This is a genomic window from Acidiphilium rubrum, assembly GCF_900156265.1.
Classification (GTDB): Bacteria; Pseudomonadota; Alphaproteobacteria; order Acetobacterales; family Acetobacteraceae; genus Acidiphilium; species Acidiphilium rubrum.
In genome coordinates, this window is record NZ_FTNE01000001.1 from 237584 (window position 1) to 336326 (window position 98743).

General features: G+C 64.8%; 95 protein-coding genes and 2 tRNA genes (1 of these 97 only partly in view). 63 read left to right on the top strand and 34 right to left on the bottom strand.

From position 1 onward, the window contains the following. The 3 genes from BW994_RS01050 to BW994_RS01060 form a co-directional block, all read left to right on the top strand. Positions 1-166: the final stretch of a lysozyme family protein gene (locus tag BW994_RS01050; protein ID WP_051657425.1), read on the top strand. 383 nt of this gene lie to the left of the window's left edge; the window shows 166 of its 549 coding nt (coding positions 384-549); its start codon lies off the left edge, out of view; it ends in the stop codon at positions 164-166. A gap of 5 nt (positions 167-171) precedes the next feature. Next, positions 172-1086 (top strand): hypothetical protein, encoded by a 915-nt coding sequence (locus BW994_RS01055; RefSeq protein WP_029312440.1) that lies wholly within the window; start codon positions 172-174, stop codon positions 1084-1086. A 181-nt stretch (positions 1087-1267) separates the two neighbouring features. Further along, positions 1268-1522 (top strand): transposase, encoded by a 255-nt coding sequence (locus tag BW994_RS01060; protein ID WP_029312441.1) that lies wholly within the window; start codon positions 1268-1270, stop codon positions 1520-1522. Between the two features lie 14 nt (positions 1523-1536). Here the strand turns inward: BW994_RS01060 and BW994_RS01065 are convergent. After that, a tRNA-Arg gene (locus BW994_RS01065) sits at positions 1537-1613 on the bottom strand. A gap of 44 nt (positions 1614-1657) precedes the next feature. Beyond that, a complete protein-coding gene (locus BW994_RS01070) occupies positions 1658-2374 on the bottom strand; it encodes a response regulator transcription factor (protein WP_029312442.1) in 717 nt (238 codons plus the stop codon). 282 nt (positions 2375-2656) lie between these two features. On the opposite strand from BW994_RS01070, the gene ribA reads away from it, so the two are divergent. After that, a complete protein-coding gene (ribA, locus tag BW994_RS01075) occupies positions 2657-3856 on the top strand; it encodes a GTP cyclohydrolase II (protein ID WP_456303714.1) in 1200 nt (399 codons plus the stop codon). A 46-nt stretch (positions 3857-3902) separates the two neighbouring features. Next, positions 3903-4361, top strand: coding sequence for a L,D-transpeptidase family protein (locus BW994_RS01080; protein ID WP_408734953.1), 459 nt, complete (start codon positions 3903-3905; stop codon positions 4359-4361). A gap of 39 nt (positions 4362-4400) precedes the next feature. Here BW994_RS01080 and BW994_RS01085 read toward each other — a convergent pair whose 3' ends face one another. After that, positions 4401-4742, bottom strand: a complete 342-nt coding sequence (locus BW994_RS01085) for a hypothetical protein (RefSeq protein ID WP_245594150.1) — start codon at positions 4740-4742, stop codon at positions 4401-4403. 525 nt (positions 4743-5267) lie between these two features. On the opposite strand from BW994_RS01085, the gene BW994_RS01090 reads away from it, so the two are divergent. From BW994_RS01090 to BW994_RS01130, 9 genes are all read left to right on the top strand, one after another. After that, positions 5268-5597 carry an FtsB family cell division protein gene (locus BW994_RS01090; RefSeq protein WP_245594170.1) on the top strand — a complete coding sequence of 110 codons (330 nt, stop codon included), beginning with the start codon at positions 5268-5270 and terminating at the stop codon, positions 5595-5597. Between the two features lie 229 nt (positions 5598-5826). Continuing rightward, positions 5827-6864: a pyruvate dehydrogenase (acetyl-transferring) E1 component subunit alpha gene (gene pdhA, locus BW994_RS01095; protein ID WP_035229544.1), complete on the top strand. Its 1038-nt coding sequence runs from the start codon at positions 5827-5829 to the stop codon at positions 6862-6864. Positions 6865-6867: 3 nt separating this feature from the next. Further along, the gene (locus BW994_RS01100; protein WP_029312735.1) at positions 6868-8214 is read left to right on the top strand and encodes a pyruvate dehydrogenase complex E1 component subunit beta; all 1347 of its coding nucleotides are present in this window, start codon (positions 6868-6870) and stop codon (positions 8212-8214) included. A gap of 15 nt (positions 8215-8229) precedes the next feature. Next, positions 8230-9531 carry a pyruvate dehydrogenase complex dihydrolipoamide acetyltransferase gene (locus BW994_RS01105; protein WP_029312734.1) on the top strand — a complete coding sequence of 434 codons (1302 nt, stop codon included), beginning with the start codon at positions 8230-8232 and terminating at the stop codon, positions 9529-9531. 142 nt (positions 9532-9673) lie between these two features. Beyond that, entirely contained in the window at positions 9674-10168 is a 495-nt protein-coding gene (locus tag BW994_RS01110) for a GNAT family N-acetyltransferase (protein WP_029312733.1), read from the top strand. Continuing rightward, positions 10161-11558, top strand: a complete 1398-nt coding sequence (gene lpdA / locus BW994_RS01115) for a dihydrolipoyl dehydrogenase (protein ID WP_029312732.1) — start codon at positions 10161-10163, stop codon at positions 11556-11558. Before BW994_RS01110 ends, lpdA begins: the two co-directional genes overlap by 8 nt. Before the next feature lie 7 nt (positions 11559-11565). Continuing rightward, positions 11566-12510 (top strand): lipoyl synthase, encoded by a 945-nt coding sequence (lipA, locus tag BW994_RS01120; RefSeq protein ID WP_029312731.1) that lies wholly within the window; start codon positions 11566-11568, stop codon positions 12508-12510. A 2-nt stretch (positions 12511-12512) separates the two neighbouring features. Continuing rightward, the gene (locus tag BW994_RS01125) at positions 12513-12977 is read left to right on the top strand and encodes a type II toxin-antitoxin system RatA family toxin (RefSeq protein ID WP_029312730.1); all 465 of its coding nucleotides are present in this window, start codon (positions 12513-12515) and stop codon (positions 12975-12977) included. Between the two features lie 113 nt (positions 12978-13090). After that, positions 13091-14149: a threonine aldolase family protein gene (locus tag BW994_RS01130; RefSeq protein ID WP_029312729.1), complete on the top strand. Its 1059-nt coding sequence runs from the start codon at positions 13091-13093 to the stop codon at positions 14147-14149. On the opposite strand, the gene BW994_RS01135 is transcribed toward BW994_RS01130, so the two are convergent. Genes BW994_RS01135 through BW994_RS01150 form a run of 4 tightly spaced genes read right to left on the bottom strand, consistent with a single transcriptional unit; the run spans position 14142 to position 17274 of the window. Then, a complete protein-coding gene (locus BW994_RS01135) occupies positions 14142-14564 on the bottom strand; it encodes a helix-turn-helix domain-containing protein (RefSeq protein ID WP_051657467.1) in 423 nt (140 codons plus the stop codon). The genes BW994_RS01130 and BW994_RS01135 overlap by 8 nt on opposite strands. Next, on the bottom strand, positions 14561-15112 hold the full coding sequence (locus BW994_RS01140; RefSeq protein WP_029312727.1) for a Smr/MutS family protein: 552 nt from the start codon (positions 15110-15112) through the stop codon (positions 14561-14563). The genes BW994_RS01135 and BW994_RS01140 overlap by 4 nt, the downstream gene beginning before the upstream one ends. A 45-nt stretch (positions 15113-15157) precedes the next feature. Continuing rightward, positions 15158-15856, bottom strand: a complete 699-nt coding sequence (locus BW994_RS01145) for a LutC/YkgG family protein (RefSeq protein WP_029312726.1) — start codon at positions 15854-15856, stop codon at positions 15158-15160. Then, a complete protein-coding gene (locus BW994_RS01150; protein ID WP_029312725.1) occupies positions 15853-17274 on the bottom strand; it encodes a lactate utilization protein B in 1422 nt (473 codons plus the stop codon). The genes BW994_RS01145 and BW994_RS01150 overlap by 4 nt, the downstream gene beginning before the upstream one ends. 389 nt (positions 17275-17663) lie before the next feature. Here BW994_RS01150 and BW994_RS01155 point away from each other — a divergent pair, with 389 nt between their 5' ends. Then, complete coding sequence (locus BW994_RS01155; protein WP_245594169.1) at positions 17664-18485, top strand: transglycosylase SLT domain-containing protein; 822 nt, start codon at positions 17664-17666, stop codon at positions 18483-18485. Positions 18486-18494: 9 nt separating this feature from the next. Here the strand turns inward: BW994_RS01155 and tolB are convergent, their stop codons facing one another. The 11 genes from tolB to BW994_RS01210 all read right to left on the bottom strand — a co-directional run bounded on the left by tolB (position 18495) and on the right by BW994_RS01210 (position 28399). Then, positions 18495-19925 carry a Tol-Pal system beta propeller repeat protein TolB gene (tolB, locus tag BW994_RS01160; protein ID WP_051657465.1) on the bottom strand — a complete coding sequence of 477 codons (1431 nt, stop codon included), beginning with the start codon at positions 19923-19925 and terminating at the stop codon, positions 18495-18497. 31 nt (positions 19926-19956) lie between these two features. Then, positions 19957-20925 (bottom strand): hypothetical protein, encoded by a 969-nt coding sequence (locus tag BW994_RS01165; protein ID WP_029312722.1) that lies wholly within the window; start codon positions 20923-20925, stop codon positions 19957-19959. A gap of 264 nt (positions 20926-21189) precedes the next feature. After that, entirely contained in the window at positions 21190-21633 is a 444-nt protein-coding gene (tolR, locus tag BW994_RS01170; protein WP_029312721.1) for a protein TolR, read from the bottom strand. Then, positions 21633-22349 (bottom strand): protein TolQ, encoded by a 717-nt coding sequence (tolQ, locus tag BW994_RS01175; protein ID WP_029312720.1) that lies wholly within the window; start codon positions 22347-22349, stop codon positions 21633-21635. Before tolQ ends, tolR begins: the two co-directional genes overlap by 1 nt. 2 nt (positions 22350-22351) lie before the next feature. After that, positions 22352-22813 (bottom strand): tol-pal system-associated acyl-CoA thioesterase, encoded by a 462-nt coding sequence (ybgC, locus tag BW994_RS01180; RefSeq protein ID WP_029312719.1) that lies wholly within the window; start codon positions 22811-22813, stop codon positions 22352-22354. After that, the gene (gene ruvB / locus BW994_RS01185; RefSeq protein WP_029312718.1) at positions 22810-23853 is read right to left on the bottom strand and encodes a Holliday junction branch migration DNA helicase RuvB; all 1044 of its coding nucleotides are present in this window, start codon (positions 23851-23853) and stop codon (positions 22810-22812) included. The genes ybgC and ruvB overlap by 4 nt, the downstream gene beginning before the upstream one ends. Then, positions 23850-24461: a Holliday junction branch migration protein RuvA gene (gene ruvA / locus BW994_RS01190; RefSeq protein ID WP_029312717.1), complete on the bottom strand. Its 612-nt coding sequence runs from the start codon at positions 24459-24461 to the stop codon at positions 23850-23852. The genes ruvB and ruvA overlap by 4 nt, the downstream gene beginning before the upstream one ends. Continuing rightward, entirely contained in the window at positions 24458-24976 is a 519-nt protein-coding gene (gene ruvC, locus BW994_RS01195; protein ID WP_029312716.1) for a crossover junction endodeoxyribonuclease RuvC, read from the bottom strand. Before ruvC ends, ruvA begins: the two co-directional genes overlap by 4 nt. A gap of 111 nt (positions 24977-25087) precedes the next feature. Beyond that, positions 25088-25837 carry a YebC/PmpR family DNA-binding transcriptional regulator gene (locus tag BW994_RS01200; protein WP_029312715.1) on the bottom strand — a complete coding sequence of 250 codons (750 nt, stop codon included), beginning with the start codon at positions 25835-25837 and terminating at the stop codon, positions 25088-25090. Positions 25838-25902: 65 nt separating this feature from the next. Beyond that, the gene (locus tag BW994_RS01205; protein ID WP_051657464.1) at positions 25903-27069 is read right to left on the bottom strand and encodes a glycosyltransferase; all 1167 of its coding nucleotides are present in this window, start codon (positions 27067-27069) and stop codon (positions 25903-25905) included. A gap of 127 nt (positions 27070-27196) precedes the next feature. Next, the gene (locus BW994_RS01210; protein WP_029312713.1) at positions 27197-28399 is read right to left on the bottom strand and encodes a TCR/Tet family MFS transporter; all 1203 of its coding nucleotides are present in this window, start codon (positions 28397-28399) and stop codon (positions 27197-27199) included. A 142-nt stretch (positions 28400-28541) separates the two neighbouring features. Between BW994_RS01210 and BW994_RS01215 the strand changes: the two genes are divergently transcribed. Then, complete coding sequence (locus BW994_RS01215) at positions 28542-30569, top strand: AI-2E family transporter (RefSeq protein WP_081849145.1); 2028 nt, start codon at positions 28542-28544, stop codon at positions 30567-30569. Here BW994_RS01215 and BW994_RS01220 read toward each other — a convergent pair. The 7 genes from BW994_RS01220 to BW994_RS01250 all read right to left on the bottom strand — a co-directional run bounded on the left by BW994_RS01220 (position 30495) and on the right by BW994_RS01250 (position 40663). Then, on the bottom strand, positions 30495-31400 hold the full coding sequence (locus BW994_RS01220; RefSeq protein WP_029312711.1) for a glycosyltransferase family 2 protein: 906 nt from the start codon (positions 31398-31400) through the stop codon (positions 30495-30497). The two genes, BW994_RS01215 and BW994_RS01220, sit on opposite strands and share 75 nt — an antisense overlap. Further along, on the bottom strand, positions 31397-32293 hold the full coding sequence (gene rfbD, locus BW994_RS01225) for a dTDP-4-dehydrorhamnose reductase (protein WP_029312710.1): 897 nt from the start codon (positions 32291-32293) through the stop codon (positions 31397-31399). The genes BW994_RS01220 and rfbD overlap by 4 nt, the downstream gene beginning before the upstream one ends. 1 nt (position 32294) lies before the next feature. Continuing rightward, the gene (rfbC, locus tag BW994_RS01230; protein ID WP_029312709.1) at positions 32295-32849 is read right to left on the bottom strand and encodes a dTDP-4-dehydrorhamnose 3,5-epimerase; all 555 of its coding nucleotides are present in this window, start codon (positions 32847-32849) and stop codon (positions 32295-32297) included. Next, positions 32846-33727: a glucose-1-phosphate thymidylyltransferase RfbA gene (rfbA, locus tag BW994_RS01235; protein ID WP_029312708.1), complete on the bottom strand. Its 882-nt coding sequence runs from the start codon at positions 33725-33727 to the stop codon at positions 32846-32848. The genes rfbC and rfbA overlap by 4 nt, the downstream gene beginning before the upstream one ends. 286 nt (positions 33728-34013) lie before the next feature. Further along, positions 34014-35069 (bottom strand): dTDP-glucose 4,6-dehydratase, encoded by a 1056-nt coding sequence (gene rfbB, locus BW994_RS01240; RefSeq protein ID WP_029312707.1) that lies wholly within the window; start codon positions 35067-35069, stop codon positions 34014-34016. Positions 35070-35144: 75 nt separating this feature from the next. Then, positions 35145-38924 carry a glycoside hydrolase family 99-like domain-containing protein gene (locus BW994_RS01245; protein ID WP_245594168.1) on the bottom strand — a complete coding sequence of 1260 codons (3780 nt, stop codon included), beginning with the start codon at positions 38922-38924 and terminating at the stop codon, positions 35145-35147. 68 nt (positions 38925-38992) lie between these two features. Then, on the bottom strand, positions 38993-40663 hold the full coding sequence (locus BW994_RS01250; RefSeq protein ID WP_029312705.1) for an amidase: 1671 nt from the start codon (positions 40661-40663) through the stop codon (positions 38993-38995). A 73-nt stretch (positions 40664-40736) separates the two neighbouring features. Here BW994_RS01250 and BW994_RS01255 point away from each other — a divergent pair, with 73 nt between their 5' ends. From BW994_RS01255 to BW994_RS01270, 4 genes are all read left to right on the top strand, one after another. Continuing rightward, complete coding sequence (locus tag BW994_RS01255) at positions 40737-41930, top strand: FAD-binding domain-containing protein (RefSeq protein WP_029312704.1); 1194 nt, start codon at positions 40737-40739, stop codon at positions 41928-41930. A gap of 103 nt (positions 41931-42033) precedes the next feature. Beyond that, positions 42034-42825: a M48 family metallopeptidase gene (locus BW994_RS01260; protein ID WP_029312703.1), complete on the top strand. Its 792-nt coding sequence runs from the start codon at positions 42034-42036 to the stop codon at positions 42823-42825. 64 nt (positions 42826-42889) lie between these two features. Then, positions 42890-43339 (top strand): hypothetical protein, encoded by a 450-nt coding sequence (locus tag BW994_RS01265; protein ID WP_156038150.1) that lies wholly within the window; start codon positions 42890-42892, stop codon positions 43337-43339. Continuing rightward, entirely contained in the window at positions 43336-43704 is a 369-nt protein-coding gene (locus BW994_RS01270) for a glyoxalase superfamily protein (protein ID WP_051657463.1), read from the top strand. Before BW994_RS01265 ends, BW994_RS01270 begins: the two co-directional genes overlap by 4 nt. 105 nt (positions 43705-43809) lie before the next feature. Here BW994_RS01270 and cynS read toward each other — a convergent pair whose 3' ends face one another. The 5 genes from cynS to BW994_RS01295 form a co-directional block, all read right to left on the bottom strand. Continuing rightward, positions 43810-44259 carry a cyanase gene (gene cynS / locus BW994_RS01275; protein WP_029312700.1) on the bottom strand — a complete coding sequence of 150 codons (450 nt, stop codon included), beginning with the start codon at positions 44257-44259 and terminating at the stop codon, positions 43810-43812. 153 nt (positions 44260-44412) lie between these two features. After that, on the bottom strand, positions 44413-45303 hold the full coding sequence (locus BW994_RS01280; RefSeq protein ID WP_076454302.1) for a sulfurtransferase: 891 nt from the start codon (positions 45301-45303) through the stop codon (positions 44413-44415). A 34-nt stretch (positions 45304-45337) separates the two neighbouring features. Then, positions 45338-45658 carry a 2Fe-2S iron-sulfur cluster-binding protein gene (locus BW994_RS01285; RefSeq protein ID WP_029312698.1) on the bottom strand — a complete coding sequence of 107 codons (321 nt, stop codon included), beginning with the start codon at positions 45656-45658 and terminating at the stop codon, positions 45338-45340. After that, positions 45655-46785, bottom strand: a complete 1131-nt coding sequence (locus BW994_RS01290; protein ID WP_051657462.1) for an acyl-CoA dehydrogenase family protein — start codon at positions 46783-46785, stop codon at positions 45655-45657. The genes BW994_RS01285 and BW994_RS01290 overlap by 4 nt, the downstream gene beginning before the upstream one ends. Position 46786: 1 nt before the next feature. Next, complete coding sequence (locus BW994_RS01295; protein WP_029312696.1) at positions 46787-47332, bottom strand: OsmC family protein; 546 nt, start codon at positions 47330-47332, stop codon at positions 46787-46789. 403 nt (positions 47333-47735) lie between these two features. Here BW994_RS01295 and BW994_RS01300 point away from each other — a divergent pair, with 403 nt between their 5' ends. From BW994_RS01300 to rsmA, 6 genes are read left to right on the top strand one after another with little or no spacing between them, the layout of a single operon-like run. Further along, on the top strand, positions 47736-48341 hold the full coding sequence (locus BW994_RS01300; protein WP_162176809.1) for a TetR/AcrR family transcriptional regulator: 606 nt from the start codon (positions 47736-47738) through the stop codon (positions 48339-48341). A 45-nt stretch (positions 48342-48386) separates the two neighbouring features. Then, positions 48387-49523, top strand: coding sequence for an LPS export ABC transporter permease LptF (lptF, locus tag BW994_RS01305; RefSeq protein WP_245801488.1), 1137 nt, complete (start codon positions 48387-48389; stop codon positions 49521-49523). Further along, positions 49520-50650 (top strand): LPS export ABC transporter permease LptG, encoded by a 1131-nt coding sequence (gene lptG / locus BW994_RS01310; RefSeq protein ID WP_035229504.1) that lies wholly within the window; start codon positions 49520-49522, stop codon positions 50648-50650. The genes lptF and lptG overlap by 4 nt, the downstream gene beginning before the upstream one ends. 3 nt (positions 50651-50653) lie before the next feature. Next, positions 50654-52894, top strand: a complete 2241-nt coding sequence (locus BW994_RS01315) for an LPS-assembly protein LptD (protein ID WP_029312692.1) — start codon at positions 50654-50656, stop codon at positions 52892-52894. Beyond that, the gene (locus tag BW994_RS01320; RefSeq protein ID WP_029312691.1) at positions 52891-54174 is read left to right on the top strand and encodes a peptidylprolyl isomerase; all 1284 of its coding nucleotides are present in this window, start codon (positions 52891-52893) and stop codon (positions 54172-54174) included. Before BW994_RS01315 ends, BW994_RS01320 begins: the two co-directional genes overlap by 4 nt. Positions 54175-54178: 4 nt before the next feature. Then, complete coding sequence (gene rsmA, locus BW994_RS01325) at positions 54179-54985, top strand: 16S rRNA (adenine(1518)-N(6)/adenine(1519)-N(6))-dimethyltransferase RsmA (protein WP_029312690.1); 807 nt, start codon at positions 54179-54181, stop codon at positions 54983-54985. 66 nt (positions 54986-55051) lie between these two features. Here rsmA and BW994_RS01330 read toward each other — a convergent pair whose 3' ends face one another. After that, complete coding sequence (locus tag BW994_RS01330) at positions 55052-55831, bottom strand: SDR family oxidoreductase (protein ID WP_029312689.1); 780 nt, start codon at positions 55829-55831, stop codon at positions 55052-55054. A gap of 124 nt (positions 55832-55955) precedes the next feature. Between BW994_RS01330 and BW994_RS01335 the strand changes: the two genes are divergently transcribed. The 12 genes from BW994_RS01335 to BW994_RS01390 all read left to right on the top strand — a co-directional run bounded on the left by BW994_RS01335 (position 55956) and on the right by BW994_RS01390 (position 68569). Then, positions 55956-57611 (top strand): fatty acid--CoA ligase, encoded by a 1656-nt coding sequence (locus tag BW994_RS01335; RefSeq protein WP_076454304.1) that lies wholly within the window; start codon positions 55956-55958, stop codon positions 57609-57611. A 114-nt stretch (positions 57612-57725) separates the two neighbouring features. Further along, positions 57726-59225, top strand: coding sequence for an MmgE/PrpD family protein (locus BW994_RS01340; RefSeq protein WP_029312906.1), 1500 nt, complete (start codon positions 57726-57728; stop codon positions 59223-59225). A 42-nt stretch (positions 59226-59267) separates the two neighbouring features. Further along, positions 59268-60416, top strand: a complete 1149-nt coding sequence (prpC, locus tag BW994_RS01345; protein ID WP_029312905.1) for a bifunctional 2-methylcitrate synthase/citrate synthase — start codon at positions 59268-59270, stop codon at positions 60414-60416. Between the two features lie 10 nt (positions 60417-60426). Next, a complete protein-coding gene (gene prpB, locus BW994_RS01350) occupies positions 60427-61347 on the top strand; it encodes a methylisocitrate lyase (RefSeq protein WP_029312904.1) in 921 nt (306 codons plus the stop codon). Between the two features lie 14 nt (positions 61348-61361). Next, entirely contained in the window at positions 61362-62534 is a 1173-nt protein-coding gene (locus BW994_RS01355) for an acyl-CoA dehydrogenase family protein (RefSeq protein ID WP_029312903.1), read from the top strand. Further along, positions 62531-63577, top strand: coding sequence for an enoyl-CoA hydratase/isomerase family protein (locus tag BW994_RS01360; protein WP_029312902.1), 1047 nt, complete (start codon positions 62531-62533; stop codon positions 63575-63577). The genes BW994_RS01355 and BW994_RS01360 overlap by 4 nt, the downstream gene beginning before the upstream one ends. A 20-nt stretch (positions 63578-63597) precedes the next feature. Beyond that, the gene (gene mmsB / locus BW994_RS01365; RefSeq protein WP_029312901.1) at positions 63598-64494 is read left to right on the top strand and encodes a 3-hydroxyisobutyrate dehydrogenase; all 897 of its coding nucleotides are present in this window, start codon (positions 63598-63600) and stop codon (positions 64492-64494) included. Then, positions 64491-66191, top strand: a complete 1701-nt coding sequence (locus BW994_RS01370) for an AMP-binding protein (protein ID WP_051657498.1) — start codon at positions 64491-64493, stop codon at positions 66189-66191. The genes mmsB and BW994_RS01370 overlap by 4 nt, the downstream gene beginning before the upstream one ends. After that, entirely contained in the window at positions 66188-66955 is a 768-nt protein-coding gene (locus BW994_RS01375) for an SDR family NAD(P)-dependent oxidoreductase (RefSeq protein ID WP_029312899.1), read from the top strand. Before BW994_RS01370 ends, BW994_RS01375 begins: the two co-directional genes overlap by 4 nt. 49 nt (positions 66956-67004) lie before the next feature. After that, a tRNA-Val gene (locus tag BW994_RS01380) sits at positions 67005-67079 on the top strand. Positions 67080-67197: 118 nt separating this feature from the next. Further along, positions 67198-68238 (top strand): NAD(P)-dependent alcohol dehydrogenase, encoded by a 1041-nt coding sequence (locus tag BW994_RS01385; RefSeq protein ID WP_035229719.1) that lies wholly within the window; start codon positions 67198-67200, stop codon positions 68236-68238. Positions 68239-68275: 37 nt separating this feature from the next. Further along, positions 68276-68569: a hypothetical protein gene (locus BW994_RS01390; protein WP_139333936.1), complete on the top strand. Its 294-nt coding sequence runs from the start codon at positions 68276-68278 to the stop codon at positions 68567-68569. A 252-nt stretch (positions 68570-68821) separates the two neighbouring features. On the opposite strand, the gene BW994_RS01395 is transcribed toward BW994_RS01390, so the two are convergent. Then, positions 68822-71701: a bifunctional YncE family protein/alkaline phosphatase family protein gene (locus BW994_RS01395; protein ID WP_081849160.1), complete on the bottom strand. Its 2880-nt coding sequence runs from the start codon at positions 71699-71701 to the stop codon at positions 68822-68824. A gap of 239 nt (positions 71702-71940) precedes the next feature. Here BW994_RS01395 and BW994_RS01400 point away from each other — a divergent pair, with 239 nt between their 5' ends. From BW994_RS01400 to BW994_RS01455, 12 genes are all read left to right on the top strand, one after another. After that, a complete protein-coding gene (locus BW994_RS01400) occupies positions 71941-73596 on the top strand; it encodes a GspE/PulE family protein (protein WP_029312895.1) in 1656 nt (551 codons plus the stop codon). Between the two features lie 118 nt (positions 73597-73714). Continuing rightward, on the top strand, positions 73715-74932 hold the full coding sequence (locus tag BW994_RS01405; RefSeq protein WP_029312894.1) for a type II secretion system F family protein: 1218 nt from the start codon (positions 73715-73717) through the stop codon (positions 74930-74932). Beyond that, on the top strand, positions 74922-75380 hold the full coding sequence (locus tag BW994_RS01410) for a GspH/FimT family pseudopilin (protein ID WP_029312893.1): 459 nt from the start codon (positions 74922-74924) through the stop codon (positions 75378-75380). The genes BW994_RS01405 and BW994_RS01410 overlap by 11 nt, the downstream gene beginning before the upstream one ends. Beyond that, positions 75358-75735 (top strand): hypothetical protein, encoded by a 378-nt coding sequence (locus BW994_RS01415; RefSeq protein ID WP_029312892.1) that lies wholly within the window; start codon positions 75358-75360, stop codon positions 75733-75735. Before BW994_RS01410 ends, BW994_RS01415 begins: the two co-directional genes overlap by 23 nt. Then, positions 75732-76322: a prepilin-type N-terminal cleavage/methylation domain-containing protein gene (locus tag BW994_RS01420; RefSeq protein ID WP_029312891.1), complete on the top strand. Its 591-nt coding sequence runs from the start codon at positions 75732-75734 to the stop codon at positions 76320-76322. Before BW994_RS01415 ends, BW994_RS01420 begins: the two co-directional genes overlap by 4 nt. Before the next feature lie 49 nt (positions 76323-76371). Next, positions 76372-77385, top strand: coding sequence for a PilN domain-containing protein (locus tag BW994_RS01425; protein ID WP_051657497.1), 1014 nt, complete (start codon positions 76372-76374; stop codon positions 77383-77385). Beyond that, complete coding sequence (gene gspM, locus BW994_RS01430; RefSeq protein ID WP_029312889.1) at positions 77372-77971, top strand: type II secretion system protein GspM; 600 nt, start codon at positions 77372-77374, stop codon at positions 77969-77971. The genes BW994_RS01425 and gspM overlap by 14 nt, the downstream gene beginning before the upstream one ends. Further along, positions 77968-78489 (top strand): hypothetical protein, encoded by a 522-nt coding sequence (locus BW994_RS01435; RefSeq protein WP_029312888.1) that lies wholly within the window; start codon positions 77968-77970, stop codon positions 78487-78489. Before gspM ends, BW994_RS01435 begins: the two co-directional genes overlap by 4 nt. Then, positions 78490-80793, top strand: a complete 2304-nt coding sequence (gene gspD / locus BW994_RS01440) for a type II secretion system secretin GspD (protein WP_051657496.1) — start codon at positions 78490-78492, stop codon at positions 80791-80793. Then, positions 80790-81593 carry a type II secretion system protein GspK gene (locus BW994_RS01445; RefSeq protein ID WP_029312886.1) on the top strand — a complete coding sequence of 268 codons (804 nt, stop codon included), beginning with the start codon at positions 80790-80792 and terminating at the stop codon, positions 81591-81593. Before gspD ends, BW994_RS01445 begins: the two co-directional genes overlap by 4 nt. A 128-nt stretch (positions 81594-81721) precedes the next feature. Beyond that, the gene (locus tag BW994_RS01450; RefSeq protein ID WP_029312885.1) at positions 81722-83752 is read left to right on the top strand and encodes a phospholipase C; all 2031 of its coding nucleotides are present in this window, start codon (positions 81722-81724) and stop codon (positions 83750-83752) included. A 93-nt stretch (positions 83753-83845) separates the two neighbouring features. After that, positions 83846-86191 (top strand): TonB-dependent receptor, encoded by a 2346-nt coding sequence (locus tag BW994_RS01455; RefSeq protein ID WP_029312884.1) that lies wholly within the window; start codon positions 83846-83848, stop codon positions 86189-86191. Positions 86192-86241: 50 nt separating this feature from the next. Here BW994_RS01455 and BW994_RS20080 read toward each other — a convergent pair whose 3' ends face one another. Then, positions 86242-86784: a PEP-CTERM sorting domain-containing protein gene (locus BW994_RS20080; RefSeq protein WP_029312883.1), complete on the bottom strand. Its 543-nt coding sequence runs from the start codon at positions 86782-86784 to the stop codon at positions 86242-86244. Between the two features lie 374 nt (positions 86785-87158). Here BW994_RS20080 and BW994_RS01465 point away from each other — a divergent pair, with 374 nt between their 5' ends. The 9 genes from BW994_RS01465 to phnF all read left to right on the top strand — a co-directional run bounded on the left by BW994_RS01465 (position 87159) and on the right by phnF (position 94988). Beyond that, on the top strand, positions 87159-88532 hold the full coding sequence (locus tag BW994_RS01465; protein WP_029312882.1) for an MFS transporter: 1374 nt from the start codon (positions 87159-87161) through the stop codon (positions 88530-88532). Positions 88533-88602: 70 nt separating this feature from the next. Next, complete coding sequence (phnG, locus tag BW994_RS01470; RefSeq protein WP_035229682.1) at positions 88603-89082, top strand: phosphonate C-P lyase system protein PhnG; 480 nt, start codon at positions 88603-88605, stop codon at positions 89080-89082. Then, positions 89082-89642, top strand: a complete 561-nt coding sequence (phnH, locus tag BW994_RS01475) for a phosphonate C-P lyase system protein PhnH (RefSeq protein ID WP_029312880.1) — start codon at positions 89082-89084, stop codon at positions 89640-89642. Before phnG ends, phnH begins: the two co-directional genes overlap by 1 nt. 1 nt (position 89643) lies before the next feature. After that, positions 89644-90735, top strand: a complete 1092-nt coding sequence (locus BW994_RS01480; protein ID WP_029312879.1) for a carbon-phosphorus lyase complex subunit PhnI — start codon at positions 89644-89646, stop codon at positions 90733-90735. After that, the gene (locus BW994_RS01485) at positions 90722-91555 is read left to right on the top strand and encodes an alpha-D-ribose 1-methylphosphonate 5-phosphate C-P-lyase PhnJ (RefSeq protein ID WP_029312878.1); all 834 of its coding nucleotides are present in this window, start codon (positions 90722-90724) and stop codon (positions 91553-91555) included. The genes BW994_RS01480 and BW994_RS01485 overlap by 14 nt, the downstream gene beginning before the upstream one ends. Continuing rightward, positions 91552-92319, top strand: a complete 768-nt coding sequence (phnK, locus tag BW994_RS01490; RefSeq protein WP_029312877.1) for a phosphonate C-P lyase system protein PhnK — start codon at positions 91552-91554, stop codon at positions 92317-92319. The genes BW994_RS01485 and phnK overlap by 4 nt, the downstream gene beginning before the upstream one ends. Beyond that, entirely contained in the window at positions 92316-93035 is a 720-nt protein-coding gene (gene phnL, locus BW994_RS01495; protein ID WP_029312876.1) for a phosphonate C-P lyase system protein PhnL, read from the top strand. The genes phnK and phnL overlap by 4 nt, the downstream gene beginning before the upstream one ends. Continuing rightward, complete coding sequence (locus BW994_RS01500; RefSeq protein WP_029312875.1) at positions 93032-94156, top strand: alpha-D-ribose 1-methylphosphonate 5-triphosphate diphosphatase; 1125 nt, start codon at positions 93032-93034, stop codon at positions 94154-94156. The genes phnL and BW994_RS01500 overlap by 4 nt, the downstream gene beginning before the upstream one ends. 97 nt (positions 94157-94253) lie before the next feature. After that, a complete protein-coding gene (gene phnF / locus BW994_RS01505; RefSeq protein WP_029312874.1) occupies positions 94254-94988 on the top strand; it encodes a phosphonate metabolism transcriptional regulator PhnF in 735 nt (244 codons plus the stop codon). Positions 94989-95011: 23 nt separating this feature from the next. Here the strand turns inward: phnF and BW994_RS01510 are convergent, their stop codons facing one another. Then, positions 95012-95515 (bottom strand): HD domain-containing protein, encoded by a 504-nt coding sequence (locus BW994_RS01510; protein WP_245594175.1) that lies wholly within the window; start codon positions 95513-95515, stop codon positions 95012-95014. 27 nt (positions 95516-95542) lie between these two features. On the opposite strand from BW994_RS01510, the gene BW994_RS18995 reads away from it, so the two are divergent. The 4 genes from BW994_RS18995 to BW994_RS01525 all read left to right on the top strand — a co-directional run bounded on the left by BW994_RS18995 (position 95543) and on the right by BW994_RS01525 (position 98503). Beyond that, complete coding sequence (locus BW994_RS18995; protein WP_217696422.1) at positions 95543-95752, top strand: hypothetical protein; 210 nt, start codon at positions 95543-95545, stop codon at positions 95750-95752. Positions 95753-95995: 243 nt separating this feature from the next. Then, a complete protein-coding gene (locus tag BW994_RS01515) occupies positions 95996-97441 on the top strand; it encodes a hypothetical protein (protein WP_029312871.1) in 1446 nt (481 codons plus the stop codon). A gap of 265 nt (positions 97442-97706) precedes the next feature. Then, positions 97707-98087 (top strand): HAD family hydrolase, encoded by a 381-nt coding sequence (locus BW994_RS01520; RefSeq protein ID WP_029312870.1) that lies wholly within the window; start codon positions 97707-97709, stop codon positions 98085-98087. Continuing rightward, positions 98084-98503: a hypothetical protein gene (locus BW994_RS01525; protein ID WP_076454308.1), complete on the top strand. Its 420-nt coding sequence runs from the start codon at positions 98084-98086 to the stop codon at positions 98501-98503. The genes BW994_RS01520 and BW994_RS01525 overlap by 4 nt, the downstream gene beginning before the upstream one ends. Positions 98504-98743: the final 240 nt, after the last annotated feature.

Here is a 98743-nt window from a genome sequence, read left to right on the forward strand (position 1 = left end):
GGGGACAAGCTGTGACTATTACAATGCCCGCACGATCATCAACGGCCACGACCACGCCGCGGGCATTGCCGATTGCGCCGTTCAGATCGAGGGGCTTCTACGACTTGGCCCGCCACCGGAGGGCGCACCGGTGAGGCATCAACTTCCGACGGTCATCTGGGTGTGAGCTTCATGAGATATGCGACCCGGAAAGCCTTCAAATCGCCCTTGATCTTCGCCGCGATCTGCGGATTCGCGGCCGCGGCGCCTATCGCCTCATCGGCTGCTGAGGCGCATCCAGCGCTTCATAATGCGGCCTACGCCGTCGAAGTCCGGCAAGGTAATATCCAAATCGTCTCGCGCCGGACCCACGAGCCGGTCTTCTCGGTCGCCAGATTGGCCCGCGCGGAATATGAGATCCTGCGCGCGCAATCGGGATTGTCGGCAAGTGACCGTGAAACACCGTTCCAGGTCCGCCAAAGTTTCACGCTCGTTTCGCTTTACGGCCCCTTTCTCGCCTTGCGCGACCAGACCTTGATCGAACAGGGATCGGGCGCGCTGCCCGGCGGCGGTGTGCGGTATTGGACGATCGATCTCCGCCGCCCCGAAAACCTCAATCTCGACCCGAAGCGCCCGCTCGCCGCCCTGCTACAGCCGGATGGTGCGATAATGTCGCTCGCCACGCTGTACGCCCCCCCGCAAATGACAGAGGCTTTGGCGCATGATCCGTTCGTTCGGAAATTCGTCACGCCACGCGCCGGGCAGTCACCCCAATCAGTGCTCGACGCACTGTCGCACGCGACATTGACGAACCCGAAAATTTGCCTCGACGCCCCGCGCGATATGCTGTCGCGCTTTGCCATCGTGTCGGCAACACCATCGACGCTTGGGATCCGGCTCGGCTTGCCGGGTCGTGCTTCGTGCCGGGGTAACCTCACCAATCTAGGGCTCACGTTACCGTTGCTGAAGACGATCAGGACTGAAGCCGGTCCGGATGCCCGGGTCATGAGCGCGCCGCGCGATGCCGGCAGCGTCACCATCGTCGAAGGTCATGCTCCACCTGAAACCCAATCCAATGGGGGGCAGTTTTCACCAGCACGACAATAAGCTCTTCAAATATGGGCAAAGGATCACGAAACAAGATTTCGCCAGGGAAACGGCCAAGCCGATTCCGATATCGGCCGGCCGCATGATTTGACGCCACGCAGGGTGAGGCGGTCCCTGAAAACTGGACAGGTCGCTAACAGAGAGCCTGGCCCTAAAACGGCGTAGAGCCAAAGGGTTAGAGATGACGAATATCCGAAAGAAGCACGGCGCGGCATTCAAGGCGAAAGGGACGATGGCGGCAATCCGAGAGGAAGGGACGATTGCCGAGCTTGCGAGCAGGTACGGTGTGCATGCCAGCCAGATCCATGCGTGGAAGAAGGTTGTGCAGGAGGGCGTGAGGGGCCAGTTTGACGGCGAGAAGGACCGGCTGCTCGTTTCCGCAAAACACGAGCCTGGTGGAAAACATGACTTCGACCGTGCTGAGAAGCACGGGTAAGTGTTTGATTTTATTGGCGTCCCCGGCGGGATTCGAACCCACGGCCCCAGGATTAGGAATCCTGTGCTCTATCCTGCTGAGCTACGGAGACGTGGCGTTGGTATAGCAAAGCGCCAACGCCACGCCAAACCTGGCTCAGCCGACCGGTTCGGTGGCTTCCTGGCTGAGGCGGTAGCCGCCGCCTTCGGTGATCAGCAGGCGGGCCTGGTTGGGTTCGGGTTCGATTTTCTGGCGCAGGCGGTAGACGTGGGTTTCGAGCGTGTGGGTGGTGACCGCGGCGTTGTAGCCCCAGACTTCGTTCAGGAGGATCTGCCGGCCGACCGATTTGCCGCCGGCGCGGTAGAGGTATTTCAGGATTGCCGCTTCCTTGTCGGTCAGGCGGATGCGGCGGTTCTTGATCGGTTCGTGCAGCAGTTTCATCGCCGGGCGGAAGGTGTAGGGGCCGATCTGCAGCACCGCGTCCTCGCTGCTTTCGAAATTGCGCAGATGCGCGCGCAGGCGGGCGAGCAGTTCGGCGAGGCGGAAGGGCTTCGCGACATAGTCGTTGGCGCCGGAATCGAGGCCGCGGACCACGTCCTGCTCCTCGGCCGAGCCGGTCAGCATGATGATCGGGATTTTCATGCCCGATTTGCGGAGCCCGGCGCAGAAGCTGCGGCCGTCGCCGTCCGGCAGGCCGACATCGAGGATGATGGCGTCGAACCGCTGGTCGGCTTTGGCGAGGATCGCCTCGGCTTCGGCGATCGTGCCTGCCTCGGTCGGGGTGAACTCGTTATCGGCCCGCAATTGTTCGCTCAGCGTGGTGCGCAAGGCCCGATCATCGTCGACAATCAGGATGGGATGATGGCTCGTCATGGCTCGGTTCCTCGAAAAACTCAGTTCGACCAGTCGATGTGCCTGCCGCGATAACCGCTGCCGCCGCTTCACGCCACCCTTGCGGGGCCGATCACGGCGATTTGCTGTCGCAGGGCACGGTTTGACGCACGCATGGGCCCACAGCAGATGATGCCTGTTCGTTGCACACCCGGCGATGCGCCCTCTGGCCGATTTGGCCGCTCACATCCATATACATAAGAACCGTGTATGCCATAGGTCACCCGTTCTTTATGGATATTGGGACAAGATGAATGAATTGCCATGACCCTGTTGCCCTCCGTTACGCCTGATCGCGCCGCCGGTGGCGTTTCCCGCAAGAATACCGTGGGTGCTCCTCGCACCGATACGATGGGTGCTCCTCGCACCGATACGATGGGTGCGCCCCGCACCAGGGCGGTGCATCGGGCGGTTGCCGACAGCCGGCGCGGTGTGCCGGTGATCATTGCCGGGCCGCAGCCGTTGATTGTCGCCCCCGCCGAGACCGTGGGGGCCGAGGGGTTGAATTTGATCGATCGGCTGGCGGCCGGGCCGGCGAGCCTGCTGTTGGCGCCCGCGCGCGCGGAGGCGGTGCTGGGCGTGGCGATTGCCGAACCGGGGGTGGCGGTCGCGCTGGCGCTCGCGCGGCCGTTGATCGACGCCGCCACGCTGCGCCGGGCGGCGGACCCGACGCTCGAACAGATACTGCCGCGCTTCAATCGCACGGTCGTACCGGGCCAGGCGGCGGCGGCGCTCGCGCTGGGCAAGCTTGCGCGGTTGCTGCCGGCGATGGTCGTGGCCCCGGTGCGGGCGGGCTGGGCATCGCTGCCGCTGGGTGCGGGGTTGCTGGTGGTGCCCGCGGCGGATTTGCTGGCGTATCCGACCGAACTGGCCGCGACGCTGCACCGCGTTGCCGAGGTGGCGATACCGCTCGCCGATGCGCCGGATGCGCGGTTGATCGCGTTTCGCGCGCTCGATCAGGGGATCGAGCACATGGCGATCCTGGTGGGCGATCCGGCCGGCCAGCCGGCACCGCTGGTGCGCATCCATTCCGAGTGTTTCACCGGCGATCTGCTCGGTTCGCTGCGCTGCGATTGCGGCCCTCAGTTGAAGGGCGCGATCAAGCGCATGGCGGATGAAGGTGCGGGGGTGGTGCTGTATCTGGCGCAGGAGGGCAGGGGTATCGGGCTGATCAACAAGCTGCGGGCCTATACGCTGCAGGACCGCGGGCTGGATACGGTCGATGCCAACCGCGCGCTCGGCTGGCAGGCGGATGAGCGCAATTTTCATATCGCGGCGGCGATGCTCGAATCGCTGGGGCTGCATCGTATTCGGCTATTGACCAACAATCCGGATAAAACCGCTGGTCTGATGGCGTGCGGTGTCGAGATCGTCGAGCGGGTGGCGCATATCATCGCACCCAACGGCGTCAATGATGGCTATCTGGCCACCAAGGCCGCGCGCATGGGGCATTTGTTTGAATAAGGTGGAGCTGCACATCGCCTCGGTCCGGGGCGATGGATATTTATGGTTGGGGCCGGAGCGGTTTCAGGCGTCGATCGGGGCGCGGGGCATCGTGCGGCACAAGGAGGAGGGCGATAGCGGCACCCCCGCCGGGCGGTTGGCGCTGCGGCGGGTGCTGTATCGGGCCGATCGGGTCGCCTTGCCGCGCTGCGCGGTGCCGACCGAGCCGATCGCGCGCGGCGATGGCTGGTGCGATGATCCGCATCACGCCGATTACAATTGCATGATCCGGCTGCCGCACGCGGCGCGGCATGAGGCGTTGTGGCGCGACGATGCGCTGTACGATGTGATCGGCGTGCTGGGGTGGAACGACGCGCCGGTGGTCCGCGGCCGGGGTTCGGCGATTTTTCTGCACGCGGCGCGGCCGGATTATCGGCCGACTGCCGGTTGCATCGCTTTGGCGCCGGCCGATCTGATCGCGGTTCTGGCCAAGGGGCTGACCGCGATCGATGTTATCGGGGGTTGATGCTGCGTTCGGGCTGATGGACCGCCCGAACGCCTGTGATCAACGGCCGATCGGCACATTGATGCCGAACGACAGCGACGGCGGGCCGTAATAGGCGGGCGGCGGCGGCGCATAGTAAACCGGCGGCGGGGGCGGCGGCGGCGGTGCGTAATAGACCGGCGGCGGCGGCGGGTAGTAGCCGCGCGGGCCCCGATAGCCGCCACGCCAATCATCATCACCGCGATGATGCCAGCCGGGCCGGCCATGGTCGCCACCATCATGCTGCCATGGCGGATCGGCGAACGCAGTGCCGGCTGTGGCAAGCCCCACGGCACCGGCCAGGCCAGCCAGAACCAGAATGCGCCGGATGGTCTGGCCCTGACGGTTCGGTTTGCGGTTCATGATCAAAACTCCTCGTTAAGCTATGGAAGGATATAGTTACGCATCATGGCAAAGGAGCGGCCGCAATTCGGGCGAAATACGGCTGACCAAAATTTCATGATCATGGGATGGGAGATCGATGGAGGTGGGAGATTGGTGTGGAGGAAGCAAGGCGGGGGGCTTTGCCCCCTCGACCCCCACTAAGGGCGGAGCCCTTAGAACCCGCTAGTTTTAGGCAAGGGGAGGGCGCTGCCTCGGATTTTCCGCTGATCTGGCCTGTGTCGCCCTCCCCTTGCCTAAAACTAATGGATTTTAAAGGCTCCGCCTTTAACGGGGTCCAGGGGCAGAGCCCCTGGCCTTACTTGCTCCAGGCCAGGCACCCATCCCCATTGATCTGACGATCCCATGACCATGGGGTCTTGCGGAGGGGTGGGGCGGGGCGGCATTGTTGGGTTGGATTGGGGTTGGGTGATTTTTTGTGATGAGCGGGCGGTTTTTGTGAAGCGGCGTGTCAGGGCGGTGATCATACCGTTATTGTTACTGATCGTGACGGGGTATTTTGTGTTCAATGCGATCAAGGGGTCGCGCGGGATTACGGCGCAGCGGCAGGATCAGGGGTTGTTGGTGCGTGACCAGGCGACGTTGGCGGGTGTGCAGGCGCGGCGGGATCGGTGGCAGGCGCGGGTGGATGCGTTGCGGCATCATGCGATCGACCGGGACATGTTGAATGCTCAATCGCGATCGGTTTTGAACCTGGCCAATCCGGATGATTTGTCGGTGCCGTTGAAGCCGTTGCCGCCGGGGACGGCGGCACCTGTTGCAGGTGGTGCGCAGGCGCCCGCTCCGCCGGCCGCGGCATCGACCGCGAAGCCGTGAGCGGCGTCGTGTGTGGTGCATAGGTGGGGCGCACGAGTGCGGTGGGGCGTTGGCTTGAGGGGGCTCGTGGTCGTTCGTTTGAACGGCGGGTAAGACGTTAACTGATTTTCGGTTAACATGCGTATTGCATTGCACAATCGATGTTTTTTTCGTGACACGCTTGCCAATCGGCACGGTTGCGACGATTGAGGGACGAGTTTAGTTGCCCGTTGATTTGATGGAGGGGGATATGGCGGCAAGCCAGGCGAAATCGATCACCAAAACATCGTCGGCGGTGCGCAAGCGCGCCGGCAAGGCGGCTCCCGCGCTCGATCGTGATGAATTGCTGGCCGCTTATTCCAAAATGCTGCTGATCCGCCGGTTCGAGGAAAAGGCCGGTCAGCTTTACGGCATGGGGCTGATCGGTGGGTTCTGTCATTTGTATATCGGCCAGGAGGCGGTGGTGACCGGCATGCAGCTGGCGCTGGAGCCGGGCGACCAGGTGATCACCTCGTATCGCGACCATGGGCACATGATTGCGTGCGACATGGACCCCAAGGGTGTGATGGCGGAGCTGACCGGGCGCGCGGGCGGATATTCGCACGGCAAGGGCGGCTCGATGCACATGTTTTCCAAGGAAAAGGGTTTTTACGGCGGCCATGGCATTGTCGGCGCGCAGGTTTCGCTGGGCGCGGGGCTGGCGTTCGCCAATCATTATCGCGGCAACGACCGGGTGACTTTGGCCTATTTCGGCGAGGGTGCGTCGAACCAGGGGCAGGTGTTCGAGAGTTTCAATCTGGCGGCGTTGATGAAGCTGCCGGTGGTTTTCATCATCGAGAACAATCGCTACGGCATGGGCACCAGCGTCGAGCGGGCATCGGCCTCGCGCGATCTGAGCCAGAACGGCGCGCCTTGGCATATTCCGGGCATGCAGGTGGACGGCATGGACGTGATGGCTGTGAAGGCGGCGGCGGAGCAGGCGGTGGCGCATTGCCGCGCCGGCAACGGGCCGTATCTGCTGGAGATGAAGACGTATCGGTATCGCGGTCATTCGATGTCGGACCCGGCGAAGTATCGGACGCGCGAGGAGGTGCAGAAGATGCGCACCGAGCATGATTGCATTGATCTGGCGCGCAAGGGGCTCGAGGCGCTGGGTGTTGCCGAGGATCAGCTCAAGACGATCGATGACGAGATCAAGCAGCGGATTCAGCAAGCGGCGGATTTCGCGCAGGAGAGCCCGGAGCCTGATGAATCCGAGTTGTGGACCGATATTCTGGTGGAGGCGTAAGCGATGAGCACGGACGTTCTGATGCCGGCGCTGAGCCCGACGATGACCGAGGGCAAGCTGGCCAAATGGCTGAAGAAGATCGGGGATACGGTGAAATCCGGCGATGTGCTGGCCGAGATCGAGACCGACAAGGCGACCATGGAGGTCGAGGCGGTCGATGAGGGTGAGTTGCTGAAAATCCTGGTGCCGGAGGGTACCGACAACGTGCCGGTGAATGCGCCGATTGCGGTGCTCGGCACCAAGGGTGAGAGCGTGGCGGCGCCGCAGGTCAAGGCCGAGTCGCCGAAGGTTGAGGCGAAGGTTGAGGCGAGGGCGGAGACCAAAGCCGCGCCGAAGGCGGCGCCGGTGCCGGACAGCGAGAAGGATTGGGGCCCGACCAGCGAGATTACGGTGCGCGAGGCGTTGCGCGATGCGATGGCCGCCGAGATGCGCCGCGATGGCGATGTGTTTCTGATGGGTGAGGAGGTGGCGCAGTATCAGGGCGCCTACAAGATCAGCCAGGGTCTGCTCGATGAGTTCGGCGAGAAGCGCGTGATCGATACGCCGATCACCGAGCACGGGTTCACCGGCATGGCGGTGGGGGCGGCGATGTCCGGCCTCAAGCCGATCGTCGAATTCATGACGTTCAATTTCGCGATGCAGGCGATCGATCAGATCATCAATTCGGCGGCCAAGACGCTGTATATGTCGGGTGGGCAGATGGGCTGCCCGATCGTGTTTCGGGGGCCCAATGGTGCGGCGGCACGCGTCGCGGCGCAGCACAGCCAGTGTTATGCCTCGTGGTACGCGCATTGCCCGGGGTTGAAGGTCGTCGCACCGTATTCGGCGGCCGATGCCAAGGGGTTGCTGCGGGCGGCGATCCGTGATCCGAACCCGGTGATCTTTCTCGAGAACGAGATTCTGTACGGGCATAAGTTCGAGGTGCCGACCGATGACGAGTTCATCCTGCCGATCGGCCGCGCCAAAATCGAGCGCGCGGGCGAGGACGTCACCATCGTTGCGTTTTCGCTGATGGTCGATGTTGCGCTGAAAGCCGCCGAGCTGCTCGACCAGCAGGGGATTTCGGCCGAGGTGATCAATCTGCGGACGATTCGCCCGCTCGATATCGAAACCATCGTCGCCTCGGTGAAGAAGACCAGCCGGGTCGTCAGTGTCGAGGAAGGCTGGCCGTTCGCCGGTATCGGCGCGGAGATTGCCATGCAGATCACCGAGCACGCGTTCGACTGGCTGGATGCGCCGCCGACCCGGGTTTCCGGCCTCGATGTGCCGATGCCCTATGCCGCCAATCTGGAAAAACTGGCCTTGCCCCAGCCGAACTGGGTGGTCGATGCCGTGAAAAAACTGTTCTGAACCGGGAGCGCTGCCATGGCCACCAACATCCTGATGCCGGCCCTATCGCCCACCATGACCGAGGGCACCCTCGCGAAATGGCTCAAGAACGAGGGTGATACCATCAAATCCGGCGATGTGATCGCCGAGATCGAGACCGACAAGGCGACCATGGAGGTCGAGGCGGTCGATGAGGGCGTGCTTGGCAAGATCCTGGTCGCGGCGGGCACCGAAGGTGTGGCGGTGAACGCGCCGATCGCCGTGCTGGTCGATGCTGGTGAGGCGGTGCCGAGCGCGGCAGCGGCGCCGGCCCCAAAAGCTGAGGCCCCCGCGCCCAAAGCCGCCGTCGAGGCGACGCCGGCCCCGGCGCCGCGCGGCGAACCCAAGGCGAACGGGCACGATACCAGCGATCATGGCGCGCGTATTTTTGCCTCGCCGCTGGCGCGCCGCATGGCGCAGCAGGCGGGGCTCAATCTGGCGGGCATTACAGGGTCCGGGCCAAACGGGCGCATCGTCAAGGCCGATATCGATGCGGCGCGCGGCCAGACGCCCGCCGCCCCGGCGGGTGTGCCGCAAGCGGCCGCGGCGCCGGTCGCGGCGCCGGCCGCCTCACTGGCACCGAAACCCGCCGAGATCACCGCGCCGCACGATGCGGTGCCGCATTCCTCGATGCGCAAGGTGATCGCCAAGCGGCTCCAGGCCGCCAAGCAGACGATTCCCCATTTCTATCTGTCGATGGATGTCGAACTCGATGCGCTGCTGAAACTGCGCGCCGATCTCAATGCCCAGTCGCCTAAGGATGGCGCGGGCGCGTTCAAACTCTCGGTCAACGACCTGATCATCAAGGCCAGCGCAATCGCGCTGCGGCGCGTGCCCGCAGCCAACGCCAGCTTCACCGATGATGCCATGATCCGCTATCACGACGTGGATATTTCGGTGGCGGTCGCGATTCCGGATGGGCTGATCACGCCGATCATCCGCAAGGCGGACCAGAAGGGCCTGGCCGCGATCAGCAACGAGATGAAAGACCTCGCCGCCCGGGCGAAATCCGGCAAGCTGAAACCCGAGGAATTCCAGGGCGGCTCGTTCTCGATTTCGAACCTCGGCATGTTCGGCATCACCAGCTTTTCCGCGATCATCAACCCACCGCAAGGGGCGATCATCGCGATCGGCGCCGGGGAGAAACGCCCGGTGGTGCGCGGGGCGGAGCTGGCGATCGCCACCGTGATGACCGTGACATTGTCATGCGATCATCGCGTGGTCGATGGCGCGATCGGGGCGGAGTTCCTCGCGGCGTTTAAATCGATCGTCGAGGCGCCGCTCAGTTTGATGCTTTAGGGGCAGGAAGCATGTTCTTTTTTGAAAAAAAGAACCAAAAAACTTTTTTGAGCTGGGCCATTGGCTTTGGCGATTGTACGCCTCCGGACCAAGCGAATGAGAGTTTTTGCTTCTTTTTTCAAAAAGAAGTCTTCCCTTCCTGATGCCTGATTTTACCCTCCGCGACGCGACTCCCGCCGATACCGACGCCGTGCTCGCTCTGGTGCACGACCTCGCCGTTTATGAACGCGCGCCGAATGCCGTGGACATGACCGCGCCGATGCTGCACGCGGCGCTGTTCGGCGACAAGCCGCTCGCCCATGCGATCGTTGCCGAAGATGAAGAACTTCTCGGCTTCGCGCTCTATTTCACCAGTTTTTCGACCTGGACGGGCAAGGCCGGGATTTATCTCGAGGATTTGTTCGTCAAGCCCGAAGCGCGCGGCAGGGGGATCGGCAAGGCGCTGCTGCAATCTCTCGCGGCGGAGGCGATCCGGCGCGATTGTGCGCGGCTCGAGTGGCAGGTGCTCGATTGGAACGAACCCGCGATTGCGTTCTACAAATCCCTCGGTGCCGAACCGCTCGATGAATGGACGCGCTATCGCGTCAAAGGCGAGGCGCTCAAAGCGCTGGCCAAGCAGGAGACCAAACATGGCTGATCAGAATTTCGATGTCGTCGTGGTCGGCGGCGGGCCGGGCGGCTACGTCACCGCGATCCGCGCGACGCAGCTTGGCATGAAGACCGCGCTGGTCGAGCGTGAGAATTTGGGCGGCATCTGCCTCAACTGGGGCTGTATTCCGACCAAGGCGCTGCTGCGTTCATCGGAAATTAACCATTTGCTGCATAATCTCGGCGAATTCGGGTTTGCGGCGGATAATATCAGCTTCGATCTCGCCAAAGTGGTCAAGCGCTCGCGCGGTGTCGCCAAGCAATTGTCGTCCGGCGTCGCGCATCTGATGAAAAAGAACAAGATCACCGTGTTCGACGGCACTGGCGCCCTCGCCGGGGTCCGCACGCTCAAGGTCGAGAAAGACGGCAAACCCGTCGCCACGCTGACCGCGAACCACATCATTTTCGCGACCGGCGCACGGGCCCGCGTGCTGCCCGGTCTGGAGCCGGATGGCAAATTCATCTGGTCCTATCGCGAGGCGATGGTGCCGGACATGATGCCGAAATCGCTGGTGGTGATCGGGTCTGGTGCGATCGGCATCGAATTCGCCAGTTTCTACCGCAACATGGGGGCGGAGGTGACGGTGATCGAAGCCCTGCCGCGGATTCTGCCGGTCGAGGATGAGGAGATCTCGGCCTTCATGCACAAGCAGTTCGAAAAACAGGGCATGAAACTGCTGACCGGGGCGGTGTTCAAGAGCGCCGAAAAGGGCAAGGACAGCATTACCGTGACCATCGAATCCGGCGGCAAGGAGCACCGGATCACGGCGGATCGTGCGATTTCGGCGATCGGCATCGTCGGTAATTTCGAAAACCTCGGGCTCGAGGCGGCGGGTGTGACGATCGAGCGCACGCATGTGGTGGTCGATGGGTTCGGCCGGACCGGGGTTAACGGCATTTACGCGATCGGCGATCTGACCGGGCCGCCCTGGCTTGCCCACAAGGCCAGCCACGAGGGGATCATCTGCATCGAGAAAATCGCGGGTCTCAATCCGCATGAATTCGAGACCGGCAATATTCCGGGCTGCACCTATTGCCGCCCGCAGGTTGCTTCGGTGGGCATGACCGAGGCGAAGGCCAAGGAATCCGGCCGGAAAATCAAGGTCGGCCGGTTTCCGTTCATCGGCAATGGCAAGGCGATCGCGATGGGCGAGCCTGAGGGTATCATCAAGACGATTTTTGACGCCGAAACCGGCGAAATGCTCGGCGCGCACATGGCCGGCGCCGAGGTGACCGAGATGATCCAGGGCTATGTCATCGCGCGGCAGTTGGAGACGACCGAATCCGATCTGATGCATACGGTCTTCCCCCACCCTACGGTCAGTGAAGCGATGCATGAATCGGTGCTTGACGCCTATGGTCAGGTCATCCACTTCTGACCGCATGATGCGTACCGAAATAGATCACCGGGTCAGGCACCCGGAAAAGCAGCACCGGAGCGACAATCCGATCCAGCACAAGCCCGCCTGGATCCGGGTGAAGGCGCCGACGCACCCGATCTATCTCGAAACCCGCAACCTGATGCGCGCAAGCGGGCTGGTGACGGTGTGCGAGGAAGCCGCCTGCCCGAACATCGGCGAATGCTGGTCCCAGCGCCATGCGACCATGATGATCATGGGCGAGATCTGCACCCGGGCCTGCGCGTTCTGCAATGTGTCGACCGGTCATCCCAACCCGCTGGCGGCGGATGAGCCTGAGCGCGTTGCCGCCGCGGTTGCCAAGCTCGGGCTGCGGCATGTGGTGATCACCTCGGTCGATCGGGATGATCTGGCGGATGGCGGTGCGGCGCATTTTGCCGCGGTGATCGGCGCGATCCGTGCCGCGACGCCGGCGACCACGATCGAAATTCTGACGCCCGATTTTCTACGCAAGCCGGGTGCGATCGAAACCGTGACGATGGCGCAGCCGGATGTGTTCAATCACAATCTGGAGACCGTGCCGCGCCTGTACCCGACCATCCGGCCCGGCGCGCGGTATTTCCAGTCGCTGCGGCTGCTCGATCGGGTCAAGCAGCTCGATGCCGGCATGTTCACCAAATCGGGCCTGATGGTGGGGCTGGGCGAGACCAAGGCTGAGATCGGTCAGGTGATGGATGATCTGCGGATCGCCGATGTCGATTTCCTCACGATCGGGCAATATCTGCAACCAACCGTTAAGCATGCTGCGGTAGACCGGTTCGTGCCGCCCGATGAATTCGCGGAATTGGCCGCCATGGCGCGTGCGAAAGGGTTTCTGATGGTTTCGGCGACGCCGCTGACCCGATCGTCCTACCATGCCGATGCGGACTTCGCTTCGTTGCGGGCGGCGCGCGCGGCGAAACTGGTGGCCTGACGATGCCCAAGTATTCCGAGCGCAAACTCGTGCCGTATCGACCGGACCAGATGTTCGAACTGGTTGCCGATGTCGGCAAATATCCGCAGTTTCTGCCGTGGTGCGTTGGCGCGCGGGTGCGCTCGCATATCGGCAATGATCTGGTGGCCGATCTGACGATCGGGTTCGGGCCGTTCCGGGAGAGTTTCACCTCCCGGGTTACGCTGGAGGCGCCGGAGCGGATTCATGTGCATTATGAGAACGGGCCGTTCAAATATCTGCGCAATGAATGGCGGTTCATCGCCGATCCGCGCGGCACGATGATCGATTTTTATGTCGATTTCGAGTTTCGCAGCTTTATTCTGCAAAAGGCGATCGGCGCGGTGTTTGCCGAGGCGGTGCGGCGGATGGTCGCGGCGTTCCTGACCAGGGCGCGCACAATTTATGGCGCGCCGCAACTCGCGCAGAGGCAGGAAGTGAAGGTCTGAGGCTGATCTTCTCTAAAAAGAGCAACCTCCCCAAACCGGCACCCACCAACGAATAAAAGTTTTTTGATTCTTTTTTACAAAAAAGAACCCTGTCTTCTTCGCAAAGGACGCACATGTACGCCCCGACCCCCCCCAACCCCGATGCGCCGCCCCTGCGGATCAACCTCTATTCCGACACCCAGACCCGCCCGACGCGGGCGATGCGCGAGGCGATGCTGAATGCCGAGGTCGGCGATGAGCAGTTGGGGCTCGATCCGACGATCAATGCGTTGTGCGCGCGGGTGGCGCGGCTGCTCGGCAAGGAGGCGGCGATTTTTCTGCCTTCGGGGGCGATGTGCAATTCGATTGCCATTCTGACCCATTGCCGGCCGGGTGATGAGATCATCGCCCATGAATCGGCCCATATCATCGAGGCGGAGGGTGGTGCGCCCTGGGCTTTGGCGGGAGCGCGGGTGCATGGGTTGCCGGGGGCGCGCGGCTTTTTCAGCGCCGATGATCTGCGGGCCAGCCTGCGGGGGGCATCGCGCTATGCGGCGCCGCAGACGCTGCTGGAGATCGAACAGACGTCGAATTTGGGCGGCGGGGCGGTGTGGCCGTTGGCGACTTTGCAGGAACTCGCCGGCATTGCGCATGAGGCTGGCATGGCGACGCATATGGATGGCGCGCGGCTAATGAACGCCGTGGTCGCCTCCGGTGTTGCGGCCGCCGATTATGCGGCGCCGTTCGATACGGTGTGGATCGATTTCACCAAGGGGCTCGGCGCGCCGCTGGGTGCCGTGCTGGCGGGCTCGGCCGCGACGATCGACCAGGCCTGGCACTGGAAGCAGCGGCTCGGTGGGTCGCTGCGCCAGGCGGGGATTTGCGCGGCCGGGTGCCTTTACGCGCTCGATCATCATGTCGATCGGCTGGCCGAAGATCATGCCAACGCCAAGCGACTGGCCGAAGGGCTGGCCGGGGTGGCGGGGATCGTGATCGAGCCGCCGGATACCAATCTGGTCTATGCGGATGTCGCGACCAGCGGCAGAACGCCGGGTGCGTGGGCGGAGTCGCTGCGGGCGCAGGGTATCATGGTGTCGGTGATGGGACGCACGCGGCTGCGGCTGTGCACGCATCTCGATGTGTCGGCGGCTGATATCGAGGAGACGATTGCGGCGTTCGCCGCGATCAACTGAGCGGTTTGCGTGGCGCGCGCGGTCTTGTGCTGGCATCGGCCGCCCGCGGCCGGGGACCGGCATCAGCGGCGCGCAACAGATCATCGATGGCGGTGACGGTTGCAGTCGGCAGATGGCGGAGTTGCCGGGCGAAGCGGTTGGCGAGCGCGGTTTGTTCGGGGGTGAGGCCGGCGCTGTCGAGTTTCGGTTTGGGTTTCGACAGGCGCGCGAGGTCGGCGAGGTCGTGCGCGTCGTCCCAGATCAGGTCGAATTGTTCGCAGATCTGATGGATCAGCCCTGGTGAGGGCGCGCCGCGGCGGCCGTGTTCGAGTGCTGAGAGATAGGCGGGCGAGATATCGAGTGCGGTGGCCATAGCGCGCAGGGTGATGTGGCGGTCGGCGCGGAGTTGGCGGAGTTTTGCGCCGAACGGCGTCATTCGCGACGGCGGCGGAGCAGCACGCGCAGCGCCCCTTCATTGGCGGCGTGGGGGTGGCAGACCGCGAGGATCATGGCGTGCAGCGGCGCATCGTTGAGCCAGAACGGCACTTCGCGGCGGAGCACACCTTCGCCGCCGGCGCGCCGGCCGTGGCCGGTGACGATTTCGACACAGCGCATGCCCTGCGCCGAAGCGCCGGCGATCAACGCCATGACGGCGATATGGGCGTTCGGCTTGGTCATGCCGTGCAGGTCGAGCACGCGTTCGGGGGCGATTTTGCCGGCGCGGAAGCGTGACCAGGTGGCGCGGTCGAGCCCGGGTGGGGCGGTGCCGATCGACAGGGCGGCGCGGCGGTGCGCTGCGGGTTTCGGTCGTGGGGGTGGCGGTGCCGGCGGTTCCGGCTTGGTTGGTGCGGCGAGCGGGCGGGGTATTGGTGCGGGCTCGGGCAACACGGGTACGCGCACGCCGGGCAGGGGGGCGACATGGCGCAGATAGCGCGCCCAGGCTTCCAGATCAGCCGCAGGAATGATTTTCGTCCTGATTCCCATGACCAAACTAAAAAAGTTTTTGCTTCTTTTTACAAAAAGAAGCGCTTACTCGCTTCGCTGATCATCAGCCCCGACCAGCACGATGTGCAGCCGCCGCGGCCCGTGCGCGCCGAGTTCCAGGGTGCGCTCGATATCGGCCGAGCGCGACGGACCGGTGACCAGCATGACGTTGCGGGGCATCGCGCCGGCCTGGCGCAGACGGTCGAACGCGTCCTCGTACGGGCCGACGATGTCGTTGGTGTCGAGCACGACGATTTCGGTATCGGGCAGCAGGTTCAGCGTGGTCGGCGTGCCGGCGCCGGAGGGCAGCATCAGGGTGCCGGTTTCCGCGATGCCGGCGAATCCGGCCTGGACGGAGACCATATCGCTCGCCGCGGCACGGCCGAAGCGCGTGGTCAGCAGGGTGTTGGCCGACCAGTCGATGTGCTCCAGCGTCGGGTGCGGCGCGATGGTGAGTTCCATCGGCAGGTTCTGGGCGCGGAGGTAGGTCGCGATGGCTTCGGGCAGGGCGGTACGGTCCTGGATATGATCGATCGTTGCAAACTCACGCGTGGCGTTGGCGACGAACAGATCGATCAGCCCGGCATGATCGAGTGCGACGCGGGCGGGTATGATCTGGCGGGGGTGGGCGGCGATGCGGGCTTGCAGCATCATCGACTGGTCGGCCGGCAGGGCACCGCGGCCGAGGCCGCGGCGGATGGCGGCGAGGATGGCGGCGCGCTGGTCGTTCGAGGTGGCGTTCATCGGCTGCGCTGCTCCCTGGCATAGCGGGCAAAAAACGTCTCGCCCTCGGGGGCGGGCATGTCACGGTCCTTGGTCCAGGCGCCGGCGAGCGGCAGGGAGCGGAACGAGCCGCGTTTGCGCCCGGCGAGGCCGAGGCTCCAGGAGGCGATGCGCGTGACGGCGCGGTAAAGCGCGGGCCGGCGGGCGAAAAATCCCCAGATGCCGATGCCGTAGCGGCCGGTGGCTGGGGAGAGATTGCGCTCGAACGCGCGTTCGCGCCAATGGCGCATCATGCCGGTGAGCGGGATCTTGACCGGGCAGACGCTCTCGCATTTGCCGCAGAAGGTCGAGGCGCTGGGCAGCAGATGCGCTTGGTCGGCGCCGAAAATCGCCGGGGTCAGCACGCTGCCCATCGGGCCGGAATACATCGAGCCATAGGCGTGACCGCCGACCGTGAGATAGACCGGGCAATGGTTCATGCAGGCCGAGCAGCGGATGCAGCGCAGCATGTCCTGGAACTCGGAGCCGACCATGTTGGAGCGGCCGTTGTCGAGCAGGACGACGTGATATTCCTCCGGCCCGTCGAGATCGCCCGGGCGCTTCGGGCCGGTGGAAAACGTGGTGTAGACCGAGAATTCCTGACCGGTTGCCGAGCGGGCCAGCACGCGCAGCAGGGAGAGCGTATCCTCGATGGTCGGGACGACTTTTTCGAGCGATGCCAGCACGATATGCACGCGCGGCAGGGTTTGAGTGAGGTCGCCGTTGCCTTCGTTGGTCACGATGATCGAGGTGCCGGTCTCGGCGATCAGGAAATTCGCACCGGTGATGCCGACATCGGCGGCGAGGAATTTTTCGCGCAGCACGGCGCGGGCCTCGGCCTGGATGTCGCGTTTTTCGGCGAACACCCGGTCGGCCGGCAGATGGGTGTGGGCAGCGCGGAAGCTTTCCTCCCAATCCTCGCGGTTGAGGTGAAAGGCCGGGCCGATGATGTGGCTGGGCGCCTCGTTGCGCAGTTGCAGGATGTATTCGCCAAGATCGGTCTCGATCGGCTCAATACCCTGTTCGGCGAGAAAATCGTTGAGGCCGATTTCCTCGGAGATCATGGACTTACCCTTGGTCGCGGTGCGCGCGCCGACGCGCTGGCAGATGCCGAGCACGGCATTGCGCGCATCCTCGGCGGTGCGGCACCAATGGACCTGGCCGCCCTTGGATTCGACCTGGCTGGTGAAGGCTTCGAGGTAGTAATCGAGATGGGCGATGGTGTGGTTCTTGATGCCCTTGGCGGTTTCGCGCAGGGCTTCGAACTCCGGCAGGCCGGCGACGGCGTTGGCGCGCGACAGGGCGAAGGGTTTTTTGGCACGGTCGAGCGCCTTTTGCAACCCGGCATCCGCCATGGCGTGGCGGACGTTTTCCTTGAAATCGGGGCTGGTATTGAGCATCGGCCACTCCTTGGTGTAGGGCGCTGTTAGGCACAAGGTATTGTAGAGCGTGCCGGCCGTGAAGCAAAGCCGCCGAGCGATCGGTCGTGCCGCTTTGAATGATTTCTTTCCAGGTCAAAAAAAAGGGCGGCACTTTCGTGCCGCCAAGTTTAGGGAGGAAACGTCCAAGAAAGCAAACAAAGCGAACTGGTCGCCGTGTTGCTGAGACGGTTATATCCAGGCGAGCAGAATGATGCAAGAACTTTTTTGCAGTGCAGCATCGCTCATTTGAGGGCAATCTGGTCCAAGTGGATGCAATTGGAGCACGATGGCGTATTTTCGGTCGGAAATTTATTAAATTTTAATCATCGGGCCTGATACTGCCTGATATGTATTGCAGACGCGCCGCCGTGATCGCTGTTGTTTGGCTCGCAAGCGTGCTGGCCTGGCCGGTGGTTGCGTGGGCGTTGCCCGCCGGTATCGTGCCGCCGCTGGGGCCGATCGGCGATCCGTCGGCGTTGTGCGCCGCAGCGCTGAACCTCGCGCAGGGCGTTGCCCATACACCGGCGGGGCTGCTGAACGCCATTGCCACGGTGGAATCCGGTCAGCGCGATCGGCAGACCGGGCAGGTGGCACCTTGGCCCTGGACGATCGACGCCAACGGCACCGGCCACACCTATGCGACCGAGGCGCAGGCGGTGGCGGCGGCGCAGGATTTTGAAAACCAGGGCATCGCTTCGCTCGACATCGGCTGCATGCAGATCAACCTGGAGCATCATCCGACCGCTTTCGCCACACTTGCTCAGGCGTTCGATCCAGCCTCGAACGCGCTGTACGGCGCGCAATTTCTGCGGCGGCTGAAAACCCGGTTGGGTGGGTGGAATCCAGCGGTTGGCGCGTATCATTCCGAAACACCCGCGCTCGGGTTGCCCTATGAGCAGAAAGTGCTGGCGGTCTGGCATGGTCAGGGAGGGCCGGCGCCGGTGCTGCTGCCGGTCGCGGCGGGGATGGCGAGCATTCCGCAACCGGCGAAAACGGACGTGAAACCGGCCCCGGGCGCGATCGCGCTGCGCCAGTTCGGCGTCGGCGGGTTCGCATTTGCTGGGCTGCACGGCCACCCGCAGATCTTGCCGATCGCCGCACCGGGCGGTGCGGCCCCGCCGGGTGGGATGGCGGGGCGCGGCCTTTCGGCCTATCGGCGCAATCCGATACCAATCACCGGGGCGAAATGATGCGCCGATTCACGACAGCAGCGGACCCCAGGATGGGTCGGTCGCGTTGGTCGGCGTCGGCGTGATGCGCTCGTTGAAACCGTCCGTGCCGATCGTGACCAGATGAGACACGTTGCCGACCCGGAGCGGCGTTTGACGATAGAACATGATCACGCGGCCGTTCGGGCAGAAGGTGGAGCCTTCCTCGAGATAGCCTTGCGAGAGGATGCGCTCGCCCGAGCCATCCGGCTTCATCACGCCGATGCCGAAGCCGCCCGAACCCAGGCGGGTGAACGCGATCAGATCGCCGCGCGGCGACCAGTCCGGCTCGGCATAACGGCCGCTGCCGTAGGAAATGCGCTGCACGTTCGAACCATCGGCACCCATGACGAACAATTGCTGGTCGCCCGAGCCATCGCGGTCCGAGTTGAACACGATCTTGCTGCCGTCCGGGCTGTAGCATGGCGTCACGTTGATCGAATTGGCATCGGTCAGTGGCGTCTGGCTGTGGCTGGCCAGATCGTATTTCACGATCATCGCACCACCGCCGCGCGAAACAGACACCAGCAGCGCCGACCCATCGGGGCTGAAACGCGGGCCGAAACTCATATCGCCGAAATTGCCGACCACGCTGCGCGCGCCGGTCTGCAGATCGAACAGGAATACCCGCGGATTGTTGTTCTCGAAACTCACGAACGCCACCTGCTGGCGCGTCGGATTGAACTGCGGCGACAGGGCCATCGAACGACCCGAGGTCAGGAACCGCGTGTTGGCACCATCGTAATCCATGATCGCCATGCGCCTGGTCGGCCCGGTCGGCGGGCCGGAGACCGAGATATAGGCAACCCTGGTGTCGAAATAGCCCTTCTCACCGATCATCTGCTGATAGATATCGTCGGCGATGATATGCGCGATCCGCCGCCAGTTACCCGAAGCGGTGGTGTAGGCGGTGCCCTGCAACTGCTTTTGCTGCGACACGCCCCACAGCCGGTATTCCACCCGCACCTGGCCGCCGCCCTGGTCGGTGACACTGCCGGTCACCAGCGCCTGGGCACCCAGAATGCTCCAGTTCGCCCAGACCGGCACACCATTGGCCACCGAATTCGGCACGAAACTGTTCGCATCGATCGAGCGGAACAAGCCGCAATGATCGAGGTCCGATGTGATCACCTGCGCGATCTGGTCGCCGAGCTCAGATGCCCCGGCGCTTGCGTTGGTGAACGGCGGCAGCGCAATCGGGATCGGCGCGTTATGTGCGCCGGATACGTTGATGGCGTCACCCGGGCCATTGCCGGCGGAACCCGCACCGGCCGGCGCACTCTGCGCCCGTGCCAACCCCGGCAGGATCAACCCGGCCGCACCGGCACCGAGCATCAGGCGACGCGACAGCGGCGGCAGGCGTTCGACCAGCGTGTTGGGCACACGCAGATGGGGCGCAGGAATGGAGCGATTTGTTGTCATCGATGACCTCTGTCCTGTAATTTCGGCGAAGTTACGGCGTGAACCGGAAAATGAACGTGTGAACCGAGCCGAGCATATAGGGCGGCAGCGGCAGTTTGGCACATTGATAGTTTTTCACCGCATCGACAGCCCGTTGGGCGAATGCGCTGAACACGGGATCGCCCAGCTTGCCCTGATCGGCCGGTGCAACCTCGGCTTCGCGCACCACGCCCGAAGCATCGGTCACCACCTGCAACAGCACGCTGAAACTGGACACGCCGGGTGCCCCGGCATCGATGCCCCAGCAGGGCTGAACCTCCGAGCCGATCGCGTTGCGCTGCGCGGCCGATAGGCCGGAATTCGCCGTGCTCATTTTGGTGCCGCCACCCTGCGGTGCGCCGCCCTGGCGCGGATTATACTTCGCGGTCGGCGCTTTTTTCTGCTTTTCCAGCGAACGCAGCTTGGCAATCGTGTTCAGCACCGATTGGCTCATCGGCGCCGGCGTCTTGACCACATGCTTCTGGCTGGTCGGGCTTTTCTGCGCCGGCGTCGGCGGCTGCTTTTTGGGCGGCAAGGGCAGCTTCTTGGCCGGCTTGACCTCGGTTTTCTTCTGGGGCGGATGCGGCGGCGGGGGCGGTGGTGTCGGCAACGGCGTCGGCGCCCGCGTTGGCGGCGGCGGCGGCGGCGGTGGCGCCGGCGCGGGCGGGCGCGGCAGCTTCGGCTGCGCATGCGGGGCCGGTGGTGGCGGCGGCGGTGGCGGGGGTGGGGCGATCTTCGGCTGGTCCTTCGGCTTTTCCTTGGTCAGATGCGCCTTGTGAACCCGCTTGGTATCGGCCGGTGCCGGCACCTTGCCTTTGTGCAACGCTTGCTGCGGCACATGCGGACCAATGATCGTGACATCGACCGCCGCCGTCGCCGGTGCCTGCAAATGCTCGGTTGGCAGCACTACGATCGCCAATAGAATCACGGCCAGATGCACCAGCCCCGACACGATCGCCCCACGCCGTAAACCCCGGTCCATGGTCAGCTCTGGGGTGGGGGGTATGGGTGGGAAGAAGGCCAGGGGCTCTGCCCCTGGACCCCGCTGGGGCCTGAGGCCCCAGACCCCCGGAGTTTTGGCAGGGGGATGGCGCTCACGGGCACGGGCGCTTCCAGAGCAGGGGCGCGCCATCCCCCTGCCAAAACTATGGAGGTCCAGGAACTCAGTTCCTGGCGGGGGTCCAGGGGGCAGCGCCCCCCGGCCTTGTTCCTGCTCATGTCCCTCAACTCCATAGCCGACCCCGGGTCAGTGTGCGGACGGGGTGGGTTGTTGGGCGAGGAGGGCGACTTTATCGAACCCGCCGTTGGTGATTGTGGCCATCACTTTCAGCATGGTGCCGTAGGGCACGCTGGTATCGCCGCGCACGAAGATGCGGCGGTCGGTATTGTTTTTGGCGATTTGTTGCAGCGTGGCGACCAGATTATCGAGGGCGACCTTAGAATTCTGCAGGTAGACATCGCCAGCCGCGTTGACGGTGATGGTGATGGGGGTTGCGTCGGTATTGACCGGTTTGGCGTTGGCGTGGGGCAGGTTGACCGACACGCCGGAGGTGATGAGGGGGGCGGTGATCATGAACACGATCAGCAGCACCAGCATCACGTCGACCAGCGGGGTGACGTTGATTTCCGCCATCGGGCGGTAGCGGCTGCGCCGGTTACCGCGTTTGTTGTCGAGCAGACCGCCGGCCATTATGCGCGCTCTTCGGCTTGGCGCGACAGGATGGCGCTGAATTCGGCGCCGAACGCTTCGAGGCGGGCGGCGACGCGGGAAAGGTCGGTCGAGAGCTTGTTATAGGCGAGCACGGCCGGGATGGCGGCGACCAGGCCGATCGCGGTGGCGAACAGCGCTTCGGCGATGCCGGGGGCGACGACCGCGAGGTTTGTATTATGCATGGCGGCGATGGCGGCGAAGGAGTGCATGATGCCCCAGACGGTGCCGAACAGACCGACGAACGGTGCCACCGCGCCGATCGAGGCGAGGAAGACCATGTGGCGTTCGAGCCGTTCCATTTCCCGCATGGTGGTGACACCCATGGCGCGATCGACCCGTTCGTTCACGCTCGAGCGCACGATATCGGCGCCGGCGACGCGTGAGGAGCGGCGCCATTCGCCCATGGCCGCACCGAACACCGCGGCCATCGGGTGGCCGGGCTCGGAGCCTTCCTGTTCGTAGAGTTCATCGAGGCTGCGGCCAGACCAGAATTTGTCCTCGAACGCGGTGGCGTCGCGGTTGACCCTGCGGATGGTGATGGTTTTTTCGATGATGATCGCCCACACCCAGATGCTGGCGGCCAGCAGCAGCAGCATGACGAACTGCACGACGAAGCTCGCCTGCAAAAACAAGCCCAGTAGCGATAAATTCGCACTCGGTGCGGCGAGCCCCGCGGCGTTGACAGCCTGATCCATGTTCAAGTCCCTTCCACGGCAACGCGGCCGTCTGCAATTCCGTCCATCCGCATCCGCTCCAGCGCCGTCCGCATCGGCGCCGGCAGCCGTGCGGCCCTTTGACTGACCGCGTCGATACAGGCAAGCCCGAGTTTGATCCGCACCAGCGCCACATCGTCGCGCCAGATCGTCTGGTCAAGCGTGACCTGCGCCGCCCCGATGGCGAGCACGGTTGTTGCCACCACCAGCCAGTCATCGAGTCGCGCGGGCCGCTCATAGTCGATATTGGCCCGGCGCACCACGAACATCCTGCCATGCGTGGCGATCATTTCCGCGTGGGGTACGCCGAGGCTGCGCAGGGCTTCGGAGCGACCGCGTTCGGCGTAGCGCAGATAATTCGCGTGATAAACAATGCCACCGGCATCGGTATCCTCGAAATAGATCCGCAACCCCAGGCGGTGGGTGCCGTGGTGCAGCGCGTTCATGGTTCGAACAGCAGATCATGCTGGCCGTTGGGTGATGGTGGCGGCAGGATGCCGAGATGGGCCCAGGCGTCGCGCCCGAGCATCCGCCCGCGCGAGGTGCGGGTGAGGAAGGCTTCCTGGATCAGGAAGGGTTCCACCACGTCTTCCAGCGTATCGCGCGGTTCGGACAGCGCGGCGGCGAGGGTTTCGATACCGACCGGGCCGCCGTTATGGTGTTCGGCGATGCGGCGGAGATAGCGCCGGTCCATCGCATCGAGCCCGCGCTGATCGACGTCGAGCCGCCTCAACGCTGCGTCGGCCGCGGCGCTGTCGATGATGGCGGTGCCAGCGACGGTTGCAAAATCGCGGATCCGGCGGGTGAGGCGGCCGGCGATGCGGGGCGTGCCGCGCGAGCGTTTGGCGATTTCGGCGGCACCATCCGGGGTCAGGTTCATGCCCAGCAGATGGGCTGCACGGGTTACAATCCGTGTCAATTCTTCCGGCGTGTAGAAAATCAGTCGGAGCGGGATGCCGAACCGGTCGCGCAGCGGGTTGGCGAGCAGGCCGGAGCGGGTGGTGGCGCCGATCAGCGTGAAGCGGGGCAGGTCGATGCGGACCGAGCGCGCGCCCGGGCCTTCGCCGATGATCAGGTCGAGCACGAAATCCTCCATCGCGGGGTAGAGCACCTCCTCGATCGCCGGTTGCAGGCGGTGGATTTCATCGATGAACAGCACGTCCTTCGGCTGCAGATTGGTCAGGATGGCGGCGAGATCGCCGGCTTTCTGGATGATCGGGCCGGAGGTCGCGCGGAAACCGACACCCATTTCGCGCGCGATGATCTGCGCCAGCGTGGTCTTGCCGAGGCCGGGCGGGCCGTGCAGCAGCACGTGGTCGAGCGGATCACCGCGGCCGCGGGCGGCTTCGATGAAGATGGCAAGGTTTTCCCGGCTGGCCTGCTGGCCGGTGAAATCGGCCAGGGTCTGCGGGCGGAGTGCGGCTTCGGGACCGTCTTCGGCGTCGCGCGCGCCGGAGAGCAGGCGGGAGTCTTCATCATCAATCATCGGGCCAACCGGCGCAAACCGTCGCGGATCAGCGCATCGAGCGCGGTTTCGGCGCCGAGGGCGGCGAGCGTGGCGGCGACCGCCTGTTCGGCCTCGCTGCGCCGGTAGCCGAGGTTGGTGAGGGCGGAAATCGCATCGCCCGCGATACTGGGTGCGGCTGGGGCTGGTGCGATCGACACGACGCCGAACGCGCCGCTGGTCGGCATGGCGGCGATGCGTTCGCGCAATTCGGCGATCAGCCGTGCCGCGAGTTTCGGGCCGACGCCGGGGGCGCGGGTGATCGCCGCGCGATCGGATGATGCGATGGCACCGGCCAGCCGGTCGGGCGGCAGGGCGGACAGCAGGGCGAGGGCGACTTTCGCGCCGACGCCCTGCACCGTGGTGAGCAGGCGGAACCAGTCGCGTTCCGCGCCGTCGATGAAGCCGTACAGGGTGATGGCGTCTTCGCGCACCTGGGTTTCGATCAGCACGCTCGCCCGCGCCGGCGGGGCGGGCAGGGCGGCGAGGCTGCGCGAGGATAGGAACACGACGTAGCCGACGCCGTTGACATCGATCAGGCAGCGCCCGTCCTCGATCTGTTCGGCAAGGCCGGTCAGTTTGCCGATCATGCGGCCCCGGTCAGCAAGCTGGGCATCACGGATGCGGTGGCCAGATGATGCGCGTGGCAGATTGCGACGGCGAGGGCATCGGCGGCGTCGGCGCGCCGGATCGCGGCACCGGGCAGCAGGCGGCGCACCATCAGCGCGACCTGGGATTTTTCGGCATTGCCGGTGCCGACCACCGAGCGTTTGACGGTTTTCGCGCCATATTCGGCGACCGGCACGCCGGCCCGGGCGGGTGCCAGCAAAGCCACACCGCGCGCGTAGCCGAGTTTCAGCGTCGCGGTGGCGTTGCGGTTGACATAGGTTTCCTCGACCGCGGCGTAATCGGGCGTGTAGTCGCGCAGCAACTGGTTCAGCGCGGCATCGAGCACGCGCAGGCGCTCGGCCACCGAGGCATCGCCGTCGGTTGCGATCACGCCGTCCGCCACATGGCGCAGGCGGTTGCCATCGACCTCGATGATACCGAATCCGGTGAACCGTAGTCCCGGATCGATGCCCAGAATGCGCGCGCGAATCGCCATCGCCCTGTTATACGCGCGCCCCACCGCGGACCCAAACAACCGGACGTTCAGCACGGCTGTTTTTTCGAAGACCCAGCGCCTGATCATGCGCGACGGCCGGAAATCGGCTGATCAGGCGTCCAGCGCCTGCATGACCGCTTCGGGGATTTCGAAATTGGCGTAGACGTTCTGGACATCGTCGCTGTCATCGAGCGCGTCGATCAGTTTGAGCACGGCGCGGGCGGCGTCTTCATCGAGCGTTGTGGTGGTGGTCGGCCGCCAGTCCAGTTTGGCTGTCTCGGGCTCGCCGAAGCGTTGTTCCAGCGCATCGCGCACGGCGAAGAATTCATCGATCGCGCAGATCACCTCATGGCCGTCGGGGCTGCTCAGCACATCATCGGCGCCGGCCTCGATCGCGGCTTCGAGCATAGCGTCCGCGCTCGCCGCTGCGGCGGGGTAGCGCACCAGGCCGATGCGGTCGAACATGAAGGAGACCGAATTGCTTTCGCCGAGCGAGCCGCCGTGCTTGGAAAACGCGGTCCGCACGTCCGACGCGGTGCGGTTGCGGTTATCGGTCAGGGCTTCGACGATGATGGCGATGCCGGCCGGGCCATAGCCCTCGTAACGCACCTCGACATAATCCTCCGAGCCGCCGACGCCGGCGGCTTTTTTGATGGCGCGCTCGATCGTGTCGCGCGGCATGTTCGACTGGCGGGCGGCGGCACAGGCGGCGCGCAGGCGCGGGTTGGCGGCCGGGTCGGGCAGGCCCTGCTTGGCCGAGACGGTGATTTCGCGGATCAGCTTGGCGAATTGCCGCGCGCGGCGGATATCCTGCGCCCCCTTGCGGTGCATGATGTTCTTGAATTGGGAATGTCCAGCCATGGTCCGCCTGCGTGATCAGTGTTTCGGGTCGCGATGGCGCGACATAGCAGTGGTGCCGCGAAATGTCAGCGTGCCGCGATGCTGCGGATGGCGGCGGCGAGGCGCGGCGCGGTGGCTTGCAGCGCATAATCGGCGGCGACGCGCAGGCGTGCGGCGCTGCCCATGGCCTGGCGGCGGGGCGGATCGTCGCGCAGGCGGCGCAACCGGTCGGCCCAGGTGGCGGCGGGGCCGGCCAGGAATCCGGTGACACCATCCTCGACGATCGTGGTATTGGCCCCCACCGGGCTGCCGATGGTCGGCCGACCGGCGGCCATGTACTGGATCAGCTTGTAGCCCGATTTGCCGCGCGCCCAGGCATCGTCCGGCAGCGGCATGATGCCGACGTCGCACTGGCTGATCATGGCCGCCTCGGTCGCCTCGCTCCAGGGCAGATGGCGGCAAGTGACGCCGGGCAGGGTGAAATCGGGCGCGCCGATCACCAGCAATTCGAGCGGTGCCTCCGCCGATAGCTGGCGCAGCGGCTCGGCGAGGCGTGCGAGATAGGGTGCCGTAACCGGCGTGCCGATCCAGCCGATGGTGAAGACCGGGTTGGTGGGCATGGCGGTTGGCGGATAATGATCGAGATCGACCACGGTGGGCAGCAGCAGGACATTGGCCGCCCCCGCACGTAGCGCCCAGTCGCGCAGGGTTTCGTTGGCGACGATGGTGAGTGCGGCGCGCCGCAGCAGGGTGGGGAATTTGCCGCCGAGCAGGGTGCGGACCAGACGGTTGCGGCCGCCCGCTTCGCCCTCGCCGCCGTAGCGCAGGAACCACGCATCGTCGAAATCGAGGATGAATTTCTTGTTTGCGCCGAGCAGCGCGCGTTCGAACAAGGCCGGCAGAAACGGCAGCAATTCCTTCTCGATCCAGACGATGTCGTGCTCCTGCACCGCCGCCCGCAGTGCGGGCGCGCGGGCATAGGCGGCAAGCACGGCGGGCAGGCGGCTGCGGCCTTCATAAAGCGCCTTGACGTAATTATCGGACAGGAACGGCCGGGCCGTGGATAAAATGCCCTGCTCGGCCAGCGGTTCGGCGTATTGCAACAGGCGGAGCCGGCTGCTGGCCCCAAGCCGGCCGTAGCGGGTGGCCATCAACACGCGCAATTCGGGCTGGCGCACCGATGAGCCGGCGTGCCGCTCGTCCTGCGCTACGATCGGGTCGGTGATGCGGTCAAGATGGACGCTGATGGACATGTTCCGCCATGAAGAGGTGATACGCGTTTACCGCTTACCCGTGTAATGATCAAAAGCTGAAAGCGGGTTAACGTTGCAGGTCGCGCTGAAATCGGCGCTGATCAGGTTGATGAGCGCGGCGCGTTCGTCATTTTTCGGCGCGCGTCTTGCTGGTTCGGGGGGCCGACGTCAGGATCAGCCATGCCGCGCCGACCAGCATTGCGCTGACCATCACGAACGGCGCGCCGGGCAGCCGCCAGGGGACGTTGCGGCTGAACAGATCGAACACGAAGGCGCCGGTCAGCGGAGCCACGATGGCGGTGAGGCCTTCGATCGAGGCGAGCGCACCGGCGGCGCGGCCCTGTTGATCGGCCGGCAAGGCGCGCGAGATCATGCTGCGGATCGCGGGGTTGGCGACCGAGCCGAGCGAGGTGAACGCAATGCCGACGAACAGCCACACCGGGCTTGGCGCGAGGCCGAACATCATGAAGCCGATCGCGCTGGCGCCGAAGCCGACCAGCGCCGCACCGCGCTCGCCGAACAGCGTGACCGCCCGCTTGACCAAGGTGAATTGCACGATTGTCGATGCGACGCCGACGGCGGCGAACAGAATGCCGTTCTGCTGCGGCCCCCAGCCGAAGCGCAACTCGGTGAACAGCACCAGCACCGCCTGCAAAGCGCCCAGCCCGAACCAGCGCACGCTCCACGCTGCCGCCAGACGCCAGAGGCGGGGTACCGTCGTCAACAGGCGCATGGCACCCAGGGGGGTCGCATCGCGCAGGCGGAGCGGGCGGCGTTTTTCAACCGGCAGGGATTCCGGCAGGACGAAAATGCCGTAGATCACGTTCACCGCAACCAGCCCGGCCGAGACCAGAAACGGCAGGCGCAGGTTAATGGCTCCCAGAAACCCGCCCAGCATCGGGCCTGCCATGAACCCGAGGCCAAAGGCGGCGCCGATCATGCCGAAGCGCTGCGCGCGTTGTTCAGGCGGCGTGATGTCCGCGATGTAGGCGCTGGCGGCGGAGACGTTGCCGGCGGTGGCACCCGCGATCAGCCGGCCGATGAACAGCCAGCCGATGGTGGGTGCAAATGCCAGGAGGATATAGTTGGCAGCACTGCCCGACAATGAAATCAGGATCAGCCGGCGGCGGCCGAACCGGTCGCTCAACTGGCCCAGCACCGGGGATGCGAAAAACTGGGTGGCGGCGAAGGTCATGCTGAGCGTGCCGACCCAGAGTGCTGCGTGCGACAGCGGCACATGCGCGAGTTTTTGCACCAAGTCCGGCAGGATCGGCGCGATCAGCCCGAAGCCCAGCGAATCGATCACCAGAACCGCAAAAATGAAACCCATGATGAACGTTCGATCCCGTCGTTCGCGCGGCGTGGATGCGCCCGCGCGGAGCACGGCTCGTGCCCGGTTTTCCTTTTGCTGTCACCTGCATGCTTTTTTCGGGCGATGCGCCCCCCATATCAGCGAAAACGGGGATTCAGATATGCGAACAATGCGACCGACGCCGGTTACGGACGGCCCGGTCACGATTCCGCCGGCCGAAACACCCGGGTTACGCGGGTTGTTGTCGCTCGCGGTGGCCGTGGTCGTGATATCTGCACTCTATTTCGCGCGGGACGTGCTGATCCCGATCACGCTGGCGGTGTTGCTGAGCTTTCTGGTCGCACCGATCGCTGCGTTTCTGCGGCGTTGGTACTGCGGGCGCGTGGGTTCGGTGATGCTGGCGATGGCGTTGCCGTTGGTGGTTCTGCTCGGGCTTGGTGCGATCATCGGCACGCAGGTGACCGCGCTGGTGCGCGAAGTGCCTGCGGAGCAGACCATCATTGTGCAGAAGATCGATATGATCCGCCATGCGACGGTCGGGAATTTCAACAGTTTCGTGAAACAGGCCGGCAAGGAATTGCAGCATGCCGCGGCACCGAAAGCCGAGCACCACTCCGCGGATCGCGCGCCGCCGCCCGAGCGCGTTTCGGTCGTGCCGGCACCGATTTCGCCGACCGATGTCGCCAAGGGCATCATCGGGCCAATGCTCGATCCGCTCGCGATCATGTTCATTGTGTTCACGGTCGCGAGCTTCATTCTCTTGTATCGCGAGGATCTGCGCGATCGCATGATCCGGCTGTTCGGCTCGACCGATCTGCACCGCACGACCACCGCGCTCGATGACGCGGCCGACCGGCTCAGCCGGTATTTCCTGACCAAGTTTCTGATCAACGCTGGATTTGGCGTGGTGGTGGGGCTCGGGTTGTTCGCGATCGGCGTGCCGGGGGCGATCCTGTGGGGCGTGCTGACCGCGCTGGCCCGGTTCATTCCCTATATCGGCAGCTTCATCGCCGCCGTGCCGCCGCTGCTGCTGGCGGCGGCGGTCGACCCCGACTGGTCGATGGCGATCTGGACGCTGGTGCTGTTCGTCGTCGGCGAGACAGTGGTGGGGCAGGTGGTCGAGCCGATGGTGTATGGCCGGACGACCGGGCTTTCGCCAATCTCGGTCGTGGTCGCGGCGATTTTCTGGGGGTGGCTGTGGGGGCCGGTCGGCCTGTTGTTATCAACGCCGCTCACCCTGTGTTTCGTGGTTCTCGGCCGCCATGTCGAGCGGCTGGAGTTTCTTGATGTGCTGCTGGGCGATCGGCCCGCGCTGACGCCGGTCGAGACGTTCTATCAAAGGGCGCTTGCCGGCGATCCGGATGAGGCGCTGGACCAGGCGGAGGTTTTGCTGCGGGACCGCACACTGTGCGGCTATTACGACAGCGTTGTGCTGCCGGCCTTGCGGCTTGCCGCCGGCGATGCGGTGCGGGGCGCGCTGTACCCCGGCCAGCTCGATCGCATCACCGATACCGTCGCCGAATTGATCGATGGGCTCGACGATCAGGTGGACAGCGAAAAACCCGTGCGCCCGTCCCCGGCGGGAACGGATCAGGCGGGAACCGATCAGGTGGGAACGGATCAGGTGGGCCCGCCCGCGGTGCCCGCGCGGTTGGTGATGCCGCCGCGCGGGCAATTGGCGCCGGTCTGGCAGGGTGAGGCACCGGTGATGTGCATCGCCGGGCGCGGCGCGCTCGATCGCGAGGGCTGCGCCATCATGGCCCAGCTGCTGGCCCGCCATGGCATTGGAACGCGCATCGTGCCGCATGAGGCCGCGGCGCGGACGCATGTCGCGAGCCTCGATATGGACGGGATTGCAATGATCTTTCTGTGTTACCTGGATATTGCGGCAGCACCTTCGAGCGTGCGCTATCTGGTACGGCGGTTGCGCCGGGCATCGCCCGATGTGCCGATTGCGGTCGGGTTCTGGACCACCAAGGCGGATTACGAACGCTATGGTGATTTCCAGGCGGCGATCGGGGCGAGCCTCTATCCGACCTCGCTGCGGGACGCGGTGGATCAGATCATGGCGCAGGCGATCGCGACGGCGCAGGTGGCGCCGGTTGAGTCGCGATCAGCCGATCATGAACCAGAGGCGGAAGAGCATGTTTTCAAGCTCGGTCTGCCGCTTCAGCCCGGGGCAGCGTAGCGCGCGCGAGCGCGGCGCCACGCCGCCGCGCAGGCCTTCGCCGATCCGCGCCACGTCGCCGCGCGCTTGTTCGGTCAGGAATTCGGTGTGGGCGGCGAGTTGCCCGACATGGCGGCGCATCATGGTCATGAAAATCCCCGGACCGCGGCGTAGGGCAGCGACCGCGCGGGCCAGGGTGGAGGGTGGCGAGCCGATCAGGTTTTCGCGGTGCTGGCGGTAGAGCACCACCGGTTTCGGGTCGATCAGCACCACGCCGCCGCACGCCGTGATCACGATATAGCTCCACCAATCATGCACCGTGCCGGGCGGGCCGGGAATGCGCGCGACCAGGTCGGCCGCCGCCCGGTTCATCACCATGGTATTGCCGTGCACGATGTTCTGCGTGAGGCTGGCGGGGAACCCCGGCTTGTCGCCCGGCAGGATCGACAGATTGTGGCCCTGTAGATGCTCATCGACCAGATATTGCCGGGCGCAATACAGCATGGCCTGGTTGCCGGCGGATTTCAGTGCCTCGCGCGCGCGGGCCAGCTTGTCGGGCAGCCAGACGTCGTCCTGATCGGCGAAGGCGACCGAATCGGCGTCGGCCGCTTCGGGCAGCAATGACAGGAAGCTCTGTGCCGCGCCGAGATGTGCGCCAGACCCGGCGGTTTCGCGGCACCGCGCCGGGCCGATCTTCGCCGTGAAACGGGCCATGATGCTGCGGGTCTCGTCGGTCGAGCCGTCATCGCGCCATACCACGCGCCAGTCGCTGTCGGTCTGCCGCTCGAAACTCTCCAACTGCTCGGGCAGGAAGCGCGCGCCGTTATAGGTGGAGAGCAGGATCGCGATCATGGCGATCGGTCTGCCGTGAGCATCGTGGTGATCACCCGCTCCGTCGCATCGTGCCAAGCGGGCAGGCGCAGGCCGAACACCGTGGCGAGTTTGGTGCCGTCCAGCCGGGAATCGGCGGGGCGCTTCACCGGTGTCGGCCAGTCGGCGGTGGTGATCGCGGTAACCACCGGGCGAGTTTCGCCCTGGGCCGCGGCGATGTCGAAAATCGCTTCGGCAAATCCGTGCCAGGTGGTTTCGCCGGTATTGGTCGCGTGGAAAAGACCCTGGAACGAGGATTGCCAGCCGCCATTCTGAATTTGCCCGGCAATCGCGAGAATCGCCGCCGCCAGATCCTCGGCCGCCGTCGGCGTGCCGCGCTGGTCGCCCACCACGCGCAACGCACGGGTCTTGCGTGCGGCGTTGATCATGGTGCGTGCGAAATTCTTGCCGCGGGCGGAAAACACCCAGGAGGTGCGCAGCACGATCGCCATCGCGCCCGACTCCAGCACCGCGCGCTCGCCCGCCTCCTTGCTGGCGCCATAAACGCCCAACGGTGCCACCGGATCGGTTTCGATATAGGGCGCGCCCTTGTCGCCATCGAATACGTAATCGGTCGAGACATGGATCAGCGGAATCCCGGCATCACGGCAGAGACCGGCCAGAATCCCCGGCCCGTCGCGGTTGGCGCGAAACGCGGCATCGTGATTCTGCTCGGCCGCGTCCACCGCCGTCCACGCCGCGGCGTTGATCACCAGCGATGGCGCGGCACCCGCAAAACACGACGTGATCGTCGCGGGGCGCTCGAAATCGAACACCGGCCGCCCCACCGCCTCGAACGCCAGCTTCGCCTGCGCGGCGAGCGCCATGCCGAGTTGCCCGGTCGCGCCAGTGATCAGGATCGGGCGGTCTGTCATGTCAGAACACGAACCAGGAATCGCACGACGCCAGCCGCGGCAGCAACACATCCTTGTCCGACAGCACCGCATGTTCGGGTGAGACCGGCCAGGGCAGCGCAAGGTCGGGGTCGTTCCAGATCACACCCCGCTCCGAGCCTTTGTCATACCCGGCGGTTACCTTGTAGATCACCTCGGTATCCGGCTCGAGCGTGCAGAACCCGTGCAGAAAACCCCCGGGGATCCATAATTGCCGCCCGTTGGCGGCCGACAACTCGGCTGCGACGAATTTACCGAAATCGGGCGAGCCCTTGCGAATATCGATCGCGACATCCCAGATCGATCCCCGCACGCAGCGCACCAATTTGCCCTGGACGAACGGCAGCACTTGGCAATGCAGGCCACGGATCGTGCCGGTTTGGGCGGAGTAGGAATGATTGTCCTGCACGAACTCGTGGTGAAAGCCGAGCGAGGCCAGCTTGGCCTGATTCCAGCTTTCACTGAACCAGCCGCGCTGATCGGCAAACCGCGGCGGTGAGATCAGCAGAACATCCGCAATCGCCTGCGCCTCGATCATTGGTGCATCCCATCCGCCAGTTCGATCAACACACGCCCCAGTTCCGTCTTGCCCAGTTTCAAGGCCCGCCCCCGCAACGTCGCCGCATCGATGAACCCCATCCGGAACGCGACCTCCTCCGGACAGCCGACCAGATTGCCCTGCCGCTGCTGGATCGTCTGCACGAACGTTGCCGCCTGCAACAAGGAGTCCGGCGTGCCGGCATCCAGCCACGCGGTACCGCGTCCCAATCTTTCGACGTGCAGCGAGCCGTTTTCAAGATAAATCCGGTTAAGGTCGGTGATTTCCAACTCGCCCCGCGGCGATGGCCTGATCGCATGGGCAAACTGCGTCACCCGATCGTCATAAAAATACAGCCCGGTCACCGCCCAATTCGACAACGGCACCGCCGGTTTCTCGACGATCTCGACCGCCCGACCCTCGCCGTCGAAACTCACCACGCCATACCGCTCGGGATCGCGCACCTGATAGGCAAACACCGTCGCCCCCTCCGGCCGCGCCGCAGCCGCACGCAACGAGACCGACAAATGATCCGCATGAATCAGATTATCGCCCAGCGCCAACGCACAGGCCTGACCCGCCAGCCACGCCTCGCCAATCAGAAACGCCTGCGCCAAACCATCCGGCGACGCCTGCTCGGCATAGGTGATGGTGACGCCGAACTGCCCCCCATCCCCCAACAAACGCTGAAACTGCGGCAAATCCGCCGGCGTCGAAATCAACAGAATGTCGCGAATCCCCGCCAGCAACAAAGTCGATAACGGATAGTAAACCATCGGCTTGTCATAAACCGGCAACAACTGCTTCGACGTCGCCTGCGTCGTCGGATGCAGCCGCGTCCCCGACCCACCGGCCAGGATAATGCCCTTGGTGATCATGGTGTGAGGGCCGTGCTGATGTGAGACAGGTTGGGGCTTCGCCCCAAGCCCCACCAAGGGGCGCTGCCCCTTGGAACCCCGTTAAAGGCGGAGCCTTTAAAATCCATTAGTTTTAGGAAAGGGGTGGGCGATCCAGTCCATAGACGTGACAAATGCGAGGCAGCGCCCACCCCTTTCCTAAAACTCCGGGTTCTAAGGGCTGCGCCCTTAGCGGAGGTCCAGGAGGCGGCGCCTCCTGGTGGGGTCTGGGGCGAAGCCCCGGCCTTTCTCGCAACCGGCACGGCCCTCATGCCGCGGTCCCCAGGCGTTGGCCGGCGTAGCGTGCGGCGCGGATGGGTTGCCACCAGGCGGTGTGGGCGAGGTACCAGTCGATGGTGCGGGCGATGCCGGTTTCGAAATTATGGGTGGCGTGCCAGTGGAGTGCGGTTTCGGATGTGGTGGGGTCGATTTCGTAGCGGAAATCGTGACCGGGCCGATCGGTGACGAAGCGGATCAGGCGGCTGCGCGGGCCGGCGGGGTCGGGGATTTTTTCGTCGAGAATTCGGCAGATGGTGGTGACGACGTCGAGGTTGGTGCGGGGCTGGCGGGCGCCGATGGCGTAGGTGGCGCCGGGTGTGCCGTTCAGCGCGATGAGGGCGAGGGCTTCGGCGTGGTCATCGACGAACAGCCAGTCGCGCATGTTCGAGCCATCGCCGTAGACGGGCAGGGGTTTGCCATCGAGCGCGTTGAGCAGGACGAGCGGGATGAGTTTTTCCGGGAACTGCCAGGGGCCGTAGTTGTTGGTAGTGTTGGAGACGATGGTGGGCATGCCGTAGGTGTGGTGCCAGGCGCGGACCAGGTGATCGGAGGCGGCTTTGCTGGCGGAGTAGGGGCTGCGCGGATCGTAGGGTGTGGTTTCGGTGAAGGGTGGGTCGGTGGCTTCGAGGGCACCGAACACTTCATCGGTCGAGATGTGGTGGAACCGGAAGGCGGATTTGCGCGGTTCGGGCAGGGCTGACCAGTAGGTACGGGCGGCTTCGAGCAGGATGAAGGTGCCGGTGATATTGGTGTTGATGAAATCGGCCGGGCCATCGATCGAGCGATCGACGTGGGATTCCGCGGCGAGGTGCATGACCAGATCGGGCTGGTGGCTTGCGAAGGCGCTGCGCATGGCGGCGGCATCGGTGATATCGGCGCGGATCAGCGTGTGGCGCGGGCTCGATCGTGCCGCATCGAGCGCGTCTTCCGAGGCGGCGTAGGTCATTTTGTCAATATTGATAACGTCATGACCGGTCGTTGCGATCAGGTGCCGGATAACCGCGGAACCGATGAAGCCGCAGCCACCGGTAATCAAAATCTTCATGTAAAATACCCAGTTTGTCTGGCGTGATGCGATTGATTGGTCGTTAGAGCAGACGGTGGAAGCCTTAAGGTATAGTTAAGCAGGCCCGGTAAAATTGTGCAACGCAATGTCGGTTATTGCCACGCCGAAACGGTCGGCGAGGGCGGCGAGGTCGGTGGCTTGGTGTTGCCGCGCGGCGTCATCGAGATCCAGCGCTGTCGCCGCGATTTCGTGCATGCCGGCAATCTCCGCCAGATGGCGCCGGGCGTTGAGGGCCGCGGTCATGCCGCGGTCATGGCGGCGGTGGATGTTCAAGGGTTCGGCGAGCCAGACGACGCTGGCATCGGTCGTGGTCAGAATTTCGAGATAGAGCCGCCAGTCGCCGGCGAGTTTCCAGTCCAGCAGTTCAGGCCCCAGGCGGTCGAGGGCGGCGAGCAGGGCGCTGCGGCGGAACAGGACAGCGCTGACGTTCAGGATCAGGTTGCGGGTGGCAAGGAAGCGGGTGGCGAAATCGCGTCCGCTCATCACGAATGACCGATCGAGGTCCGGTGCGCCGGATTCGACATAGTAGTTCTGATAGTCGGGCATCAGGGTGGTGCCGGTGGCGTCGATCGCGCGGGAATCCGCGATCGCCATGACGGCGTCGGGCGCGTGGGTGAGGGCGTCGGCGAGGCGGCCGATCATGCGGGGGTCGGCCTGATCATCGGCTTCGGCGATCCAAACGTAGTCCCCGGTTGCAAGTGTTGCGGCGCGCCGCCATTGGGCGAACACCGAACCACCGTTGGTGGCGTTGCGATGCAGCGCGATGCTGCGCCGCCAATCCGCGGCAAGACGCAGGGCTTCGGTGACCGAGCCATCGGTCGAGGCGTCGTCGAGCAGCAGGATTTCGGTGAGCGGGTAGGTCTGGCCGAACACCGAGCCGAGCCGGTCGGCGAGGTAATCGCGGTAATTATAGCTCAACACGGCGCATGAAATGCCGATGAGGGAAGGGTGGGCGATGCGGAGCAATTGCGCGGCGTAGGCCGGGAAATCGAAATGCCGCTCGGCGATCGCGGCGAGGCGCCGGCGGTCGGATTCGAGCGCGGTATGGTCGAGCCGGTCGAGGATGGCGGATGCGAAGGCTGTGACATCGCCCATCGGCACGACGGCGCCTGTTTCGCTCGCGCGCAGCAGATCGGGGATGCCACCGGCGCCCTCGAAGGCGATGCTCGGCACGCCGGCGGCCATCGCTTCGATCACGGTGCTCGGCAGCGGGTCCTCGCGCGAGGTGAGGGCGTAGAGGTCGGCACCGGCATAGGCGGTCGCGACGTCATCATCGAACGCCACCATATGAAACCGCCCGGTCGCGGTCGCGGCGGCGATTTCCAGGCCGAGGTAGTCGCGAATCCACAAATGCGCCTCGCCCATCCAGAAAAAATGCACGTCGTCGCGCACCGCCGCGATCTGGCGAAACACCTGCAGGAACAGGTCGAATCCTTTGCGCAGATCGGCGAAGCCGACGCCGAGCACGACGTAATCGCTGGTTTCGAGGGCGTGCTGCGTGCGGAACGTGGCGCGTGCGGCGTTGGAAAACCGCACACCCTGGTAGTTGCCCTGGGCCAACACGTGCGTGTTCGGCGGCGTCAGTTCGAGGGCGGCGCACAGCGCGTCGCGCACGAAGGCGGATGAGAAAACCGTGGCGCTGGCCGCGGCCATGCCCTGGCGGGTGACGCCGCGCAGCGCGCGTTCCTGCACCAGGCGCGGCATTTCGTGGATCAACAGGGTGGACGCGATACCGGCTTTGGCGAGCAGGGTGCAGACGCGTGAGGAGGCGGCGCTGTTGACGATGGCGGTTGCGATGCCCCGTGCGCGGTAGCGGGCGATATGCGCGAGCAGCGCGCCTTCGTCCGGCGCGACATCGGTAATGCCCTCGGCCTGATAGGCGCCGATCAATTCGCCACCGCCGAGCAGCAGAATGCGCGGCACCATGCCGTGGTTGCGCCGCAGGGTGCGCGCCAGGTGCAGCAGGAGCAATTGCGCGCCGTGGTTGAGCGCGTCATGGCCGACCAGCAGGATGTTGCGTGCGGTGTCGCTGTCCTGCAGCCCGCTCGCGGCGCGGCCGGTCGCGTTGAGGAAGGCGGCGCCGAAATGCAGATCGGGTTCGAGATAGGCGCCCTCCGCCCATTCGTTCCAGGCATTGATGCAGACAATCGCCTCGCCGAACACCGGCCGGCGGCGCGCGCGGTCGATCAGGCTGGCGAGCCAGGTCTGATACGCGGTGGGGGTTGCGTCCTGCAAGATAACGCCGCCCTTGCCTTCGCGCCGCGCATCGTTGTCCCAGCCCGGCACGACGGTGCGGATCAGCGGATAGGCGGGGTCGGGGTCTGCGAGCGAGATGGCGGCAATATCATTGTAGTTGAACACGTCGCTGGTGAATTCGGGGTCGAAATTATCGAGAGTCGCGTTGATCTTGGGCGCGTCGACCACGAGTTTATGCGGCGGGAACTCGACGGCACCATCCAGCCCGTGGCGGGCAGGGTCGTAGTCGTGAAAGCTCTGGGCCATGAACATCAGCGGATTTTCGCCGTGGCGTTCAGCGAACAGGGCACGCCAGCGCGCGATCGTGGCCGGGCCATCCGGGATCAGGGCGGCGCGATAGATCATCAGCAGCGGCCGGCCCTCGAGGCGGATGTAGCGCGGGTCAATGAAATGCCGGGCGAAATCATCGACCAGGGCGATATCGTCCTCCGGTTCATAGTCCTGGGCGAGCAGGATTTCGCGTTCCTGGCCGTCCCACCGGCGGGTCCAATTCTCGTTGGCCCACATCAGGCAGAAGCGCGTGTCGAGCGTAGGGTCGGCGAGCAGACGTTCCAGCGGGTTTTGCAGCAGGCGCTTGCGGTTGAACCAGTAGTAATAGAACACGAAACCGCCGATGCCGGCCGCGCGCGCCAGTTCGATCTGGCGGGGCAGGGTTGCCGGGTCTTGCAACGAATAATAGCCAAGATCGCGCGGCACGCGGGGCTGGTAATGCCCGGCGAAGCGCGGGGTTGCGCGGGCGAGGTTGGTCCAGTCGGTAAAGCCGGTGCCCCACCACGCGTCGTTTTCCGCAATTGGATGAAACTGCGGCAGGTAGTAGGCGAGCAGCGTGGCCAGGCGCGGGGTGCCGGCGGGCAAGGGCTGGATGGTTTCGAACGCGGGCGATGGCCGTGTGGCGGTGCGAACCGCGCCGGCGATCAGGCGCTCGTGCAGCGGGCGTTTGGGCAGAAATCGCCCGCCCCGGTTTGCGATATAGTGCAGCAGCGGGTTCTGCCCGCCGATATCCTCGGCATAACGGCCCCGATAGAAGCCGATATCGAAATCGGGTGAGGGGTCGCGCGATTCGACGACGCCGAAGGCGCAGAAATGTTCGAACGGGTCGGATTTGGTCGCCGCGACATCCGGGTTCTGCTCGAGGTACCAGGTCGGGTTGAACACCGGCACCGGACTGACCTGGCCGGTGCGTCGGCGGTTCAGAAAATCGGCGAGCGCGAGCTGAGATTGCGGCACGCCATAGGCGCCACGATACCATAGCGCGTGAAACATCGGTGACGGGTCGCGGCCCTCGTGGTCGCCGAATTCGATGTAATGGACCAGCGGGTTGAGGTCGGCGGCGGCGATGTCGGGGTTCGTGCTGCGGTAATAATCCGGGTCGAAATATGGATTGGGTTTACGCCCGGTTCGCCAGCCGATCACGCAGAAATGCACCATGGGATCGGCATCGGTCGGCAGATCGGGGCGCTGGGCGGCGTAGAATCCGGCGTCGAACAGGCCGCTCGCGAGGATGATCGCGATCTCACGTGCGAGTTCCGGCGCGATATCGACGAGCCGAGGTCCGGTCTGATCCATTCTAGCGAGCATGCTCCCTGATCACGCTATTCTCATTTTCAGCCAAGCGATCTCCTTTATGATACATCTTCATCGATTTGTCAGGGGGACGTCGCAGTGCGCGCGGGCGGCCGCAGCGCGAGGCCAAGGCGTGATTCGAGCGCGCGCCCCAGCGCCAGCATCGGCGCCTCGTCGAACAGGCGGCCCCACAGGCTGGAGGCATGCGGCACATGATGCGTCGGCGCATCGGTCGCGGTGCGGGTGCCGGCCAGCGTATCGGCGATCCGGCTCGGCGAGGCGATGAAGCCGGAGGGCAGGCACAGGCAGGGGTGGCCGGTGAAATTGGTGATGCCGAGCATCGGGCCGGCCAAAGCAGGCCCGATCATGACATCGACCTCGGTGAACAATGTGTCCATCGCGATCATCACGCGGCGGCGCAACCGGTCGAGCTGGATATGATCGACCGCGGAGAGAAACCGCGCCATGCGAAACTGGTTCGGCCAGGCATCGGCATCCTGCCAGGTCAGCAGATCGTCGCGATCGCTCAGCGTCAGCGGCTCGAACAGGGCAGCGGCTTCGGCCATCAGGATCGAGGTCAGGCTGTCGTACGGCAGGTCGGGTCGGGTCAGCGCGACCAGATGCACGCCCAGCGCGCGGCAGTGCTCGAGAATCGCACGATCCTGATCGAGCGAGCCCTCGCCCTCGACATCGGCCGGGAAATACCCGACCCGCAGCGTGGTAAGGTCACGCGCCAGATCGCCGCCGAACGGCGCCTCGATGCTGGAAACATCGGTCGCATCGGCGCCGTTGATCACCGCCATCACGAGCGCGCAATCATCGACGCTGCGGCCGATCGGGCCGATCTTGTCGAGGCTGGGGCACAGCGACATCACGCCGCTGCGCGCAACACGGCCGAAACTCGGCCGCAGGCCGACCGTGCCGCAGCGGGTCGAGGGTGACACGATCGAGCCATAGGTCTCGGTGCCGAGCGAGAATCCGCACAAGCCCGCCGCGGTGGCCGAGGCGGAGCCGGCCGAGGAACCCGATGACCCTTCCGCGGGATTCCACGGGTTGCGGGTTTGCCCGCCGTGCCAGATATCGCCATAGGCCAGCGCGCCGACGGTGGATTTGCCGAGAATGATCGCCCCGGCAGCGCGCAGGCGCCGTACCACGATGGCGTCGGCCACCGGCACGCGCCCCTCGAACGGTTGGGCACCCCAGTCGGTCGCGAGACCGGCGGTGTCGATGATGTCCTTGCACGCATAGGGAATGCCGTGCAGCGGTCCCGCCCAGTCGCCCCGCACGCCGCGCGCATCGAGCGCTGCGGCCTCATCGAGTGCCGTCGGATTAAGCCGCGCATAGCAATGCAGCACGGGGTTCTGCTGCGCGATTCGGTCGAGATAAATCTGGGTCAGCCGCGTCGCGGTCAGCGATCCCGCGCGGATCCAGCCGATCTGCGCGGTGATCGGCGCGAAGGCGATATCGATATCATCGTCCGGCAGCGGCAGCATGGTGCTCGGCAGGTGCAGCGGCGCGGATTCGGGCATGCGGAACCCGGGCAGCCGCGGGTCGAACACCGTCGCCGGCGGCATGTCCTCGTCATCGCGGTTGCGCCGCATGGTATCGGCGCGGCGCGCGGCGGCGAGGCCGATCTGCTCGGCGATTTCGGCGGCGACCAGCGCGCGCTCCGCCGGCGTATAGCACACGCCGACCACGCGTTCCGCCGCCTCGATATCCTGTGCCGTCACGATCGGCTGTACTGCCTGATCCATATTTGCTCCTGCAACCTCTGCGTCAGTAGCATAAGGGCGTTGCGGATCGCGACAAGCGGGCCATGTCGCGCGCATGGAATTATTCACCCCGACGCGCAACGCCGGCCTCGCCCGTCTCGCTGAGTTTCTGCCCCACGCCGGCCGCGCCTATGCCGAGGGACGCAATACCGACCCCGGACCCGGCCGGCACAGCGCGGTTTCCCACCTCTCGCCCTATCTGCGCCACCGCCTGATCACCGAAGCCGAGGTGACGCAGGCGGTCTTCGCCGCCCACGGCGAGGCGGCGATGAAATTCATCGAGGAGGTTTGCTGGCGCAGCTATTGGAAAGGCTGGCTGGAGCATCGCCCCGCGGTCTGGGCCAATTATCGCGCCGGTGTGCGCCGCGGCGAAAACCGGCTGGCCACGTCCGGCGGCCTGCGCCGGGAATTTCACGATGCCTGCGCGGGGCAGACCGGTATCGATTGTTTCGATGCCTGGGCACAGGAACTGGTGGCCCATGGCTATCTGCACAACCACGCGCGGATGTGGTTCGCCTCGATCTGGATCTTCACGCTGCGCCTGCCGTGGGAGCTCGGGGCTGATTTCTTTCTGCGCCATCTCCACGATGGCGATGTCGCGTCGAACACGCTGTCGTGGCGCTGGGTCGCCGGCCTGCACACGCCGGGCAAACACTACCTCGCCCGGGCCGAAAACATCGCGCGCTACACCAACGCCAGGTTCGATCCACGTGGCCAACTCGACGAAACCGCCGAGTCGCTGACCGAAGAGATCCCGCCCCCACGACCGGTGCCCCCGGTGTTCGACAAGCCGATCAACGGCGATGTCGCGCTGCTGCTCCACGACGATGATTGCGACCCCGGCAGCCTCGATCTCGCCGGATGCACCGTGCGCGCAGTGGCCGGTCTCGCCATGCCGGCGCCGCGCGCGACACGTGGCGTCGCCCCGCCGGTTGCCGCATTCGCCCATGGCGCGGTCGAGGACGCGCTGTGCCGCGCCGAGCGCCGGTTCGGCGTCGCGGCGGTGCGGCTGGACGACAGTGCCGCTATCACCGCCTGGTCGTCCGAGCACGATCTGCCGGTGATCACACCCTACGCACCGGTCGGCCCGGTCGCCGATGCGCTCGCGGTTCTGCCAACGCCACCCCGCGCGGTGCCGCGCGCCTGGGATCGCCATTTCTGGCCCCACGCCACCAAAGGGTTCTTCCAACTGCGCCAACACATCCCGGCGTATCTGGCCAGCGCACCGATGGGCCCGCCCGCGCCATGATAATTCGTGAAACCTTCACACCGATCGTTGCCAATCCGGCGATTACGCCTTGCAGACCCGTTACAATTCCCGCTAGTTCAAACGATACACGGGAGGTTTTTTAATGTCTGAGATCGTCAACCGTCTGCGGCATCCGAAGGAGCGCATTTACAGCGCCATGATCCTGACCGCCGGCATCGTGCTGTGGACGCTGTTTTTTTTCATCATAATTGCGTCGCTGTTTTTGAAACCGTTCAATGCTATCATCGATATATTGGAAATCATCGTCATCGTCCTGGTCGTGATGGCCGCCGGCGCCTGGTATCGCGCCAGGGCGTTCGGCAACATGATCATGCTTGGGACCGAGCAATGCCCGACCCTCTATAATATGGTGGCCGAGGGCGCGCGCAGCCTCGGCCTCGCGCAGACGCCAACGACATTCCTCTACAATTCGCATGGTCTGGTCAATGCGATGGCAAGGCGCTTGTTCGGCCGGCGCTACGTTTTTTTGACCTCAGCTCTGGTCGAAATCGAGACCGACGAGCAGGTGAAATTCGTGATCGGCCATGAACTGGGCCACCATGCCGCCGGGCACCTCAACCCGATGCAGTATATTCTGAAACTTCCGGGCCATTTCGTGCCGTTTCTTGGGCCGGCCTATTCGCGGGCGCGCGAATATACCTGCGACAGCATAGGCGCCCACCTGTCGCAGGATTTCGAAGCATCGCGCACCGCCCTGCAAATGCTCGGCTGCGGCTGCAAACGGCTGAACAATCAGATGAATTGCGACGCCTTCATCGCCCAGGAAGCGATGGTACCCTCGATATTCGGCTTCATTTCCGAGATTTTTCGCAGCCATCCGCGACTGACACGGCGGGTCGGCGCGATCCGTCAGGGCCTCGAACGACAATTTTAGGAAACGATCGCCACCAACGACGATTTGAGTTGCCGCGATGCCGGCGGTTTGGCAGCGTGCGACCATGAAAGACCCGATCGGCTTTCTGGCATCCCGCGCCGGGCGCTATTCCGGTCCCGGCGTCGCGCACGACACGCGGGCGTTCACCGGTGTTCTGATCATCGATCCGCCGCTGAACCCGGCCAATCTGAGCTACCGGTTCACCGCAACCGCCACTGATGGCGAATTGCTGCACACCGAAATCGCCTGCCTCGGCCGCAACCAGGGCGACGAGATCGAAATCGTCCACATCAGCAACAATATCCCGGGCCTCCAACATTTCCAGCTTGCGCAATCCGCCGATCACGATCTGGTCCTGCACCACGGCAATCTGGCCGATCCGCAATCGTTCCGCGAAATCGTGCACCTGGCGTTCTCGAGCGAAACCACAGCCCGGCTGAGTTACGATTGGGCCCGCCCCGGAGAGGCAATCGTGCCGCAAAGCTGGGTCGAACTGGTGAAAGATTCCCCGTGAGCAACCAACAACGCGTCTTCCCCACCCTGCGCATCACCGATGAAGCGAAAGCCCGCCAATTCTATCTCGACTCGCTCGGCTTCACGCTGGACTGGGAGCACCGCTTCGCGCCCCACTATCCGGTGTTCATGCAAGTCTCGAAAGAAGGCCTCGCGATCCGCCTGTCAGCCCATGAGGGAGACGGCGCCGTCGCCGGCAACGCGCATCTCGACGTCGCGGACGTCGACGCCTGGTATCGCGACGCCACCGCGCACGGCGTAACAACAAGCCGGCCACCGGCCGATCAGCCCTGGGGCGTGCGCGACGTGCGGTTCCGCGATCCGGATGGCAATCAACTGGTGGTCGCGACGCGCCAGGGCGCCTGAGCCCTGCGGAGTAAAGAAGGCCAAGGGGCAGAACCCCTGGCCTTGTTGACTATGGCGGAATCACCCGTGCGGATCGCCGTTCGATCAGGATGGTTGCGGCGGTCATCAATAGCGTTTGTAGGGTAGGAACTTGCCGCTCATGGTGAGTTTGACCCGGTCGCCCTTCTGGTCGGGCTGGCGCTCCATCGTCATGTCGAAATCGATCGCGCTCATGATGCCGTCGCCGAACTCTTCGTGGATCATTTCCTTCCAGGTCGTGCCGTAGACCGAGACGAGCTCGTAGAAGCGGTAGATCAGCGGGTCGGTGGGGACAGCGGTGGGCAGGGAGCCGCGATAAGGCGCCTGGGCGAGCAGGGCGGCCTCTTCATCGTCGAGGCCGAACAGGGCGGCGGTTTTTTCGGCGGTTTCCGGAGTCATGGACATCTGGCCCATGCAGGCGGCGCAGACCCAGACCGGGGCGTGGCCGAGCTTCGCGGCGATTTCGGTCCAGGTGAGGTTTTTGGTTTTCTTGATCTTGAGGATTTTCTGGCCGAGAGCCGTTTTTTCGTCGTTCATTGTTGTTCCTGTTAAGTTAAGGAAGCGCTTCTTTTTGAAAAAAGAAGCAAAAACTTTTTTGACTCTGGGCCTGGGCCGCTCGGATTGTGCGCCCCAGGCCCAGCGAACAAAAGTTTTTTGGTTCTTTTTTACAAAAAAGAACCCTTTTTTATCTTACTCAGCGGCAACCGCCAATTCCGCCGTGCCGAACGGCAGGCCTTCCTCGATCGGTAGCGACGGATCGCGGCTCCATTCGTTCCAGGAGCCGAAATAGATCGCGGTGTTGGTGATGCCGGCTTCGGCGAGGGCGACGTAGCTGTTCGAGGCGCGGGCACCCTTGAAGCAGTAGATATAGACTTTCGAGGCCGGGGTGACGCCGACGGTTGCGCATTCGGCGAGGATTTCGTTTTTGGATTTCAGCATCGGGCCGGCGGCGGTCGGTTTCATCATGCGGTACCATTCGATCCAGCGCGCACCGGGCAGGCGGCCTTTGCGGGGGCAGAAATCCGGGCCGTAGGGCGAGGAGCTTTCGCCGACCCATTCATCGACATCGCGCACGTCGAGCAGGACGATCGATTTGTCATCGAGGGCGGCAAGAACATCGTCCTTGGTCAGGATCAGGTCCTTGCCGGCGTCGGTCATCGGGAAGGTGGCGGCGGTCGGTGTGGCGGCTTCGGTGCTGATCGGCATGCCGGCCGCGGTCCAGGCGGCGAGGCCGCCGTGGAGGATTTTGGCGTGTTTGTAGCCGAGGTATTGCAACAGGAAAAAGCCGCGGCAGGATTGGCCGAAGCCGGAGTTCATCGAACCTTCGTAGAGCACGGCGGTCTCGCTGCCGGACAGGCCGAGGGCGCCGAACGCATCGGCGAATTTGCTGCGCAGTTCCGCCATGCCTTCGGGGGTCGAGGTGGCGAGATAGGTGAAGATGTCGTGCAGATTGACCGCGCCGGGGATGTGCCCTTCGGCATAGGCGGCGGGGTTGCGGGTATCGATCACGACGATGCCGCCGGATGACATGCCGGATGACATGGCGGTATCGAGTTCGGCGGGGGAGATGAGCACGGTCATGGTCTGGCCTCCTGGGGGGTTGGGGTGCGGCAGATCAGCGTTTGGGTAGGCTTAGTTCCAGCCCATCCAGCGCCGCGGTGATCTCGATCTGGCAGCCGAGGCGGGATGTGGGGGAGAGATTGAACAGAGTGTCGAGCGTTGCGTCCTCGTCCTCGCCGATCGGTGGCAGGCGGTCGGCCCAGGCGGGGGCGACGATGACGTGGCAGGTGGCGCAGGCCATCGAGCCGTTACATTCGCCGATGATCGGCAGCCCGGCGGCGCGGCCGATCTGCATCACGGTTTCACCCTGTTTTGCCGTGATCCGGTGTTCGGCGCCGGACTGATCGACGATGATGATGGTGGCGATGGCGCTCATGAGGCCGAAAGTGCCGCGATTTCGCGCCGCAACTGGCGGATCGAGGGGGTGATGATCGCGACGAACCAGGCCTCGCGGATGCGCCGATCGACCGGTGAGCCGTGGATGTAGCCGCAGGCGCCCCAATGCAGCATGGCGGATTGGGTGGCTTCGAGGCTGAGTTCCGAAACATCGACGCGCACTTGCAGCACGGACCGGATATAGTCGCGGTCGCGTTCCAGCGGCGTGGCGGCGAGGGTTGCGAGGCGTTCACGGATGGCGCTGACCTTGTCGGTCGCTTCGCCCGCGCCGAATCGCTGGTGGGTGTTGCAATGCGCCTGGGTGCGGTTGGCTTCGTGCATCAGGTCGATCGCGGCATCGATCACGCCGAGTCCCATGCCGGTTTGCAGCATGACGAAGCCCGGGCGGATGCGGGCGACCATGGCGCCGAGCGGATCGGCGAGCAATTGGTCATCGGCGATGAAGGCGCGGCGGAATAGCACGGCGTAGGTGCCGGTGCCTTCGAGGGCGACGAAATGCGCGTTCTGCTTGATCGAGACGCCGTCCTGACCGATCTGCACCATCGCCATGGCGCGGTGGCTGGCATCGTCGGCGTTTTCGAACATGGTGCCGAACCAATGGCCGTCGCCGAGGTTGGAGACCCAGGGCAGGATGCCGGAGACGAGGTAGCCGCCGGCGACGCGTTTGCCGCGCAGGCGGAACTCTTCGGTGCCGGACAGCGCCTTCATCGCGTTGGACAGGCCGGTGCCGGCCATCACTGTGCCGGCGGCGATGTCGGGCTGCAATTTCGCGCGCAGGGCAGCGTTTTCGGTCTGTTCGAGATACCAGCCGGCGGAATCCTGGCACCAGACGCAGAAACCGCTCGACATGCAGGTGGCGGAGACCACGGCCATCGCCTCGATCGCGTCTATCAGCGAGGGGCGGCCGAGTTTGCTGTGGGCGGCGAGGTGGAGGCCGTAGGTGCCGGCATCGCCCAGGCCGCGCAGCTGCGCGCCTGGGTAGATGCCGTCCTGGTCGATGGTGGCGGCGAGCCCGGCCAGCGCCGCGGTTTCAGCCGCGACGGCGTCGCGCGCTTCGGTGCTGGTGAGCGAGCCATGCCGGCTGATCAGTCCGATGCCGCCATCCATGTCAGGCCGCCTTCACGTCGAGGGCGACGGGTTTGGTGAAGGTGTTGGCGACCGGAGACCATTTGGTGGCGTGGGCGATCAGCGCGTCGATCTGGTCCTGCGGGGCGTCGGCGATCAGGTTGACCTTGACGCGGACGGCATCGAAGCCGACCGGCTTGGGCGATGTGTCGCCGGTGCCCCAGACGGCGGTGATGTTGATGTCCGCCTCGAGTTCGAGTTCGAGCGACTGAATCGTGAGATTTTGTGCGACGGCGTTGGCGTGGATGCCGACGGCGAGGCAGGAGCCGAGGGCGGCGAGCGAGGCTTCGGAGGGGTTGGGTGCGGTGTCGTCACCCAGCAATCCGGGGGGCTCGTCGACGATGTAGGGCGGGAGGTTGCGGATCATGTTCAGGTGGCGGAAGCGGCCTTCGGCGATCGTTTTGCATTTCAGCGTTTTGATCGCGGTGGGGTCGGCCTTGCCCTTTTCGATCAGGGCTTCGAGGCCGGTGCGATCGATCGGTTGGAGGCAGGAGATCATGGCGGTTGGTGCGGTGGCTGACTGGCTCATCGTGGATCCTTTTCGGGCTGGTCCGGTTCGGAGAGGAGCAAGACAGAACGGTCTGTCTTGCTTACCGGATGTCTGTTGCAAACCCCGTGCCATAACCGCGCCGCCGGGTGCGGCGAGTGATGGTGTGTTAGGCTGTCAGTGAGCAGTGGTGCGTCTTGTGGCTGCGCATGTCGGGTCCAGCGCCTTGTTTTATCCAGTGATTCGGGAGGTTGGTGTGCGGTTGGAGGGTGGTTTGGGGCTGGATTTTTCGAATTCAATTAACCGGGGATTTTCTGGCAGAATTTGTGTAGACTGCGACTCGCTATCCGCCTCAAGGGCAATCTGGCGTGGTGGTTGTGTTATATTTTAATCAGATGCCTGGAGAGTTGACGATTTTATGGGCAAAGCGAAGGCGGCTATGCTGTTGAAGGCGGCAGAAGGTAGTCCGGCATCGCCGCAGACGCGTATTCTGGACGTCGCGCGCGAGTTGTTCTGCCGGGACGGGATCCATGCGACCGGGATCGACCGGATTCTGGCGGAGGCCGGCGCGTCGAAAATGACGCTGTATGCCCGCTATGGCTCGAAGGACGCCTTGCTGCGCGCGGTGCTGACCGAGGAGGGCGAGGACTGGCGCCAGCGGTTTTTCGACCGGCTCGATGAGGCGGGGACGGTGCCGGCGGCACGGCTGCGCGCGATCGTGCCGGCGCTCGGCGACTGGTTCAGTGGCGGTAAATTCTATGGCTGCGCGTTCATGAACGCGGTCTCGGAGCATCGCAAGAACGAGGTCTGGCTGCGCGAGATGGCGGCGGCGCATCATCGTGAGATTCTGGCGCGGTTTACCCTGATCGGAGCAGACGCCGGGTATGGCGAGCCGGCGACGCTCGCGCGGCAGCTTTTGTTGCTGATCGACGGCACCATCGCGGCGCTGATGGTGAGCGGTGATGCGAGCGTGCTGGACATCGCGCGGCGCAACCTCGATGCGATCCTGAGCGCGGCGCCGCTGGCTGATGAGGCTGGCGCGCCCGCGTGAGCGGGGAGCCTTGCCATCCGCGTGGCCCGCCGCCAAAAGACCGGCATGCAAAAGACCGGCATGCGCTCGCCCTTCACCATATCCCGGCTCGACCGCTATGTGTTCGGCCAGCTTGCCCTGGGGCTGGCGGTGACGACGATTGGCCTCGTGGCGCTGATCTGGCTGACCCAGTCGCTACGGTTCATTCAATTGATCATCCAGCGTGGGCTGTCGCCCTTCGTGTTCGTGCATCTGACCGGGTTGCTCCTGCCCAGTTTTGTCGCGGTGATCCTGCCGATCACTGTCTTTATTGTGACAATGTTTGTCTATACCCGGCTTACGACCGATCGCGAGTTGGTGGTGATGCGGGCGAGCGGGATGTCGGATGGTTCGATCGCGCGCCCGGCGCTTGCGATGGCCGCGCTGGCGATGGTGGTGTGCTTTGTGCTCAACGTGTGGCTGGTGCCGGCGAGCCTGCATGATTTCAGCAAGTTCGAATTCCAGATCCGCAACAAGGTGGCGGCGTTTCTGCTGGAGCCGGGCGTGTTCACGCCGATTCCCGGCCATATCACCGTGTATATTCAAAGCCGGGACAAGCATTCGGTGCTGCATGGCATTTTGATCGAGGATTCCCGGCAGAAGGGGGAACCCGCGACGATTCTGGCACGGACGGGGCGGCTGGTCGCCGGGCCGAACGGGCCGGAGGTGCTGTTGCGCGATGGGTCGCGCGAGCAGATCGACCCCAAGACCGGCCGGCTCAACGTGCTGAGCTTTCAGCGCAATCTGATCGATCTGGCGCAGTCGAGCACCGAGACCGACAAATCGGCGCCGAAAACCTCGGAGGCGACGATCTGGCAGTTGTTTCACCCGAACCCCGCGCAGATCCCCCCGGCGACACGGCTGAAATGGCATGCCGAGGCGTGGCGCCGGCTGGTGACTCCGTTTGCGGTCATGTCGTACACGTTGATCGCGCTGCTCGCGGTGCTGCGCAGCCCGTTCCGTCGGCAATCGGGCATCATTGCGCTGGCCGGTGCGGTGCTTGGTGTGATGGCGCTGGTGGCGCTGGGCATTGGCGTCGATAGTCTGGCGGCGCGACAGAATGGCTTGATCCCGCTGATCTTCGTGGTCGCGGCCGGCCCCGCTGTGGTGGGCACCGTGCTGCTGCTGCGCGGCGAGCGCTACACGCGGGCCCAGCCGGCATGAGGCGGCCGCGGGTGCTGTCGATCCCGATCACGCTGTCGCTCTATGTCGGGCGGCGCTTTTTGTTCGCGGTACTGGGCATGCAGGCGGGGTTGACGGCGATCGGGTCGCTGTTTGATTTTCTCGATCTGCTGCGCCAGGCATCCGACAAGCCGCACGCCACCTTCGGCCGGGTGCTGGCGATGGAGATTCTGCGGGTGCCTTGGCTGGGGATGCAGATTTTGCCGTTTGCGGTGCTGCTGGGCGGGATTTTCGCCTTCTGGCGGCTGACCCGGAGTTCGGAGCTGGTAGTGGCGCGCGCGAGCGGGGTTTCGGCGTGGCAGTTTCTGGCGATGCCGGTGATCTGTGCCGCGCTGGTCGGCGCGGTGACCACCACCATGGTCAGCCCGCTTTCGGCCGTGATGTTTGCGCGGGCGGAGACGCTGTATTCGATGTATCTGCAGGTCGGCTCGGGCCCGTTGTCACTGACCGGCGGGCAGCTGTGGCTGCGCCAGGCCGATCCGGCGAGCGGGGCGGGCGGCGTTGCTATTCTGCACGCGCGGGATGTGCATCTGAAGGGCAAGGAACTGACGACCGGGCATGTCACCGTGCTGCGGCTCGATCGGCATACCAGCCTGCACGACCGGATCGAGGCGCGGAGCGGCGTGCTGCGGCCCGGCGGCTGGACACTCGATCACGTCGCGGTGCTCAAGGCCGATGCTGCGCCGGATTTGAGGGCGACGATGCGGTTTCCGACCGATCTGACGGTCGGGCGCGTGCAGGAGAGTTTTGCGAGCCCCAGCGCGCTGTCGTTCTGGGCGCTGCCGCGATTCATTACTTTGCTCGAGCGATCCGGGTTTTCGCCGACGCGCCATGAACTCGCGTTTCAGAGCCTGCTGGCGCTGCCGTTGCTGTGTGCGACGATGGCGCTGGTCGCGGCCGGGTTTTCGATGCGCCCGGCGCGGCGCGGCGGAGCGGGGCAGATGCTGGGTGCGGGGCTGGTGTTCGGGTTTATTTTGTTCATGCTGTCGGATGTGGCCGAGCAGTTCGGCAAATCCGGCGCGCTGCCGGTGATATTGGCGGCCTGGGCACCGGCGGCGGCCGGGCTGATGCTCGCGCTTGCGTTACTGCTGCATCTGGAGGATGGCTGAGCCATGAAGGGTGCCCATCACCGCCGTCACCGGCAATGCCATATCGTCGGGCTCGGTCTGGCGATTGCCAGCCTCGCCGGTGCGCCGCAGGCACGGGCACAGATGGCCGGGTTGATCGCCGGGCCGGAGCGGCCGATTTCCAAGACCGCGCCGGTCACGTTTCTGGCCGATCAGGTCTCCTACGATCGCCAGACCGGCATCGTCACCGCGACCGGCGATGTCCAGGCGTGGCAGAACGGCCATGTGCTCTATGCGGACAAGGTGGTGATCGATCGCAATCACAATACCGCCACCGCGATCGGGCATGTGGTGATGATGGAGCCTTCGGGCGAAATCGCCTTCGCCAAACGGGCCGATCTGTCGAACGGCATGAAGAACGCGGTGATGAGCGATGTCGCGACCATGCTCGCCGAGAACGGCCGCATCGTTGCCAACGGCGCCCGGCGCTACGGCGGCGTGCTCAATGAATTGTCCAAGCCGGTGTATTCCACCTGCGATCTGTGCAAGCACGACCCGACCGCGGCACCCCTGTGGCAGATCAAGGCGCGCAGCGCGGTCGAGGATCTGCAGCACAAGGTCATCGAATATCACGACGCCGAACTGGAGATTTATGGATTTCCGGTGTTCTATCTGCCCTATATTTCGCAGCCCGACCCCTCGGTGCGGCGCCAGAGCGGCCTGCTGATCCCCTCGTTCGGCTCATCGACCCACATCGGCACGTTTTTCGCGATCCCGTATTTCTGGGACATCAGCAAGTCGCAGGACGCGACCATCGTGCCGATCATCGCGACCAAGGCCGGCCCGGTGTTGGATGTGAAGTACCGCCAGGCGCTGAACAACGGCAAGCTGACGGTGAACATCTCGGCCGGGCATGATCGCTACGCGCAGAACTCCGGCCTGTCGGATGCAATTTTTTCCAACGGCGTGTTTGATCTGAACAACACCTGGCGGGCCGGGTTTTCCTACAACCACACATCGAGCACGCAATATCTGAACGATTTCCGATATCTGCCGAACCAGAATTTCCTGGCCTCGAACGCCTATCTCGAAGGGTTCGGCGTCGGTTCCTATGCGAAGATCAGCGCGGACACCTATCAAGGCCTGGTCGCGACCGTCACCCAGAGCAATGTGCCGATCGTCGCGCCCTATGCGCGCTATGATTATTTCGGCGCGCCGGATCAATGGGGCGGGCGGTTCTCGATGGATGCCAGCGCCTATAATATCGCGCGCCAGGTCGGGACCAGCAGCCGCAGGGTGGCTGTGGTGTCGAACTACGATCTGCCGGCGACCGGGCCGGATGGGATTTTGTTCGACAGCCGGGTGCGGTTGATCGCGGCGGGTTACGATTCCTCCAAGCTCAACGAACAGCCGAATTATTCGAATGTCGGCTCGGCCGAGACCGCGCGCGCCATTCCGATCGGCGCGATTTCGGCGCGCTGGCCGCTGGAACGCAGCGCAGGCGATTGGGGCGAACAGATCATCGAGCCGCGCGTGCAGCTCGAGGTGGCACCGAATTACGGCGTGACGCAGAATCAGCTGATCCCGAACGAAGACAGTCTCGATTTCCAGTTCAGCGACGCCAATCTGTTCAGCCTGCAACGCTTCGGTGGGATCGACCGCTTTGCCGGTGGGTCGCGCGTCGATTATGCGTTGCAGGGGGCGTGGTATCTGCCGAACGGCGCCTATGCGACCGGTTTGATCGGTCAGTCCTACGCGTTTCACAAATCGCTGGTGTATCCGGTCGATAGCGGCCTGAACGACAACGTGTCCGACATCGTCGGGCGGGCGACGCTCGCACCGGTGTCGTGGCTCAGTTTTACGTATCGGACGCGCCTGTCGCATCAGGATCTGGGCGCGCGAATGATCGACGCCTATGCCACCGTGGGCAACAAGGCGCTGCGGCTCAGCGGTGGGTATTTTTACAGCGCCACCAATCCGTATTACCTGTTCACCCAGGCGGGGGCGCCACCGGCGTCGTATTTCGTGCCGCAGCGTGAAATCACGCTCGGGGCTGCGACCTCGCTGATCCCGCATTGGACCTTCTCGGGTGCCACCCAGCGCAACATCGCCACCGGCAAGTTCGACAACGCGGCCCTTGCCGCCACCTGGCAGAACGAATGCACGGCGGTGAACGTCAGCTTCTACCGCTCGTTCACCTCCTTCAACTACGATCACGGCACCACCACGCTGCTGATCAACATCACGCTCAAAACGCTCGGCAACATCGGATTCAGTGCCCTATGAAATCTTTGCGACCTTATGGTTTTCTGCTCGGCCTCGGGGCTATGGTTGTGGCGTCGCCCGGGATCGCGCGCGCGCAGGATGCGCGGATTGCGGTGGTGGTGAACGGCACGGTCATCACCAACCAGGATGTCGATGCGCGGGCACGGTTGTTTGCCCTCTCGGCCGGGCTGCCACCGACATCGCAGACGCTCGAGCATCTGAAACCACAGATTACCAGCGAATTGATCGACCAGGCGTTGCAGCTGCAGGCGATCGAGCAGAACAAGATCGTCGTGTCGCAGGCGGATATCGCAGCGGCGCTGGCGCGGATCGACAAGGCAAACGGCCTGCCGCCCGACGGGTTGCAGAAAAAGCTCGAAGCATCCGGTGTGCCGTACTCCACCCTGGTCGGTCAGTTTCGCACTGAACTCGGCTGGACCGATGTGTTGAAAAAGAAACTCGGCCCCGATCTGCGGCCGACCAAGGAAGACGTGCTCGCCGAACAGCGCGCGATGAAACGCGAACTCGGCGAGACGCAATATCATATCGCCGAGATTTTCATCCCGATCGAACGGCCGTCGGACGAAGGCAACGCGAAACTGTTCGCCCAGACCGTGATCAAGCAGTTGCGCAACGGCGCGCCGTTCCCAGTGGTCGCCGCGCAGTTCAGCCAGAGCCAGAGCGCGCTGACCGGGGGTGACCGCGGCTGGGTCGAGCCCGACCTGCTCGACCCGGCGGTGCGCGCCATCGTGCAGCGGATGCCCGCGGGTGCGATCAGCGATCCGGTGCGGGTGGCCGGTGGTTTCGAAATCGTCAACCTGCTCGGCACGCGCAAATTCGGCGAGGTGAAGGAAACCATCCTGAACATCCGCCAGGTGTTTCTACCGTTCCCGAGCCCGTTCCAGGGTGGTCAGCCCAGTCCGGCCCAGTTGGCGGTGTTGACCCATGCCAACGCGCTACGCGGCGGGTTGCACGATTGTGATGCGGTTTCGGCGGCCAATGCGGCGGTCGGGAACGTTCGCAAGGCCGATCCCGGTCCGGTCAACCTCGCGACCGTGCAGCCGGCGGCATTCCAATCCCTGCTGTCCAGCTTGCCGATCGGGCAGATCAGCCAGCCGCTGGTCTCCCAGCACGGCGTCGCGATGGTGATGGTGTGCAAGCGCGCGACGAGCACAACCGGATTGCCGTCAATTCCCGCGATCGCCAACATCCTGGTGCAGCGCCGCGTTGCGCTCGAATCGCAACAATTGATGGACGCGCTGCATCGCAACGCCGTGATCGAGCGCGATCAGGCGAGCTGACACCATGGCACTGGACCCGCTGCGCGATGTGATCGCGCGGCATGGTCTGGCGACCCGCAAATCGCTCGGGCAGCATTTTCTGCTCGATGGCAATTTGCTGGCCCGCATCGTCCGGGTCGCCGGGCCGCTCGCTGGCGTCAACGTGATCGAGGTGGGGCCGGGGCCGGGCGGCTTGACGCGCGCCATACTCGACACCAAAGCCGCGCATATCACCGCCATCGAGATCGATCCGCGCGCAATTGCCGCGACATCCGAATTATTGGCCGTGGCGGGCGGACGATTGCACGTGGTCGCCGGCGACGCCCTCGCGATCGACCTGCGCGCGATCACCGACGCGCCACGGATCATCATCGCCAACCTGCCCTATAACGCCGGCACCGCCATGCTGGTCCGCTGGCTGCATCAGGCGGCGGATTTTCAGGCGATGGTCCTGATGTTCCAGCACGAGGTGGCGGAACGCATTATCGCCGCACCCGGTACGCCACACTACGGCCGCCTCGCGGTTCTCGCGGCACTCACGGTCGATGGCAGCATCGCCATGTCCGTGCCCGCCGCAGCATTTTCGCCGCCGCCGAAAGTAGAATCGGCCGTGGTCCGCCTGATCCCGCACCCCACCCAGCCGACACCAGCACTTCTCACCCGCGTCGGCACCGTCACCGCCGCCGCCTTCGGCCAACGACGCAAAATGCTGCGCGGCTCCCTGAAATCCTTGGGCGGCGCCAATCTGCTCAACCGCGTCGGCATCGACCCCGAACGCCGCGCCGAAACCCTCACCCCCGCCGAATACGTCCGGCTGGCCGAGGCACTGTAGGGCTCTGGTGGGGCGCTGAGGGAAAGCCCCCCGCCTTGCTTACGCCCCACGCCCCGCGCCCGTGCGTCACACCACCATTGTACCGCCGTCGATGGCGAGGATCTGGCCGGTAATGTGGCCGGAGGCTGCCGAGCAGAACAGCAGGGCGGCGCCTTTCATGTCGTCGTTATTGCCGAGTTTGCCGAGCGGCGTGTGGTGCAGCACCTGTGTTTCGAACTGGCCGAGAATGCCTTTGGTCATTTTCGAGGGGAAGAACCCGGGGGCGATGGCGTTGACCGTAATGTTGTGCGGCCCCCATTCGGCCGCGAGCGCGCGGGTCAGGTTCACCACCGCGCCTTTCGATGTGTTGTAGGGGATGGTGCCGGTAATATCCGGGTGGTGCCCGCGCAGCCCGGCGATCGAGGCGATGTTGAGGATTTTGCCGGCGCGGCGGGGGATCATCGAGCGGCGGGCGATCTCCTGGGTCAGGAAGAACAGATTATTGACGTTGAGGTTCATCACCCGCGCCCAGGCTTCCGGCGTGACATCGGCGGCGGGCGCGCCCCAGGTGGCGCCGGCGTTGTTGACCAGGATATCGACCTCGCTGTGCAAGGCGAGCACGGCATCGGCCAGCGCTTTCGGCCCTTCTGGCTTGCCGAGATCGACGATATGCGCGGTCGCGGCGATGCCTTTGCTCGCCAGGTGGCGCACCGCCTCGTCCAACTCATCGGCCTTGCGGGCGGAAATCGCGATTGTGGCGCCGTATTCGCCCAGCGCCTCGGCGATCTGCAGCCCCAGCCCGCGGGAGCCGCCGGTGATCAGGGCGCGTTTGCCGGTCAGGTCGAACAGGGATTTCAGTGCGGTCATTTCGTTTCCTCGGCTGGTTTTCCGCCCCCCTCTTGGGACGCATATTGACGGGCGCGATACGCTCCTATCCTATAGCGTTCAAGTCCTGGCGTGAACCGGGGCGCCCATTCGGAGGAAACGAATCATGAGTGCCGCCCAAGCGCCGTTTCAGTATCAGTTGTTGATCAAACAGATCCTGAAAATGCCGATCGCGCAGGCCAGCCGGCGGCAGATCGTGTATCGCGGCGACCTGCGCTTCAGCTATCCGCAGTTCGTCGAGCGGGTGCACCGGCTCGGCGGCGCGCTGGCGGCGCTGGGGGCCGGCATGGGCAGCCGCGTTGCCGTGATGGATTGGGACAGTCACCGCTATCTCGAATCCTATTTTGCGGTGCCGATGCTGGGATCGGTGCTGATGATGGTCAACATCCGGCTCAGCCCCGACCAGATCGCCTACACGATCGATCATTCCGGCGCCGAAATTCTTTTGGTCAACGTCGATTTCCTGCCCGTGCTCGATGCGATCCGCGATCGATTGCCGAACTTGCGCGAAGTCGTGGTGATGAGCGATGCCGCAGCGCCGCCCGCGGTGGCCGGCAGCGCGGGCGATTACGAAACCCTGCTCGCTTCGGTGCCGGCCCATCGGGACTTCCCCGATTTCGATGAAAACACCCAGGCCACCACCTTCTACACCACCGGCACCACCGGCCTGCCCAAGGGCGTGATGTTCAGCCACCGTCAACTGGTGCTGCACACGCTGGCGCTGATGTCGACGCTGATGATGGCCGGGCTGAACGGGCGGATTTCGCGCGAAGACGTCTATATGCCGCTCACCCCGATGTTTCATGTCCACGCCTGGGGGTTTCCCTATGTCGCGACCATGATGGGCATGCAGCAGGTCTATATCGGGCGGTTCCTGCCCGATGTGGTATGCCATCTGTTGCGCACCGAACATGTCACCGTGTCGCATTGCGTGCCGACCATCATGCACATGATCCTGAATGCGCCGGCGGCGAAGGATATCGATCTCACCGGCTGGCGCGTGATCATCGGGGGCTCCGCCTTGCCGCGCGCGCTGTGCGAGGCGGCACTTGCGCGCGGCGTCGATATCTATGCCGCCTACGGCATGTCGGAAACCTGCCCGATCATGACGATGACGCAACTGCGCGGCGATATTCTCGATACCGAAGCCGATCGCCCCGAGGCCGAAATCCGCATGCGCCTGTCGGCCGGCATGCCTGGCGTGCTGTGCGAGGTGCGGGTGGTGGATGAAGCGATGAACGATGTGCCGCACGATGGCGCCTCGGTCGGTGAGGTGGTCGCCCGGTCGCCCTGCCTGACGCCGGGTTACGCCGGCAATGCCGAGGCCTCGGCCGCGCTCTGGCGTGGCGGCTGGCTGCATACCGGCGATATCGGCACCATCGATCGCGATGGGTTTCTGCGCATCGTCGATCGGGTCAAGGATGTCATCAAAACCGGCGGTGAATGGATCTCCTCGATCGGGCTCGAGGATATCGTGCTGACCCATCCCGCGATTTCCGAGGTCGCGGTCGTCGGCATCGCCGATGATCGCTGGGGCGAACGCCCGGTCGCCTTCGTGGTCGCCAAGCCCGATCGGCTGGTCGATGAGGAGGCGGTGCGTGCGCATGTGCGGGCGCATGCCGATGCAGGGGCCATTTCCCGCTTCGCCGTGCCGGACCGCATCATCGTGGTCGATGCGCTCGATAAAACCTCGGTCGGTAAGCTCGACAAGAAAGTGATGCGGACCAAAGCCACCGCGATGATCACGCCGGCCAGCGTCTGACCGGCGTGCAACCCTCGGGTTCGTGACCGGGGGTTGCGTTTGTGGCCGGTTGGGGCGCATTCAGAGCATAAGCATATAGTGTAAACGATACCAAGACGAAAGTAATCAATGTCCATGAAGCTGCATGAGGTCCGCGTCCATCCTTCGAAATCGCTGCTCAAGCGTGACGATCAACTGGCGTGGAAAATCGCCGGCGTCGCGGCGGACAAGGTGGCGGTGGAAAAAGACGTCACCGCCATGATCATCAACCGCATCATCGACAATGCCGCGGTCGCGATCGCCTCGATCAATCGCGGCCCGGTGGTCTCGGCACGCGGCATGGCGCTCGGCCACACCAAGCGCGGCGGTGCGACGCTGTTCGGCCTGCCCGGCCGCAAGACGGTCAGCCCCGAATGGGCCGCCTGGGCCAACGGCACCGCGGTGCGCGAACTCGATTATCACGACACGTTTCTCGCCGCCGATTATTCGCATCCCGGCGATAACATTCCGCCGATCCTCGCGGTCGCGCAGGCGATGGAGCGCACCGGGCGCGACCTGATCCGCGGCATCGCCACCGGCTATGAAATCCAGATCGATCTGGTCAAGGCGATTTGCCTGCATGAATGGAAAAAAGACCATATCGCGCATCTGGCACCGGCCCAGGCGGCCGGCATCGGCGCGCTGCTCGGCCTGAAGCAGGAGGTGATCTTTCAGGCGGTGCAGCAGGCGGTGCATGTCAGCTTCACCACCCGCCAGTCGCGCAAGGGCGAAATCAGCTCCTGGAAAGCGTTCGCCCCCGCCCATGCCGGCAAGCTCGCGATCGAGGCGGTCGATCGCGCGATGCGCGGCGAAGGCGCGCCGAGCCCGGTGTATGAAGGCGAAGACAGCGTGATCGCCTGGATGCTCGGCGGCAAGAACGCGGTGTATCACGTGCCGCTGCCCGATAAAGGCGAGCCCAAACGCGCCATCATGGACAGCTACACCAAGGAGCACTCAGCGGAATATCAGAGCCAGGCGCTGATCGACCTCGCGTTCCGGATGCGTGAAAGCATCGAGGATTTCAACGCGATCAAAAAAATCATCATCCACACCTCGCATCACACCCATTACGTGATCGGCACGGGTGCGAACGATCCGCAGAAAATGGACCCGAAAGCCTCGCGCGAAACGCTCGATCATTCGATCATGTATATCGTTGCGGTGGCGTTGCAGGATGGCAGCTGGAGCCATGTCGACAGCTACGCGCCGCAGCGCGCCCAGCGGGCCGATACGGTGGCCCTGTGGCACAAGATCGAAACCCGCGAAGACAAGGAATGGACGCGAAGGTATCACACGGCCGACCCCAGCGAAAAGGCGTTCGGCGGGCGAATCGAAATCCAGTTCAAGAACGGCAAGACGCTGATCGATGAAATGGCCGTGGCCAACGCCCATTCGCTCGGCGCCCGGCCGTTCGGCCGGCCGGATTACATCAATAAATTCGAGATGCTGACATCGGGCGTCATTTCGCCCCGCGAATCCGCGCGGTTTCTCGATGCGGTGCAGGACTTGCCGAAACTCCCCGCGGGCGAGCTCGATCGTTTGAACGTGGCCGTGCCCGGCGGGGCCTTGCTCGAAAGCAAGCCAGGCATTTTCTGAGCGCCGCACCCCGCTCCATCAGGTGACTGAAAGGATGATGCAATGAACGAGGCGGTTTTGCCAAAGCCGAAAAAATCGGTCGCCCTGTCAGGGGTGGCCGCCGGCAACACGGCGTTGTGCAGCGTCGGGCGCACCGGCAATGATCTGCATTATCGCGGCTATGATATTCTCGATGTGGCGGAGAGCTGCACCTTCGAGGAAATCGCCCATCTGCTGGTCCACGGCACGCTGCCCAACCAGGCGGAATCGCGGGCCTATCAGGCGAAGCTCGTGCAGTTGCGCGGCATTCCGGCCGCGGTGCGCCGCGTGCTCGAGGCGATACCCGCCGCCGCCCACCCGATGGATGTGATGCGCAGCGCGGTCTCCGCCCTCGGCTGCGTGCTGCCCGAAGCGCATGACCACAACCCGGCCGGCGCGCGCGACATCGCGGACCGGTTGATGGCCTCGCTCGGCTCGATGCTGCTCTATTGGTATCACTACGCGACCAACGGAAAGCGGATCGATGTCGAAACGGATGACATCTCGATCGGCGGCCATTTCCTGCATCTGCTGCACGGCAAGGCGCCGGACGAACTCTGGGTGCGCGCGATGCACACCTCGCTGATCCTCTATGCCGAACACGAGTTCAATGCCTCGACCTTCGCGGCACGCGTCGTCGCCGGCACCGGGTCGGATATGTATTCCGCAATCACCGCCGGCATCGGCGCCCTGCGCGGCCCCAAGCACGGCGGTGCCAATGAAGCGGCGTTCGACATCCAGAAACGCTATGCAACGCCCGATCAGGCGGAAGCCGATATCCGCCGCCGCGTCGAAGCGCGCGAGGTGGTGATCGGCTTCGGTCATCCGGTCTACACCGTGTCCGACCCGCGCAACGAGGTGATCAAGCGCGTCGCCCGCACGCTCTCCGAACACGCCGGCGCACCCCGCATGTTTTCGATCGCCGAGCGCATCGAAAGCGTGATGCACGACGCCAAGAAAATGTTTCCCAATCTCGATTGGTTCAGCGCTGTGTCCTACCACATGATGGGCGTGCCGACCGCCATGTTCACGCCGCTGTTCGTCATCTCCCGCACATCGGGTTGGAGCGCGCACGTGATCGAACAGCGGATCGACAACAAGATCATCCGGCCCTCGGCCAACTACACCGGCCCGGAAGATCTGCAATTCGTTCCGATCGATCAACGGCATTGAGGAGGGCAGCATGACCTATTTACGGGCCGACGATCTGCCCCACCGCCCGGCGGGCGAGCGGTTTCGCGCCTTGCTCGACCGTCCCGGCATTCTGCGCATCCCCGGCGCGCACAACGGCCTCGCCGCGCGCCAGGCGATGCGCGCCGGGTTCGAAGCGTGCTATCTCTCCGGTGCGGCGATGACTGCCTCGATGGGCCTGCCCGATCTCGGCATCATCACCGTCGATGAAGTGTGTTTCTTCGTCCGCCAGGCGGCGCGCGCATCGGGCCTGCCGGTCCTGGTCGATGGCGACACCGGCTATGGCGAGGCGCTCAACGTGATGCACATGGTGCGCAGCTTCGAGGATGCGGGTGCCGCTGCCGTGCATATCGAAGACCAGTTGCTGCCGAAAAAATGCGGTCATCTGAACGATAAAAAACTCGCGACCCCGCATGACATGGCAGCCAAGGTCGCCGCCGCCGCCCACGCCCGCCGCCACCTCTACGTCATCGCCCGCACCGATGCCGCGGCGAGCGAAGGGATCGACGGCGCGGTGGCACGCGCGAAGCTCTATGTCGAAGCCGGCGCCGATGCGATCTTTCCCGAAGCCCTGCACAGCGCCGAGATGTTCCGCGAATTCGCCCGCCGCATGCCCGGCGTGCCGCTGCTCGCCAACATGACCGAATTCGGCCACACCCCGTTCTTCACCGCCGCCGAATTCGAGGCGATGGGGTTTCGCATGGTGATGTGGCCGGTCACCTCCCTGCGCGTCTCGGCCAAGGCGGTCGGCAGACTCTACGACGCGATCAAGCAGGACGACGGCGCGCAGAACTGCGTCGAAGCGATGCAGACCCGCGCCGAGCTTTACGAAACGATCGACTACGCCGGTTTCGAGGCGCTGGACGCCACGATCGTCAAGACAATCGTGCCGCAAGGAATGCCGCAGGCCTGAACAAGGACAGCATCATGGACGCCGTGACGGAGATTGACCCGACCAGCCCATTTGAATTGTCCGAGGCACAGCGCGCGATCGCCGAGATGGCTCGCGCTTTCGCGGATGCCCGGCTCGCACCGCACGCGCTCGATTGGGATGAGCGGAAAATCTTCCCGCTCGACGTCATCCGTGAAACCGCATCGCTCGGCATGGGCGGCATCTATGTGCGCGAAGCCAGCGGCGGCAGCGGCCTGACCCGGCTCGACGCCGCGTTGATTTTCGAGGCGCTGGCCACCGGCTGCCCGGCCATCGCCGCCTATATCTCGATCCATAACATGGTCGCCTGGATGATCGACCGCTACGGCGATCAATCCCAGCGCGACCGCTTCCTGCCCGATCTGGTCAGCATGAAAACGCTCGCGAGCTATTGCTTGACCGAGCCCGCCTCCGGCTCCGATGCGGCGGCACTCACCACGCGGGCGCAGCCCGACGGCGATGAGTATGTGCTCGACGGTACCAAGCAATTCATCTCGGGCGCCGGCGAGACCGATCTCTATCTGATCATGGCGCGCACCGGCGGCAGCGGCGCCGGCGGCGTTTCGTGCTTCATCGTGCCGCGCGATGCCGCCGGCCTGTCGTTCGGTGCCAACGAGCGCAAAATGGGCTGGAACGCCCAGCCAACCCGCCAGGTGGTGCTCGATGCGGTGCGCGTGCCGGCCGCCAACCGGCTCGGCGGGGTGGGCGAGGGGTTCCGCATCGCCATGAGCGGTCTCGATGGCGGGCGGCTGAACATCGGCGCCTGTTCGCTCGGCGGTGCCCAGAAGGCGCTGGAGGCAACCATTGCCTACATGAAACAACGCACCGCCTTCGGCAAACGGCTCGATGAATTCCAGGCGCTGCAGTTCCGCCTCGCGGACATGGCAACCGAACTCGAAGCCGCGCGCGTCTTCCTGTGGTACGCCGCCGCAGCGCTCGACCGCCGCGCGCCCAACGCAACGTCGCTGTGCGCCATGGCCAAGCGCGTCGCGACCGACACCGGTTTTGATGTTGCCAATCAGGCGCTGCAACTGCACGGCGGCTACGGCTATCTGGCTGATTACGGCATCGAAAAGATCGTACGCGATCTGCGCGTGCATCAAATCCTGGAAGGCACCAACGAGATCATGCGCCTGATCGTCGCGCGCGGCCTGATCGCGGACCGATGATGGATGCGCCGGACGTTCTGATCCGCACCGAAGGCCGGTGGGGCCACATCACGCTCAACCGCCCGCGCGCCCTCAACGCGCTCAGCTACGAAATGTGCTGCGCGATCGACGATGCGCTCGCCGCCTGGCGTAGCGATGCCACGATCATCGGCGTGCTGATCGATGGCGCCGGTGAGCGCGGCTTCTGCGCCGGCGGCGACATTCGCGCGCTGTACCAGGCCGCCATCGGCGGCGACGCCGCATCGTCGGATATTTTTTTCGCCCGTGAATACCGGCTGAATGCGCGGATCGCGAATTTCCCCAAACCCTATGTCGCCCTGATGGACGGCATCACCATGGGCGGCGGCGTCGGGCTGTCGGCGCACGGGTCGCACCGCATCGTCACCGAACGTACCATGCTCGCCATGCCGGAAGTCGGCATCGGCTTCATCCCGGATGTCGGCGCCACCCATCTGCTCGGCCGCGTACCCGATCAACTCGGCACCCATGTCGCCCTGACGGCAATGCGCCTCAGCCCAGCGGATGCATTGGCGATCGACCTCGCCGATCATCAAATCCCCGCATCCCGCCTCGATGATCTGCGCCATGATATCTTCGCGAGCGACACGATCACCGAACTCGACCCGATCATCCAACGGTACGCCACCCTTCCAGCGCCCAGCGCCCTGCTCGCCCAGCGCGCCTGGATAAAAAAGTGTTATCAACATGAATCGATAACCGAAATCCTCCACCACCTCGGCACCGCCGGCCCCGCCGCAGCCGCCACGCTCATCGCCGCCCAGTCGCCAACCGCGGTTCGCCTCGCCCTGCGTGCGTTGCGCGAGGCCCGCGCGTTCGGCGCGCTCGAACCCTGCCTGCAACAGGAATATCGCCTCGCGGTGCGCTGCACCCGCGCGCATGATTTCATCGAAGGCGTCCGCGCCGCCGTGGTCGACAAGGATCGCAACCCGCAGTGGCAGCCGCGCTCCGACCACGACATCGACGACGCCACGATCGATGAATATTTCGCGCCGCTCGGTGCCGCGGAGCTGCAGTTCGACTAACAAAAATACGGGAGAACATCATGTCCATCATCGGCTTCATCGGCTTGGGCAACATGGGCGGGCCGATGGCGGCAAATCTGGTGCGCGCCGGCCATCGTGTCCAGGGCTACGATCTGGTGCCCGCCGCCTGCACAACCGCGGCAGCCCAAGGTGTGAGCATCATGCCCGATCTCCGCACCACCGCCGCCGGCTGCGATGCGGTCATTACCATGCTCCCCGCCGGTGCCGCGGTGCGTGCGCTCTACGACGATCCGTCCGGGATTCTCGAGACAGCGCCTGAAACCTGCCTGATGATCGATTGTTCGACCATCGATGTCGAATCCGCCTGCGCCGCCCACGCCATGGCGCAGCAATCCGGCCGGTGCGCGATCGATGCACCGGTCTCCGGCGGCGTCGGCGGCGCGGTGGCGGGAACCCTTACCTTCATGGCCGGCGGCACCCAAGCCGCCTTCGCCGCAGCGCAGCCCTTGCTCGCGGTCATGGGCACGCGCGTCGTTCACTGCGGTGCGGCCGGCGCCGGCCAGGCCGCGAAAATCTGCAACAACATGATCCTCGGCATTTCCATGATCGCTGTCAGCGAGGCGTTCGCCCTGGCCGACCGCCTCGGCCTCGCCCGCCAGGCGCTGTTCGACGTCGCATCCACCGCATCGGGCCAGTGCTGGTCGCTCACCAGCTATTGCCCGGTGCCCGGTCCGGTGCCGGCCAGCCCGGCCAATCACGGCTACCGCCCGGGATTTTCCGCGGGCCTGATGCTGAAGGACCTGCAATTGTCGCAAACCGCCGCCGCCCAATCCGGCGCGGTGACCGAACTCGGTGCCCACGCCGCGCGCATGTATCAGGCATTCGCCGAAGCCGGCCACGCGCAGGATGATTTCTCCGCGATTTTCCGCATGATCGCGGAACGGTCCGCGTCATGACCGGTTTTGCCGCCGCAAGGCAATTCCTGCTCGAGCACCGCACCGATTACGAAACCGCCTACACTGGCTTCCAACCGCCCGCGCCCGTGCCGTTCAACTGGGCGCTGGACTGGTTCGATGCCGTGCTGGCGACCGACGCCGCGCTGCGCGACCGTCCCGCCCTGCTGATCGACGATCCATCGAGCGGCGAGCAACTCAGCGTCAGCTTCAGCGCCATGGCGGCGCGCTCCAACCAGGCCGCGAATTTCCTGCGCAGCCTCGGCGTTGCGCGCGGCGACCGCATCCTGCTGCTGCTCGGCAACATCGCACCACTCTGGGAATTGATGCTCGCCGCCATGAAACTCGGCGCCGTCGTCATCCCCGCCACAATGCTGCTCACCGCCGAGGAATTGCGCGACCGCGTCGCGCGCGGCGGCGGCCGCTTCGTGGTCACCACGCCCGATCAGGTCGAAAAATACGATGGTCTGGGCTTGAACACCGTCAACATCGTGGTCGATGGCAACGACCGCCCCGGCTGGACACCCTACGCACCGCAGGCCCACGCAACCAGCCTCGCCCCCACCGGCGCAACCCAGGCCGATGACCCGCTGCTGCTCTATTTCACCTCAGGCACCACCGCCAAACCGAAACTCGTTCTGCATTCGCATTATTCCTACCCGGTCGGCAGCCTCTCGACGATGTATTGGATCGGCCTGCAACCCGGCGATATCCATTTGAACATTTCCTCGCCCGGCTGGGCGAAACACGCGTGGAGCAGTTTCTTCGCGCCCTGGAGCGCCGGTGCCACCATCTGCATCGTCCGTCAGGCGAAATTCGATGCGCCCGCCCTGCTCGCCGCCATCGCGCGCTGCGCCGTCACCACGCTCTGCGCCCCGCCCACGGTCTGGCGCCATCTGGTCCAGCACGATCTGCGCGCCCATTCCAACCGGCTGCGTGAAATCGTCAGCGCCGGCGAACCGCTCAACCCCGAAATCATCGAACAGATCCGCGCCGCCTGGGGCATCACCATCCGCGACGGCTACGGCCAGACCGAAACCACCGCCCAAATCGGCAATCCCCCCGGCGCGCTGCTCAAACCCGGCGCCATGGGCCGCCCGCTGCCCGGCTATCGTGTCGCTTTGCACGACGGTGCCGATGGTGTGGTGGGCGAGGGCGAGGTCACCTTGGTCTGCACCCCATCCCGCCCGCTCGGCCTGATGCGCGGCTATCTCGATCCCGCAACCACCAGCCTGTTCGGTGCTGACCAACCCTGGTACCGCACCGGCGATGTCGCAACCATCGATGCCGATGGCTACCTCACCTTCGTCGGCCGCGCCGATGATGTGTTCAAATCATCGGACTACCGGATCAGCCCGTTCGAACTCGAAAGCGTCCTGATCGAACACCCAGCCGTCGCGGAAGCCGCGGTCGTGCCCCGGCCGGATGACGTCCGCCTCGCGGTCCCCGTTGCCTATGTCTCGCTGATCGCCGGCGCCCCGGCCGATGCCGCCACCGCCCGCTCGATCTTCGCGCATCTGCAATCCCGCGTCGCGCCGTTCAAACGCATCCGCGCGCTGGTGTTCGTCGATGATCTGCCCAAAACCATCTCGGGCAAAATCCGCCGCGTCCAGCTCCGCGCGGACGAGGTCAGCGGCACTTCGACGGGCATCCGATTCGACGAAGCCATCCTCACCGCGCCAAGCGGAGCCATCCCATGAACCTCACCGGCAAAACCGCCCTGGTCACCGGCGGCGGCTCCGGTCTCGGCGAAGCCACCGTCGCCATGCTGGTCGAGTCCGGCGCCCGCGTTCTGATCGCCGATATCGACGATGCCAAGGGCCGCGCCACCGCCGCCCGCTTCGCCGCCGCCACCCGGTTTCACCGCACCGATGTCGCGCGCGAGGACGAGGCGGCGGCGGCAATCGCCGAAGCCACCGCCGCGTTCGGGGCGCTGGACATCCTGGTCAATTGCGCCGGCATCGCCCCCGGCGAACGCGTTCTGGGGCGCGACGCCCCGCACGATCTGGCGCGCTTCACCCGCGCCGTCACGATCAATCTGATCGGCACGTTCAACATGATCCGCCTCGCCGCCGCCGCCATGGCGGACAATCCACCGGATGAATCCGGCACGCGCGGCCTGATCGTCAACACCGCCTCGATCGCCGCGTTCGACGGTCAGATCGGCCAGGCTGCCTATGCCGCCTCCAAGGCCGGCGTCGTCGGCATGACCCTGCCGATCGCACGCGAACTCGCCCGCTCCGCCATCCGGGTGATGACGATCGCCCCCGGCCTGTTCGCAACGCCCATGATGGCAGGCCTGCCCGCCGCGGTGCAGGACTCGTTGGGCAGTTCGGTCCCGTTCCCGTCGCGCCTCGGCCAACCCGCCGAATTCGCGTCCCTGGTCCGCCATATCTGCGAGAACGACATGCTGAACGGCGAGACCATCCGCCTCGACGGCGCCTTGCGCATGCCGCCACGCTGATCCCGGCTTGCGTATCCGCGCGACCGAAGCTATGACCGCCCGATCAAGTGGGCGCGTAGCTCAGCGGTAGAGCATCGCCTTGACATGGCGGGGGTCACAGGTTCAATCCCTGTCGCGCCCACCAGATTTTTCGAAGTGAATACAATCACTTATCAGGAAATCTGGCCCCGCCTTCCAATTCCAGCGCCAACCGGCGGACCACGCCACCAACGCCGCCGCATCATCCACGGGAGTCAACCATCATTATGCGTGCCCTGATCGTTGAGCGTAAAGGCGTTCTGTCGCTCCGTGACATCAACCTGCCCGACACGCTCGGCCCGCACGACGTGCGGATCGCGATCGACACGGTCGGCATCTGCGCGAGCGACGTGCATTACTACACCCACGGCCGCATCGGGTCCTACGTCGTCAACGAGCCGATGGTACTCGGCCACGAAGCCGCCGGCACCATCACCGAAATCGGCACCGCGGTGCACGGCCTCGCCGCCGGCGATCGCGTCTGCATGGAGCCTGGCGTGCCGGACGCCAATTCCCGCGCCGCCAAACTCGGCATCTACAACGTCGACCCCGCGGTGCGCTTCTGGGCAACCCCGCCGGTCCACGGCGTCCTCACCGCCGCGGTCGTCCACCCCGCCGCCTACACCTATAAACTGCCCGACAACGTCAGCTTCGCCGAAGGGGCCATGATCGAACCCTTCGCCATCGGCATGCAGGCGGCCACACGCGCCCGCATCGTCCCCGGCGATGTCGCCGCGGTGATCGGCGCCGGCACCATCGGCATCATGATCGCCCTGGCCGCGCTGGCCGGCGGCTGTTCGCGCGTGCTGATCGCCGATTTCAGCGCGGAAAAACTCGCCATCGCCGGCCAGTATCCCGGCATCACGCCGGTCAATATCGCAACCGAACCCTTCCGCGCCGCCATCGCGCGCGAAACCGCCGGCTGGGGGGCCGATATCGTCTTCGAGGCGAGCGGCAGCGCCAAAGCCTATGCCGACATCATCGACCTGGTCCGCCCCGGCGGCGCCCTCGTGCTGGTCGGCCTGCCGGTCGACACAGTGACGCTCGCGGTCCCCGAAGCCATCGCCAAGGAACTCCGCATCGAAACCGTGTTCCGCTACGCCAACGTGTTCGACCGCGCCCTCGCCCTGGTCGCCTCGGGCAAGGTCGATCTGAAACCGCTGGTCAGCGCAACCTTCCCCTTCGAAGACGCCATCGCCGCCTTCGAACGCGCCGCCGCCGGCCGCCCCACCGACATCAAACTGCAAATCCGCATCCCCGCGTAACGGCTCGGACCAGCCGGATGCCTCAAAAGGACCGATGATGCCCGATGATGTCTCCGCCCGCTTCGCCGAACATTTCGCCGCCACGCTGACCGGCCTGACCGGCGTGGCGATCGAAACCGCCCCCCACGTCACCGGCGGCAGCGAAGACGCGACATTCTTCATGCGCCGCGTCCAGGAACGCGGCGGCCAGGCGATCTACGCCGTGGTGGGATCGGATATTCCCTCTGGCCACCACACGCCGGAATTCGATATCAACGAGGCTGATTTTCCCTGGGTGATCGAAGCCCTGGCAACCGGCATCATGGGCCTCGGCAGGAAATCGCCCGATTGAACGGGCGAGATCGGGCAGGGAGGGTCATGCTGACCGACTGCCGTTCAGATTGATTGACAAATACTCTGGAGCGTCGTGCTTTGAGCTTAACGCTCCAGTTTTTGTTTTATCGCCCGGTTTCATGCGATCACGATGCCGCTCCCGCGTCAACCTGATCGCATATCGCTGTGAAGCGCCACAACGCTGTAGTCTTCCCCTGGATGTGGAAAGACTACGAGCGTCGTGAGAACCACTGAGCAAGAAATCCGGAGCTCAGCCCTGCGTGTTCTGCTTCACGCCGGTGTCTGCCTGATCGGCCTTGTGCGAGTAGTCGAGCCCGTTGCGCCCCGGATAGGGCTTGCCCGGCATCATGCCTTCCCAGAGGATGTGATCATAGGCGAGGGCGGGGATCTTGTCCTCGACCTTCCAGTCATAGCCTTTGGTCTTGGCCGACCACCAGGCCGCGTTGTGCATGTCGTGCCACAACGGTTCGCGCATCGCCTGGCTGGTCATCGGCAGGGTCGTCGCGGTCAGCGGTGCCGGTTCGGTCGCGTTGAACGTCCAGTTCTTGTCCTTGCGGCTGAACACATGGGCCATCGGGCGTTCATAGGCGTCGTTCAGCGTCATCGGCGCCATGCCCATCACGTCCTCGATCGTGCGGATCATATTGACCGTGGTGTAGCGCGCATCGACCACGGCGTGGTGCTTGACGTAGGGCCCGACGATGAACGCCTCGCTGCGGTGCGCATCGACATGGTCCGGCCCGTCCTGCGCATCGTCCTCGATCACGAAGATCAGGGTATTCTTGGCGTAGGGCGAATGCGCCACCGTCTGGATCAGCTTGCCCACGGCGTAGTCATTGTCGGCAATCTGCAAGGCCGGGGTATTCACCCCATCGATCGCGGTCGAGAAACTGCCGGTATGGTCGTGCATGAAGCGAACGAACTCGACCGAGGGCAGCTTGCCGTTCTTGACATAACCCTGGAACTCGCGTGCCCACTCGGCCTCGCGGAAGTAATCGGGCAGCGCGTTGTCAAAGCCGCGGAAATACGGATCGGTGTATTTCGCGAGCACCGGGTTGGTGCTGAACGACACCTGGGTCTTGCTGGCGTAGGGATCGGTCAGCAGCGGAATGCCGCCTTTGGAGGTCGGCAGGCCGTAACGATCGAGATCGATGAAGAAACCGTAGTTGCGAATGGTCAACCCCGCGCGCAGCGCATTGTCCCAGATATAGCCCTGCTGGAACTGACCCTTGGGACCATCCGGCGCGGCCACGTTGTTCTGGCCCGGCAGCAGGTTGGGATCGTTCGGGTAGAGCGGGTTTTCCGCCATGCGCGCGGCAAGCGTGGGCTCGGCGACCACCACGTTGCGGTTGTTGCCTTCCCAATCGTACGACAGGCCACGCCCGGCATAGTTGACCGGCAGCGCCTTGGCACCGAAATCGGATTCGCGGGCCGAGGTGCTCCACGGCCAGCCGTTGCCGCTGACTTCGCCGGTGTCATAAAAATTATCGAGATCGACAAACTTGCGCGCGACCGCATGCACGTTCGGCGTGATCGTCTTGCCGAATTCCGCCAGCGCCGGATCGGAATTACCCTCGCCGACATCGCCGAGGATCTGGTCGTAGGTGCGGTTTTCACGCACGATGTAGATCACGTGTTTGATGTGATGATGCAAGAATTCCATCATCGATCTGTCGCGGTCACTTTCGTGGAACCCGAAATTATTGTTCTGCGCCACGATATGGGTCAGCCGGTCCATCTCGGCGGCACCGGGCACCGGCATCGACAGGAAACCCGCCTTCGAGAGTTGCAGAATATAGTCGTTGCTCAGCTGCGTCGGCGTGCACGAGCCCTTGGCATCCGCCGCGATCTTGAAATTGCAGGGGTTCGGTCCGGGGTTGCTCTTGCCGTTGACGATATAGAGCATCTTGCCGTCGGCGCTGACGCTGACGCTGTTCGGAAAATAGCCGGTCGGCAGCAGGCCGATCACTTCCGGCCGGGGTGTATTGAGCGCGATTACCGCGACCGAATTGGTGCCACCATTGGTCACGTACAGGCGGGTGCCGTCCGGCGACAGGGTGAGGCTGTTGGGCTCGGTGCCGTGGTAATAGGCCGGCAGACCCACGAAATTGCTCGGCGCCGTGGTATGAATGGTATCGACCACTTTATTGCTCGCGGTCGAAATCACCTGCACGTCGGCTTCATTGTCGCACGACACGTAAAGCAGCGTGCCGGCCGCGTTGAGCACCATGCGGTTGGGGTTGCCGGTCGTCTTGATCCGCGCGGTGACGGTGGGTGTGCCGCTCAGCGAGACCACGTCGATCTCACGATCCCGCTCGCTCGACACATAGGCCGTGCTGCTGCCCTTGATCGCGACCCAATAGGGGTATTCGCCGCCGGCCACGCCATCCTGCGCGGGGTTGATGATGCCGGGGCGCAACGGCACCTCGGTCACAGCGCTGCTCGCCAGATCGATCACCGAAAGACTGTCGTTATAGAAATTCGCGACCACCAGCTTGCTGCCGTCCTGCGTCACCGCGAGCCCGGCCGCCTGCGGCTTAACCTCGAGCCCGTTGCCGCCCAGGTTGAGCGGCGGCTTCGCCAGCGCCAGATGACCCAGCGCGATCGGCGTGCCCTGCTCGGACCAGACGCCGTTCGACAAGGCAAACGTATGGACATTGTCGGTGACACCGCCCGAGACATAGAAATGCTGGCCATCCGGCGCGAAGGCGATGCCCATGAACGTGTCGGGCACCTGCAACACCTGCTTCTGCACCGGCGTGCCGTTCGAAATATCATAGACGAACACGTATTCGTTCGAAGCCGACGGAATCACGTTCGCCGAAGCGTCTTCCACCAGATTATAGCCGCTGGTCAGGATCAGCAGGGTCTTGCCATCCGGGCTGACCGTGGTGGTCACCGCCTGGCCGGCGGTGTAGGTCGGGAACGCCGCAAGGCCCGGGTTCAGCGTGCCGAATTGCGCGCCGGGTGCCACCGTGGGTGTGATGGTCTGGCCGCTCGGGGTCAGGACGCCGCCCAGCGGAATACCGCGTGGCTCCTTCGCACAACCGAGTTGGACGCTGACGAGCAACGCCGCAGAGGCGAGCAGCGTCGTCTTCAATAAAGCCTTAGCCGCCGGATTGGCGCGCATCGGTATTCTCCCTGACATTCAAACATTACTGGCGCATGAACGATTCATGCCTCCGCCGTGAGTAGATATCCGATGTTCACTCACCTGTGTGTGATCGATTGCGGTCATTTTAATGACAGTTGCATGCCGGATTGCCTCCGGCGGCGCGCAGCAGATTTCCCTGATTTGTCATAATCGGCCGGCTCCGGTTGGGGCAAAGGCAGCGCATAACCCACGCCGCCACCATCACGAGAAACCGAGTGCTCGATCATACCGCCCAACCCGACCCGCCGGACCTCGCAGCCTATCTGCTCGCGACCGGCCAGATCGATGCGACCGGATTGGCGCGCGCCGATACCATCGTTGCCGAATCTGACCAGAGCCGCGCGGCGGCAATGGTCCAGCTCGGCCTGATCGGCGAGCGCAGCCTGGCGCTGGCCTATGCGACCATGCTCTCCCTGCGCCTGCTCGACCCCGCCGATTACCCGGCCGCACCGGTCCTGCCCGAGCGGCTCCGCCCGCGCTTCCTGCGGGATGCGCGCGCCCTGCCGATCGCGCTCGAGGCGGGGGTGCTGCATCTCGCGATGGTCGATCCCGAACGCGATTTCGTGCGCGATGCGATCGCGGCGGCGACCGGGCTTGCGATCCGCATCGCGATCGCGGTGCCGATCGATCTCGATGCGGCGCTCGCCCGCCTCTACCCCGATACCGAGCTTGCCGCCGCGACCGCCGAGCCCGAGGAACCGAACGAGGCGGATGCGGAACGGCTGAAGGATCTGGCGAGCGAAGCGCCGGTGATCCGCCTGGTCAATCAGCTCATCGCCCGCGCGGTCGAGACCCAGGCGTCCGACATCCATATCGAGCCGGAGGAAGACCGCCTGCGCATCCGCTATCGCTACGACGGCGCGCTGGTCGAGGCCGAGACCCAACCCGCCGCGATGGCGCCGGCGATCATGTCGCGCATCAAGATCATGGCGCGGCTCGACATCGCAGAGCGCCGCCTGCCGCAGGATGGGCGGATCAAGCTCGCCGTGCGCGGCCATGAGGTCGATTTCCGCGTCTCCTCGATTCCGTCGCTGCATGGCGAAACGATTTCGATCCGCGTGCTGGACCGGGGCGCGGTGCGGTTCGATTTCGCCGCACTCGGGCTCGATCCTGGCATCACCGCGCAATTCCGCACGGCGCTGGCGGCCCGCAACGGCATCGTGCTGGTGACCGGCCCGACCGGCAGCGGCAAGACGACGACGCTATATACCGCCCTCGCCTCGCTCGATGGCGTGGCGCGCAACATCACCACGATCGAAGACCCGATCGAGTATCAGTTGCGCGGGGTCAATCAGAGCCAGGTCAAGCCGCAGATCGGGCTCGATTTCGCGCAACTGCTGCGCGCCTTGCTGCGCCAGGACCCGGACGTGATCATGGTCGGTGAAATCCGCGATCTGGAAACCGCGCAGATCGCGGCGCGCGCGGCCCTCACCGGCCATCTCGTGCTCTCGACCCTGCACACCAATTCGGCGGCAGCGACGGTGACGCGGCTGCGCGACATGGGGCTTGAGCCCTATCTGATCGCCTCGGTGTTGCGCGGCGTGCTGGCGCAGCGCCTGATCCGGCGGTTGTGCGATGCGTGCAAGCGCCCGGCGCGGATCGATGCGGGGTTCGCCCGGCGCTTTTCGATCGATGACGGTGCCACGATCTTTCATCCCGTCGGCTGCGCCGCCTGCCGCGGCACCGGGTATCGTGGCCGGCGGGCGATCGCCGAGTTCCTGGTGCCGGATGCCACGATCGGCACGCTGCTGGCCGATGGCGCGAGCGAGGCGGCGATCGCCGGCGCGGCGGGCATGCGGAGCTTGGCGCTGGCCGCGGTCGACGCCGTCGTCGCCGGCGAAACATCGATGGCAGAAAGCGCATCCTTTTGAAACTGGCCGCCAAACGACTCCCAAGCCCGATCCCTCGGCGGCGCCCGCGCCGAACCCCGTATCCCGGATTCACGAAAGTTTTTTGGTTCTTTTTTCCAAAAAAGAACGTCTTCCTGCCATGCTGACCTTCACCTACCGCACCCTCGACCGCACCGGTGCCGAATCCCGCACCACGATCGAAGCCGCATCCGAACCCGATGCCATCGCAACGCTCAAGCAGCGCGGCCTGATCCTGCTCGGCCCGGATCGGCCCGGCCGGTTCGACCTGCGCGCCTTGCTGGCCACCGAGATCGGCGGTGCGCGCCTGTCGGCGAGCGAGCGGGCCGATTTCACGCGCGAACTGGCCTCGATGCTGCAAGCCGGGCTCGATCTGGAACGATCCCTGCGCTTCGCCGGCGAGATCGCGTCGCGCGCGCGGATGCGCCGGATCATCGAGCATCTGCGCGATCAGGTGCGCGATGGTGCCTCCCTCGCGCAGGCGCTGAGCGCGGAGGCGGCGAGTTTTCCGCGCCTGTATATCGGCCTCGTCCGCGCGGGCGAGGAATCCGGCTCGCTGGCGGGCACGCTGGAAAACCTGGCAGAGCTGCTCGAAAAATCCCGCTCGCTCCGCGCCTCGATCATGGCATCGCTGACCTATCCGGCGCTGCTGCTGATCGCGGCGATCGGGGCGATCGGGTTCCTGCTGACCGATGTGCTGCCGGAATTCGTGCCGATTTTCGCGGAAAACGGCGTGAAACTGCCGGGGTCGACCCGGCTGCTGCTGGCCCTCGGGCATGGCTGTGCGGTCGGCTGGCCCTATGCGCTGGTATTCGCGATCCTGGGTGGATTGGGTTTGCGCGCCTTGCTGCACCGGCCCGGGCCGCGCCTGTCGGTCGATGGGATGTTGCTGCGCCTGCCGGTCGCCGGCGCCTTGCTGCGTGAGGCGGTGGCGGCACGGCTGACCCGCACGCTCGGCGTGCTGCTGACCAACGGCGTCGCCCTGGTGCCGGCGCTGGCGATCGTGCAGGAGGTGATCGGCAATCGCGCCGCCGCCGCCGCGATCGCCGGTGCCACCGAGGCCGCGCGGCGCGGCGCCGGCCTCGCGCGCGGGCTGGAGAGCGCGGGCCTGCTGCCGATCCGCGCGATCCATCTGCTGCGGCTCGGCGAGGAGACCGGCCAACTCGGCCCGATGGCGCTGCGGGCCGCGGCAATCCACGAGGAACGCACCAGGCTCGGCGTCGAAAAACTCGTCGCACTGCTGGTGCCGGCGATCACGGTGGCGATGGGTGCGGCAATCGGGTTCATCGTGTCCTCGCTGCTGCTCGCGATGCTGGGGCTCGACCAGCTTGCCCGCTGAGCCCGATGCCGGGTTCACCCTGCTCGAAGTGATCGTGGTGGTCGTGATCCTCGGCCTGGCGCTCGGCATGGTGGCGAGCAACGGGCCGATGCGCAGCCCGCGCCTCGCCCAGGCGGCGGCGGCGCGCGATATCCGCCAGAGCCTGCAGGATGCCGCGGCGCGCGCCATCGCGCAGGATCGCACGACGGTGTTCCGGCTCGATCCGGCCAGCGGCGTCTGGCGCGAAGGCGCGCGCACCGGCACGGTACCCGCCGGCACCCACATCATATTTCGCGGCGTCGCTGGATTTGCCGCGCGCGAAGGCTCGCTCGGCACGGTGATGTTCACACCCGATGGCAGCGCCAGCGGCGGGCGCATCACCCTCGCCGGTCCGGCCGGCGTGCGGGTCATCGCGATCGACTGGCTGACCGGGCGGATCAAAATCGATGCGCCAGACCCCGGACGATAGCGGCTTCCTGCTGCTGGAAACGCTGATCGCCTTCGTCATCGCGGCGCTGGCGCTGGCGGTGCTGTATCGTGCCGCGTTCGACGGCGCGGCCTCGGTTGCGGTATCGCGCCAGGAAACCGCGGCGCTCGACCGCGCGCAGTCGCGCCTCGCCGCCTTGCGCGTGATGGCCCCGGCGCATCGCTACGTGCATACCGGGCCGGACGGTGCGGGGTTTTTCTACCGCGAAACCGCGACCCGCCTGGCCGCCCCGCATGGTGCCGCGATGGTCGCGGTCCGGATCCGCGTGACCGAACGCTGGGGTACCGCCGGCCGCGCCGTGACGCTGACCAGCCTGGTCGCGGTACCAGCGCAATGAGGCGCGAGGCCGGCTTCACCCTGCTCGAAATGATGGTGGCACTGGTCGTCCTCGGCCTGTTGCTGGTCGGTCTGGCCCAGGGGATCGGTTTCGGGCTGGGCACCTATGCGCGGCAATCCGCCGTGCTCGCCCAGGCGGGGCGGCAGGTCGCGGTCGATCGGGCATTGCGCCGGCTGATCACCCAGGCGCGGCCGGGGCAGGCGGCGGGCAGCGCCCATGCGCTGCACCTGATCACGACGCTGCCGGACGCGGTCGCAGGCCATGACCGATGGATCGATGCGACGATCGCGGTCGATCGGCAGCACGATCTGGTCCTGACCTGGTCGCCGCATCGCGCCGGTGTGGCACTGCGCCCGGCAGCAACGCCGCAGGTCGAGCGCCTCGCCCGCGGCGTGCGGCGGCTCGACGTCGGCTATTGGTGGCCGCGCACGGTGTTCGGCGCACCGGTGTGGCAGACGCGCGGCCCGGCCGGCGGCCTGCCCCGCCTGATCCGGCTGCGCCTCGTCGGCATCGGCCCTCATCATCGGCCCGCGCAGGCGCCGTGGCCCGATCTGATCGCCGCTCCGGCGCTCGCCACCGCGCACTGACATGAAAGCTTCATTTTTCAAAACCCTGTCAGCACGTCACTAGGGCGCCATGGAATTGTTCCGCTGGTATGGCGCGATGATTGGATCGCTGCTGCCCGCGCCCGTGCGCGCCATGATGGCCGGCGGCGGCTCTGGCCTGGTCGTCACCGCCGATCCCGCCGCACCCGAGCGGGCGGTGGTGGCGTTGCGCGCACGCGGCGGGCTGCGCGATCTCGGCACGCTCGGCGCGCTGCCCACCCTGTCACCCGCGCTGCGCCGTGCTGCGACACTGGTGCTCACCGCGCCGGCCCGGCTGATCCTGACCACCACGATCACGCTGCCGCTGGCGGCGGAACGGCATCTGGCGACCGCGGTCGCCTTCGAGATGGATCGGCTGACACCGTTCGACGCCGCGGAAATCTGGTTCGACACCGAAATCCTGCGGCGCGACCGCGCTTCCGGGCTGCTGGCGCTGCGCCTCGCGATCCTGCCGCGCCACAGCGTTGCCCCGCTGCTCGATGCGTTGGCCGCCGCCGGGCTGCACGCCACCCGCATCGAAGCTCCCGCGAGCGATGGCATGACGAGCCTGACGCTCGACCACGCCGCACCGCCCGCGCGGCGGCTCGATCGGGTGTTGGCCGCCATGTGCGGGCTGCTGGCGCTGGCGTGTCTGATCATTCCGCTGGCGCGCCAGCAGATCGACCTTGCCGCCCTCGCGGCCCAGCGCAGCGCGCTCGCGCAGCCCCTGCACGAGGCCGAAGCGCTGCGCGCTCGGCTGGTCGCCGCGAGCGATGGCGCCGCGACGCTCGCGCGCGAACAGGCGCGTGAAGGCGATGCGCTGGCGGCGCTGGCCGCGATCACCACGGCGCTGCCCGATCGCAGTTTCCTGACCGATGTTTCGTTCCGCCACGGCGTCGCGACGCTTGATGGCGAGTCGCCGAACGCAGCCGGTCTGGTCGCCGCGCTGTCGGCCGATCACCGCTTCGCCGATCCCGCCTTCGCCGCACCGGTCACCCGCGCGCTCAACGAACGCGCCGATATTTTCTCGATCAAGGTGAAAGTCCGCCAGCATGGCCCGCGCTAGGCTGATCGATGGTGGCAGGCTCGATCTGCCGACCGGCCGCGCCGGCCAGGCGGCAGCGCTCGGTCTGACGCTGGCCGGTCTGCTGGTGGTGTGGTTCGGCCTGATCGCACCCGGCCTGTCACGGTACGACGCCCGCGCGCAAAGGATCGCCGAGCGCCGCTTGATGATCGCCCACGAACGCGCCCTGATCGCCGCCCTGCCGGCCTTGCAGCGCCGGATTATCGCGTTGCGCCGGGGTGACATCGCGACCACCGCCCTGCTCACCGGCGGGTCGGATGCGGTGGCGGGTGCGGCGCTGCAGGGCGATGTGCAGGCGCTGGCCTTGCGGCAGGGTATCACGCTCGATTCCGCCGAGATTCTCACCACCGTGAAAACCGGCGATGTCCGCCGGATTCCGCTGCGGATCAGCCTGACCACCGACTATCCCCGGCTGATCGCGCTGCTGGGCGCGATCGGGGCGGCCGCGCCGCGCATGCTGGTCGATGATCTGTCGCTGCACGCGACCGGCCTGCCCGATCCGGGGCGCGATCTGCCGATCCGCGCCAGCTTCACCATCTCGGCGTTCCGCGCCGCGCAACCCCGATGATCACGTTGCGCCGCGCCGCGCTGATCGTGCTGGCCGCAGCGCTCGCCTCGGTCTGCATTGCCGAAATCAGCGCGCAACCGCCGCCGCCGCCGCACCGGCCGATCGCGCTCCTGCCGCCGCACCCGGCACCGCCGCCGGGCGGTGATGCCACCGGCGCGATCACCACGATCCTGGCGCGGCCCCTGTTCCGGCCGGATCGCCGGCCGGTCGCCGTCGCGGCACGGGGCGACAGCACCTTGCCGCGCCTGTCCGGAATTCTGATCGGCCCGTCGCTGCGCCTTGCGATTTTCACCCCGGCGGCCGGGCCGACCCGGTTGGTCAAGCAGGGCGGCCGCATCGGCGCCTATCGGGTCAGCACGATCGCCGCGACCGCGGTGACGCTGACGGCACCGGGCGTGCGGCTGGTGCTGACCCCGCATTTCGCCGGCACGCCCGATGCGCCGCCGCCGTCCGCCCAGCCAGACCCACCGCTGCGGCCGCATGGTCTGCCCCTGATCCAAACGCCCGGAAGACAATAGATGCGCCCAACGCCGCCCCACCTGACGCCGCCCCGCCGAACCCGCCTGTTGACCACGCTGCTGCTGCCCGCTGCGATGCTGGCCGGCTGCACGCCGAAACCACAGCCCCCCGATGCGCCCATCATGGCGCAGGCGTCACCCCTGCTCGAGACAACCAAGCTGGCACCGCCCGCGATCCCGCCTCAAAGTGGTGCGATCGTCGCCGCCCGGCCCGGGGCGGTCACCGCGAGCTACGGTTCGCAGACCCCGCTGCCGGGCGCCGGCACGCCGCCGCCGGGGGTGGCGGGCGGCGCGGTCTCGCTCGATTTCGCCGATACCGACATCCGCGCCGTGGTCGCGCAGATCCTCGGCAGCATCCTGCACGTGACGTACACGATCGACCCGGCGGTGCACGGCAAAGCGACGCTGCATACCGCTTATCCGCTACCAATGGCCGATCTGATCCCGACGTTGCAGACCCTGCTCGGGCAGAACCAGGCCGAACTGGTCGAAAGCCACGGCATCTATCGCGTCATCCCGGTGGCGGCCGCCGGGCCGGCGATGGCCGGGAGCGATGCGCTGGCCGGGGCGACGGTGGTGCCCTTGCGTTATGTCGATGCCGCGCATCTGGCCGCCGTGCTGCAACCCTATGTCGGCAAGGGCGGCCGGGTGGTCGCCGCACCGGGGCGCAACGCCCTGATCGTCGATGGCGATCCCCAGACGCGCGACACGCTGATCCAGCTGATTTCGGCGTTCGATGTCGATGCGCTGGCCGGCCAATCCTACATCCTGTTTCCCGCCGGCGGCGGCGGCGCGAAGGATTTCGCCACCGCCTTCACCGCCGCCCTGCACGCCGGCAAAAATACCGGATCGATCCAGGTGGTGCCGCTCGAGCGGATCGGCGCGGTCATGGTGATCGCGCCCAGCCTCGCCCAGATCGTCCAGGCCAACCGGGTCTACACCGTGCTCTCGCACCAGGACGCGGCGACGCGACGCGTCTGGCACGTCTATTATCTGCACAACAGCAGCGCCGAGGCGGTCGCGCATGTGTTGCAGGAAGCCTTCACCCCGAACGACGTGACGGCGCAATCGAGCGGCAACGAGGGCCAGACCGCGCCCGGCATCACCGCGCAGACCCTGTCCGGCATGCCGGGGGCCAATGCCAGCGCGACCGGCGGCGCCACCTCGCCGCTGGGCACCACGGCGGGCGGCATCAGCGTCGGCGGTGCGGGCGGCGCCAATGCGGGCAGCAGTCCCGGTGGTGGCCTGGGCAGCGCGCCGGCGGCACCGACGCCAGCCTCCGACAATCCCCTGCTCGGGCCGCTGAGCGGCGGTTCGCTTGGGGGTGCCGGCAACGGCGCGACCGGCGATGGCACGCGCATCATCGCGGCACCGCAGCAGAACGCCGTGCTGGTCTACGCGACCGAGGCGACCGATGCGACGATCCACGCCATGCTGCGCAAGATCGACATCGAACCGCTCGAAGTCGAGATCGACGCCACCATTGCCGAGGTCGATCTGACCGGCGCGCTGCAATACGGCACCCAGTTCTTTTTCAAGTCGGGCGGCATCAACGGCGTGCTCAGCCAGGGCACGACATCGAGCCTGGTGCATAATTTCCCCGGCTTCGTGCTGTCGGGCTATGGCGCGGATGCCGCACCGCTCGCGATCTCGGCGCTGCAATCGGTCACCAAGGTCAGAATCCTGTCCTCGCCGCAGTTGATGGTACAGAACGACCGCACCGCCAATCTGCTGGTCGGCAATCTGGTGCCCTATCTGTCGCAGACCTCGCAAAGCACCATCACCACCGGCGCGCCGGTGATCAACTCGATCAACTACCAGGAAACCGGCGTGATCCTGCAAATCACGCCGCGCATTTCCAACGACGGGCTGGTGGCGCTCACAATCTCCCAGCAGGTCAGCGGCGTCGCACCGACCGTGACGACGCAGGGGATCAACTCGCCCACCTTCTCCGAGCGCTCGGTCTCCTCAAGCGTGGTGGTACACGACGGCCAGACCATCGGCCTCGCCGGCCTGATCAGCGACAATGATCAGCGCCAGAATTCCGGCGTGCCGTTCCTCAAGGACGTGCCGGTGCTCGGCGCGCTGTTCGCCAGCCAGAACAACACCCGTACCCGTGAGGAATTGCTGGTGCTGATCACCCCGCACGTCGTGCACAACCAGACCGATGCCGCGTCATTGACCGCCGACCTGCGCCAGGAACTGCCCGGCCCCGCGGCGGTGCCGGCCGAGCTGAACGTGCTGCCCGCGGATGGCTCGTCCGACCCCAACGCGAGGCTACGGGCGAGGCTCGGCCTGCATTGAGCCGGTCCGGATCGGCCCAGGAACGGGATCGGGGCTTTGCTCTGCTGATCGTGCTGTTCGTGCTGGTGCTGCTGGGGTTTCTCATCACCCAGTTTCTCGGCGCGGCGCGGATGCAGTTGACGATCGCGGGCAATCTGCGGAGCGCGGCCATGGCCGATGCCGCGGCGGATGGCGGCATTGCCCGCGCCATCGTGGCACTCTCGGATGGCGAGGCGCTCACCACCACGCGAATCGGCGCCAGCACAATCCGCCTCGCGGCGCACAGCATCGCCGGGCGGATCAACCCGAACGTGGCACCACCTGTGCTGCTGGCAGCCCTGCTGCGCGTGGCGGGCGCCGCACCGGCGCAGGCGCAGAGCATCGCGGACGCGATCGTCGCGTGGCGCAGCCCCGCCGCATCCCCCACCGCGCAAGCGGCGCTCGATGCCGCCTATCGCGCGGCAGGCCATGCGGGTGGCCCCGATGGCGAGGGCTTTGCCGCGATCGGCGATCTCGCCGGGGTAATGGGCATGACGCCGGCGCTGTTCACCGCGATCGCGCCGCATCTCTCGCGATTCGCGCCACCGCTGCCGGTCGCCGCCGCGGCCGATCCGGTGGTGCAGGCCGCACTCCGCCTCGCCGGCACGATCGACCTGCCGGGCGGTGCGGTGGAAGGGCCGCGGATCGTCGAGATCGCCGCGGTCGCATCAGGCCCCGGCCGCGCGCGCGCGGCACGCTGCGCCGTGGTCCGGCTGAGCCCGTCGAATATCGAGACGCCCTACCGCATCCTGCGCTGGCGCCCGCACGCCTGCGGCCAATGACGTCCGATGTAGCGTTAAAAAATCATCACGAGCCCTCCGCGCGCCGGCGCTGCAAATGACATGGAACTATCATGCACAAACGGTTAAAATTTGATTATCCGGGTATCATAAACAACCCGGAGATAACCATGAGACGTGCCATCCTGATGGCATGCTCGGCGCTTTGCGCGCTGAGCATCACCAGCCAACCCATTCTCGCCGCCGCGACGCCGGTTTCCGCCATGGTGGTTGCCCAGCCCGATGCGACCGGCGTGGTCAAATCGATGATGGCCAAACAGCCGCATCTGAACCTGTCCGACGCGCAGATGATCCAGCTGGTCAAAAAGAAGATCAAATATGTCTTCGTGATCTACCAGGAAAACCGTTCGTTCGATTCCTATTTCGGCACGTTCCCGGGTGCCGACGGCATCTATTCGAAGCCGGCGTCGAAGACCCCCGGCTTCTACCAGGAACTCATCACCCCGACCGGCCAGCACACCACCATCGCGCCGTTCCGCATCGGGCCGAAGCAATACGCCTGGGACACCGATGATATCGACCACTCGCACGCCCGCATCGTGGCCAAGGAAGACGTGGTCAACGGCAAGCCGCGGATGGATAAATTCGCGATCACCGAAGAGCTGAAATACTCACCGACCGGCAATCCCTCCCTCAAGGCCGAGCAATATGGCGAACTCGCCATGGCGCATGAGGATTGCGACACCATCCCGTTCCTCTGGCAATACGCGTCGCGCTTCGTGCTGTTCGATCATGTGTTCCAGAACATCACCGGCCCCTCCACGCCAGGCAATCTGTCGATCTTCGCTGCCCAGACCGGCCTGACCCAATGGGCGCTGCATCCTTCCGAAGCCTTCGTCTCGCCGAACGGCACGCCGTTCGCTGGCAACGCCCCATCGGTGACCAACAAGGCGGGTGCGACCATCAGCGAGGCCGGCTCCGGCGAACCGGTCATGGACGATGATGACCCCTTCTGGGGCTCACCGCTCGATCCGGCGGCCAGCACCAGCGGCGCGATGCCGGTCAACCCCGGCGATTTTTCCGGCCCGAACGGCGCCAATTATGGCGTGCAGATCAACCAGACCTACGCGACCTTGGCGCTCACCACCGCGGGCCGCGATGTCAAAACCTTCACCGATCAGGACGATGCCCCCGGCACCGACCTCGCCGACGTGCAGCAGGACATCGGCTACCTCGCCGCGCATGGCCAGAAGCCGGTGAACTGGGGCTGGTACGAGGAAGGCTACGACCACGAACCGACCGACCCGGCCAATCCGGTCGATGCCAACGGCGTTCATGCCTCCTACATCACCCATCACAACGGTCCGCAGTATTTCGGCTATGTTTCGAACAATCCGGCCGAGCGGAACAATCTGCACGGGCTGAACGATCTGTATACCGCGATCAGCACCGGCGGCCTGCCCAGCAAGGGCGGGGTGTTCTATGTCAAGGGCGGCTATCAGAACATCATGGGCCTCAAGGTCGACAACCCCAACGCCAAGGCGCAGGCCAACTTCGTGGGCGATGACGATCATCCGGCCTATTCCGATGCCCAGATCAGCGAGGCGATGGTCGCCAAGACCGTCAATGCGATCGCGAAAAGCCCCTATTGGAAACATTCCGCGATCATCATCACCTGGGATGATTCTGAAGGCGATTACGACCACGTGCCGCCGCCGATCGTGGCCGATGGTCCGGATCACGTGGTGTTCGACGAAGGCCCGCGCGTGCCGTTGCTGGTCATCTCGCCCTATGCCCGCGTCCATGCGATTTCGCATGAAATGGGCAGCCAATCCTCGGTGGTGAAATTCGTCGACGAGGTGTTCGGCCTCACACCGCTCGCCCTGCTGCCGGATGAACTCAAGGGCCGCAAACTGGGCCAGCAGGAATTCGGCCAGCCGAACATCGGCCCGGGCGACGCGCTGACGCCCGATGTCGGCGACCTGATGTCCGCCTTCGATCCGCACCGTCTGAAGGGCCAGATCGCCCCGCTGCCGCCGAGCTACGCGATCATCCCGACCAAAACCATCATGCACCTGCCGCAGGATAACGGGCTTGGCTGCGATGCCGATGGCATCGTACCGACCGATATCGCCAAAGGGATCAAAAACAACATCCCGCGCGATTTCAACCCGCTGCCCTCGACCAACCCTTCAACCTGAACCGCCCCATTTCAGAGGCCTATATTTGACAGGAACGCCAGCATGCAGCCGCATGCTGGCGTATTTTTTCGGCCCCAACTGTCGAGGACGACCATGCGCCTGCACCCCGGATTTGTCGCACTATTGCTCGTTGCAACCTCGGCCCGCGCCATCGCGCAGGCCGTCCCCGTCAATGCCGGCACCGTCTCGGCCGCATCCGGCGAAACCACGACAGATGCCGCGGCGCGCACCAAAAACTTCAAATCCGGCCAGGCGGTGCGCGTGCTCGACCGCGCGCTGCTCGACGCCGCCGGCCCGGTCGGCGGTGCCGCCCAGGCGCTCACCTATGCCCCCGGCGTCGCGATCAATTCCTACTCCACCAGCGGTGCGGGCAAGAGCATCATCACCATCAACGGGGTCAACCAGGGCTGGTCCGGCCTGAACGGCAACGCCCAGGACGGCGCGGTGGGCGTAACCTTCGATGGCATCCCGATCGCCGATCCCGTCACCGGCCTGTGGCAGGCACCGACCATCCCCTTCCTCGCGATGATCGGCTCGACCAGCGTGGCCTATGGCCCCGGCAACCCCGATCAACGCTGGTACGACAGCCTCGCCGGCACGGTCGGCTTCAACCCGTTGCAGCCGACCGCCAAACCCGGCGGCGACATCGCCATGACCTACGGCAGTTTCAACCAGAAATCCGTCACCTTCGATGCCCGCACCGGCCTGTACGATGGCTGGTCGAGCATCCTCGCCGGCGGCTTCGGCGATGGCAATTCCTATCGCCAGGGTGGTGGTTTCAACAACCCCGACAGCGATTACGCCCTGTTCCTCAAAACCCGCCATGAATTCAGCAACGGCGCTATCAGCTTCGGCGCCTACGATGCCCGCAGCGAGGCGTTCCGCCCCACCTACATTCCGCAATCGGCCAATCCCGCCATCACCATCAACGGCCTGAACGCGCAGGGCCAGCCCAACCCCGGCCCGCTCTACAGCCAGGCGACATCGGGCTTCTACGGCTCGCCACCGTTCGCGACCTACGACAAGAACGATTCCAACGCGATGGTCCTGCTCTACGCCAAGCAGACGCTCGATCTCGGCGGCGGCACCACCCTGCATAACCAGGCCTGGTACATGCACATCAAGCGCACCCACTCGCGCATCACCGATAACTGGACCCAGGGGCCCACGCAGGATCGCCTGCTGCAACCCCACACCAACACGATCGGCGACAAGCTCTGGTTCACCCATGATTTCGGCTGGAACACACTGACCGTCGGCGCCTACGCGCTACACAGCTACTATAACAACAAAGCCAATTTCTATAACCCCGCGGATGGCGGCGGCCCCGACGTCATCAACCCCGGCGGCACCGCGCGCGATGGTGCCTTCACCCTCGATAACCAGGCGGCCTTCATCCAGGACGATCTGAAACCGCTGCTCGGCCTCACCATCACGCCGGGCTTGCGATTCTCGCGCTACCGCCTGGCATTTCATCAGGATATCGCTTCGGGCTTCCTGTTCGCACCGGGGGCGGCGGGCAATTTCACCGCGCAGGACGTCTTGCCGGCCCAGGCCGAAATCCGCGGCGGCGTCGAACCCTCGCTCGCCGCCAATTATCGCCCGGTCCCCTGGCTCGCGCTGTACGCAAGCTATGCGCAAGCCCTGAAATCACCCGAAGTCGGCGGCGGCGGCGGCCTGTTCCAGCAAATCGCCGGGGCCGACTACCGGCTCGAGCGCGGCCAGTACACCCAGGCCGGCATCAAGCTCGATATCAGCCACGCCGGCCCGCTCGGCAGCCTGCGTGCCGGCGTCGGGCTCTATCATCTGCGTTACGGCAGCCAGACCATCCCGATCACGCTGAACAACGCGAGCGAGGTCGGCATCAGCGGCACCTCGCAATATCGCGGCGTGAACCTGTATGCCGATGCGAATCCGCTCTACAATCTGCACCTGTTCGCGAACGCCAGCCTGCAAAGCGCCTATTACCAGAACTACATCGTCGAAAACGGCGGCCCGCCGGCGTCCTACAATGGCTATCCGGTCTCCTACGTGCCCGCCCGCACGATCAGCGTCGGGGCCGACTACATCGCCGCCATCGGCAACGCCACGATCGCGCCGCGCGGCTGGATCCAGTATATCGGCCCCGAACACATCTATAACGGCATCACCACCGCGCCGGACTACCGCTCGATGCCGGGCTATCAGACGTTCAACGCCAGCCTGAAACTGACCATGCCGCTGCCCGTCGCCTCGCTGCGCGCCCGCCGGATCGCCTTTACGCTCACCGCGCTGAACATTCTCAACCGGCACTACAACAGCTATGAATATATCTCGTCGGGCGGCTATTTCGGCACCGCCGGCCTCAACGGCATCGCACCGCAATACGCCTCGAACTATATCAATGCCTATTCCGGCGCGCCGATGAGCATCTACGGCACCCTGTCGATCACGTTCTGATCCTGCGTGAAACCCGGCCGGCAGAATAATCTGCCGGCCGGTAAGGCGGTTCAGGCCGCGCGGCGCCGCGCGATCACGCCCAACCCGACCAGGGCAGTGCCGAGCAGCAGCAGGCTGCCAGGCTCAGGCACCGGCAAGGCGGCCGGCGTAACGGTGAGCGTGCCGGACGAAGTGGTGCAGGTTCCTTTGTCAATCGAACAGGTGCGCGCCCCGAATATCACACCCGCGTCGCTGTACAGATTGACGAACTGGTTCGCGGCATCCTTGAACGAGATACCATTGGCATCGAACGGACTATAATTGTCGGCACCATTCGCAAAATTGGCAAAAAACAGATTGTCGTTGCCCTGAAACTTATTGATCTTAACAAGAGATATAATCGCGCTGTTATCGAAACTGCCGGAAATCCCGGTCAGCCGATAACCGCCGCCCGAATACTTCACAGGCTTCAGAGCCGTCGTGAAACTGCCTGTGATGATGTTGTTCCCGAAACCGCCCTGATAACTGAAGTCATAGGTTCCCGCTGAAGCCGTCGCAACGCCCGCCACAGCGAGTGTGGCCAGCGCGATGCCGATTCGTCGAATGATCGTCATGAGTTTGTTTCCTTGATCCAAAAAAATTGTTCGATGTCAGCAAATAAACCGTACTTGCGTAACATCTTGTTACAAAGCAAGTCCTGTGCCATTTTTTACAACATTGAATTCATTAAATAAAAAGAATGACAGTATAATGACTGTAAAAAATTCTGACTCGCACTTCCGTGCACGTGCGCGAAACTGTCATTATCACCCCGGCTCACCCCGACTCACCCCGATCCGGCGCCGGCCCGCCCTAACCGGCCCCCGCCGATCGCCGAACGAAATTCCGAACTCGGTTTGAATTCATTGATCTGTCACCGATGATCTAGGCAAACTGAAACACAATTCATCTAGACATCCGCCTCATCATCAAACTGGAGTTTGGCAGGATGTCGGCAAACAGTTTTTCCGTGCTCGATGAACAGCAATTCAAGGCATTTCACTGGCGCGCCCTGATCACGACCGGCCTCGGCGTGTTCTGCGACGGGTTCGACCTCTCCTCGATCGGCATCGTGCTGCCGCTCGTTCTGGCCAGTTTCGGGATTGCGAAAATCGGCGGGATCGAGGCAGCCATGCTCGCCGGCTCGGCGCTGATCGGTGCCGCGCTCGGCGCGCTGATCTTCGGCGTGCTCGGGCAGGGCGGGCGCAAGCGCTTCTATGGTCTCGACGTGCTCTTGATGGGCATCATGGCAATCGCCCAGGCCTTCGCGCCGAACCTGGAATGGCTGATCGCAATCCGTTTCGTGCTCGGCATCGGCATCGGTGCCGATTACGTGCTCTCGCCCACCATCATGGCCGAACACGCGAACCGCGCCAATCGCGGCAAGACCATCGGCCTCGGCTTCGGGTTGATGTGGCCGCTCGGCGCGCTCGGGGCGGGATTGCTGAATTTCGGTCTGGCCGGCATCGGCCTGCCGCACGACATGCAGTGGCGCATCGTGCTCGCCGCCGGCGCGGTGCCGGCGTTCGCCGTGCTGTATCTGCGCCGCACCATGCCGGAAACCGCCCGGTTTCTGGCCCGCATCGGCAATGAACCCGGCGCGGCGGTCGAGGTCATCCGCCAGATCAGCGGCAGCACCGTGGCGCAACCGGCGGCCGACACCCGCGCCTTCGCCACCGTGTTCGCTTCCCACGCAAGAATGATCTTTTCAGCCGCGCTGCTCTGGCTCCTGTTCGACATCGTGGTCTATTCGGGCATCCTGTTCGGCCCGTCGCTGATCGCGAAAAGTCTCGGCCTCGGCCCGGTCGAGTTCACGCTGCTGATGTCGATCGTGTTCAGCCTGCCCAGCGCCTTCGTCTACGCCAATTTCGGTCTCGACCGCTGGGGCCGCAAACCGATCCAGGTGTGGGGCTTCGTCGGTGCGGCATTGCTGCTGCTGGTGTTCGCGCTGCTCAAGCAGAATCTCGCGGCGGTGCCGCTGCTCGGGCTGTTCGTCTTCGGGCTCTACACGGTCGCGATCAACGGACCCTCGATCGTCAGCGGCGCCGGCATCCTCGGCGTCGAACTGAGCCCGACGCGCATCCGCACGGTCGGCCAGAGCATCACCGTGGTCGGCGGGCGCATCGGCGCCTCGATCAGCGCCTTCCTGTTCCCGCTGCTGTTCACCGCGATCGGCGAGGTCGGCGTGATCGCGCTGCTGGCAGGCGTCTCGTTGCTCGGTGCGGTGGCAACCCATTTCCTGGTGCCGGAAACCGCGGGCCAGTCGCTCGAAGCCCTCAACGGTGACGACCTGGCCGATACCGTGCCGGCCGCCGCGCAATAACCCGGTCCGCACATCGCATGATGCAACGGGCCGTCTGGACACGCTCCGAAATTAATATAGATGTCTAGATATGTTGGATGACGCCGCCGCCGCACCGGATCGTGCCACCGCTGCCCTCGGCGCGCGCCCGGCCTGGCTCGGCGTGCTCGCCCGGTCGGATCATGCGCACATCCAGACCCATCTGTCCGGCCTGCCCGCGCTGCCGGATTTCACCCACCTGCGCCGGCCGGAAACCGGCATGGCAATGGTCCGCGGCCGGATCGGCGGCGGCGGTGCTGCGTTCAACCTCGGCGAAATCACCATCGCGCGCTGCAGCATCCGCGATGCGGCCGGGCTTGTCGGCCATGGCTACGCGCTCGGGCGCGACCTCGCGCAGGTCGAACTGATCGCCCGGCTCGATGCCGCGCTGCAGAACCCGGATTGGCACGACTGCCTGATCGCCGATGTGGTCAACCCGCTGGCCGACCTGATCGCGGCACGCCGCGCGGCAACCGAAGCGCAGGCCCAGGCCACCGAAGTGCAATTCTTCACCCTCGCCACGATGCGCTGATGAGTCCGCACCTCACGCCCGGATTTGCCGATGCCCATGAATCGCAGCGCTGCTTCCGCGCGATCCTGCAAGCCATCAGCCGGCCCGGCCGGATCGTCGGCCTCGATGTCACGCTCGAACCGCCCGCACCGCTGTCACCCGCCGCCGCCGCCTGTCTGCTCACCCTGACCGATGCCATGACCAGCGTCGCCCTGCCGGAGTCCGCCGCGCCATGGCTGGTGTTTCACACCGGCGCACGCCTTGCGCCACCGGCCGAGGCCGATTTCACCGTCTCGCCCGGCCGCCCCCGTCTCGCCGGCCTGCCGCGCGGCACGGATGAAGCGCCCGAGCGCGGCGCAACCCTGATCGCCGACGTCCAATCGCTCGACACCGGCCGCGACGTTCGCCTCAGCGGGCCCGGCATCGCCACGCCGATCACCGTCCACCTGCCGCTCGATGCCGATTTCATCCATCAATGGCGCGATCAGCACGAGCGCGCACCCTGCGGCGTCGATGTCATTCTCTGCGCCGGTCATCGCCTGATCGGCCTGCCCCGCAGCCTCATGATCGAGGCGCTCTAGCATGGCCTATGTCGCGGTCAAGGGCGGTGAGGCGGCCATCGCGGCGGCACACGCCTGGCTCGCCCGGGTCCGCCGGGGCGACGGCGCGGGTCCCGGCATCGATGCCGCACAGATCGCCCGCCAGCTCGGGCGCGCGGTCGATCGGGTGATGGCGGAGGGCGCGCTGCACGACCGCGAACTCGCCGCCATGGCGATCCTGCAAGCCCAGGGCGATCTGATCGAGGCGGCGTTTCTGCTGCGCGCCTACCGGACCACGCTGCCGCGCCTGATCGACAGCGAACCGATCGATACCGGGCTCATGCTCACCCAGCGCCGGATTTCAGCGATCTTCAAAGACCTCCCGGGCGGCCAGCGCCTCGGCCCGACCACGGATTACACCCATCGCCTGCTCGATTTCGCACCACCCGAACCATCCCCGCCCATCGAGGCATCGCCCGATGCCGAACCCGTGCCGATGCCGCGCGCGACCGATCTGCTCGGCGCCGAAGCCCTGATCGAACCCGATCCGGCGAGCGCTGGCGAACCCGGCGATCTGACCATGCGCCCGCTCGCCTTTCCCGCCGCGCGCGATCAGCGCCTGCAGGCGCTGGCGCGCGGCGACGAGGGGTTTTTGCTGGCGCTCGGCTATTCGACGCAGCGCGGCTACGGCCATACCCATCCGTTCGTCGGCGAATTGCGGATGGGCGAGGTCGCAATCTCGATCGTGCCGCCCGAACTCGGCTTCGCGATCGAGATCGGTGACGTGGTGCTGACCGAATGCCAGATGGTGAACCAGTTCGCCGGCTCGAAAACCGCGCCGCCGCAATTCACCCGCGGGTACGGGCTGTGCTTCGGTCATGCCGATCGCAAGGCGATGGCGATGGCGCTGGTCGATCGCGCGATGCGCGCGGGCGAGCTGGGCGAGGCCATCGCGGCCCCGGCGCAGAATGTCGAATTCGTGCTGTCGCATTGCGACAATATCGAGGCGACCGGCTTCGTCGAACATCTGAAACTGCCGCATCACGTCGATTTCCAGAGCGAGCTCGAAACCATCCGGGCGATGCGGGCCGAAGCGATGGCATCCGGGCCGGAGCGTGACGATGCAGGGGTATAATTTCGCCTATCTCGATGAACAGACCAAGCGGATGATCCGCCGCGCGATCCTCAAGGCCGTCGCGATCCCGGGCCATCAGGTTCCCTTCGCCGGGCGCGAAATGCCGCTGCCCTACGGCTGGGGCACCGGCGGCATTCAAGTCACCGCCGCCATCATCGGGGCGACCGACGTGCTGAAAGTGATCGATCAGGGCGCCGATGACACCACCAACGCCGTCTCGATCCGGCAGTTTTTCGCCCGCACCGCCGGCGTGCAAACCACCACGCACACCGCCGAGGCCAGCCTGATCCAGACCAGGCACCGGATCCCCGAGCGCCCCCTGCGGGAGGATCAGATCATCGTATATCAGGTGCCGATGCCCGAACCGCTCTACCGCCTCGAACCCAGCCGCGCGAGCGCCCGGCGGATGCACGCGATGGCCGATTATGGCCCGATGCAGGTGAAACTGTACGAGGATATCACCCGCTTCGGACGGGTCGCGGTGTCCTACGACCATCCGGTGATGGTCAATCGCCGGTATCTGATGTCGCCCTCGCCGATCCCCGCCTTCGACAACCCCAAGCTCCACCTGATGCCCGCCCTGCAATTGTTCGGCGCCGGGCGCGAGAAGCGCATCTACGCGGTGCCGCCCTATACCGCGGTGGTGTCCCTCGATTTCGAAGACCGCCCGTTCGATCCGGTGCGCGCCCCGGCGCTCTGCGCGCTGTGCGGCGCGGATGATACCTATCTCGATGAAATCGTGATCGATGATCGCGGCGGCCGGATGTTCGCCTGTTCGGACACCGATCATTGCGCCGCAAACCGCGCGGACCTCCCATGACCCCGTTGCTGCAAGCCCGCGGCCTCACCCATCGGTTCGGCCGGGTCCCGGCGCTGGATGATGTCTCGCTCCTGCTGCGCCGCCACGAAATTCTCGCCATCGTCGGTGAAAGCGGATCGGGCAAGACCACCCTGCTCAACGTCTTGTCGGGCCGGTTGGCGCCGCAATCGGGCGACGTGCTGTTTCACGATGGCAGCGCAGCACTCAGCCTCGCCGCGCGCGGCGAGATTGCCGTGCGCAAACTCCAGCGCGCGCGCTGGGGCTATGTGGCGCAGGACCCGCGGGCCGCCCTTCGGCTCGATATCACCGCGGGCGGCAACATCGGCGAGCGGCTGATGGCCTCCGGTGCCCGCAACTACGCGGAAATCCGCGCGACGGCGTCACGCTGGCTCGAAGCGGTCGAGATCGATCCGCAGCGGCTCGACGATCTGCCGCGCACCTTCTCGGGCGGCATGCTCCAACGCCTGCAGATCGCCGCGACGCTCGTCACCGACCCCGAACTGGTGTTCATGGACGAACCGACCGGCGGGCTCGACGTCTCGGTCCAGGCGCGGATTCTCGACCTGATCCGCTCGCTGGTCCGCCGCCTCGGCCTCGCCGTCCTGCTCGTGACGCACGATATCGGCGTCGCCCGTCTCCTCGCCGACCGCCTGATCGTGATGCGCCACGGCAGGATCGTCGAGCACGGGCTGACCGATCAGGTGCTCGACGATCCGCATCACGAATACACCCAGCTCCTGGTCGCCTCGGTGCTGCCGGCATGAGCACGCCGATGATCCGCGCCGAAGGCCTCGACAAGACCTTCACCCTCCACCTGCAAGGCGGCGTGCGGCTCGCGGTCCTGCGCGATGCCGCAATCACGGTGCGGGCCGGTGAATGCGTCGTCCTCGCCGGCCCGTCCGGTGCGGGAAAATCGACGCTGCTGCGCGCCCTCTACGGCAATTACCGGATCGATCGCGGGCGGATCATGGTCCGTCAGGACGATGCCATGGTCGATCTGGCGCAAGCCGATCCGCAAACCATCATCGCGCTCCGCCGCGCCACGCTCGGCTATGTCTCGCAGTTCCTGCGCGCGATGCCGCGGGTCGCCGCGCGCGACATCGTGGCCGAAACGCTCCTCGCCCGCAGCCTCGAACCGGCGATCGCACAGCGCCGCGCCGCCGCCATGCTCGAACGCCTCGGCATCGCGCCGCGCCTGCACGCGCTGCCGCCGGCGACGTTTTCCGGCGGCGAACAGCAGCGCGTCAATCTCGCGCGCAGTTTCGTCGCCGCATGGCCGATCCTGTTGCTCGACGAACCGACCGCCTCGCTCGATAGCGCCAACCGCGACGAGGTGGTACGCCTGATCAACGAGGTGAAATCGGCCGGCACCGCCGTGATCGGCATTCTGCACGACACCGCCAGCCGCGACCGCATCGCCGACCGCACCCTCACCCTGACCCCTGCGGTGGACGACACCGCCGCCCTGGAGCCCGCATGACGCTGCTGAGCAACGCCCAAATCATCCTCGACGATCGCGTGATCACCGGCAGCCTCGTGATCGAGAACGGGATCATCATCACGATCGAGGCGGGCACCGCCCCCGGCGGCATCGACTGCGACGGCGATTACCTCACGCCCGGCATCATCGATCTGCACACCGATAATCTCGAACGCCAGGTCCTGCCCCGCAGCAACGCGCGCTGGCCCTCCCGGTCCGCCCTGCTGGCGCATGACGCCCAATGCGCGGTCGCCGGCGTCACCACCGTGTTCGATGCGCTCTGCCTCGGTGACATCGGCTTCGAACAGGGCCGCAACCAGACCTTCGATGACGGGCTGAACGACCTGCAGGCCCTCGCCGCGACCGGCATGCTCAGATCGGACCATTATCTGCATCTGCGCTGCGAACTACCCGCCGGCGAACTCCCCGCCATGCTCGATCGGGCTATCGACGATGCCCTGGTCCGGCTGATCAGCCTGATGGATCACAGCCCCGGCGTCGGCCAATACGCCGATGTCGAAAAATTCCGCCGGATGCGCCGCCGCGAGGGCCATACGGATGAGGCGATCACCACCATGATCGGCCGCCTCGCCGATGCGCAGGCCCGGTTCAACGCGCCCAACCGCGCCCTGGTGCTCGAGCGCGCCCGGGCGCGCGCCGTGCCGATCGCCTCGCATGACGATCGCACGGTCGAGGAAATCGCCCGCAACCACGCCGATGGCATCGCGATCGCCGAGTTCCCGGTCACGCACGCCGCCGCCGCCGCGGCGCGTGCCTGCGGCATGACCACGATCGCCGGTGCGCCCAACATCGTGCGCGGCGGTTCGCATTCGGGCAATGTCGCGGCGCTGGACCTCATCCGCGCCGGGCTGGTCGATGCCCTCGCCTCGGATTACGTCCCCGCCTCGATGATCGAGGCGGCGTTCGCCTGCGTGGCCCATGGCGCGTGCGACCTGCCACACGCCATCCGCCTGATCACCGCCAACCCCGCGGCGATGGTCGGCCTCACCGATCGCGGCCGCCTCGCGCCGGGTCTGCGCGCCGATATCATCCGGGTCCGCCTGCACGATACGCTGCCGGTGGTCCGCGCGGTCTGGCGCGAGGGTACCCGCGTCGGATGACGCCGAAATATAATGTCGGATGACGCAGACATATAATGTCGGATGACGCCTCGCCCGCCTCGCCCAGCGGCGTGCCGGTCCGCCTGATCGCGGCCTGATGGCACGCGCCACCGGCATCGCGGTCTGGACCCGAATCGCAGCGCAGCTGCGCGAGGACATCGCGTCCGGCGCCATCGTACCCGGCGGCCGCCTGCCCCCGGAAGCAGCACTTGCCAGCCGCTTCGCGGTCAACCGCCACACCGTCCGCCGCGCGCTGGAAGACCTCGCCCGCGACCGCCTGATCCGGATCGAGCACGGCCGAGGCTCCTTCGTCGCCGAACCAGTGCTCGACTATCAGATCAACCTGCGGCCCCGGTTTTCCGAATGGGTGCGCCGGCACAACCGCGAACCGTTCGGCGACAAGCTCTCCCTGCGCATGATCGATCCGGCCGATCTCCCCGAATGCACGATCATCCGCGAGGTGCTCGGTCTGGCGGCGGGCGAACCCGTGCTCGAACTGCTCCGGCGCGGCACCGCCGATGCCCGGCCGCTGTCGCTCTCGCGCCATATCTTCCCCGCCCGCCTCGAAGGGCTGCACGCGGCGCTGCTCAACCACGCCACCATCACCGCCGCCCTCGCGCAGATCGGCATTGCCGACTACCTCCGCCTCCGCTCGCGCATCACCTGCCGCATGCCGACACCGCGCGAATGCGCCTTGCTCGAACTCGAACGTGACGCACCGGTCCTGCACTGCGAGAACGTCAACGTCACCGCGGCGAACACGCCGCTCGAACTCTGCTTTGCAATCTACCCCTCCCACCGTGTGGCGCTCATCGTCGAACCGACGGCGTAACCCCGCGCCATCGTCCGCCCCGCTCAGCCGCCGGCCGTCACCGCCGTCGCGCGGCCGAGCGCAGCGCGGCTCAGGATGTCCCGGTAATGATCGAGCGGCGGCGTGCTCGCCATCGGGTCCTTGGCCTGATCATCCCACCGGCGCAGGCGAACGGCGTCACCGGCGAAGGGCATGGCCAGGAACGCCTCGGCCGCTTCGGCGCTCATCACACCGCCTTGCAGCGCGAGCGACGTGCGCGAGGCAGGCGAGAGCGCCTCATAATAACCGGTATCGATCGCGCAGAGGCACCGCTTGGCCTCCACATGCAGTCGCACCGGTTCGGTAACGCCGGGCCCGAACAGCGTTTGCAGCAGCGCGGCACCACGGGCTTCGTGGACATCATCGATCCCGCGTTCGGCGGCGTCTTCCCCAAGATCATGGATCAGATGACCCGCGTCATGGAACAGCGCGGCGGCGACCAGCGGCGGCGCGGCGCCGGCCTGTTCGGCGCGATGCGCGCATTGCAGCGCGTGCTGCAACTGGGTCACCGCCTCGCCGTGATAATCCTCGCCGCCATGGGCGGCGAGCAGGTCGAACAGGGCATCGATCGAGCCTGCCTCAGCGCATTCATGAGCGTGAGGCGATGGAACCTGGGTCTGGCAGCCGCGATTCGATTCTGCCCAGGCGCGGGTACCAAAACATCAATCCGCCGCCGGGAAGGCTACCCGCAAATTCAAGTCAGTCAGATCGCCCATCCCGCCTCATTCCTCGGATCGACCGTCTGAAATGCCTCGGTTGCCGATTTAGCACGCATTACACGCCCGCGGACCAATGCCAAGATCGGTTACAACTTTTGGTTGCTAGCACTCTCCTTATTTGATACACCCTGTCTGACTTATTTCACAGTTGGGTGAGAAAATGTCATTACGGTACCAACGGGCCATCAAACGGAAAGCGCTCAATCGTGGCAATCATAGTGACGAAGAGTTTTGTAGTAATCGATTGTCAATCCCGAATTTAATAGGGAGATGGCTGAAGGGAGCTTGGTGGTGGTCGCAACGGAGTTTGTCTTTTCAGTCCTCTATAATGAAAGTTATGAATTTTTTCAGATGCTGGTTTGGAATTTCCTCCATTTCACTGACTCTGACTCCGCATTAATCGTTAATCTAGGCAAGTCGACAGAGATCCCCGATGAGCTTGAAATCAGCGAAAGGGTCCATATCATCCGCGGTGGGCAGCGTGCGGCCTGGGGGCATACGTTGCTCAACGGCCATATCGAATCATTCCGCTATGCTGAACTGATATTTCCGAATTTTGGCTGGTTCGTGCCCATCGCCTCGAACAGCCTGTTTTTCCGCCGCTTCGAACCGGACTTGGCGCGTGCGCGATTAGTGGAAAGCATACAAGAGGACTCGTATCGCTGCACAACGTGGAAGGAACTTCCGAACGAATGGCACTGGCCAAAGCTTCGCGGATTTGCCGCGGCGGGCGCCCGTTTGCACGAAAGATGGGGGATTGACAGGCTGGTCGGAGACCAGATCGAAGGTTTCATTGCTTCACGAGCGGACTGGGGGCTTGTGGCCGAAATACACGAAGACCTGCTCAACTATTGGCAGGGGCTTAGGGCGCCGCTTGAAGAAATTCTGCCTGGTACCGTAATTGATTTAATCGGGACCGGGCAGCGAACAACCCTCTGCAAAATGTTCTGGAAGAACGATTTCAAAGAGAAAGGGCTGGTGCAATTCTCAGATCTACTAGATAGCAAGCGTCTGTCCCCCAACATTTGCTTGCTGAAATGGTTCCGGCGTGATCCTAATGCCCCGGAAACGATATTAGTTGCAACGCCACTCGGACAGAGCCTCATAGAAGAGCTCCGAACAGAATCGAGTTATACTATAAAAACTCGGATATTTATCTTTCTTACCTATATACATGATGCATTTGAACAGACTAAGGTGGAATGTGACTTCTATAACTGCGCGCCATTTCCTCCTATAACCTGGGAGACTGTGGCAGTTCGGCAGCAATGCTCACTTTATGGCACACAAAGATTCGACGAATCGGCACCTTTCCTGTTTTTCGAGAACACAGGCGAGCGTCTACAGATAACTATAGAGCTTGAAGCCGATGGCAGGGTCAAGGCGGCCTGTTGGCCACTACAAGGCACAGGTGAGGCAAATTTGATATCTTATCTCTATTTACCGCTAAATGATAGGAATCGCCACGAACAAAGAGTGTTGCAGTTATCCTGCCATATGGACTTCTGCCTCGCCAAGCTAGTGCTCAACAACTGCGTTATATTCCAGGACTGTATTCAGATGGTTAAACCCATGACAATTAGCGAAAAAAATGGAGCAACTGTCGCTCTGTTCGCCATTCACGACAACGGATCCCAGTTATATTTAGGAATACCGCTCGTGTATCATCTCAAAATTGATATGATACTGAAAGAACTCATATTTAACGTCCTATAGCGATTTAATATTTTTAGTTTAAGAAAAATTAACTGTTTGCGTGAATGGAGTCATTGAGTGTATTTTCAGCCAATAGCGATGCACTTTGCATCCTCTCCTCTCCCAGCTAAGCCCTAATCTTGGGCTCCGCTCCGGTGGTCTCCAGGATAAGCTAATCGCGACTAACTTTGGTTGTTAATTTGATGTGAGGGCAGGGAATGAGGATCAAGGTGACAATGAAAGTTGTAGCAAACCTAATAATAGCTATTCTTATAGAATATTTTTCATGAATACAAAACGAATTGTAATCGATCTAGATAATACACTCACATTAGGTGATTCCACTTTGTCGTATTCGGAACAAGCGCCAAACCATGACGTAATCGACACAGTGCGTAACTATAAAAAGTTAGGATTTGATATAATTATTTATACTTCTCGTAATATGAGAACATACGATAATTCTGTCGGAAAAATTAATGCGCATACGCTGCCTTTGATCATTGGATGGTTGAAGCAGCACGACATTCCCTACGATGAGGTCCATGTGGGCAAGCCTTGGTGCGGATTTCACGGTTTTTATGTCGACGACCGGGCGATCCGACCCTCAGAATTCGTTTCTTTATCAATCGATGAGATTCAAATCTTGATTGGGAACAAAAAATGACTACGAGGTCAATCAGGATTATCACATCCGCCGCATATGTCGAACAGGAACTTGCTGCCGAGTTCGGACAGATTCCGCCATCGTTTTTATCGATCGGCGTCTCGCCGCTGTATGAGGCGCAGATCAAATATTTGGGATTGGGGGATCCGATTTACCTGACCATCCCTGAGGGATTCAGTCCACGACGTTATGACCAAGAACGCTTGCATGAACTCGGTGTAGTGCTGGTACCAGTGCCAGAGGGGTTGAAGCTAGGCGAGTCTATTGTCTACGCCATTAATTTCATCGCCTCCACCTCGGTCTCTGTCCAATTGCTGCACGGTGACACGCTGATCGAAGATCTACCAATAGGCCTAGCCGCATTTATTCATGAGGGCGTTTCATTCAATTCTTCTACAATTAGCTATGCAACCTGACGTCGTGGGCGCGTGACGACTCACCGGCCGCTCTGGGCTGGTTTTGATGAGCTTGGCGATGTGTCGGCGCTGGAGTTGGATGAGATCGGGACCGGTCGGGGCAACCGCCCCTGGGCTCAGACCAGTAACCTGGGCAGTCTGGCCAGAGCGTAGCGGAGAATGACCTGATCCGGCATCGATCGCGGCAGATGCAGGCGAATTGATTTCTTCAATGTCTCGACCTGGACGGCGAGTTTGATC

Coding starts and splice junctions, on each gene's coding strand:
- BW994_RS01055 (WP_029312440.1), top strand. CDS start 172: ATGAGATATGCGACCCGGAAAGCCTTCAAATCGCCCTTGATCTTCGCC.
- BW994_RS01060 (WP_029312441.1), top strand. CDS start 1,268: ATGACGAATATCCGAAAGAAGCACGGCGCGGCATTCAAGGCGAAAGGG.
- BW994_RS01070 (WP_029312442.1), bottom strand. CDS start 2,374: ATGACGAGCCATCATCCCATCCTGATTGTCGACGATGATCGGGCCTTG.
- ribA (WP_456303714.1), top strand. CDS start 2,657: ATGACCCTGTTGCCCTCCGTTACGCCTGATCGCGCCGCCGGTGGCGTT.
- BW994_RS01085 (WP_245594150.1), bottom strand. CDS start 4,742: ATGAACCGCAAACCGAACCGTCAGGGCCAGACCATCCGGCGCATTCTG.
- pdhA (WP_035229544.1), top strand. CDS start 5,827: ATGGCGGCAAGCCAGGCGAAATCGATCACCAAAACATCGTCGGCGGTG.
- BW994_RS01100 (WP_029312735.1), top strand. CDS start 6,868: ATGAGCACGGACGTTCTGATGCCGGCGCTGAGCCCGACGATGACCGAG.
- BW994_RS01105 (WP_029312734.1), top strand. CDS start 8,230: ATGGCCACCAACATCCTGATGCCGGCCCTATCGCCCACCATGACCGAG.
- BW994_RS01110 (WP_029312733.1), top strand. CDS start 9,674: ATGCCTGATTTTACCCTCCGCGACGCGACTCCCGCCGATACCGACGCC.
- lpdA (WP_029312732.1), top strand. CDS start 10,161: ATGGCTGATCAGAATTTCGATGTCGTCGTGGTCGGCGGCGGGCCGGGC.
- lipA (WP_029312731.1), top strand. CDS start 11,566: ATGCGTACCGAAATAGATCACCGGGTCAGGCACCCGGAAAAGCAGCAC.
- BW994_RS01125 (WP_029312730.1), top strand. CDS start 12,513: ATGCCCAAGTATTCCGAGCGCAAACTCGTGCCGTATCGACCGGACCAG.
- BW994_RS01130 (WP_029312729.1), top strand. CDS start 13,091: ATGTACGCCCCGACCCCCCCCAACCCCGATGCGCCGCCCCTGCGGATC.
- BW994_RS01135 (WP_051657467.1), bottom strand. CDS start 14,564: ATGACGCCGTTCGGCGCAAAACTCCGCCAACTCCGCGCCGACCGCCAC.
- BW994_RS01140 (WP_029312727.1), bottom strand. CDS start 15,112: ATGGGAATCAGGACGAAAATCATTCCTGCGGCTGATCTGGAAGCCTGG.
- BW994_RS01145 (WP_029312726.1), bottom strand. CDS start 15,856: ATGAACGCCACCTCGAACGACCAGCGCGCCGCCATCCTCGCCGCCATC.
- BW994_RS01150 (WP_029312725.1), bottom strand. CDS start 17,274: ATGCTCAATACCAGCCCCGATTTCAAGGAAAACGTCCGCCACGCCATG.
- tolB (WP_051657465.1), bottom strand. CDS start 19,925: ATGACAACAAATCGCTCCATTCCTGCGCCCCATCTGCGTGTGCCCAAC.
- BW994_RS01165 (WP_029312722.1), bottom strand. CDS start 20,925: ATGGACCGGGGTTTACGGCGTGGGGCGATCGTGTCGGGGCTGGTGCAT.
- tolR (WP_029312721.1), bottom strand. CDS start 21,633: ATGGCCGGCGGTCTGCTCGACAACAAACGCGGTAACCGGCGCAGCCGC.
- tolQ (WP_029312720.1), bottom strand. CDS start 22,349: ATGGATCAGGCTGTCAACGCCGCGGGGCTCGCCGCACCGAGTGCGAAT.
- ybgC (WP_029312719.1), bottom strand. CDS start 22,813: ATGAACGCGCTGCACCACGGCACCCACCGCCTGGGGTTGCGGATCTAT.
- ruvB (WP_029312718.1), bottom strand. CDS start 23,853: ATGATTGATGATGAAGACTCCCGCCTGCTCTCCGGCGCGCGCGACGCC.
- ruvA (WP_029312717.1), bottom strand. CDS start 24,461: ATGATCGGCAAACTGACCGGCCTTGCCGAACAGATCGAGGACGGGCGC.
- ruvC (WP_029312716.1), bottom strand. CDS start 24,976: ATGGCGATTCGCGCGCGCATTCTGGGCATCGATCCGGGACTACGGTTC.
- BW994_RS01200 (WP_029312715.1), bottom strand. CDS start 25,837: ATGGCTGGACATTCCCAATTCAAGAACATCATGCACCGCAAGGGGGCG.
- BW994_RS01205 (WP_051657464.1), bottom strand. CDS start 27,069: ATGTCCATCAGCGTCCATCTTGACCGCATCACCGACCCGATCGTAGCG.
- BW994_RS01210 (WP_029312713.1), bottom strand. CDS start 28,399: ATGGGTTTCATTTTTGCGGTTCTGGTGATCGATTCGCTGGGCTTCGGG.
- BW994_RS01215 (WP_081849145.1), top strand. CDS start 28,542: ATGCGAACAATGCGACCGACGCCGGTTACGGACGGCCCGGTCACGATT.
- BW994_RS01220 (WP_029312711.1), bottom strand. CDS start 31,400: ATGATCGCGATCCTGCTCTCCACCTATAACGGCGCGCGCTTCCTGCCC.
- rfbD (WP_029312710.1), bottom strand. CDS start 32,293: ATGACAGACCGCCCGATCCTGATCACTGGCGCGACCGGGCAACTCGGC.
- rfbC (WP_029312709.1), bottom strand. CDS start 32,849: ATGATCGAGGCGCAGGCGATTGCGGATGTTCTGCTGATCTCACCGCCG.
- rfbA (WP_029312708.1), bottom strand. CDS start 33,727: ATGATCACCAAGGGCATTATCCTGGCCGGTGGGTCGGGGACGCGGCTG.
- rfbB (WP_029312707.1), bottom strand. CDS start 35,069: ATGAAGATTTTGATTACCGGTGGCTGCGGCTTCATCGGTTCCGCGGTT.
- BW994_RS01245 (WP_245594168.1), bottom strand. CDS start 38,924: ATGCTCGCTAGAATGGATCAGACCGGACCTCGGCTCGTCGATATCGCG.
- BW994_RS01250 (WP_029312705.1), bottom strand. CDS start 40,663: ATGGATCAGGCAGTACAGCCGATCGTGACGGCACAGGATATCGAGGCG.
- BW994_RS01255 (WP_029312704.1), top strand. CDS start 40,737: ATGGAATTATTCACCCCGACGCGCAACGCCGGCCTCGCCCGTCTCGCT.
- BW994_RS01260 (WP_029312703.1), top strand. CDS start 42,034: ATGTCTGAGATCGTCAACCGTCTGCGGCATCCGAAGGAGCGCATTTAC.
- BW994_RS01265 (WP_156038150.1), top strand. CDS start 42,890: ATGAAAGACCCGATCGGCTTTCTGGCATCCCGCGCCGGGCGCTATTCC.
- cynS (WP_029312700.1), bottom strand. CDS start 44,259: ATGAACGACGAAAAAACGGCTCTCGGCCAGAAAATCCTCAAGATCAAG.
- BW994_RS01280 (WP_076454302.1), bottom strand. CDS start 45,303: ATGACCGTGCTCATCTCCCCCGCCGAACTCGATACCGCCATGTCATCC.
- BW994_RS01285 (WP_029312698.1), bottom strand. CDS start 45,658: ATGAGCGCCATCGCCACCATCATCATCGTCGATCAGTCCGGCGCCGAA.
- BW994_RS01290 (WP_051657462.1), bottom strand. CDS start 46,785: ATGGATGGCGGCATCGGACTGATCAGCCGGCATGGCTCGCTCACCAGC.
- BW994_RS01295 (WP_029312696.1), bottom strand. CDS start 47,332: ATGAGCCAGTCAGCCACCGCACCAACCGCCATGATCTCCTGCCTCCAA.
- lptF (WP_245801488.1), top strand. CDS start 48,387: ATGCAAAAGACCGGCATGCGCTCGCCCTTCACCATATCCCGGCTCGAC.
- lptG (WP_035229504.1), top strand. CDS start 49,520: ATGAGGCGGCCGCGGGTGCTGTCGATCCCGATCACGCTGTCGCTCTAT.
- BW994_RS01315 (WP_029312692.1), top strand. CDS start 50,654: ATGAAGGGTGCCCATCACCGCCGTCACCGGCAATGCCATATCGTCGGG.
- BW994_RS01320 (WP_029312691.1), top strand. CDS start 52,891: ATGAAATCTTTGCGACCTTATGGTTTTCTGCTCGGCCTCGGGGCTATG.
- rsmA (WP_029312690.1), top strand. CDS start 54,179: ATGGCACTGGACCCGCTGCGCGATGTGATCGCGCGGCATGGTCTGGCG.
- BW994_RS01330 (WP_029312689.1), bottom strand. CDS start 55,831: ATGACCGCACTGAAATCCCTGTTCGACCTGACCGGCAAACGCGCCCTG.
- BW994_RS01335 (WP_076454304.1), top strand. CDS start 55,956: ATGAGTGCCGCCCAAGCGCCGTTTCAGTATCAGTTGTTGATCAAACAG.
- BW994_RS01340 (WP_029312906.1), top strand. CDS start 57,726: ATGAAGCTGCATGAGGTCCGCGTCCATCCTTCGAAATCGCTGCTCAAG.
- prpC (WP_029312905.1), top strand. CDS start 59,268: ATGAACGAGGCGGTTTTGCCAAAGCCGAAAAAATCGGTCGCCCTGTCA.
- prpB (WP_029312904.1), top strand. CDS start 60,427: ATGACCTATTTACGGGCCGACGATCTGCCCCACCGCCCGGCGGGCGAG.
- BW994_RS01355 (WP_029312903.1), top strand. CDS start 61,362: ATGGACGCCGTGACGGAGATTGACCCGACCAGCCCATTTGAATTGTCC.
- BW994_RS01360 (WP_029312902.1), top strand. CDS start 62,531: ATGATGGATGCGCCGGACGTTCTGATCCGCACCGAAGGCCGGTGGGGC.
- mmsB (WP_029312901.1), top strand. CDS start 63,598: ATGTCCATCATCGGCTTCATCGGCTTGGGCAACATGGGCGGGCCGATG.
- BW994_RS01370 (WP_051657498.1), top strand. CDS start 64,491: ATGACCGGTTTTGCCGCCGCAAGGCAATTCCTGCTCGAGCACCGCACC.
- BW994_RS01375 (WP_029312899.1), top strand. CDS start 66,188: ATGAACCTCACCGGCAAAACCGCCCTGGTCACCGGCGGCGGCTCCGGT.
- BW994_RS01390 (WP_139333936.1), top strand. CDS start 68,276: ATGCCCGATGATGTCTCCGCCCGCTTCGCCGAACATTTCGCCGCCACG.
- BW994_RS01395 (WP_081849160.1), bottom strand. CDS start 71,701: ATGCGCGCCAATCCGGCGGCTAAGGCTTTATTGAAGACGACGCTGCTC.
- BW994_RS01405 (WP_029312894.1), top strand. CDS start 73,715: ATGCTGACCTTCACCTACCGCACCCTCGACCGCACCGGTGCCGAATCC.
- BW994_RS01415 (WP_029312892.1), top strand. CDS start 75,358: ATGCGCCAGACCCCGGACGATAGCGGCTTCCTGCTGCTGGAAACGCTG.
- BW994_RS01420 (WP_029312891.1), top strand. CDS start 75,732: ATGAGGCGCGAGGCCGGCTTCACCCTGCTCGAAATGATGGTGGCACTG.
- BW994_RS01425 (WP_051657497.1), top strand. CDS start 76,372: ATGGAATTGTTCCGCTGGTATGGCGCGATGATTGGATCGCTGCTGCCC.
- gspM (WP_029312889.1), top strand. CDS start 77,372: ATGGCCCGCGCTAGGCTGATCGATGGTGGCAGGCTCGATCTGCCGACC.
- BW994_RS01435 (WP_029312888.1), top strand. CDS start 77,968: ATGATCACGTTGCGCCGCGCCGCGCTGATCGTGCTGGCCGCAGCGCTC.
- gspD (WP_051657496.1), top strand. CDS start 78,490: ATGCGCCCAACGCCGCCCCACCTGACGCCGCCCCGCCGAACCCGCCTG.
- BW994_RS01450 (WP_029312885.1), top strand. CDS start 81,722: ATGAGACGTGCCATCCTGATGGCATGCTCGGCGCTTTGCGCGCTGAGC.
- BW994_RS01455 (WP_029312884.1), top strand. CDS start 83,846: ATGCGCCTGCACCCCGGATTTGTCGCACTATTGCTCGTTGCAACCTCG.
- BW994_RS20080 (WP_029312883.1), bottom strand. CDS start 86,784: ATGACGATCATTCGACGAATCGGCATCGCGCTGGCCACACTCGCTGTG.
- BW994_RS01465 (WP_029312882.1), top strand. CDS start 87,159: ATGTCGGCAAACAGTTTTTCCGTGCTCGATGAACAGCAATTCAAGGCA.
- phnG (WP_035229682.1), top strand. CDS start 88,603: ATGTTGGATGACGCCGCCGCCGCACCGGATCGTGCCACCGCTGCCCTC.
- phnH (WP_029312880.1), top strand. CDS start 89,082: ATGAGTCCGCACCTCACGCCCGGATTTGCCGATGCCCATGAATCGCAG.
- BW994_RS01480 (WP_029312879.1), top strand. CDS start 89,644: ATGGCCTATGTCGCGGTCAAGGGCGGTGAGGCGGCCATCGCGGCGGCA.
- BW994_RS01485 (WP_029312878.1), top strand. CDS start 90,722: ATGCAGGGGTATAATTTCGCCTATCTCGATGAACAGACCAAGCGGATG.
- phnK (WP_029312877.1), top strand. CDS start 91,552: ATGACCCCGTTGCTGCAAGCCCGCGGCCTCACCCATCGGTTCGGCCGG.
- phnL (WP_029312876.1), top strand. CDS start 92,316: ATGAGCACGCCGATGATCCGCGCCGAAGGCCTCGACAAGACCTTCACC.
- BW994_RS01500 (WP_029312875.1), top strand. CDS start 93,032: ATGACGCTGCTGAGCAACGCCCAAATCATCCTCGACGATCGCGTGATC.
- phnF (WP_029312874.1), top strand. CDS start 94,254: ATGGCACGCGCCACCGGCATCGCGGTCTGGACCCGAATCGCAGCGCAG.
- BW994_RS18995 (WP_217696422.1), top strand. CDS start 95,543: ATGGGCGGCGAGCAGGTCGAACAGGGCATCGATCGAGCCTGCCTCAGC.
- BW994_RS01515 (WP_029312871.1), top strand. CDS start 95,996: ATGGCTGAAGGGAGCTTGGTGGTGGTCGCAACGGAGTTTGTCTTTTCA.
- BW994_RS01520 (WP_029312870.1), top strand. CDS start 97,707: ATGAATACAAAACGAATTGTAATCGATCTAGATAATACACTCACATTA.
- BW994_RS01525 (WP_076454308.1), top strand. CDS start 98,084: ATGACTACGAGGTCAATCAGGATTATCACATCCGCCGCATATGTCGAA.